Raw genomic sequence first — 112841 nt, 5'->3', positions numbered from 1 at the left:
GATGGCCTCATCGGAGGCCTCGTCGAATTCGAAGTCCTCCGGGTACAGCACGATGTCGACGTCGTTCATGTGGCTCAGCTCCCGCAGTTCCAGCGGGGTGAACTTGACCTGGGCCGGGCCGCGGCGGCCAAAAACGTGCACGTCGGTCACCGGCGAGGACTTCAGGCCCTGGTAGACGTTGTCCGGAATCTCGGTGCTGAGCAGTTCCTCGGGATGTTTGACCAGCATGCGGGCCACGTCCAGCGCCACGTTGCCGTTGCCGATGACGGCGATCTCCCTGGCATCCAGCGGCCACTCGCGCGGAACATCGGGGTGGCCGTCGTACCAGGAAACGAAGTCCGCCCCGCCGAAGGAACCCTGGAGGTCAATGCCCGGAATCCCCAGGTCCGCGTCCTTGACGGCGCCGGTGGAGAAGATCACGGCATCGTAGAAGGCGCGGAAGTCGTGGAGGGTGAGGTCGCGGCCATAGGTCACATTGCCCAGGAAGCGGATGTCGCCGCGGTCCAGGACCTTGTGCAGGGCGTTGACGATGCCCTTGATGCGGGGATGGTCGGGGGCCACGCCGTACCGGATGAGGCCATACGGCGCCGGGTAGGCCTCGAAGAGGTCGATGCTGACCTGGAAGTCGCCGTCCTTCACGCCGCTGGACTTGGTGAGGATGTCAGCAGCATAGACTCCTGCCGGTCCGGCGCCGATGATGGCGACGCGGAGGGGACGGTTGGCGGCAGTTTCGCTGTGGTTGGACACCGGGAGCCCTTCTGAACTGGTCCTGCACGAGGTTTCATGCTGCTGCGCAGCAGCATGCCGCGCACTGTGTCATTTTAGTTCTGTGCCATTCTAGTTCGGCGCCATTCCAGTTGGCGGCCATGCTAATTCGCGGCCAGCGCGACCACCTTGCCTTCCCGGTAGAGGAGGGCCCGGAGTTCGGCTTCCGCCGAATCAAGCCGTTTCGGGTCGATGGTCTCCCCGGCGTGGTAATGGTCCAGCACCCTGGGGTCGACGTAGCTTTTGCGGGCGATGGAAGGCGTGTTGCCCAGCGTTTCCGCGGCCTCATACATGGCCCGGCTGATGGCGCGCTTCCGCTTGGCGGCCGTCCGCTGCGCACCGGTCCGTGCCAGGCTGGCCGCCGCGGCCACGGTCCCCCGCAGCGTGCGGAAGTCCTTGGCCGTGAAGTCGGAGCCGGTCCGCTCCTTCACGTAGGCATTGATGTCGGCGCTGGTGACCGGACGCCAGGTCCTGCCGTCCTTGTAGGCCAGCAGCCGGGCGTTGGACCCCCGCCGCTTGAGCAGGCGCAGGAGGGCGGCGAGGTCGGCGTCGCGGATTTCCGATTCCCAGTCCTTGCCGCTCTTGGCCGGAAACCGCAGCGTGATCCTGTCCTTGCGCACCTGGACGTGGGCGCACAGCAGGGTGGCCAGGCCGCGGCTCCCGTTCTCGTTCGTGTACCGCTCCGATCCCACGCGCAGGGACCCGCTGTCCAGCATCCGGAAGGCCGCCGCCAGGACGCGTTCGCGGCTGAAGCCATCGCTGCGCAGGTCCATGGTGACCCTGCGGCGGGCGGCGGGCAGGGATTCGGCCAGTTGCAGGGACCGGTCGAACTTCACCCTGTCCTTACGCTCGCGCCACTCGGGGTGGTAGATGTACTGGCGGCGGCCCACCGCGTCGAGGCCCGTGGCCTGGATATGGCCATTGTCGAAGGGGGCAATCCACACGTCGGTCCACGCCGGGGGAATGCCGATGCTCTCCAGGCGGTCGCGGACCGGCCCCGGCGGCAGGGTGGAGCCGTCCAGGTCCCGGTAACTGAAGCCTTTGCCGGCGGCCACCCTGCGGTAGCCTCGGCCCGAGGCGTTGCTGCGCCGGAGCCTCATGGGGCACATTCCGGCTGGAGGGCACGTGTCATGAAAGCAAGCCTACTGACTATTTTGCGGAATGCCCGCGTGCCTGCCCGGAATACCTGTCCCCCGGCTGGTGTTATGGGTTCCGTGCCAACACCCGAAGGAACCCCCGCCAGCCCCGCAGCCACCTCCGCCCCCGTTGCCACGGTTGGCGCAGCACCCGGCGGGGCCGCGGCCGCACCCGGCGGGGCCAAGGCAGCTGCCCCGGGCCCCATCCAGGCGGGCCCCAAGCAGGTGGGCGGGGATACGACGGCGGGCATGCTGTTCGGCATCGGCGCGTACGTCATGTGGGGGCTGCTGCCGCTGTATTTCTTCATCCTGATGCCGGCGGGCGCGGTCGAGATCGTAGCCAACCGCGTGGTGTGGTCGCTGCTGTTCTGTGCACTCCTGATCACCGTGACCAGGTCCTGGCGTCTGTTTGCGGCCGCGCTCAGGGACCGGCGCATCCTTGGCTCGCTGGCCCTGGCGGCGTTCCTGATCGCGGTCAACTGGCTGACCTACACCTACGGCGTCACTACAGGCCAGGCGGTGGAAACGTCACTGGGCTACTTCATCAACCCGCTCGTCTCGGTGCTGCTGGGGGTGTTCGTGCTGAAGGAGCGGCTGCGCCCGCTGCAGTGGGCCGCCGTCGGCATCGGCTTTGTAGCGGTGGGCGTCCTGACCTATTCCTACGGACAGCTCCCGTGGATCGCGCTGACGCTGGCCTTTAGCTTCGGCCTGTACGGCTTCGTGAAAAAGCGCGTGGGGCCGAAAGTGGATGCCGTCACCAGCCTCAGCGTGGAGACCATGGTGCTGGCACCGCTGGCGGCGGTGGCGATGGTGGTCCTCGCGGCCTCCGGCACCTCGACGCTGACGTCCCATGGGGCCGGGCATTTCTGGCTGCTGCTGGCGTCCGGCGTGATCACCGCGGTCCCGCTGGTGTTCTTTGGAGCCTCCGCCCGGCGGCTGCCGATGACCACCATCGGCCTGCTGCAGTACTTCGCGCCCGTGCTGCAGTTCCTGGTGGCACTGCTGGTATTTGGCGAAACCATGACGGTTGAACGCTGGATCGGTTTCGGCGTGGTGTGGCTCGCCCTGGTGATGCTGACCCTGGACATGCTGGGCACGGCACGCAGGAACTCGCTGGCCCGCAAAGCCCTGCTGCACCCGGCCGCCTGACGCGGCACTTCGTCGGGCCGGCGTCGTACGGCAACCCAATCCCTTAACCCACGAAGGTGGGCACCGCAGCCGCGGTGCCCACCTTCGTGGCGTTGCCGGAGGGAGTCGTTCCGGTTTAGGCGTGTGCCTTGATGGCGGCGGCCAGGACCTCCAGGCCGTCTGCCAGCAGTTCGTCGGTGATGACCAGCGGGGGCAGGAGGCGGATGACGTTGCCGTAGGTGCCGCAGGTGAGGATGATGACGCCCTCCTTGAGGCAGGCGGCAGCAACGGCCTTGGTCAGCTCCGGGTTCGGTTCCTTGGAACCGGCCTGGACGAGTTCGACGGCGAGCATGGCGCCGCGGCCGCGTACGTCGCCGATCACGCCGGTACCGGCAGCGGCCAGTTCCGACTGCAGCCCGCGCAGGCGGGCCGTGGCGACTGCCTCGATGTGGCGGGCGCGCCCGGCGAGGTCGTACTCCTCCATGGAGCTGATGGAGGCAAGCGCGGCGGCGCAGGCCACCGGGTTGCCGCCGTAGGTGCCGCCCAGGCCGCCGGGGTGGACGGCGTCGAGCAGGTCGGCGCGGCCGGTGATGGCGGAGAGCGGCATGCCGCCGGCGATGCCCTTGGCCAGGGTCATGATGTCCGGGACGACGCCTTCGTGGTTGACGGCGAACCATTCGCCGGTGCGGCAGAAGCCGGACTGGACCTCGTCGGCAATGAAGACGATGCCCTTTTCCTTGGCCCAGGCGGCCAGTGCGGGCAGGAAGCCCTCGGCCGGGACGATGAACCCGCCCTCACCCTGGATGGGTTCGATGATGATCGCGGCAACCTGGTCTCCGCCAATCTGCTTTTCGATCGCGAGGATGGCGCGCTTGGCGGCCTCGGCACCCGTGATGTCGGGGTTTTCCTCGCGGTACGGGTAGCTCATGGGCATCCGGTAGACCTCTGGCGCGAACGGGCCGAAGTTGGTCTTGTACGGCATGGCCTTCGCGGTCAGCGCCATGGTCAGGTTGGTGCGGCCGTGGTAGGCGTGGTCGAAAGCGACGACGGCGTCCCGGCCGGTTGCCAGGCGGGCCACCTTGATGGCGTTCTCCACTGCCTCGGCGCCCGAGTTGAAGAGGACGGTGCGCTTTTCGTGGTCACCGGGGGTGAGGCGGTTCAGCTGCTCGGCGACGGCCACGTAGCCTTCGTAGGGCGTGACCATGAAGCAGGTGTGGGTGAAGTGCTCCACGGCTTCCTTGACGGCACCCACGACGGCGGGGTCGGACGCACCGACGCTGGTCACGGCGATGCCCGAGCCGAGGTCGATGAAGGAGTTGCCGTCGACGTCGTGGATGATGCCGCCGTCGGCGTCGGCAACGTAGACGGGGACGCTGGAGGCGACGCCGGCAGCGACCACGGCCTTGCGGCGTTCGGTCAGCGCTACGGACTTGGGGCCGGGGAAGTCGGCCTGGACGCGGCGCTTCTGCTCCAGGCGGTAGGTGATGTCAGATGCGGTGGTGGTCATGGGGTTACTTTCAGTGCTGGTGGTGGGAAATCAGGCGTCGAGGGCGGACATGACGTGCTTGATGCGCGTGTAGTCCTCCACGCCGTACATGGAGAGGTCCTTGCCGTAGCCGGACTGCTTGAACCCGCCGTGGGGCATTTCGGCGGTGAGGAGGATGTGGGTGTTGATCCAGACGGCGCCGAAGTCCAGGTCGCGGCTCAGGCGCATGGCGGTGCCGTGGTCCGTGGTCCAGACGCTGGAGGCCAGGGCGTAGTCCACGTCGTTGGCCAGGGCCACCGCTTCTTCCTCGGTGCTGAACTTCTGCACCGTGATGACCGGGCCGAACGTTTCCTTCTGGACCACGTCGTCGGTCTGCTTGGCGCCGGTGATGATGGTGGGTTCGAAGAAGTAGCCCTTCTCTCCCGCCCGGTGTCCGCCGGTCTCGATCCGGCAGTTGGCCGGCAGGTTCTCCACCACGGAGGTCACGGCGTTGAAGTGGTTGATGTTGTTCAGCGGGCCGAAGTAGTTGTCTTCGTCGTTCTGCGAGCCGGTGTGCAGGGTCCGGGTGTGCTCCACCATGGCGGCCACGACGTCGTCGTGCACCGACTCCTCCACCAGCACCCGGGTGATGGCGGTGCAGTCCTGGCCCGCGTTGAAGAACGCGAACTCGGCGATCGCTGCGGCGCTCTTCTTGATATCGGCGTCCTTGAACACGATGGCAGGGGCCTTGCCGCCAAGCTCCAGGTGGGCACGCTTGAGGCCCTTGGCGGCGCCGGAGGCAACGGCAATGCCGGCGCGGACGGAACCGGTGATGGACACCAGGCCGGGGACCTTGTGCTCCACCATCATCGCCCCGGTTTCGCCGGTGCCCAGCACCACGTTCAGGACGCCGGCGGGCAGGATCTCCCCGGCAAGGCGGGCCAGCACCAGGGTGGACTCGGGGGTGGTGTCGGAGGGCTTGAGGACCACGGTGTTGCCGGCGGCAAGGGCGGGGCCGATCTTCCAGATGGCCATCAGGAACGGGTAGTTCCACGGAGCCACCTGGGCCACCACGCCGATGGGCTCGCGGCGGACGTAGGAGGTGTGGCCCTCGAAGTACTCGCCGGCGGACTTGCCCTCCAGGATGCGGGCGGCGCCGGCGAAGAAGCGCAGCTGGTCGGCGCCGGCGGCCACTTCCTCGGAGGCGATGAGCGAGCGGACCTGGCCGGTGTTGCGGTGCTGGGCCTCGACGATTTCATCGCTGTTGGCCTCAATGGCGTCGGCGAGCTTGAGCAGCATCAGCTGGCGCTGGCCGGGCGTCACGTGCTTCCAGGTTTTGAAGGCGTCCTTCGCCGCCGCCATGGCCGCGTCCACATCGGCCTGGACGGAGACAGGTGCCTGCGCCACCACGTCGCCGGTGGCGGGGTTGACCACGTCCAGCAGGGTGGTGCCGGCGGGGGTGACGAACTTCCCGTTGATGAAGTTCTGCAAGGTTTGGACCACGGTGTGCAACCTCTTTTCTAGGAGCCATCGGCACCGGAGCGAATGGACCAGGACGGATGGATGGAACTGCCTCGAGCCTATGCCAGCACCAGGCCCCGGTGAATAGCCACCTGCACACCCTTGTCGACGGGCTTTAGTGCGCTTGCCCAGCAGCCGTTTATTCTTTCCTTATGGCCATTTCCCTTGCCGCCCTGGTGGGCGTCACCTCTCTGCACCTGTCCAAGGCAGGCATCGCGGAGACCACCTGGCACCAGGACATCAACTGGGTTGCGGTGACCGAACTGGAGGATCCGCAGCGGTTCCTCAATGGCGGCGAACTGGTCCTCACCACCGGCCTGCGGCTCCGTTCGGCCCCCGAGCAGCGGCGGTTCGTCCGGCAGGTGCAGCGGGCCGGCGCGGTAGGCATCGGCTTCGGGGTGGGGCTCTCGCATGAGGCCGTGCCGCCGGCGCTGCTGGCAGAGGCGAACCGCTGGGGCCTGCCGGTGGTGGAGGTCCCCTACGAAACCCCGTTCATCGCCATCACCAAGCTGGTGGCGGACGCCCAGTCGGCGGACCACTACGCCAAGCTGGAGCGGCTGATCGCCGGCCACCAGGTGCTGGCCCGGGCCCTCCTGACCGGCGGCGGCCTGGCCGAGCTGCTGAAGAACCTGGGCGGCATGCTGCGCACTGATGTCGCGCTGACCCAGTTCACGGCGCAGCTGTACAACAGCAGCAAAGCCAGCCCGTCCGCGGACTCCTGGTCCAGCTACCCCGTCCCCACGGGCCGGCGTGACGCCTGCACCCTGTGGATCCGGCAGCCCTTCGAGGACACGGGCATCATCGGCTACGCCCAGAACCTGATCAGCGTGGAACTGAACAACATGGTCAAGCAGCGCCAGGCCCAGCGCGCCCTGTGCGGGCAGGTGCTTGAGGACGTGATCCACGGGGCGCTGGAGACGAGCGAGGCACAGCGCCGCCTGGCGGGCGTGGGCGTGAACAGCACCCGCAAGAACGTGGTGCTGCTGGCGGTGTCGGCGGCGCACGGCAAGGCACTGGGCAGCACCTCGGTCCCGCAGGAACTTGAGAAGGCAGTGGCCGCGGTCGTGGGCAAGGACCTGGTGCTGGTGGTCAACGACGACGGCGGGGCGGCACCTGCGCTGGCACGCAAGCTCAGCGACCACCTGGCTGAGGCGGGCATCCACGCCACGATCGGCATCGGCGGTGCGTACACCAAGCCGAACGGGCTGCGCTGGAGCTACTTCGAGGCGCGGGACGCCGCCAGCCACGGCCTGCCGGTCAACGAGCCGGAGCGGCTGAGCCTGACGTCGCTGCTGCTCGCCAGCGAGGATGTGCCGCTGGCTGACATGGCGCACGAGTCCCTGAATCCCCTGCGGAACTTCGATGCGGCGCACGGCGCAGAACTGATGACCACCCTCGAGAGCTACCTGAACAACAACGGCTCAGTGGCGGCCGTGGCGGAGGAACTCACGCTGCACCGGAACACCGTGCGGTACCGGCTGGCGCAGATCACCGAACTGACCGGGTACGACCCCTCGGTCACCGCGGACCGGGTGCAGCTCTGGCTGGCGCTGGCGGTGGCCCGGCTGTCCGCGCGGCAGGGCAAGTAGGCGCCGGCGACGGCAGGGCTCAGAGGACCCCGCTGCGCAGCAGGCCGCGGGACTTCTTCCGGGCCTTCCGGTACTTGGCCTGCGCCGACAGCATCCGCTCCTCCTGCCGGTCGAGCAGGCCCGCGTACACCGCTGCGGTGGCCGGTTCAGCATGCTCCGCGGCGATGTCGGCCAGCAGGGTGCGGGCCACCACGGCGTCCTGGAAGCCGCCCAGGATCTTCTGCTGCCGGCGCGCCGCCTTGGCCACCTTGCCGGCGCGCTTGCCCCGGATCAGGGCTGCGGTCTCCGCCACGTGGCGCAGCCGCTTGGCGTCTTTGCGGACCTGGTGCAGGGCACGTTCCTGGTCTGCGCCGCGCCGGGCATCCCGGGCGGCTTTCTGCGAGCGCCGGAGCCGCTTGGCGGACTTGTCCACCGCTTTCGCCGCCGCGCGCTGGCCGGACTTCACGGCATCGGCGCGCACCGGCGGGTTGTCGCGGAAGTCCTCCAGCTTGTCCAGGAGCCGAAAGTAGCGCCCCGACCCCAGCGCGTCCTGAAGGAGGCGGTAGGCGGCATCGAAATCCTCACCGGTGCGCCGCTCCACCCGCTCCGCGGCAGCGGCGGCGCCCTCCCCCGGCGGCAGCCCGCCCAGCTGGCCGCGGAGATCCTCACGCAGGACATGGGCGTCGCGGGGTTCACCGAGGACCCTGCCCAGCCACTGCAGCTCGTCGCGCAGCCGCCGTACCGGGGAGGCGCGGTATAGCTTGGCATACGCTGCCAGGACCGAGCGGATGCGCCGGGCGGCGGAGCGCATGTTGTGGACGGCTTCGGCGTCCTCCAGCCGGGCGCCGGCGTCATTGGCCAGGATTTCGTCCAGCTGCGCCGCCACATAAACGGTGACGACGGCGGCGGCCGGGGCGCGCTTTCCGGCAAGGAGCGGACGGCTGCTTTCGGCGCCGGCGTCCGCGGGACCTTCGGCGGCGCGCTTCCTCGACGCCTTGCCGCCGCCGAGGGCGCGGGCCAGCTTGGAGGCGTGGGCGGCAGGCCGGGCCCCGGCGGCCATGAGCAGTTCCTCCACGGGCGCGAAGAGGCCGGGCTCCCCGTGCACCAGCTCCAGCTCCCATTCGCGCCACTGCTGCCGGCGGTCCTCGCCGGGGCCTGCATTGCGTTGCCCGTCCGGGCGGTTTCCGCCGTCAAGGCGCTCGGCGGTGACCTCGTCGTCAGCAAGGTCGGCGAGGTGCACGCCGTCGTCGCCGTAGAGCGGATGGGTGGTACGGCGGGTCTCCAACCGGACCACCGGAGCCGGGACCGCGCCGCGCAGGTAGGCCTGCAGGTAGGTGAGCAGGCTGTCCGGCACGACGTCGGGCCGGCCCAGGGGTGCGTGCAGTTCCCTCCGCTGGGGCACTTCATCGGGGGCGGCAGCAAGCGGAGGCAGCAACAGGCGCCACCCGGCGTCCTTGCCGCCGGTCCTCCGCCGCAGCGTAATGCGCCGGGCCGCCAAGGTGTGCCGGTCGGTGTCAAAGTACACCGCTTCCAGGACGTCGGTGTGCGGCTTGCCCACCCGCGCCACGCCGGGCGCGTGCTCCAGCGCCGGCACCGTGGCGCCTGCATCGACGTCGTACTTCTTCTCGATCTCCAGTCCCTCGGAAGCCTCCACAGCCACCCTTCCACACGTCGGCATGGTCCGGACCACGCCTTCCGCCGGCCCCTTGGCAGTCTATTCCCCGGGCCCGGCAGGCCGGGAGAGCTTGGCCACAAAACCTCAAACATCAAACGTCTAACCTTTAGGCTGGAGGGTATGTCCGCCACTCCGCCCTCCCCCGCTTCCGCCCCGAGCAGCCCTGCAGCGGCGCCGCCGGCGTCCCCTGCTCCCGCAACACCGCGGACCAAGCCGCGCTCCGCCGTCGTCTTCGGCGTCATCGCACTGGTGCTGATCGGGCTGAACCTGCGCGCGGGCATCACGGGCGCCTCGGCATTGCTGCACGACCTCCAGGCCGTGCTGGGCTACGGCGCCCTGGTGGCGGCCATCATCCCTTCCATCCCCACACTGTGCTTCGCCATGGCGGGGGCCACCACGTCCTGGCTGACCGGCAGGGTCGGCGTCGAAAAGGCCATCCTCCTGGCACTGGCCATGCTGGCCGGCGGGCTCCTGCTCCGCGCCATCCCGTCCACCGGGATGCTGGTCGCGGGCAGCGTGGTGGGCATGTCCGGCCTGGCGGTCTGCAACGTGGCCATGCCGTCCTTCATCCGGGAACACTTCGCCGCCCGCACATCCCTCATGACGGCGGTCTACACGGTGACCATGACCACCGGCGGCACGCTCACGTCTGTGGCCGTAGTGCCCCTGGCCCAGGCGCTCGGCTCCCCGTCGGCAGCTGTCGGCGCCGTGGGCATCGCCGCCGTGGCCGCCTTCCTCGGGTTCCTTCCGGTCGCGCTGCACGCCCACCGCAGCACCGTGCGGACCACGGCCCGGCACGTCTCCCCCTGGCCGCTGCTGCGTACCCGCAAAGGCCTGCTCCTGACCGCCATCTTCACCCTGCAGGCACTGCTCGCCTACGCGTTGTTGAGCTGGTTCCCGTACATGCTCACCACCATGGGCCTGAGCGCCTCGGAGAGCGGGCTGATGTTTGGCGTGATGCAGCTGGTGTCCGTGCCGGCCGGCATGGTGCTGATTGCCATCGGGTCCCGGCCACGGATGCTGCGCCCCGCGTTCTACCTGGTCAGCATCACCATGCTGGCAGGCATTGCCGCCTTGCTCCTCCTGCCCACGGGCCTGGCTGTCATCCCTGCCATCCTGATGGGGTTCGGCCTGGGCATTTTCCCGCTGGTGATGGTAATGATCAGCCGCAGCGGAACGAGCACCGCCGAAACCACCGCCCTCTCCACGCTGGCACAGTCCACCGGCTATCTCCTGGCAACGGCAGGCCCCTTCGGGATGGGCCTGCTGCACAGTGCCACCGGCGGATGGGCCCTCCCCCTGGTCCTGCTGCTGGGCCTGGCCGCTGTGCAGATCGTGGTGGCGCACCTGCTCACCGGCCGCACGTTTACAGGAGGCAAGTAGATGTCCCTGAGTCCCTCCGTGCGCCCGCCGCTTGCCGACGAAGTCACCGCCAAGTTGCGGGAGATGGTCCATTCGGGCGAGTGGGCGCTGAACCAGCGCATTCCGTCCGAGCCCGAGCTTATGGCCCGGCTGGGAGTGTCCCGCGGCACGCTGCGCGAATCGGTCAAGGCCCTGGCCCACGGCGGCATGCTGGAGGTCCGCCGCGGCGACGGGACGTACGTGCGCGCCACCAGCGAGATGTCCGGCGCTGCCCGCAGGATGTACCAGGACCACACCGAGCAGCACATCCTCGAGGTCCGGCTGGGGCTGGACACCCAGGCCGCCCGGCTGGCCGCCCGGCACGCAACCGACGACGACGTCACAGCCCTGCGCGCGCTCCTCGCCACCCGGGACCAGGCCTGGAAAAACGGGGACTTCGAAGCCTGGGCGGAAGCAGACTGGGGTTTCCACGTGCGCGTGGCCCAGGCGTCCGCCAACCCGCTGCTGCACGAGCTCTACGCCAGCTTCGGCACCGTGTTCCACCAGGACCTCCTGGCACAGCATCGCCGCCCGGGCTTCAACGGGCTCCCCCGGGAAGGGCATGAAGCGCTGCTCGAGGCCATCGGCCAACGGGACGAGGACGCCGCGGTTGCCACCGTGAACCGGAACCTCAACTCCTGCGCGGAGTGGCTCGCGGAATAGCCCCTGCGCGGACGGCGGTTACATCCTCCGAAACCAGTCAGTAGGCTTACTATCTGACCGGGATATCCGTGGCCGCCCGCAACGCGGGCAGGCACCGCCGATGATTGAGGAGTTTCCATGTCGAGACCAGCACGCACCTCCCCACCAGAGCGGGCCGGCTGGCCCGAACCGGCGCAGCCCTCCGATGCGGAGCCGGCGGCAAACCCGGCCGGCGTGGAGCCGGCGGCAAGCCCGCCCGCCGCGGAGGCCGCCACACCGGGCGCGAAGGCAGCCAGGCCACCGGCGGCGCTCTGGTCTGACGGCCTGGGCAGGGTGGGCACGCGCGCAGCCCAGGTCCTGCTGATCCTGACGGTCGCCGCCGTATCCGTCTTCGCCCTGATGCAGGTCAAGCTCCTGGTCATCCCGCTCCTGATCGCGCTGATCCTGGCGGCAGCCATCGGCCCGTTCGTCAACATGCTCCGCCGCCGCGGGCTGCCCGGCGGGGTGGCCACCGGGATCGCCTTCGTAGCCTTGCTGGCGATCCTGGCAGGCGTCTCCACCGTGATCTACTTCTCGGTGCGGAACCAGTGGGGCGAGTTGGCGGCACAGGCATCGTCCGGCCTCGACGAGCTGGAGAAGTTCCTGCTGACCGGGCCCATCCCCCTTGAGCAGGGCCAGCTCGACCAGGCACGCGAAGCCGTGGTGCAGTTCGCCACCAGCAGCCAAGTGCGCTCCGGCGCCGTCACCGGATTATCCGTCGTGACCGAGTTCATCGCCGGGGCCAGCCTCATGGTGGTGATCCTGTTCTTCTTCCTCAAGGACGGCGCCAAGATCTGGAACTTCTTCCTCCGCCCCTTCTCCGGACAGCGTGAGGCAAAGCTGCGCCGGGCAGGCCGCCGCACCCTTGAGGTCCTGGGCGGCTACGTGCGCGGCACCGCGATCGTGGCACTGGTGGACACCGTCGCCATCGGCGCTGCACTGCTGATCATGCAGGTCCCGTTGGCCATTCCGCTCGCCATCGTTGTTTTCATTACCGCGTTCATCCCGCTCGTGGGCGCGACCATAGCCGGCATCCTCGCGGCCCTGGTGGCGCTGGTGGCGAACGGGCCGGTGGTTGCGTTGATCGTGGTTGCCGTCGTCGTCGCCGTCAACCAGCTGGAGGGCGACCTGCTGCAGCCGATCGTCATGGGCAAGTCACTGCAACTGCACGCCCTGGTGATCCTGATGGCACTGACCGCCGGCACGATCCTGGCGGGGATCGTCGGGGCAGTGCTGTCCGTGCCGCTGGCAGCCGTGGCGTGGGCCATCATCCAGGTGTGGACGGCGGAAGATCCCAACCTTAAGGACATGAACCCGGACCTGCCGCCCGCCAACACCCGGCCCGTCTGACCCCAGCGAGCCACGCACGAACGACGGTCCGGCACCTGGGTGCCGGACCGTCGTCGTACGCCTTACATTGCCGTTGGACGGCTATTGACTGCTAGTCGCCGCGCAGGCCCGCGAACACGTTCTTGGGACGCTGCATCTCCCCGTGCTTGGCTCCAAGGATGATCACCAGTGCGGCGAATCCCGGGATAGCCCACTGCAGCATCTTGAGCTGCTGCTGGGCGGCCTTCAGTTCGTCCGAGGCTGCAGCGTGCGGCTCGGTGGCACCCTCTGCGCCCTCGCCCGAAAGCTTCTCCACCTTCTTGCCCAGGATGCCGGAGTAGAGGGTCACCGCGGCGCCCACCACCGTCACCGCCGTCTTGATGACGGTGTCCCGCGCCACGCCTTCCTGCTTGGCGATGCGGCCCTTGTTCTCCCAGGCGATGGCGAGGTCCGCCACCAGGTGGGAGGCGAATGCCGCCGTCTGGAACGGAGCCCACTTCATCCAGCCGGCGCTGGAAAGCCGCGTGCGCTCGGCGGGGTCCTTGGCCTGAGCTGCTGCCCCGTTCAATCCAATGGCGCCCATCAGGGATCCGCCGAACCATGCCGCCGCCGTGAGGTCGTGAACCGAACGGGCGATGAGATTTCCTGCCATGATGTGCATTCCTAACGTTGTGAACTGTTCCGGGTGCCGCTCGTGCGGGCTTCACTTGCCGTGTCCCATCAAGGTATGGTGCGCCCATGGTAAGCACACTTACTAATGTTAAGAAAGCCCGTCTTGAACGGGACCGACCGCGTAATATCGTCGCCATGGGAATGACAGGGACATTGTTCGGCTGGGCCTTCGGGGACCCGGCCCGTGAAGACGACGGAAACTACGTGGAAGGCCTGCAGCGCGAGGCGTTCGGGAACGCCAGCCAAACAGCGAAGGCGAAGGGTGTGGGCGTGGTGGCGGGCTCCGAGGTGTTCACTGTCCTCAGCGGGGACGACTCCCTGGTGGAACTGGACAACGCACCGGGCCGACTGGTGGTCCGCTGCACCGTGCATGTCGAGGGACCCGGCGCCGAGAAGCTGCGGGCCGAAGGGCCCATGAACGGCTGACCCTTGTCCGACGGCGAATCCATGCTCAGCCAGGCGGCCGATGCCGTCGAGGAGGCATCCAACCACAAGGTCCTGGACGTCCTGGCCCGTTTGGGCTTCGCCGTCATGGCCCTGCTGCACGTGATCGTCGGAGCCATAGCCGTTGCCATCGCCTTCGGCCAGCCCGGCCAGGCCGACGCCACCGGGGCCATCGGACAACTGGCAGCCAACCCGTGGGGCCCCGCCGTCATGTGGGCGTGCGTTGCGGCGTGCACCGGGCTGTCGCTGTGGCAGGCCAGCGAAGCCACCCTCCGCATGCGCGGCGAACCGCGCAAGGAACGCGTGGCCAAACTGATTTCCTCGGGGTTCCTGGCCATCGCCTATGGCAGCGTGGGGCTCAGCTTTGCCGGGTTCGCGGTCGGGTTGCGTGGGGACTCCGGGGCCAGCACGCGCGACTTCAGCGCCGCGCTGATGGGCCACCCGCTGGGACTGTGGCTACTCGTGGCGGTGGGGCTCACCATCATCGGGATCGGCGTCTACTTCGTGGTCAAGGGAGTCACCCGCGGCTTCAAGAAGGAGGAGCTTTTCCACTTCAACGGAACGAGGCGCGGCAGAATCATCGACAGCCTGGGCGTGGTGGGGCACGCCGCCAAAGGCATCGCGCTGGGCCTCACCGGACTGCTGTTCATCATCGCCGCCGCGAAGCACAGCCCTGAGGAATCCACCGGCCTGGACGGCAGCCTCAAGGCCCTTCGCGACCACCCTTTGGGTCCGTACCTGCTGGTGGCTATCGGCGCGGGCTTCATCGCGTACGGGATCTTCGCCCTGATCCGGGCCAGGTTCGGACGCATGTAGCCGTGGCGATTATGGGTAGGGAGAAAGTATGACCCAGCACCTGAGCGACGCCCCCGCCGCCACCGGCGCCGCCGGCCACGCCTTCGCCTCCCTGTTCCGGCTCCTGAAGCTTGCCCGGCCGGACCGGCCCATCCATCCCCATGGGCTGGGCCTCACCGGCGAACTCACCCGGACCGGCAGCGCGGCAGCACCCAGCGGGATCGACTGGCTGGACTCCGCTGGCAAGGACCAGGTGGAGGCACGGTACTCCCGCTCCCTGGGGCTGCCGGAGACGCTGCCCGACATCCTGGGGCTGGCCCTCCGGGTCACCCCTTCCGCCCCGGCCAACGCGAGCACGGCGGATGTCCTCTTCGCATCCACCGGCTGGCAGCTGCCGGGGCGGTTCCTGCTGCAGCCGAGGCTCGACGTTGCCGGTGCCACCATGACCACCCTCATGCCGTACCGTGGCCGGAAGGGCCCCGTGCTGCTGGGCCTGCGCATGCGGAGCCTTCCGCCGGGCCCGCTGGCGTCCGGGGACTGGGTGCTCGGACTGTACTGGGCCACCCCGGCCGGGCCCTGGCAGGAGTGCGGAGAGCTGCGGTTGCGTGCCGGCGCCGACGCGGCGGACAGTGCCCTGTGTTTCGATCCGCTCGGGAACCAGCCGCCCGGGGCGCAGGCCTACGGGTGGACCCGGCGCCTGCGGAAGCCGTCCTACCGCGCGGCCCAGCGGCCCGCACCTCCCGCCGTCGTACACCGCCCGGGTGTGCACGCGCACCCGGGCCAGGAAAGCACCACCGCAACCGGAAGGAACACCATGTCCACCGTTTCGCAGCAGTTCAACTCCCCGCCGGCCGACGTCTGGCGCGTCATCGCCGACGGCTGGCTGTATTCCGGCTGGGTGGTGGGCGCCTCCCGGATCCGCGACGTGGACGCCGAATGGCCGCAGGTGGGCGCCCGCCTGCACCACTCCGTGGGTGCCTGGCCGCTGGTGATCGACGACAGCACGAAGGTGACCGCCGTCCAGCCGGGCCGCTCGCTGGAACTTGTCGCCCGCGGTTGGCCGATGGGCGAGGCCAAGGTGGACATCACCGTTGAGGAACTCGGCGATGGCTGCAAAGTCACCATCGCCGAGGACGCCATCCGCGGGCCGGGGAAGCTGGTGCCCAAGTTCCTCCGCGACCCCCTGATCTCGGCGCGAAACCGGGAGACCCTCCGCAGGCTGGAACTGATGGCTGTCGGCGGCGCGGGAAAATAGCCAGGCAGGGTTAAAAGCAGGAACCGCGGAACCCAAGGCTCCGCGGTTCCCCGCTCGTGATGGGGCTGCTAGACCTGCGCGGCCACGCCGTCGCGGGAGATGTCCACCATGTCCTCGCGCGGCACCACCTTGATGCGTTCACGCTTGACGTCGACACCGTGCGAACCGCCGGCCTCGGTGGCTGCTGCGCCGAGCGCGAGCTCGTGGGCGTCCAGCGCCAGCCAGCCTTCCCAGCTGGTGAACTTCACGCCACGGGCATCGAGGAGCTCGACGACGGCGTCCTCTGCGGGTGCCTCGGCAACCGGCAGGTTTTCGCGGTCCTCCAGCAGGTAGGTCACGGTCTCGAGGGCGTCGCCCTTGGTGTGGCCGATGAGGCCGATGGGTCCGCGCTTGATCCAGCCGGTGGCGTAGATACCCGGCACGTGGGTGCCTGAGGCGTCCAGGACGCGGCCGCCGTCGTTCGGGATGACGCCCTTCTTGTGGTCGAACTCGACGTCGGGCAGGGCGGAGCCGAAGTACCCGATGGCGCGGTAGACGGCCTGGACCGGGTAGTCCACGAACTCACCGGTGCCGCGGGCGTTGCCGGAGCCGTCCAGCTCGGTGCGCTCGAACTTGATGCCTGCCACCTTGCCGGGGGTCTCGGCGTCGTCGTAAATCTCCACCGGGCTATGCAGGAAGTGCAGGTGCAGGCGGCGGGAGGCCTTCAGCTCGGAGAGGTCCTCGGGCTGCTCGGCAATCCAGTTGGTGAGCGTGCCCACCATGGTCTTGGTCTGGTTGTTGGTCTGGATCTGGCGGTCAGATTCCTCGTCGAACTCGAAGTCCTCCGGGTACAGGACAATGTCCACGTCGTGGGAGTGGGACAGCTCGCGCAGTTCCAGCGGGGTGAACTTGACCTGGGCCGGGCCGCGGCGGCCGAAGACGTGCACGTCGGTGACGGGGGAAGCCTTCAGCCCGGCGTAGACGTTCTCCGGGATTTCGGTGGTGAGCAGGTCGTCGGCGTGCTTGGACAGGACACGGGCCACGTCCAGGGCCACGTTGCCGTTGCCGATGACGGCGATCTCCTTGGCCTCGAGCGGCCATTCGCGCGGGACGTCCGGGTGGCCGTCGTACCAGGAGACGAAGTCGGCGCCGCCGAAGGAGCCTTCCAGCTCGATGCCGGGAATGTTCAGGTCCGCGTCCTTGATGGCGCCCGTGGCGAAGATGACGGCGTCGTAGTGGGTGCGGAGGTCCTCGATGGTGAGGTCCGTGCCGTAGTCCACGTTGCCGAAGAAGCGGATGTCGCCGCGGTCCAGGACCTTGTGCAGGGCGTTGACGATGCCCTTGATGCGCGGGTGGTCCGGGGCCACGCCATAGCGGATCAGGCCGTAGGGTGCCGGGTAGCGGTCAAAGAGGTCGATGCTGACGGTCAGCTCGCCGCTCTTGACGGCTTCGCTCTTGGTGAGGATGTCAGCGGCGTAAACGCCGGCCGGGCCGGAGCCCACGACGGCGACGCGGAGCGGACGTTCGGCAGAACCTACGGTGGTGCTTGATGACACGGCTGTGTTCCTTTTGTTCGTTCCTTCCCAACCAGGTAGCGCTAAGTGTCGTGATGAGGGATCAAAACGACACTTCGCTCTGCCTGGTTGGGTGGGGGCTAGGTTGTGAGGACTCGGGGCTTGCGGGGGCTGTTCGGGGTGGTGGTGCTGTAGTCAGCGGTTTTGAAGTGCGACGGCGCGAACGGGCTCACGCGCACCACGTCACCGATGACAATCACGGCCGGGTTCGCCACACCGGCGGCGTCGGCCTGGTCTGCGATGGATCCGAGCGTGCCGATGGTGACGCGCTGGTTCGGCAGATAGCCGTTCTCCACGATACCAACTGGAGTGTTTTCCGGCAGGCCGGCTTCGCCCAGCGCGGACGCGGATTCCCGCAGCTGGCCCACGCCCATCAGCAGGACGATGGTGTGGTCCGGGCGGGCCGGAACCTCGGACAGTTCCTCGTGGCCGGTCACCACGCTGAAGCCCTTGGCCAGGCCGCGGTGCGTCACGGGAATGCCGGCAGCGGCGGGAACGGAAATCGCGGACGTGACGCCCGAAACCACTTCAACCTCGACGCCGTGCTGGCGGCAGTATTCGGCTTCCTCGCCGCCGCGGCCCAGGACGTAGGGGTCGCCGCCTTTGAGCCGGACCACGCGGTGGCCGCTCTGGGCTTCCTCCACCAGGATGCGGTTGATCTCCGCCTGCGGCACGGGGTGGTGGCCGGGGGTTTTGCCCACTTCGATGACGCGGACGTCGGGGGCGAGTTCGTTCAGGAGTTCGCGGGGGCCGAGCCGGTCGGCAACGACGACGTCGGCCTGGCCCAGGAGCCGGCGGCCTTTGACCGTGATGAGGCCCGTGTCGCCGGGGCCGCCGCCCACGAGCGCCACGCTCCCCTGGTGTGCGCGGCGGCGGCGCAGCGGGAGGTCGCCGGTTTCCAGGGCGGTGGCCACCGCGTCACGGAGGGCCATCGCACGGCGCGGGTCTCCCCCGGCGTTGATGGCGATCTTGACGTCGTCCACCACAGCGACGGCGGGGGTCCAGGCGGCAGAGGCTTCATGGTCGGAGGCGTTGACGCACCAAACGCGCTGCGCCTCGGCGTCGGCCGACACTCGGGCGTCCACCTCCGAATCGCCGGTGGCGGTCTGGACGAGCCAGACGCCGTCGACATCCTTCGAATCATACGGCCGCGCTGCCCAGGTGAGCAGGCCGGCGTCGGCCATTTCCCGGAGCGCGGGCGAGGCAACCGGGGCCACGACGGTGACCACGGCACCAGCGTCGAGCAGCCCCTTGGCACGGCGGGCAGCAACGGGGCCGCCGCCCACCACCAGCACGGGGCGGCCGAGCAGCCGCAGCGCCGTGGGGTAAATATCCTGAATTGCCATGGATCAACGGTAGGGCCGCGTCACAATCGCCTACAAAGGCCGAGCAACACCAGTTCACGCAAGGTAACGCTGCGTCACAAAGTATTCCCAGGCGCGCCACCGGCAAGGAACCGTCCCCGGGCAGCAATCAGCCGCTCAAGGTACCGGGCCAGGAATAACCGCTCGACGGCGACCCCCAGGGCTCCCAGCGGTGCGGCGAACTCCACGCGGTCCGTCCCTGCCGTCGTGGGGCACATTGGCGGGGAATCCATGGGCAGGAGGCTCTTTCCCCGGCGTGTCCGTGTCAAAGTGCCCCACTTTGGTTGCCACGCACCCAGGAAACAGCAGAAAGCCCGACGGCGGGAGGTCGCCGTCGGGCTTTCTGCTTTAAGTGTGGAGCGCGCTGGGTCAGCGGGTGCTGCCGGCCAGGAGCCCGCGGCGGCGCAGGAGCCGCTTCTCGATGGGGCCGAAGACCAGCAGCTCGATCAGGATGCCGACGGCGAGGATCAGCAGGATCGCCGCCATCACCACGGCCATGTCCGAGAGCTGGCGGCCCTGGTCCAGCAGGGAGCCCAGGCCGAAGCCGATGGTGCCGCCAACCGCAATGATTTCCGCGGCCATCAGGGAGCGCCAGGAGAACGCCCAACCCTGTTTGAGGCCGCCCAGGTAGCCGGGCAGTGCGGCGGGAAGGATGACCTGCAGCGCCATCTGGAGCCGTGAGGCGCCCAGGACGGTGCCCACGCGGCGATACTGCGGCGGGATCTGGTCCACACCCGAAATCAGGCCGTTGATGATGGAGGGGATGGCGCCCATGAACACCACAAAGTAGACGGTGGCGTCGGTGAGGCCGAACCAGATGATAGCCGCCGGCACCCACGCCACGGACGGCAGCACCTGCAGGCCGGAGATCAGCGGACCGAAAGCGCGGCGCAACGGAGCGACCTGTGCCAGCAGCAGGCCCACGGGGGTGGCGATGGCCACACTGATCACGAACCCGACGATGCCGCGCTGCAGCGACGTCCACACGGATTCCTGCACCTTGCCCTCGCCCCAGAGAACCCCCATCTGGTTCAGCACGTCCAGGGGCCCGGGCACCTGGTCGCGGCGCTTGAGGCCCAGGGAGACGTAGAACTGCCAGATCAGCACCAGGACCACCAGGGCCGCGATTGGCAAGAGGATGCGGGTCCAGTCGATGCGGTGCTTGCGGACGGTGTCGGACTGCAGCGAGTCGAGCCCGGATTCGAGCTCCCGCAGGTCCTCGTTGCCGGTGGAGGTCCGGGTCAGGGCGGCATGGACATGCTCGCGGGGTTCGGCGGACCCGGTTTCGACAGACTCGGCCACCGGCTTCTCCTCGACAACGGGGGTGGGGTTACTTGGCATGGCGGCGAATCTCCTCCCGCAGCCGGGCGGTGATGACCCCGGTCAGCTGGCCGGCGAGCCCGGCGTCGGTTCGGTGTTCCTCGGTGACGGCCCATTCCTGGACCACGCGGCCGGGCCGGGAGGACAGCAGCAGCACGCGCTGGCCCAGCCGGACGGCTTCGCGGACGTTGTGGGTGACGAAGACGATGGTGCGTCCGGTTTCCTTCCAGATGCGCTCCAGCTCGTCATGCAGCAGGTCACGGGTGATGGCGTCCAGGGCGGCGAACGGCTCGTCCATGAGCAGCAGCTGCCGGTCCTGCGCCAGGGAACGGGCCAGGGACACGCGCTGGCGCATGCCGCCGGAGAGCTCGTGCGGGCGCTTGTCCCCCGCCGCGCCCAGGTGCACCAATTCCAGGAGCTCCTGGGCTTTGGCGCGGCGTTCGGCCTTGCCCACACCGCGCAGCTTCAGGGCCAGTTCGATGTTCTCGCGGGCCGTGAGCCAGGGGAAGAGTGCGGCGTCCTGGAACATGAAGGCGGCACCGTCGCTGGGCACTTCCAGCGCGCCCGACGTCGGCGCTTCCAGTCCCGCGATGATGTTCAGGAGGGTGGACTTGCCGCAGCCGGAGGCACCGAGGAGGGCGACGAACTCGCCCCGTCCGATGTTGGCGTTGACGTCGTCCAGTACCGGGGCGCCGTCGCCGAAGCGCTTGCCCAGGTGTTCCAGTACGACTGGCATGGTGCCGTCCTTAGGTAGAGGGTGGGGTCAGTCCTGGCCGAGGCCGGCTGCGGAAATCTTGTCCTGGAAGCCGGTGACCTGGTTGAGCGCGCGGAGGTCGAAGAGGCCGTTGAGATCGGCCTTTTTGGTGGTTCCTGCCTCCACGCCGTCCTGCAGCAGCTTGGGGTAGCTTCCCGCCAGGGGGTCCAAGGTGAAGGTGATGTTGGCCAGCGCCCGGTTGAGGACATCGGCGGGCAGTGCCGCGCCGGCGGACTCCTGGAGTGCGGCGTTGATGACGCCGGCCTTCTCATCCGCGGGGGCCGAGTTGAGCCAAGCCACGGACTCGGCGTTGCCCTTCAGCAGGGCCTTGACGGTGTCCGGGTGGTCCGCGGCGAACTTCTGGTTCACGATCAGGATGGTGGTGGGGAACTCGCCGGGCTTGCCGGTTCCGGCACCGTCCCAGAGGTCCTTTTCGTCCACCAGCACCTTGGCTCCGGCCTGGAGCACCAGCCGTGATGCCCACGGTTCAGGCAGCCACGCGCCGTCGAGCTTTCCATCCTGGAACAGCTTGAGGGTCTGGGCGTTGTCGGTGGGGTTGATCGCCACATCGCCGCTGCCGTCGACGCTGGTCTTGTAGCCCTGGGAGGCCAGCCACGCGCGGAGGGCGACGTCCTGGGTGCCGCCAAGCTGGGGGGAGGCGAGGGTCTTGCCCTTGAGGTCTGATGCCGAGGTGAGGCCGGGCTTGACCACCAGCTGCGCACCGCCGGCAGCCGCTCCCGCGATGACGCGGACGGACTGTCCCTGGCTCTTGGCGAAGGAGTTGATGGCCGGGTTGGGGCCGATGTAGGCGGCGTCGATGGCGCCGGCGTTGAGCGCCTCGATGGCGGCCGGGCCGGCGTTGAACGTCTCGGTGCTGAGCTTGGTGCTGCCCAAGGCTTCGGCGAGGAAGCCCTTCTTCACGCCAACCAGCGCCGCGGCGTGCGTGACGTTGCCGAAATAGCCCAGCTTCAGTTCCGCTGCGGGGGTGGGTTCCGCGGCCTGCGCCTCAGTGTTGCGCGAGATATTAGAGGCCACAATGGCGCCGACGGCGATCAGCAGGACAAGCCCGATGGCCAGGGCGGCTTCGATGGCACGCTTGCGCTTGGGAACCGCGCTTTCGCCTGCCACGATGCGGGTCATCCCGGGCTTGGAACTAGTCATTGTTTCACCATAGGGAGTGGCCCAAACCCGTTCAACGAAGCGGAAACGGGGGGTCACGCACGTTCATCTGGCGTCACATTTGGCCGTATGCCTGGTGGGATATGAGGGCTCAGTCGCCTTTCACGTTGACCAGCTGCCGCAGCTTGTGCCGCACCGCCACGAGGTCCGCCGCGTCCTGCATGACCTGGTCGATCGGCTTGTAGGCGGCCGGAATTTCGTCGATGAAGGCCTCGGACGCCCGGAACTCGATGCCGCGCATGGCCCGCTTCAGTTCCTCCAGCGTGAACGTTTTCCGCGCGGCGTTCCGGGAGTATTCGCGCCCGGCGCCATGCGGGGAAGAGTGCAGCGAAGCCTCGTTGCCGAGCCCAACAACAACGTACGACGCCGTCCCCATGGACCCGGGGATCAGTCCGGGATCGCCGTGGCCGGCTTTGATGGCCCCCTTGCGGGACACCCAGACTTTCTTGCCGTAGTGCGTCTCCTGCTCCGTGAAGTTGTGGTGGCAGTTGATCCGTTCCAGTTCCCGGACGGAGCCGCCCACCCAGCGCGAGAACTGCTCGGTGACCCGGTCCACCATCTCCTCGCGGTTCAGCAGCGCAAAGTGCTGGGCCCACCGCAGCTCGGCGATGTAGCGGTCGAACTGCGGCGTTCCCTCGTCCAGATAGGCAAGGTCCGGATGCGGCAGGTGTACCTGGTGCTTGCGGCCAACGTGCTGGGCGACCCCGATGTGGTGCTGGGCGATCTTGTTCCCCACGCCCCGCGAGCCCGAATGCAGGAAGAGCCAGACGCCGTCGTGCTCGTCTGCGGAGACTTCGATGAAGTGGTTTCCCGACCCCAGGGACCCCAACTGCAGCTCCCATTTGGCCACGTACTGTGACGGGTCGAAGCCAGCCTTCGCGGCCAGCCGTCTCAGCTCCGCGACCCGCGGCTCCGCGGTGGCCATGATCTGCTTGTTGTTGTGCCCCGCAGACAGCGGGATGACGCGCTCGATATCCTCGCGGAGGCGTTTACGGTCCTTCGGCAGGTCCTTCACCGAATACTGGGTCCGCACGGCGATCATGCCGCAGCCGATATCCACGCCCACGGCTGCCGGGATAATGGCCCGGAGCGTGGGGATCACCGAACCCACGGTGGCACCCTTGCCCAGGTGCGCGTCCGGCATCAGGGCCAGGTGCGGGTAGATGAACGGCAGGCCCGCCGTCATCACCGCCTGCTCGCGGGTCTTGCCGTCAAGGATCGATGCCCAGTTGAGGAGCTTCGGGCTGATGATTTCCATGGCTTTGCCTCCTCGGACAACCATACGAGGAGGCAAGACGTGGCGGCGCAGGCCGGAGGACCAAGGCCGGAAAGCTAAGGCCGGTGGATCTCCGGCGGGAACCTACGGGGTGCGGGGCACGCGGTGGCGCACCGCCCGGACGGTGGGCTGTGCCTCCAGCAGGTGGCGCACGTTGAACCAGCTGAACGCGGCGAGCCCAAAGTAGAGGGTCAGCTCCAGCACTTCGCCATATTCGGAGATGACGAACGTAGGCTCCGGCCAGATCAGCAGGCGGAAGAGCCGGTACGCTGCGGCCAGCAGGAACGCCGGCACCAGGCAGAGAGGCGGGACGAGCAGGCGCTTGGACGCCACACTCTTCCACCGCTCCCCCAGCCACGCCGCTACCAGCGGGGCACAGGCGCCGTAGAGGCTTGCCACGAGCATGGCCGCCGGGACGAACTCCTGCACGCCCCGGATGTTGTGCAGGTTGGTCTCGTCCTGGCGGTTGATGGCTTCCAGGGATGCGGGGGTTTGCCAGCCGAAGATGCGCTGGCCCCAGGAGATCTCCTCGCCCGCCAGGAACACGACGCCGACGGTGATTACCGCATACAGCACCGCCATCCCCTTCTGCCCCCTCCGGTACAGCCTGAAGGCGAGGAAGCCCAGGAAAACGATGGCGGCCACCAGGCAGGCAAACTGGAGCCATTCGATCGGGTGGTCCTCGTCCACCAGCCAGAGATAGAACTCCTTGAAGGGGACCGTGGCCGCGACGGCAACGGCGAGGATCAACGGTAGCAGCGCGAGGAGCTTCGCCTGGCGCCGGGGAATTCCCCAGGCTTGGGAATCACGCCTGAAAGCATCAGCCGCCCGCGTGGACCACCGCTGGACCGTTTCCATCCCGCCTCCTGAGAACCTGCCAAGGCGTTCAGGCCCGGGCATCGACAAAGCAATGCCTGAGCTTCCCACGCGGGTTACAAGCCACGGAACATCCCGGGCGAACCTTTGTGGTTAACGTGCGGGATGCCGCAGAAACGCCAAATCGCCGGAACCCTGCCGGGAAGCCGTAACGATACGGCGGCCCTGCAGGGTTCCGGCGATCCGGGGGAAAACTAGATGCTGTAGCGCTCGTCCTCGTGGTCGCCCGGGTGGTCCTTGACCAGCCCGGCGGCCAGCGTGTTGCCGTCCAGCGGGTCGATCACCAGGAACGCGCCGGTGCGGCGGTGGTGCAGGTAGTTCTCCAGCGGCAGCGGCGCGGCGAGGCGGAGCTGCGCGTGGCCGATGTCGTTCAGCTCCAGGTTGGAGGCGCCCTCCAGCTTGAAGGTGGACAGGTCCAGCTTGCCGGACACGCTGCGGACCATCGCCTGGACGGTGCGGGTGCCGTGCTTGACCAAGACCTTCTGGCCCTCGCGCAGCGGCTTCGGGGACAGCCAGCACAGGGCCGCGTACAGGTCGGCGGAGGCTTCGCGGACGGTGCCGGCGGCGGCAATGGTGTCACCGCGGGCGACGTCGAACTCGTCAGCCAGGCGGATGGCCACCGACTGCGGGGCGGCAGCTTCCTCCAGCGAGGCGCCGGCGAAGTCGATGCCCACCACGGTGGTGGTGCGCGGGTCCTGGCCAGGCGTCAGCACGGAGACCTGGTCCCCCACTTTCACGGAGCCTTCAGTGATCTGGCCGGCGTACGCGCGGTAGTCGCGGTAGGCCTCAACATCCAGCCCGGCTGCGACGGCGTCCGGCGCCAGCGCGCCCTGCGGCCGGATGACCAGCTGCACCGGGAAGCGGAAGCTTTCCAGGTGGCTTTCGAGTTCGTCCGCGGCCGGGAGGGTCTCGAGGACCTCCAGCAGCGCGGGACCGGTGTACCAGGGGGTTCGCTCGGAGCGCTCCACCACGTTGTCGCCGTCCAGCGCCGACACGGGGACCACCAGCAGGTCGGAAATGCCGTCCGAGCCCAGGCCCAGCTCGCGGCCCACCTGCTGCACGTCGGCTTCGATCCCGCGGAACACGGACTCGCTGAAGTCCACCAGGTCGATCTTGTTCACGGCCACGATCACGTGCGCCACGCGCAGCAGCTGCAGCACGGACAGGTGCCGGCGGGTCTGCTCCAGGACACCCTTGCGGGCGTCAATGAGGACGACGACGGCATCCGCAGTGGACGCACCGGTCACCGTGTTCTTGGTGTACTGCACGTGCCCGGGGCAGTCGGCAAGGATGAAGCTGCGGCGGTCTGTGGCGAAGTAGCGGTAGGCCACGTCGATGGTGATGCCCTGTTCGCGCTCGGCACGCAGGCCGTCGGTGAGCAGGGCGAGGTCGATGCCACCCTTTTCCCCGCCGAAGCCGCGGTCGGCCGAGGTGCGGGCCACGGCATCGAGCTGGTCAGCCAGGATCGCTTTGGAATCGTGGAGGAGGCGGCCCACCAGGGTGGACTTGCCGTCGTCGACCGATCCCGCAGTGGCGAAGCGGAAGAGGGTGGTGGGCAGGGCTGCTTCCAGGCCACCGGCAGCGCCGGACACAACAGTTTCGGTGGTCATTAGAAATACCCGTCCTTCTTGCGGTCTTCCATGGCGGCCTCGGAGATGCGGTCATCTGCCCGGGTGGCGCCACGTTCGGTCAGGGTGGAGGCGGCGACTTCAACCACCACGTCGGACACCGTGAAGGCGTTCGACTCGACGGCACCGGTGCAGGACATGTCACCCACGGTGCGGTAGCGAACGGTCTTGGTGATGACTTCCTCATCGGGGCGCGGCTGGGAAACTTCACCAACGGCGCGCCACATGCCGTCGCGGGCGAAAACCTCGCGCTCGTGGGCGTAGTACAGGCCCGGCAGCTCGATGTTCTCGCGCTCGATGTAGCGCCAGATGTCCAGTTCGGTCCAGTTGCTGATGGGGAACGCGCGGACGTGCTGGCCCACGGTGTGGCGGCCGTTGTACAGGTTCCAGAGTTCGGGGCGCTGGTTGCGCGGATCCCACTGGCCGAATTCGTCGCGCAGGCTCAAGATGCGCTCCTTGGCGCGGGCCTTATCCTCGTCGCGGCGGCCGCCGCCGAAGACGGCGTCGAACTTGTTCTGCTGGATGGCGTCCAGCAGCGGGACGGTCTGCAGCGGGTTCCGGGTGCCGTCGGCGCGCTCGGCCAGCTCGCCGCGGTCGATGAACTCCTGCACGGAGCCGACCACGAGCTTCAGGCCCAGCCGCTCCACGGTGCGGTCGCGGAACTCGATGACCTCGGGGAAGTTGTGGCCGGTATCCACGTGCAGCACGGGGAACGGCACCTTGCCCGGCCAGAACGCTTTGGTGGCCAGGTGCAGCATCACAACCGAGTCCTTGCCGCCGGAGAACAGCAGCGCAGGCTTCTCGAACTCGGCAACAACCTCGCGGATGATATGGATCGCTTCGGATTCGAGGGTGTCCAGGCTGGACAGGCGCGTGGATACGGCGGCGTCAGTCACCTGGGTCTCCTCGGATAGGTAAGTGCTCATACGTGTAGTCCGCATTCTGTCTTGTCGGAACCTGCCCAGCGGCCGGCGCGGGGATCCTCGCCGGGTGCCACCTTGCGGGTGCAGGGCTGGCAGCCAATGGAGGGGTAGCCCTGGGAAAGGAGCGGGTTGACGGGCAGGAGGTTGTCGTCGGAGTACTGGACCAGCTGGTCGAACGTCCAGGCGGCCATCGGGTTGACCTTGACCAGGCCGTTCTTCTCGTCCCACGTGACCAGCGGCGTGTTGGTGCGGGTGGGGGCCTCGTCGCGGCGGACGCCGGTGAACCACAGCTCGTAGCCGGCCAGGGTGCGCTGCAGCGGGGCCACCTTGCGGAGGGCGCAGCACTGGGCGGCGTCGCGGGCGAAGAGGTCCTTGCCGAGGAGCCGGTCCTGCTGCTCCACGGTGTTCTCCGGGAGGACGTCCACCACGTTGACGCGGAGGTTCGCGGCCACCTCGTCACGCGTGGCGTAGGTTTCCGGGAAGTGGTAGCCGGTCTCCAGGAACAGGACGTCGACGCCGGGCATCTGGTCCGCGACCAGGGCCGGCAGGACGGCGTCGGCCATGGAGCACGCGACGGCGACGGCAGGCAGGTCGAAGTTGCGCTCCACCCAGGCGATCACGTCGCGCGCGGGTGCGTCCCAGCCGAGCTCGGCGGCGCCGGCTTCGGCCAGGGCCTTCAGCTCCTCCTTGGGGCGCTTGGCAGGTGCGGGTGCGAGATGCTTTGCCATTACTGCAGTGCCTCCTCGTCTGCTGCGTGGGCCCATTCGGCGAAGGTCTGGCCTTCGGCACGGTCGGCGACGAACCGGCGCACCACGCGTTCCACATAGTCGGGCAGGTCGTCGACGTACACCTTCAAGCCGCGCACGGTGCGGCCCAGGCCGGCTTCCTCGCGCTCGTTGTTGGCCAGCCCGCCGCCCAGGTGGACCTGGAAACCCGGGGAGGGGTCGCCGTCGGGCGTTGGCAGCATCATGCCCTTGAGGCCGATGTCCGCCGTCTGGATGCGGGCGCAGGAGTTGGGGCAGCCGTTGATGTGCAGCGACAGGGCCTGCGGCAGCTGGCCGGAGTCCGCGAGGTCGGCCAGGCGGCGTTCCAGCTCTGCAACCGCGCTGGCGGCGGTCATCTTGGTCTCGACGATGGCCAGCTTGCAGTACTCGATGCCGGTGCAGGCGATGGTCCCGCGGCGGAACACGGAGGGGCGGGCGGACAGGCCCAGGGCGTCAAGCTCGGCGATGAGCGGCTCCACGTGCTCCTTTTCGACATCCAGGACCACGATCTTCTGGTGCGGGGTGGTGCGCAGCCGGTAGGAGCCGCGGGCCTCGAGGGTGTCCGCGAGCTTGACCAGGGACGAGCCAGCCAGGCGGCCGGCCAGCGGGGTGGCGCCGATGAAGAACTTGCCGTCCTTCTGCTCGTGCACGCCCACGTGGTCACCGGGGGTGGCGGCCTTCGGGGCGGCCGGGCCGTCGGCCAGCTTGTAGCCGAGGTATTCGTCCTCCAGGACCTGGCGGAACTTCTCGGTCCCCCAGTCGGCCAGGAGGAACTTCAGGCGGGCCTTGGTGCGCATGCGGCGGTAGCCGTAGTCGCGGAAGATGCTGGTGACGCCGAGCCACACGTCGGCGGCCTGCTCCGGCTTCACAAAGGCGCCCAGGCGCTTGCCGAGCATCGGGTTGGTGGACAGCGCGCCGCCCACCCAGAGGTCGTAGCCGGCGCCGAATTCGGGGTGGCGGACACCCACGAAGGCGCAGTCGTTGATCTCGTGGACCACATCCTGGCTGGGGTGGCCGGTGATGGCGGTCTTGTACTTGCGGGGCAGGTTGGACACGATCGGGTTGCCGATGAAGCGTTCCGCCAGCTCCGCAATAAGCGGTGTGGGGTCGATGATCTCGTCCTTGGCGATGCCGGCCACGGGCGAGCCCAGGATGACGCGGGGAACGTCGCCGCACGCCTCGGTGGTGGACAGGCCAACGGCCTCCAGCCGGCGCCAGATCTCGGGGACGTTCTCCACCTCGATCCAGTGCAGCTGGATGTTCTGGCGGTCGGTGATGTCCGCGGAGTCCCGGGCAAAGTCCACCGAGATCTGGCCGATGACGCGCAGCTGCTCGGTGGTGAGGGCGCCGCCGTCGATCCTGACGCGGAGCATGAAGTACTTGTCCTCGAGCTCGTGCGGCTCAAGCGTTGCGGTCTTGCCGCCGTCGATCCCCTGCTTGCGCTGGGTGTACAGGCCCCACCAGCGGAAACGGCCGTGCAGGTCCTGGCCGGGGATGGCGTCGAAGCCCTCCTTGGCGTAAATCGTCTCGATACGCTCGCGCACGTTGAGGCCGTCGTCTTCCTGCTTCCAGGTTTCGTTGGCGTTCAGCGGCGTTTTTCCGTCAACCTTCCACTGCCCGTGCGGCTTTGCGGCAGGGCGGGACGGGCGGGCGGGGCGCTTGGGGGCAGCGGAGTCCGCGGACGCTCCGGCTAGAGCTGTATCAGTCATGCATCGACTGTAGGGCGCCCCCGAATTGCGTCACAAAGGCCCGGAAACGCGAAGTCACCTAGGGAAATATTTCGTCACGAAACGCCGGAGGGCCTTGAAGAAGCCACCCTGCTGTGCATCCGGGGACGGCTTTCCGGACGGCTCCGGACCGGCCGCTGCGGGGGCCGCCGCTTCGGCCGCCCGGGGCGTTTCATTCATCCTTGCGACGGCGGCGTCGTACCTGTCCAGCGCGATCTCCGCGAGCACCGGGGACGGCAGCAGGGGTTCGGTGACGACGTCGGCCCCGGCCTTGGCGAGCTGGTCGTGGAAGAAGCCCGGCGCAAGGAGGTATGAGGCAACCACCACCCGCCCGCCGACGTCGACCGCTCCCGCCGACTCCCCCGCGCCGGCACCCCCGGCGAGCTCCTCGCGAAGCATCGCGACGGCGTCGGGCACGGACGGCTGGGCCGAGGCACCGTAGGCGGCCACCATCCGGTTGGACCGCAGTTGCTGAAGCTGGCCCAGCAACTCCTCGACGCTGACGGCGGCATTGGGGTTGGACGAGCCTGCGGCCGCGAGCACGATCACGTCGTTATCGGTGGTCCCGGCCTCGCGCAGCCGCTGGTCCAGCAGTTTTGCCAGGCGCGGGTCCGGGCCCAGCGGCGCGGCCGCGGCACTGCCGGGACGGCTCTTCACCGCCCGGGCGATGTCCACCTTAACGTGGTAGCCCACGCTCAGCAGCAGCGGCACCACGACGGCGGCCTCCCCCTCGGGCAGGCCCGCCACCACGTCCACCAGATCGGGCTGCTGGACGTCCACGTAGGCTTCCCGGACGTCGAGGCCGGGGCGCAGTTCCGCGATGGCGGCGCGGAGGGCGTTGACCTCCGCCGCCCCTTGGATGTTGGACGTCCCATGGGCGCAGGCGATCATGATGGGGCTGTTCATAGGGGCTAGCGTAACGTTGGAGCCGCCCTGTCCGCCCTCTTTGAAAATGCCGGGACGCTCCATGACATTCGCCTTTGACAACTCCCCGGTGTGGCTGGATCTGCTGGGCGTGTTCTTCTTTGCGGTCTCGGGCTCGCTGCTGGCGGCGCGGAAGCAGATCGACATTGTCGGCTCCCTGCTGCTGGCTTCCCTGGTGGGGCTTGGCGGCGGCGTGATCCGCGACATCATCCTCGCCGTGGTCCCGGCGGCGTTCACCAATCCGGCATACCTTGCGCCGCCGGTGCTGGCCACGGTGCTGGTGTACTTCCTGTTCTCCAGCGTCCAGCGCTACACCTCCCTGCTGACCCTGTTCGACGCCGCGGGCCTGGCTTTGTTCTGCATGACCGGCACGCTCAAGGCACTGGCCACCGGCCTGAATCCGGTGGCGTCCGTGCTTTTGGGCGTGACGACGGCGGTGGGCGGGGGCCTGCTGCGCGACATTACCGCCAATGAGGTTCCGGAGTTGTTCAACCCGAAGGACATCTATGCCCTGCCGGCCTTTGTGGGCGCCTCGCTCACCGCAGTGCTGTGGGTGCTGGGGGTCTTCAACGTCCTGACCGCAGCCGCCATCGCGGCCCTGGTTTTCACGTTCCGCGTCCTGGCGTGGCGCCGCTCCTGGCAGGCCCCGCTGGCTGTCCGCGGATGGCACCGGCGGCCCAGCGACCCGGGGATGTGAGTGCATCCCGGGTGTCATTTTGGGTGGGCCCCGATTAGCTAGGATATGAACATGACTGACATGTTCCTCGAGAAGTTCAAAGCGCTTGTTCCGAAGTATCTCGAGGATGAATGGCAGGAAGAGGACGGGCTGACGCCCGAGGAACTCGACTCCGCGCTTGCCGAGCACCAGTTCCAGATTCCCCTGGTCCTCCGCGAGTTCTACCTGGCCCTGGGCGGCTGCGAGGACCTGATGGAGGCCTACCACTACTTCTGGGACCCCGAGGAACTCGAAGTCGATGACGAGGGCTTCCTGATGTTCCTCGAGGACGAAGAGGAAGCGTTTACGTGGGGCTTCCGCGTGGGTGACCTCAGCGTCCCGGACCCCATCGTGTACCGCCGCAACAATGCCCGCGGCCAGTGGAAGTCCGAAGAGGGCACCTTCTCCGAGTTCGTCTTCGACATGTTCGAGTGGGCCTTCGAGGAAGAAGCCGAGGAGTAGGACTTCCCTGGCTTCTGAGCTGCCGCATTTGCGTCATTTATGGAGCCAGCCAGGCATGACTTCTCCGGATTGGCAGGGCCGACTTCCTCTGGACCCGCTATAAGTGACGCATATCCGGCCGGCCCCGCCCGGACCGCTTCCACAGGAGCAGGACTGCCTGGATCTCCGTAACCATGACTTCCGGACGGTGGACAACGTCCTCGTAGTAATAGCGCAACACCAGGTAGCCCCCGATAATGCTCTGGTTATTGCGCCGCTGGTCCCGCTTGATCGATTTGGGCTCAAAGTGTGTTGAGCCATCGGTCTCCACTACCAGGCACTCCTCAACCAGAAAGTCGACCTCTCCCACGCCGGAAATGTGAACGTGGCGGCGGACCCGCAGTCCCGCCCGCGCGAAATGCACATTGGCAATGACCTCCAGCACTGAGTCCGCACGTGGAATCACCAGGTCCAGGACCGATCGGGCGAGCCCGTTCCGGCGCCCTTGGCATTTGTCGTAGAGGAAGTCGAAGGAAATACTTCCGTTCCCTACGGCTGACTGAACCATCACAAGGGCCTCCAGGTCGGGCAGGCAGTGCAGCGCATGCAGGAGCACGTCAGCCAGCCCCACGACAGGCAGCCAGGCATGCCGTGGATGCTTGGGGCGGCCGTGGTCAGTGACACCGGAAGTAGCGCTTGGATGGCTCCGGCACAGGTGCAGGGATGTCGGGCCATTGAGCGTCCAGAGTCGGTAGAAAGGTGCCGCGGACAGACAGGTAAGACGACCGCCGGCAGCCAAAGCCATCCTGACTGGGCTGCCGGCGGGCAGCGAATAGACTCCACGCCGAACCCTTACAACCACCCCAAGCTCTACTGCCTGCCGCACCCTGGTCCGCGTGAACCCCACCTTTTCCAGCTCAAGGGAGCGGGCTGCTCCTCCACGCCTTTCCAAGTAGTCACAGATGTCCATTCGCTTATCGTGGCTGCGCTTTGGCCCCTGCGGTGCCGCCACCCGCCCTTATGTGGATAACGCGGGAGGAGGAGGTCGTTGACGCAATTGCGTGATTCATGCAGTGCGTCCGGGGACGAGGCCGCGTCGAATCAGGCTAAGTATTGATCGTGGTGCGCATAAGTCACGCAATTACGGCGTGGACTTGTGTGCCACGCGACGACAGAAGCGGACCCGAAAACCCTGTGACACTTCTGGTAAATCAGGGCTTGCATATTATGACAAAGCTGTCATAAGCTATTCACGGATCCGCTAAACGCCTCCGGCGGGTCTGATGCGAACGGAGAGATAGCCCCGGTTCACAGCAGCTTCGGTTGTTGGGGACCGGGGCTATCCCGTTTAAGCGGAGGAAGCCGGGTTAACCGAAGAAGCCCGGCCCCACCTGGCATCAACCAGGGGAACCGGGCTCCAAACGGAGGCTTACTCAGCTGGCGCGGTCCACCACGGCCAGCGCGAAGTTGGACAGCGATTCCTTGACCACGCCTTCGGGCAGCGGGGCAAGTGCGGCGATGGCCTCGTTGGCCCACTGGCGGGCCACCACCCAGGACTCGGCAGTGGCAGGGTGCTCGCGCAGCCCGGCCACGGCGGCGGCCAGCGCCTCGTCGGAGGACAGGTCGCCGTCAATCAGTTCCAGGAGGTCGACGGCGGACTGGTCACCGTCAGCGGCAGCGCGCCGCAGCAGCAGGACCGGCAGGGTGGGCACGCCTTCGCGCAGGTCGGTTCCGGGCGACTTGCCGGACTTCACCTTCACGCCGGTGACGTCAATGACGTCGTCGGCGAGCTGGAAGGCAACGCCGACCTTCTCGCCGTACTCCACCAGTACCTGTTCGTAGGCCTCGTCGGCGCCGGAGAAGATTGCCCCCAGCTGGCCCGATGCCGCCACCAGGGAGCCGGTCTTGTCCGCGATCACGGACAGGTAGTGCTCCACCGGATCCTCGTCCGGGCGGGGTCCCACGGTCTCGTGAAGCTGGCCAAGGCACAGCCGTTCGAAGGTGCGCGCCTGGATACCCAGTGCCCGGCCGCCGAGCTCGGACACCAGGATGGAGGCGCGGGCGAAGATCAGGTCGCCGGTCAGGACCGCGACGGAGTTGCCCCAGACCTCGTGGGCCGTAGGGGCGCCGCGGCGGAACGGCGCGGAGTCCATGACGTCGTCGTGGTACAGGGTTGCCAGATGCGTCAGTTCAACCACGACGGCGGCCTGCACCACATCGGGCAGCGACGCGTCGCCGAGGTGTGCGCAGAGCAGGGTCAGGAGGGGCCGGATGCGCTTGCCGCCGGCTTCCACCAGGTGGCGCGACGTTGCGTCAGCCAGGGGATCGGAGTTGGCGATGGCTTCGCGGAGCTTCTTCTCCACCTTGGCGAGGTTGGTGGTGATGGCCGGGCCCAGTTCGGCGTCCCCCGCGATGGCAGCAAAGCCGGCCGGGAGCTGCAGGCCGGTGGCGATGGCGGTGGTGTTGAGGCTGGGTTCGGAGTCCGGCAGGCCGTGCCCGGCGTGCGTCCAGCTGTGGTCTGCGGAGTTGGTCACGGGTTAACCCTAACTTTTTGTTGCGGATACCGCTGATTCGTAGCTGGCGGGGCGTTGGTTGTGGCGGGGACCAGTGATTCGAGGACGCGGATCACCCGGTCCTCGAAGCCCTTCGCGGAGGGGTCCGTGAGGTTGGCCAGGAGCCGGACCACGAAGCGCATGAGCACCGGGATCGGCATGCCGGTCCGCAGTGCGAGTTTCATGACGGCGGGTTTCCCGATCAGGGCGGCGAACGCCCGGCCCAGGGTGAAGTGCGAGCCCCACTGGTCCCGCACGTAGTCCGCGTACCGCGCAAGGTGCGCATCGGCGTCGTACGTTCCTCCTGCGGCATACGTACGCGAGGAGGCATCGATAATGAACTCTGCGGCGAAGCGCGCGGATTCCATCGCATAGGAGATGCCTTCGCCGTTGAACGGCGAGACCATTCCGCCGGCATCACCGAGCAGGAGCAGGCCGGGTGAGTAATGCGGGGTCCGGTTGAAACCCATGGGCAGCGCCGCGCCGCGGATTTCGCCCACCTGGTTCTCCGGCGTGAAGCCCCACTCGGCGGGCATGCCTGCCGTCCACTCGCGCAGGACCTGTTTGTAGTCGAGCTTGCCGAAGTCCTTGGAGGAGTTCAGGATCCCCAGGCCCACGTTGGACGTGCCGTCGCCCACGCCGAACACCCAGCCGTAGCCGGGGAGCAGCTTGCCGTCGCGGCCGGGAAGCTCCAGCCAGCCTTCCATCCAGTCGTCATCCGTGCGCGGGGAGGTGAAGTAGGTACGGACAGCCACGCCGAGCGGGCGGTCGTCGCGCTTCTGGATACCCAGGGACACGGCCGTACGGGTGGAGTTGCCGTCGGCAGCGAGCACGACGTCGGCACGGAACTCGCGCGTCTCCCCCGTCTTGCGTCCGGACTCGTCCAGGAGCGCTGCGCGTACACCGGTGACGCGGCCGTCGTCGTTCCGCAGGGCATCGGTGACGCTGTGCCGCTCGAGAATCGCGGCGCCGGCCGCTTGGGCGTGGCGGGCGAGTTCCTCATCGAAGCCCAGGCGGGTGCGGATCAGCCCGTACTGCGGGAAGTTGGAGACCTCGGGCCACGGCAGCTCGATGGTGCGGCCGCCGGCAATGAGGCGCAGGCCCTTGTTGCGCCGCCAGCCGTCGTTCTCCGGGTGCGCAAGGCCGAGCTTCTGGATCTCGCGGACGGCGCGGGGGGTGAGGCCGTCGCCGCAGACCTTCTCGCGGGGGAAGCTGGTCTTCTCCAGGACCGTGACGTCGAGGCCGGCCTTGGCAAGGTAGTACGCGGCGGTGGACCCAGCCGGGCCCGCGCCGACAATCAGTACCTGCACGCCGGTCAGCGGACGATGTTGCGGCGCAGCTTGGCCACCGGGCCCTTGTGCGCGGCGATGGCGGCAGCCGCGCTGTCCGCGGCGTCGGCCGGCTTGAAGGCGCGGTGGACCGCCACGATGCCGCCGGTGAGGTTCCGGTAGGTGACCTTCTCCCAGCCGCTTTCCTGCAGCCACGCGGCCAGGTGGTCCTGGTCCGGCCAGGCGCGGATGGACTCGGCCAGGTAGACGTAGGCGTCCGGGTTGGAGGCGACCTTGACCGCGATCGCGGGCAGGGCGCGCATCAGGTATTCGGTGTACATGGTGCGCCACAGCGGAACCACGGGCTGGGAGAACTCGGCAATGACCAGCCGGCCGCCGGGCTTGGTGACGCGCAGCATTTCCTGCAGGGCCTTCTTGGGCTCGTTCACGTTGCGCAGGCCGAAGGAGATGGTGGTGGCGTCGAAGGTGTTGTCAGCGAACGGCAGGTTGGTGGCGTCCCCAGCGATGAAGTCGATGTCCGGGCGGCGGCGCTTGCCCACCTTGAGCATGCCGAGCGAGAAGTCGCAGGCCACAACGTCTATGCCGGCGTCCGCATATGGCTCGCTGGAAGTGCCCGTGCCGGCCGCGAGATCCAGGACCCGCTGGCCCTTGGAGACTTCCATCGCATCCACCACGATCTTCCGCCAGCGGCGGGTCTGCCCCATCGAGAGGACATCGTTAACGACATCGTATTTTGGTGCGACGTCGTCAAACATCGTGGCTACTTCGTCCGGACGCTTATCCAAGGATGCTCGGTTCACCATCACATTGTCTCAAATGTTCACCGGCGTCCGGACCACCGCCGGCAGGTTCCTCAAGCTGCCCGCCCGGGTACCCGGCGGGATAAGTACCTTTCAGTACTAGTGTTGTCTCATCATGACGAGCACGTTCCGCACCTTGACAGTCCCCCTGGATGGCAAAGCGTTCCCCGGGGGGCTGCCTTCGTTTCTGGTCCGGGACGACGTCCTCTGCTGGACCCGGCGCGAGGCAGGGCTCGCCGGATTTGGCGAAATCGCGCGCTTCAGTGCCACCGGCCCGGACCGGTTCCTCGAGGCGGACATCTGGTGGCGGCACCTGGTCCTGGAGGCGGACGCCACCGACTCCGTGGAGCTCCCCGGCACGGGACCGGTGGCTTTCGGCTCCTTCGCGTTTTCCAAGACTTCCACCTATGAGTCGCGGCTGATCGTGCCCGAAGTCGTGGTGGGCGTGCGGGACAACCAGGCCTGGCTCACCCAGTTGACGTTCGACGACGGCCCGCTCACCGAAGAAACGGCCCTCGCCGCCCTTGACCGCTGGCTGGGCAGCGGCTCCGCCGGCACCCTTGGCATTGAAAGCACGACGGCGGCGGCGGACTCCGCCGGGGACGGAACCTTGGGCGGCGGGCCAGCCAAGGCGGGGGGCGCCGTCGTGCGCCCGCTCCGCCTGGCAGCCGGCGCAACGCTGCACACCGGGTCCCTCAGTGAGGAAGCGTGGAAGGATGCCGTCGCGGCGGGCGTGGCAAAAATCCGCTCCGGGGCACTGGAGAAGCTGGTGCTGGCGCGTGATGTGGTGGCAACCATTCCCTCCGGCGTACATGCCTCCGATGTGCTGCGCGAACTGGCGGCCAGGTACCGCGAATGCTGGACCTACGGTGTGGACGGGCTGGTGGGCGCCACCCCCGAGATGCTGATCCAGGTGGAAGGCCGCACCGCCCAGGCCAGGGTGCTGGCCGGCACGCTGGACCGCCGCGACGCCCACGGCCAGGACGGTCCTCCGATGGAATACGCCACGCGGGTGCTCGCCGGCTCTGAAAAGCAGCGGCATGAACACGAAATCGCCATCCAGTCCCTGACCTCACAGCTGGCACCGTTCTCGGAGGCGATGAACGCCCACGACGAACCGTTCATCCTGGAGCTGCCCAACGTGTGGCACCTGGCGTCTGACGTCAAGGCGGAGCTTGCGGAGGTGGAAGGCCACGTACCCACGTGCCTCGCACTGATCAATGCCCTGCACCCGACGGCAGCCGTCTGCGGCACGCCCACGCTGGTGGCCGGGGCGCTGATCCGCACATTGGAGCACCTGGACCGCGGGCCCTATGCCGGTCCCGTGGGCTGGCTGGATGCCGCGGGAAACGGCGAGTGGGGCATCGCCCTGCGCGGAGCCGTCATCGAATCGCCGGAGACGGTGCGGCTGTATGCCGGATGCGGCATCGTGGACGGCTCGCAGCCTGAGGCCGAACTGGCGGAGACATGGGCGAAGTTCCGGCCCATGCTGGAATCCCTGGGCATCAGCAGCTAGAGGCCGGCCCAACCAGGTAGCAGTTAGCGTCGTTTTGGAGTGCCAAAACGACACTAACCGCTACTCAGTTGGGTACGAAGTCTGGGATAACAGACTGTTCCCGCCCTGGAAGGCTTGATTTTGCCCCCGCTACAGTTATCCAATAGTGAAACTTAGTTGCGTGTGACGTACCTCTCTTGTTGAGCGTTACACTATAAGCCGCGTTAGTACCTCATAGCCCCTGCAACAAAAGGTAAGAAATGCAGATTCCCCGTACCCTCCTGGGCACCTCCAAGCTGACCGCTGCCACTATGATCGCCATCAGCGCCCTGGCCCTCTCAGCATGCACCAACGCCTCGGAAACGGGTCCCTCCAGCGCGGCCACCGCTTCGGGCAGCGCCAGCGCCAGCTTTGATCCCAGCACGGTTAAGAAGGACGACGCCCTGGCCGCCATGGTCCCGGACGCCATCAAGTCCAAGGGCACCATCACGGTTGGCTCCGACACCAGCTACGCCCCGGCCGAGTTCCTCGGTCCGGACGGCCAGACTCCCATTGGCTATGACGTGGACATCGCCAAGGCCATCGGCGCCACTCTCGGCCTCAAGGTCCAGGTCCAGACCGCCGAATTCACCGGCATCCTCCCTGCCCTTGGCCCGAAGTACGATCTGGGCATCTCCTCGTTCACCATCAACCCTGAGCGCCTTGGCGCAGTGAACATGGTCAGCTACTTCAACGCAGGCACCGCTTGGGCCGTGAAGAAGGGCAACCCCAACAAGTTCTCCCTGGATGACGTCTGCGGCAAGTCCATCGGTGTGCAGACCGGCACCGTCCAGGAGGACCCGGACCTGGCCGACCGCAACAAGAAGTGCGTTGCCGACGGCAAGAAGCCCATCGACATCATCACCCTGAAGAACCAGACCGACGTCACCACCCGCCTGGTTAACGGCAGCATCGACGCCATGGCCGCCGACTCCCCCATCATCGGCTACGCCCTGACCCAGACCAACGGCCAGCTCGAGAAGCTGGGCGACGTCTACGACTCCGCTCCGCAGGGCATCGCCGTGGCCAAGGCCGACACCGCCTGGGCCGACGTCATCCAGAAGACCGTCACCAAGCTGATGGAAGACGGCTCCTACAAGAAGATCCTGGACGGCTGGGGCAACTCCGAGGGCGCCATCACCAAGTCCGAGGTCAACCCGGCGGTTAAGTCTTGAGTTTTCGCGCTACCGACGAAAAGTCAGGTGTGCACATGGAACACCCTCACCGCGCGGAGGCACCGGTACTGAACAAGTCAGTGCCGGTGCGCCACCCGGGCCGCTGGATCAGCGCCGTCATCATCCTCGCTTTGGTGGCGGTGTTCCTGCAGAGCCTGTTCACCAACCCCAACTTCCGTTGGGACATTGTGGGCACCTACATCCTGGACGTGAAGGTTGTCCAGGGTGTGGGCTGGACCCTGCTGCTGACCGTCACGTCCATGGCACTTGCCATCGTGCTGGCCATCCTCCTGGCGTTCATGCGGCAATCCGATAACCCCGTGTTCCGCTGGTCCAGCTGGGTCTGGGTGTGGTTTTTCCGCGGCACCCCTGTTTATACCCAGCTGGTGTTCTGGGGCCTGATCGCCGTCCTGTACCCCAAGATCAGCGCCGGCGTCCCGTTTGGACCCGAGCTTTTCAGCCTGGACACCGCGTCCATCGTCAACGCGACGGTTGCCGCGATCCTCGGACTTGGGCTTAACGAGTCCGCCTACTTGGCCGAGATCTTCCGCGCCGGGCTCAAGTCGGTGGACAAGGGCCAAATGGAAGCCGCCGAGGCCTTGGGCATGGCAAAGGGCAAGATCATGTGGCGCATCATCCTGCCGCAGGCCATGCGCGTGATCGTGCCGCCTACCGGCAACGAAACCATCGGCATGCTGAAGACCACCTCGCTGGTCCTCGCGGTCCCGTTCACCCTGGACCTCACGTTTGCCACCAACGCGCTGGCCAACCGGACATACCTTCCGGTTCCCCTGCTGATCGTGGCAGCAATCTGGTACTTGGTGATCACCAGCATCCTGATGGTGGGCCAGCACTTCATCGAGGCCTACTACGGCAAGGGTGTGGACAACCTGGCCCCGGCAGCCGTCAACCCGGCTGCTGCAAAAGCCGCCGGGGCGGGCGCCGACGTGAAGCACTCAATGAAGACCGACTTCCCCGAGGAGAGTGCACGATGACGATCACAGCAGAAAAGCCGCTGGTGAAGATCGAGGGCCTCCACAAGTACTACGGGCACCACCACGTTCTCCGGGGCATTGACATGACGGTCAACCAGGGCGAGGTGTCCGTGGTGATCGGGCCTTCGGGTTCCGGCAAGTCCACCATGCTGCGCTGCGTGAACCTTCTGGAATCGATCAGCGCAGGACGCATCTCCGTGGGCGGCCAGCTGATCGGCTACCGCGAGGTCAACGGCAGGCTCCATGACCTCAAGACCAAGGAGATCGCCGCCCAGCGCCGGGAGATCGGCATGGTGTTCCAGCGCTTCAACCTGTTCCCGCACAAGACCGCGCTCCAGAATGTCATGGAGGCGCCGGTACACGTTAAGGGCCAGTCGAAGGCTGAAGCCCAGAAGCGCGCGCTTGAGCTGCTGGACCGCGTGGGGCTCGGCGACCGCGCCGGGCACTACCCATCCCAGCTCTCGGGTGGCCAGCAGCAGCGCGTAGCCATCGCCCGGGCCCTGGCTATGGAGCCCGAACTCATGCTCTTCGACGAGCCCACCTCGGCACTGGACCCCGAGCTGGTGGGCGACGTCCTGAACGTGATGAAGGACCTGGCCAAGTCCGGCATGACCATGATCGTGGTGACCCACGAGATCGGTTTTGCCCGCGAAGTCGGTGACACCCTGACGTTCATGGACGGCGGCGTGGTGGTCGAATCGGGCGATCCCCGCGAGATCATCGCCAACCCCCAGCATGCACGCACCAAGGAGTTCCTGGGCCGCGTGCTCTGAGCAGCCTCTTACGAAAACGACGGCCGCCGCGTGGATTCACGCGGCGGCCGTCGTTTTTTCGTCACTGCCCGGCCAGCACGCCGTCGACGGCAGCGGCCACCGCTTCCTTAATCCTGGAGTGGAGCTGCCGCAGCGAATGGCGGTCCGTGCGGACCTCCACGATGCTGCGCCCCTGCACAGGCTGGTGGAGCGCTTCGGCGAGTCCCGCCGTCGTACTGACCACTGAATGTCCGACGCCGTACGCCTTGGCGAGTGCCGCGATGTCCACTGAGTGCGGGGTGCCGAAGAGGCGTTCGACGGCGTCTCCGTAGCGGCCGGACTCCTCCACGCCACCGTGTTCGAGCAGCCCGAAGATGGCGCCGCCGGAATCGTTCAGGACCACGATCCGCAGGTCCGGCTGCTCCTCCCCTGCGCCCAGGAGGAGGCCGCCGGCGTCGTGCAGGAAGGTGACGTCGCCCAGCAGCACTGTGGTTTCCTGCCTGCCGCCCAGCGCGATTCCGGTGGCGGTGGAGATGGTGCCGTCGATCCCGGCCAGGCCCCGGTTGGCGTAGACGGTGGCGGCGGGTTCCGGCGCGGGCAGCCCGGCGAGGTCCACATCGCGGATGCCGTTGGAAGATCCGAGAAGCAGCTGGCCGCGCGCGGTCTTCCACACCAGCGACGCCACGGACGGGCCGGTGGCGGCAGCCGTCGCGGACAGCACCTGGTCCAGTGCATGCTGGGCCGCGGAGCCTGCCAGGAGCCAGGTGTCCAGCCAGGAAGAAGCCCCGCGGCCGGCGAAATCAGCGAGGTCTGCGAGGTTTTCCAGCGGCAGTTCCGTGCGCCGCCCGGGCTCATACCAGGCCACGGGCACCGGCTGGTACAGGGCTGATTCAACGTCGGCGCGGGCCAGGAGTGCGGCCACCGGACGGGACAGCGTGGGCCGGCCGAACAGCACCACGCGTTCGATTGGTTGCGCAGAACCGGCGCCGAAATGTTCCAGGAGCAGCCGGTACGGGCCCACAGCGTTGGGGCCAAACCGCGAGTTGGAGGACGGTTCGGCGAGCAGCGGCAGGTTGTGGGCTCGCGCGAACGCCTCGGCGACCGGGCCGGCGTCGTGCCCTGCCAGCACCACCGTGCGCCGCTCCGGCAGGGTGTCCGGCGCCGGCGGCAGGTTCATGACCAGCGGCTCGGTGCCCACCCGGTAGCGCTGCCGCTCCACCACCTCGGGCAGGCTTTCCCCGGGCGACGGAACCAGCGGATCGCGGAACGCGAGGTTCAGCTGCACCGGTCCCGGCGGCAGCTGCGGGAACGCGCCGGTGGCGGCAGAGAGGCCGGTTTGGATTGCGCGCTCCGGGTTGCTTCCGGCCGGAACGTCGGCCGCGAAACGGACCTGTTCGCCGAACAGGTCAGGCTGCACGGTGGTTTGGTTGGCCCCTGTCCCCCGCAACTCGTCCGGCCGGTCGGCGGAGAGCACGATCAGCGGGACGGCGGCATGGTTGGCCTCCATGACCGCGGGCATCACGTTCCCGACGGCGGTCCCGGATGTGGTGAGGACGGCGGCGGGCGAGCCGGTGGCAAGGGCCAGGCCCAGGGCCGTGAACCCGGCGGAGCGTTCGTCGATCCGGACCAGCAGGTCCACCCGGCCCGCCGCCGACGCCTCGGCCAACGCGTACGCCATGGGGGCCGACCGCGAACCCGGCGACACCACCACGTGCCGCACGCCGCCGTCGAGCAGGACGTCGACGGCGATCCGCGCCGCGGCCAGCGCGCTCAGCTCAGGGGTGTCCAGCCCGGATGCGTCACCGGGATGCGGGGCTTCTGCGGAGGCGGATGGGGTGGCGTCGGGGGCGGGCTCGTTCAACGAAGTCACTCACCCAGTCTGCCACCCTCCAACACCCGCCGTAGTTCCCGCTTGCTCTATCACTTATGGTCCCTAAACCGGGGTTTTGGGGACCAAAAGTGATAGAGCAACGGGGGGGATTAGCCGCGGAACACCTGGACCACTGAGGGACGGGGCGCGCGCACCTGGCCGGGGGCCGGCGTCGTACCTGCCGGGACGTAGTCCGGGAAATAGGAGTTGGGTGCCTCGAAGGTGCCGTCCTCGCCCGGGTGCTGCACGGAAACGAACACCGTGCGCTCGTCGTCGTGGATGACCGGGCCGCAGGTCTCGGCATCGCGGGGAACGGAGAGGAACTGCTCCACCTTGCCGCGCTCGGCGCCGTCCAGCGTGACCTTGAAGAGGCCGTCGTTGTAGCCGATGCCGGAGGGGGCGCCGTCGGTGGAGATCCACAGGTTGCCCACGGAGTCGAAGGCCACGTTGTCCGGGCAGGAGATGGGCGAAACCTTGTCCACCGGGTAGCCGGAGAAGTAGGTGACGTCGCCCTGGGCCGGATCGCCGCAGACCATCAGGAGGGTCCAGTTGAACTTCGTGGAGGTCTGGTCGCCGGCTTCGGCGATCTCCACGATGTGGCCGTCCCGGTTCTGCGTGCGCGGGTTGACCTCCGTGGCGCCTTCCTTGGTGCCGGTGCCACGGTCCGAGTTGTTGGTGCAGACCACGTAGACCTTGCCGGTGTGCAGGCTGGGCTGGACGTCCTCGCAGCGGTCCATCTTGGTGGGGCCCACCTTGTCGGCGGCCAGGCGGGTGTACACCAGGACCTCCTCGACGGACATGCCGGGGACGGCGGACTTGCCGCCCACCACGAGGGGCAGCCATTCGCCGGTGCCGTCGAACGCGCCGTCGGAGGGAAGCGCGCCGGTGCCGGTGATCTCCGCGGCGGGCGAGTTGCCGGTGAACTTGGCAACGTACAGGTCGCCCTCGGACAGCAGGTTCATGTTGTTCCTGCGGTCGCCTTCAACGTACTTGTCCTTCGAGACGAACTTGTAGAGGTAGTCGAACTTTTCGTCGTCGCCCATGTACGCCACCACGTGCCCGGACTCGGCCACGATCACGTTCGCGCCCTCGTGCTTGAACCGGCCCATGGCGGAGCGCTTCTTGGGGGTGGAAGTGGGGTCGAACGGGTCCACCTCCACGATCCAGCCGAAGCGGTTGGCCTCGTTCTCGTAGCCGGGGTTGCGGGTGTCGAAGCGTGGGTCGTCGAGTTCCCACTTGCGGGCGGTGGGCTTGGACGTGAGCCCGTAGCGCTTGTCGCCGGCGGAGGTGCCGGCTGCCACGAAGTAGCCGTTGAAGTTTTCCTCGCCGGAGAGGATGGTGCCCCACGGGGTGGTGCCGCCGGAGCAGTTGCCAAACGTGCCCTTGATGGCGCGGCCGGACGGGTCCGCGGCGGTCTTCACCAGCGCCGAGCCGGCCACCGGGCCCGTCAGTTCGTACGTGGTGTCGGAGAGGTAGCGGCGGTTCAGCGGCGCGCCCTTCACGTAGCTCCAGGGCTTTGTGGTGTTCTTGCGCTCCAGCTCCACGACGGCCAGGCCATGGGCGGCGCGGCCGATGGCACGGGTCTCCGCGGCGTCGTAGCCGGCAGGGACCATGATGCTTTCGTTGGTGTACTCGTGGTTGGTGAACAGGACGGCGCGGCGGCCCTTGCTGCCGGGGATCTCCAGGATGTCCGTGTAGTCGTTGTTGTAGCCGAACTGCCGGGCCTGCGCGGCGGCGGTCTGGTTGTTCAGGTCGAAATCCGGGGAGTCGTTGAACAGCGGGTCGCCCCAGCGGATGATGGGCTGCCAGGAGAAGCCTTCGGGCACCGTGAAGGCGTCAACGGCCTTGTCCACCGGCTTGATGGCGGTGAACTCCAGCTTGGACTTCCCGAAACCCTCCGTGGCGGCCTTGGACAGCCCGGCGGCGGAGGCAGGTTCGTTGGAGGTCACGGCGGAGCCAAGGACGACGGCGAGCGCACCGGCGGCGCCCAGGCCCAGGGCGGCGCGGCGCGACATGGCGGCGGAGGCAATGTCGCGGAAGTAGCCGTTGGAGCTGGTGTTGCAGACCTCCCCGGCGCAGGCGTTGTCGCACTTGAGGGCGCAGGTGACGGGGCTGCGCTTGCCCTTGGTGTGGCCGAGCATAGGCAGCAGGGTGAACTTGCGGGCTGTTTCAGACATGGGAACCTTCCAAGGAATCTCTCTGGGGATGCCCGCCCACCCTTCCAGCCGCGTCCTACGCAAACGCATCGATTGGATGAACTCAGGGTGAACCGCCCGTGACCTGCAGGAACGCCCCCGCCCGGCTCATCGGCTGCTGAGCAACTGCCCTTTTGGAGCCGGAAAACGGCAGTTACCCAGCAACCGATGGGGCGAGGAGCGCGTGGACGCGGCGGAGCCGGTCCAGCCACCATTCCCGGCGTTCAGCGGGAGCCGCAAACCGCTCAAGCAGCCCGGCGTCGGGGACGGCGTCCCGCAGGCGGATGGCGCCGTCGTCGGCCACCAGCGGATCCAGCGTGACGTCCGATTCGAACAGGGACACCGTGCCCAGCCCGCAGGCGTAGGGCAGGTCCGGCAGCGCCGCCGCGAGCGCCAGGCCGGCGCGGATGCCCACGGAGGTGTCCAAGGCTGAGCTGACGACGGCGGGAAGCCCGGCCTGTGCCACGATGTCCAGGGCGCGCCGCACTCCCCCGAGCGGCGCCACCTTGACCACCAAGAGGTCCGCCGCGCCGGCACGGGCCACGCGCAGGGGGTCGGATTCCTTGCGGACGCTCTCGTCGGCGGCGATCAGCACCGGCGTTCCGGCGTCGCGGAGCCGGGCACGGACTTCGGCGAGGCCTTCGATGGAGGGCACGGGCTGCTCGGCGTATTCCAGCCCAACAGGAGCCAGCCTGGTGAGTGCCTCCACGGCGGCGGGCACGTCCCAGCCGCCATTGGCGTCCACCCGGACGGCGGCCGCCGGCAACGCGGCGCGGACGGCGTGAAGCCGGGCGACGTCGTCGTCCAATGACTGCCCGCGTTCGGCCACCTTCACCTTTACCGCGTCCACCCGGCCGAACCGGGACAGCACGTCCGGCACCCGGTCGGCGGGGACGGCCGGGACAGTGGCATTGACCGGAACCGACGTCCGCAGCGGGGCCGGGAAACCCTGCCACCCCGCCTCGATGGCGGCGGCCAGCCACCGGGAGGCTTCGGCGTCGCCGTACTCCGGGAACGGGCAAAACTCACCCCACCCCTGGGGGCCGCGCAGCAGCAGGGTTTCGCGCTCCATGATGCCGCGGAACTTCACCCGCATGGGCAGGCTGAGAACGCGGGCCTCTGCCAGGAGTTCGCCCAGGGCCGGCATACCGTCCGGCAGGACAGCGGGCGCGGGAAGGTCAGGCGGGAGGTGGGGCATGCCGTTTACTGTACGCCGGTCACGTTGCCAGGCCGCCAACTGCTAAGCAGGCCTAGTATCTGCGGCCCATCGCAGGCCACGAAGCCCGGGGCGGCGCGCCGATGGCGGGTCAGATCCACTTGTTGTGCTTGAACGCCAAGTACAGGGCCAGGCCCATCGCCACCATCAGTCCCAGGGCGAAGGGGTAGCCTTCCGCCCAGCCCAGTTCGGGCATGTTTGCGAAATTCATGCCGTAGATGGATGCCACGAGCGTGGGCGCGAACAGGATGGCGGCCCAGGAAGAGATGCGCTTGACCTGCTCGTTCTGCTCAAAGCTGGACTGGGTCATCCGCTGCATCTCTTCGTTCTGGCGCTGCGCCACCAGGGCCGCATTCACGGCCAGGGCATTCTGCAGCAGGGCGCGGAAGGATGCCACGCGCTCGTTCAGCCGGATCACGTGGTCCAGGACATCGCGGTAGTGGTCCCGCAGCTCGGTGGCCTGCTCGCGGTCCGGGGTCCCGGACATCAGCGCCTGCAGGATCCCCACCAGTGGGCTGGTGGCGCGCTGGAACGTGATGACTTGGCGGGAGAGCTCGTAGATCCTGCGGGAGACGTCCGGGTCGGCACCGAACAGGTCGTCCTCGATCTCGTCGATGTCGTTCTCCAGGCCGGCGGCCACGGGCTCGTACTCGTCCACCACTTGGTCCAGGATGCCGTACAGCACGGCATCGGGGCCCAGCGCCAGGAACTCCGGCATGGATTCCATCCGGCGGCGGACCTTGGCAAGGTCCGGGGATTCGGCGTGCCGGACCGTGACCACGTACTCGTCACCCACGAAGACATGGATCTCGCCGAAGTCCACCTTCTCCACGTCATCCAGGTACCTGGCCGGCCGGAGCACCAGGAACAGGCACTCGCCGTAGTGTTCCAGCTTGGCGCGCTGATGCCCTGCGAGGGCGTCCTCGATGGCCAGCGGGTTGAGGTCGAATTCCTCCCCCACCGACTGGAGTTCCTCCGCGTCGGGGCGGTAGAGCCCGATCCAGGCCATCCCCTCGCGCTGCCGCAGCAGGAAGTAGGTCTCGTCAAGGTCCTCCGGGTCCTCGGTGCGCAGGCCGTTCACGTACACCGCATTGTCAATGATGGTCACGGCTCCGCCTCCCGCTCATTTTCCCAATCATCCAGCAACCCAGGCATCCGGGAGTTGAGGAAGCGGTAGAACCGGGCCATTTCCGCAACCCGTGCCCGGGCGGCGGACCCCGCGGGAAGGGTTTCCGCGGTGGCGTCGGTCAACTCGGCCAGTTTTTCGTAGATGGGGCTATTGCGCATCGAGACCACGTACCACTCGTCGTCGTGCAGGGCGTAGAGGTCGCGGCGGCTGCCGGGCCGGGCAACCCGGTGCACGAACCCCACCGTCTGCAGGTACCGAACGGCCCCGGACACGGCCGCGGCGCTGGCACCGAGCCGCTCCCCCAATTCGGCCGCCGTCAGGCTCCCGTCCTCGGAGGCCACGAGGGCCAGCAGCGCCCGGGCCGGCATCTTCGGGAACCCGGCCGCGGCGAATCCTGCGGCGGCCCTTTCAGCAGCAGCAGTCACGGCCTCGGCTGATACAGCAGCATCGCTCATGCCGTCCCCACCTCCCGCCGCCGCATCACGAGCACGGCGAGGCAGGCAACAGCCCCGGCGATGGCCAGCATCCACCAGGCACCGCTCCAGTCCGTGGCGTCCCCGTGCGGGACCGGTGTGTGCGTGAACGGGGACAGGTCCCGCAGGCCCTGGTCAATCCCCAGCATGCCGCCGAAGATCCCCAAGAACACGCCCAGCCCCAGCAGCACCCAGCCGGCGGCGATGGTCGCGGCGGGCCACAGGACAAACACCAGCGCGGGTACGGCGAGGTAGAGCAGCGCCGCCGGCAACTGCGCCAGGACGGTCTGCCAGAGCGCGTCGGCCGGCATGGACTCATCACCTGATCCGGTGAGGGTGGCCCAGGCGCCCACCCCCGCCAGGCCCAGCACCAGGACCACCGCCAGGGCACCCAGGGCCAAGTAGCCGGCCAGCCACCGCACCCGGCCCACCGGGGCGGCCAGCAGGAGTTCGGCGGTGCCGGAGGCTTCCTCCTGCCGCAGCCTGATGACGGCCTGGAGTGCGCAGGCCGCGGCCAGGACGCCGGCGATCGAGAAGAGCACCGAGACCATGAGCTGGGTCAGCGAGATCCCCTGCGACCGGAGCATGGCCCGCAGCGCCGCAGTAATTCCGCTGCCGGGATTGTCGACGGCGGCAATCGCCTTTCCCAGCGACCCCGCCAACAGGCCCAGGGCCAGCCCGCTCAGCCCCCATCCGAGGATCGAGCCGGACTGCAGCCGCAACGCCAGGGCGACCGGGCTGTTCAATCCTGCCCGAGCGGATGTCCGTGCCGGCCTGTCACCCCAGACGCTGTCGCCGGTGTCGCGGACGCGCAGGATGAGCCAGGCGGCCGTAAGGCAGGCAGCGCCGAGTCCGAGCGGGAGCAGCAGCGGCCACGCGCGGTTGCCGGAAAAGGCGAACGTCTGCTGTCCCCAGCCGATGGGTGAGAACCAGCTGGCCGCGCCTTCGGTCATGGTGGTGCCGTCGGAGTGCGGCGTCCCCGTGGCATCCCCGATTCCGCGCACCACATAAGCAAGGACAACCAGGGCCGCGGAGACACCGTTGGCGCCGCGCGAAGTCCCCATGCACTGGGCCACCAGCAGCCCCATGCCCAGGAAGCAGAGGCCGACGGCGCCCGTGGCGGTCCCGGCGAGAAGGGAACCCTGCGGGTCCAGGCCTCGGGCGGCAAACCCTCCGAAGACGGCGAGTCCCGCCAGGACGTTGGCGGCGGTGCCGTGCAGGACGGTGGCGGTGTTGGGCAGCAGGCGTCCGGCAGGAGTGGCCGCCACGAGTTCTGCGCCGCCGGTTTCCTCGTCGGCCCGTGAATGGCGCACCGCCAGGAAGGTGCTCATCAAGCCGGCCAGCAGGGCAAGGAAAGCATAGATCAGGAAGAACGTGAAGGCGCCCTGGTCCGCTCCGCGGGGAAGGCCGCGCAGCATCAGGATGGCGGGCGTGGCGATGGCTACCTGCAGGATTTCCGAGCGGCTTGCGGCAGTGCCGTAGGTTGAGCTGACGACCGAGACTGCGAACAGGGCGAACGCCCCGATGACCAGGATCCAGCAGGGCAGCTGCCAGCGGTCCCGCCGCAGGCGTTGCCGCCAGAGGATCAGCAGGACGCCCATGTCAGGCACGTCCCCTCATGCCGAGCAGGTGCCGCCGCCCACCATGCCGGTCGCCACCGTGCCCGTGGTCGCCGTTGCCGTTGTTGATATCAGCCGGGGACTCTGGATGTGCCGAAGCATCGCCGTAGTGCCGCAGGAACAGCTCCTCAAGGGACGGCGGATTGATGGTCAGCCCCTGCACGGCCAGGGCACCCAGGGCGGGAAGCACCTCCGCCACCCGGTCCGAGTCCGCGCTGAACCTGACCCGGCCGCCGTCGAACGCCAGGTCATGGACGGCGCCCAGCCGGGCCAGTGCCTGCGCCTCCAACCCGTCCGCGGCGAAGGAGATCTCGGTCCGGGTGAGGTGGCGCAGGGAGTCCAGTGTGCCGCCGTCCACGATCCTGCCGGCGCGGATGATGCTCACGCGGTGGCAAAGCACCTCCACCTCGGACAGGATATGGCTGGAGAGCAGCACGGTGGCGCCGCGTTCGACGGCGGCAAGCAGCTCCCGACGGAAGACCGCCTCCATGAGCGGGTCAAGGCCGCTGGTGGGCTCGTCCAGCAAGTAGAGCTCGGCGTCCGTGGCCAAGGCAGCGATCAGGACGACCTTCTGGCGGTTGCCCTTGGAGTAGGCACGCCCCTTCTTGCCCGGATCGAAATCGAAGGCTTCGCACAGGCGGGCCTTGCGTCGGCGGTAGGCATTACCATCGGCGGTGCCGCCGCGCAGCCGGGAGAGCAGGTCGATGGTCTCGCCGCCGGACAGGTTGGGCCAAAGCCGCACGTCGCCGGGAACGTAGGCGAGCCGCCGGTGCAGGTCCACGGCCCGGGTCCAGGGTTCCAGGCCCAGCACGGTGGCGGATCCGGAGGTTGCCTTCGCCAGGCCCAGCAGGATGCGCAGGGTGGTCGATTTACCGGCACCGTTGGGGCCGAGGAAGCCATGGATTTCGCCGGCCTGGATCTCGAGGTCCAGCCCGTCCAGCGCGTGGACGCGGCCGAAATGCTTGTGTAGATTCACGGTCTGGACAACGGTGGTCATACAGCCAAGTCTTTGAAGTTTTCACAACTTTGTGAAGGTACTAAAGTCCCAACCATGCCCTCCAGCACCCAAGCCGCCCGCCCGTCGACGGCGCCCCTGTACGCAGCGGGCTTTGTCACCGCCTTCGGCGCCCACAGCATCGCGGCGGGGCTGGGTTCGCAGAGCGGCAACATCGGCCTGACCCTGCTGAACCTGGGCATCCTGCTGGCCCTGTACGACGTCGCCGAGGTGTTCCTGAAACCCGTCTTCGGGGCCCTGAGCGACCGCATTGGCGCCAAGCCGGTCGTCGTCGGCGGGCTCCTGGCCTTCGCCGCCCTGTCGCTGATCGGCCTCGGCGCGGCCGATCCGTTCATCCTTGCCCTGGCCAGGCTGGGACAGGGCGCTGCGGCGTCGGCGTTCTCCCCGGCTTCGTCCGCGATGGTGGCAAGGATGGCCCGCGGCGGGAAGGCGGGCACCTACTTTGGCCGGTACGGGTCCTGGAAGAGCCTTGGCTACATCATCGGTCCCCCGCTGGGCGCCGGGCTGATCCTGGCCGGCGGGTTCCCGCTGTTGTTCGGCACGCTCTCGGGCCTTGCGGCGCTGACGGCGGTGTGGGTGCTGGCCTCCGTGCCGCACCTGGAGCCCCTGCCGCGGAAGCGCTACACCGTGATGGACCTGGCCCGGCAGGTGGGCGAGCGCCGTTTCCTGGTGCCCACGCTGGTGCTGGCCGCATCGACGGCCGCGCTGGGTGCCGCCGTCGGCTTCCTCCCGGCGCTGGCCGCCCGCCACGGCCTGGACGCCCTCGCCGGCACGGCCGCGGTGAGCGTAGTGGCGCTGGGCTCGGTGCTGACCCAGCCATGGATCGGCAGGCTCCGGGACAGGGGCGGGGTCAGTGACAAGAAGGGCACGACGACGGGCCTGCTGCTGGTTGCCGCGGGCGTGGGTATTGTTGCCGCCGCCCCCGGCGTGGCCACGATTTTCGTTGCGGCGGCCCTGATTGGGACGGGCATTGGCGTGGCCACGCCGCTGGGCTTCGCGCACCTGGCCGACACCACGCCGCCGGAGCGGATGGGCCGGACCATGGGCTCGGCCGAACTGGGCCGGGAACTGGGCGACGCCGGCGGTCCCCTCCTGGTGGGCGCCATCGCCACGGCCACGGCCCTGCCGTTCGGGCTGGGCGCGCTGGCGGTGCTGGTGGCCGCGGCGAGCATCCCCAGGCTGCCGCCGGCCGAGGCCGCCCCAGCCACCTGACCCGCCGTTCCAGCCTTTGCTGGAGCGGCCTTCCAGCTTTTTGTGCCAACCTTAAACAATGGCTTCCACCTCCCGCGCACAGATCCGGACACCAGCCCGCCCCGCCCCGGGCTCCGGGTTCCTGTTCGTACTGTCCACGCTGGCGTGCATCGCCGGACTGGTGGCCACCTACTACTTCTTCGTGCAGACCACTACCGGCCAGTTCATCGACGAGTCCGCGCTGGCCGAGGCCGTGGAGCTCCACGGGCCCGCCGGCAAGGCAGCCACCCAATTCCTGGACCTGCTGCCCACCATCTCACTGGTGATGGCCGCCGTCGTGGTCCTGTTTGTCACGGTGATCAGGCGGCACTGGGCCGAGGCGGGGATCGCCGTCGCTGCCTGCGTCGGCGCGAACGTGGCCACGCAGGTGCTGAAGGACGTGCTGCCTGCCAGGCCGGACAAGGGGGTGCTGACCCTGGAGCTGAATTCCCTGCCGTCCGGGCACACCACCTTGGCGGCGTCGGCGGCGGCCGCGGTGTTCCTGATGGCGTCCCCGCGCTGGCGCCCGATGGCCGGGTTCATCGGCGGGACGTTCGCCATCGCGTCCGGCGTGTCCACGCTGATCAACCAGTGGCACCGGCCTGCCGACGTGGTGGCCGCGTTCCTGCTGGTGGGGGCCTTCATGATTCCCGCGGGCTGGCTGATCCTGCGCCGCGGGTCCTGGAACGCCTGGGAAGGGTTCGGCCGGCACATCGGCTCGGCGAAAATCTGGCTGACACTGCCCGTGCTCATCGGGCTGGCGTCCGCTGCCGTGGCCGCCTATTCGCTGATCCTGATCGCGCCCAGCCCATGGCAGGAAGGCAGCACCACCAACTACTTCTGGGCGGGCATCGCCCTGATCGTCATCGCAGGGTACCTGGCCACGGTGGCCACCACGTCACTCTTCGCGTTCGCCGCCCGCCGCTGGGACCCGCCGCGTTAACGGTGCCGGCTCCCGATTTTGATCAATTCTTGAGGAATTTGCCGCCTCCAGCTTGAGGCTGGCCGTGGATAGTGGCAGGTGCCAGGCCGGAAGGCCGGGCCCGGTTGGCCCGCTGAGATCCGAGGCCAACAAGCTCCTGGCGGCGTCTTGAAGCAGGCGCCGCCAGGTACAACCCCGAACGCCCCATCACCTACCGTGACCGGGCGTTCTTCGCGTGAGCGAAGGACCGGGACGTACGTCAGTTCAGTACCTCAAGCTGTTTGCGGAGCAGGCAGAACTCGTTGCCCTCGGGGTCTTCCAAAACGTGCCATGACTCCCCGCCGGTCTGACCGACGTCGGCCGCCCGGGCGCCGAGGGCCAGCAGCCGTTCCAGCTCGGCGTCCTGGTCCCGGTCGGTGGGGTTGACGTCGATGTGCAGCGGGAGCCGTCCCGTCCGTGGGTTGTGGCTGGGGCTCAGGATGATGGTGGGCTGCAGGCCGCCGAAGCCCGCCGCGGGACCGATCTCGATCGCCCCGTCCTCCCTGTCGAGCTCGACGTACCCGAGGACATCGCACCAGAACCGCGCAAGCGTTTCGGGATCGGAGCAGTTGAGGACCAGTTCGCTGATTCGGCATGCCATGGGACCCAGTGTACGGCGCGTCGCTGGACCGGCCCCTCCCGCCGATAAAAAGTCGCTGACAGACGTCTGACCTGCGGTTTCTTCCCGGCAAGGCTCAAGAGCTGCAGCTCCCAACGTTGACCGAACCTTGAGTAATTACAGCAGTGTATTTTGAGCTGGCCCCGAAAGAGTGTTCCCATCAGGGCCGCCACGGCTCACCGGGTCTCGGCGGATCACCGCCAACGTCAAGGGGTACGACATGAGAAGGATCGCAGGAAGCAGGAAGCGCATCATCGGCACCACCGCAGCCCTGGTGGCCATCGGCGGCGGTGCGGCCTTTGCCTACTGGACGGCAGCGGGCAACGGCAGCACCAATACCAGCGCCGGAAGCTCCAAGAGCTTCACCATCTCGAGCACGGTGTCGGGCGATCCGCTGTCCCCCAACGGGCCCATCCAGACCTTCAGTTTCACGGTCACCAACCCCTCCGATGCCGGCGTCCAGAAGGTCACGGCCGTCACCGCCAGCGTGGCCAGTTCCGATGGCAGCGTCTGGACCGCGGTCTCCGGCTGCTCGGCAGCAGATTTCACGGTTGGCACCCCCGTCTTCACAGCAAAGGAACTCGCCCCCGGCGGAACTGCCACCGGTACCGTGACGCTCCAGATGACCGACCGGCCCGGCGTCAACCAGGACGGGTGCAAGAACGCTTCCGTCCCGCTCTACTTCACGGCCAACTGAAGAGGGCAGGGACTTACGTTCCTGACCCAGAGCGTCAGTGTCCTGGCGCGATGGTGAAGAAGTTCGCCTCCCCCCAAGGCTGACAAACGGAAGGTCCCATGCCCACCACCAGCTCCCCCGACGCCCGGCAGGGCCTTCGGCGGGAGCTGGTGGTCCTTAAAGGCGCCGTACGCTCCCGCCTCGCGGCCGCCGTCGTCCTCTTCCTGGCCGTCCTCCTGGGAGCGGGACCCGCGGCAGCGTATTGGGCTGCTTCCGGCAAGGGAAGCACGACGGCGGCAGTCGCCACGCTGCTCCCGCCCACCAACGTTTCGGTGCCGGCAAGCAGCGGCTCCAGTGTCGCCGTCAGCTGGACCGGATCGGCCGGCGCGGTAGCTCCTACCGGCTATTACGTCACCCGAACAAGCGGCACCACAACGTCTGCTGCCTGCGGGTCCAGCCCATCAGCACTGATCACGGGAACCACCTGCTCCGATATCCCGGTTCCGGACGGGACTTACAGCTACCAGGTCACCGCGGTGTACCGGTCCTGGACGGCAGCCAGCACCGGGAGTGGGTCCGTCACAGTATCCAGCCTGGTGAAACTCGCCTTCACTGCCCAGCCGGCCGCAAGCGTGACAGCAGGATCGGCCATCAGCACGCTGACCGTGCAGCTGCAGACCGAGGGCGGGGTTCCAGTCCTGAGCGGCGGCGTGCCGGTGACCATCGGCATCGGGACCAACCCCGGCGGCGGAGCCCTGGGCGGTACGCTCACGGCCACCACGAACCCCAGCGGGGCGGCCACGTTCAACGGGCTGTCCATCGACACGGCGGGAGCCGGCTACACCCTTGCCGCCTCCAGCGCCGGGTACGCCGGAACGGCCAGCACCAGCTTTTCCGTGGTACCCGCGGCCGCCAGCCAGCTGGTTGTCACCGCCGGTTCTTCCCTTGCGGGCACAGCGTCATCGGCTGCCCTCCTCGGCCCGGCCACTTTGCAACGCCAGGACGCGTACGGCAACGCCGTGACCTCCGGGACCACCACCATCAGCCTGGCCTCCTCCAGCGCCAGCGGATTCTTCTCAAACACCGCCAACGGAACCAAGACCACATCGGTGGCCATTGCTGCCGGGTCCGCATCGGCGTCGTTCTTCTACGGCGACACCACGGCCGGGACGGCGACCATCACCGCCGCCGCAACGGGCCTCAGCAGCCCCACGCCCGTGACCGCCACCATCACCGCCGCAGCAGCAGGGAAACTGAAATTCGACACGGTGCCCACGAGTGTCCCCCGGAACGTGAATATCACTCCCCCGGTGACCGTACGCATTCTCGATGCCTTCGGCAATGCCACCGCCAGCACGGCAGCCGTGACGGTCCAGTCCACCTGCGTCCTCAAAACCACCAGTGTCCTCACGGCCTCCGCAGTTTCGGGAGCCGCCACCTTCGCCGACCTGCAGTTTGTCCGCAAGTCCACCGGCTGCACCCTCACGGCGACCAGCGGGACGCTGGCATCGGACACCAGCAACGCATTCAACGTCGAGTAGGGGACCTACGGCTGCGAAGCGAGTGCAGCGTCCAAGATATCCAGGGCGTTGGCACGCATCACACCGAATGCCTGATCGGCTGAAAGCCCGGCGACGTCCCGCAGCCAGACGTACGGTTCGATGCCCGCGGCGGCGCGAAGCCGTACGGCCAGGGCTGCGGCGTCGATGCCTGGGCTGGCGTCGAGCGGTGACAGTGCATCCCGGTACCAGCCAATCGCCCTGCCCCCGCGAAGAGTGGGGCGGGCCGCGCCAGGGGTTAGGGACAGCCGCAGCGCAGCGCGCAGCTGCGGCTCCCACATCCGGATGAAGTCAAAGTGGGCGTCAAGGGTGCGTGCCATGCGGTCGCGGACGTCCGACGGCGGGTCCTCCCCCAGGAGCGACCCCGACCCGGTCTCGGGCAGGGCCGCGTGCAAAAGGGCTTCCTTGTCCGGAAAGTACCGGTAGGCGGTGGTCCGGGAAATGCCGGCAATGGCAGCGACGTCGGCAACGGACGGGTCCTGCCCGTCCTTCAGCAGATCGCGAAGGACGGCCACCAAGGCATCCCGCGTCCGCGACTTCTGCCGGGTCCTCCCGGTCTCTACATATTTTCCGTTGCGGCGTGCAGACACGCGATTTATGATACCTATGTGCCGTTATGGTACGCATGTCCCATAAACAAAAGGGGTTTCCGGTGGCCGATCCCATTGCAGTGAATCCGCAGCACTACCGGCTTGTTTTCGAAAATGACCGGGTCCGCGTCCTCGAGTACAGCGACGGGCCCGGCGACAACACCGGCACCCACTCCCACCCGGACAGCGTGATGGTCACGCTCAGCTCCTTCACCCGGCGGCTCCGGTCCGGCGGGAAGGAAGTCGATGTGCAGTTGCAGGCGGCGCAGGCCCGCTGGCTGGACGCGCAGGAACATTCCGGCACCAACACCGGAGAAACGCCAACCCACTGCATCTTCGTCGAACTGAAGGAGCCGCGGCCGGACGCGCCGGCCGCCGACGGGCACGGCAGCAGGTTGGGCCCGGCCGCTTCCTGAGCTTTCCCGCGAAGGACGCTGGCTGGACAACGAATCGTCAGGCAGGCAGGCTCAGCTGCTCCACAATGATCCGGGCCGTCCCGGAGTCGCCAAGGATCCGGAAGTGCCCCGCCACCGGCAGCTCGATGTTGGTGGCACCGGGCAGGACGCTCCCCTCCGGGATGTGCGGATCGAACGGCCCGTAGATCGACGTGATGCGGCTGTTGATGGCAAGTTCGCGGGACATCTGGAGCGTGAGCGGGTTGCGCGGGGAGAAGATCCGCAGGCTGGGCAGCAGCATGTACCGGGCGTAGCGCGAGCCGGAAAACGGTGCACACACGGCGATCATCCGGTCGATCCGGTGCTCCGGGTCCAGGGACAGCATGGCGTATTTGCCGATCAGCCCGCCTTTGCTGTGCGCCACCAGGATGGCGTTGCGCAGGCCCGCCTCCTCCAAGTGCTGCGCCACCAGCTTGGCAGCCTCGGGCACTCTCAGCTTGTTGCGCTGCAGCACCGTGACCACGTGCACGGGATGGCCGGCGTCGTGGATGGCCTGGATGAGCGGCATCATGAACTGCCAGTTTTCGTACACGCCGGGGATGATCAGCACGGGCGGCCGGCTGCCGTCGCGGAAGGACCCCGGCTGCACGCGCGAGAGGAAGCCGCGGACCTGCCAGATTCCGGCATACACGTAGTCCTGCGCCCACCACACGGCCTTCTGCAGCGGACTGATGCGAGCGGTGGTGCCCGTTTCACTCATGTGTCGAGGATAACCTCGCACCGCGGCCTACCCACCAACCCGCGCGCCAAACACGGCCCGATGCTCTATCAGATCTGGTCCCTAAACCTCCCTTTTAGGGACCAGAAGTGATAGAGCAAGCCGTGCCATCAGTAGTTCCGGCGGTGTCTCAGGCGGGGAATCACGACGGCGAACACGGCCGCCGCCGCGAACCCCAGGACTCCGGTGGCTGCGATCCCCGGGCCCAGCGAGGCGAGGGCAGTCACCCCGGAGAGCAGCACGGGGCCGCCCGTGGACCCGGCGTCGGCCATGAACCGCCAGAGGCCCAGGAACTGGCCACGGCCACGGTCGGGCGAGAAGTCGGCGCCGAGCGTCATCACCAACCCGGAACTGATCCCGTTGCCGAACCCGATCAGCAGCGCCGCGAGCAGCAGCCCCACGAAGGACCCGGTCAGGGGGATCAGCAGCAGCGCAGTCCCCATCAGCAGCGTGGACGGGACCGCCACCCACTGCCGGCCCTTGCGGTCCATCAGCCTGCCGGCGGGGTAGAACACCAGCATGTCGATGGCCCCGGACAGCCCGTAGATCAGCGACGCCGAGGTGGCATCCATGCCCAGGTGGTCGGCCCAGAGCGGGATCACCACCTGCCGGGAGGAACGCAGCGCGCTGAGCAGCAGGATGCCCACGCCCAGCGAAAGGAACACGCCGGCGTGCGAGGCCGCGACGCTGCGGAGCGTGGGCTGGGGGCCGGTGTGCCCGCCCGGGACGGGGTCCGGCGTCGTAAGGTCCGGGATGGTGAGCGAGAGCAGCGCGGCCGCGGCCATGGCCACCACCCCCACCCAGTAGGCGCCGGCGAGGCCGGAGAACTGCATCACGGCTGCGCCCGCGAACGGGCCGATGAACACGCCGATGCGGTTGACGCCGCCCAGCGTGGACAGCGCCCGGGCACGGAACTCCACCGGCACGGCTTCGGTGAGGTACTTCTGCCGCGCCAGTCCAAAGACGGCCCCGGACATCCCGACGACGGCCATCGCCGCCGCGAGCAGCCACAGTCCCTGCGTGGCTCCGGAGGACACGGCGGCCGCCGCCAGCGCCAACCCGGCGGCGACGGCGGCACCCACGATGGACCAGCGCTCACCGAAACGCAGGGTCACCAGGGACGCGGGCAGGTTGAAGAACCAGGACCCGAGGCCAATGAGCGTGACGACCAGGGCCGCCACGGCCACGGACGCCCCCAGTTCACGGGCGGACAATGCCACCACCGGAAGGATCGCCCCCTGGCCGATGCCGAAAAGCAGGCTGGGCCCAAACGCGGCGACGGCAATTTTGCGCAGGCTGAAGGGCTGGGGATCATCCGGGGAAGTCATCAGATTTATCCTATGGCCGCGCGCCGCCAGAAACCGGGCAAGAAGGGGGCCCCCTTGGCGGCCGCCAGCCCTAGACTGGAAGTGTCACCGCAAACGGGCTGTTCCGCACTGAGCACATCCAGGCGTTCCGGTCAGCATACGTGCCGTGGCCATGTGGGAAAGATGCCTTATGGTCGAAAACCGCACACCGCAGCAAGGGATCGCGGAGCACCTCCAGGACCTGGTCCTGGAAAGTTCGGACGTAGCGGAACTGCTGCAGGAGCTAGTCACGTATTCCGCTGAAACCCTTTCGGGGGACAACAAACTGCTCTGCGGCGTGACCCTGGTGCGGCACCGCAGGCCGGCCACTGTGGCCACCAGCGACCCCCAGGTCCATGCAATGGACGAGCTGCAGTACGCGTTCGGCGAGGGGCCTTGCCTGACGGCACTTCGTGATGTGGTCACCATCCATGTGCCCAACCTCGAGGATGAAACCCGGTGGGCGCACTACTGTTCCACCGCCTGGTCCGAGGGGATCGGGTCCGTTCTCTCTGTCCCGCTGCCGCTCGAGAATGACGCCGGCGCCGCACTGAACCTGTACGCGGCAAATACCCATGCCTTCAGTGCGCAGGACATTGAGAACGCGGAGGCCCACGCCGCGCAGGCGTCCAAGTCGCTGCGCATGGCGGTCCGGGTGGCCCAGCTGAAGGAGGACCGGGAGAACCTGACGGCGGCCATGGAGTCCCGCACCACCATCAACCTCGCCGCCGGAATCATCATGGCCCAGAACCGGTGCGACCAGGACACCGCCATGCGGATCCTGCGCAGCGCCTCCAACACCCGCAACCTCAAGCTCCGCGATGTGGCATCAAGGGTCGTGGCGTCCGTGGCCCACGACCCCACTGTTGTCACGCACTTCGAGTGACGGTCCTGCACGTCCCTAACGGGTCCGCGGCCGGGAACCTGCCAGGCCGCGGAACAGGTTCACCACTTCCACCACGGCACCGATGATCGAGCCCACGATGCCGAGTACCAGAAACACCCGCACCAGCACCGGCCAGCCGGACCAGCTGTTCCCGAAATCGAAGGGGAAGACTTCCCACATCCGGATCACGGCCGCCAGCCCAATGCCCAGGACCACCAGGTTCCCGAGCGCCATGACGGCCCTGTTGCGGACCAGTACGAACACCATATTCACGATGATGCCCGCGATCAGGGACGCATTGATGAGGTAGAGGACGCGGGTCATGTCGGTCGTCAGGAATGGCACCACCCGCCAGCCCGGCCAGATGTTGATGCCCCACAGCAGCAGGGCGTTGACAACGACTGAGCCTACGCTGCCGCTCCTCGTGGAAGTCCGGTCCGCCATGCCAACAGCCTGCCCCGGTTCCACAGGCAACCAGAAGTGCCGAAGGTCCCGCCGCCCGCCCTCTTCAAGCGGTGCACAAACCTCGTATTCCGGGGGCCTGACGGGCCGTTCGGCACTGTTCCGCTTCCGGCCACGGCAAGGAAGCTGGCTGCAGGAGGTGGTGGGAAATGTTCACCCTGCGTACCCTGGGCGGAATCGCCCTCCTGATGGCTGGAAGCAGCTGGCTGTGGCTGACGCCCAGCTTTGCTACCCGCGGGGTAAACACCTCAGGGGCCTGGTGGAACATCACCATGGTCCTCTCACTGCTCACCGTGCTCGGATTCGCGGTAGCAACGTGGGGGTTGTTTGCCCGGTGGAGCTGGTGGGAATACGCGGCGCTGGCATCGGCTGCACTCGGCCTTGTGGCCCTGGTTCCGTTCTGGTTCGCAGCCACCGGCGGCGGCGAAACCCTCGGAACCACAGCCTGGAACGTGTTCATCCATGTCCTGATGGTGGCGGGCGTCGCGGTGCTGCTGCTGGTGCCCCCGCTGGAACGCTGGGTGAACCAGCAGGTCATGGGCTGACAGTCAGCGGGAAAGCCGGAAACCGGCCACCGCTTCCCGGGCTTTCCCCTCCGCCGCGGACTTGACCAGCCCATCCGCCACAACGTGGAGTTTGACGTTGATGTGCTGGCTTTGGTCGGCCAGGATATCGAAGGCTGCCTCGGCCTCCACGCCGAGCAGGCCCATGACAATGCCCTTGGCCTGCTCGATCACGGCTTTGTGCGCGTATACGCCTTCGATCGCTTCGCTGGCCGCGTTCTGCGACTCGATGCGCAGGCTCTGGGTGATGTCCACCATGAATCCGTGCGCACGGGCCACGCGTCCGGAGGCATCAGCCTCGACCTGGATCGCCGAAAAGACGCGCCGTTCCCTGCCTTTGGCGTCGATGACGCGGTGGAGCAGCGCACCTTGGCCCCCGCCGGCCAGGAGGTCCATCCAGAGCTCCCTCACCCGGTCCCGGTCCGAGGGGTGCTTGTGGGCCATCAGCAGTTCGAACGTGGGCACCACCTCGCCCTTGCCCAGCCCATGGATGCCGAACAACCCCTCGGACCATTGCATGTTTCCCGAAGCGACGTCCAGTTCAAAGGTCCCGGAGGGGCACACGGTGGGCGGCCGGAGAGGGTAAAGGTAGGTATCCAGCTTTGACCACATTCCAGCCTCCAACAATTCTCGGAACATCCTCCCCGGGCTGCCGACATTCACCATAGCTGAGCGCCGCCGCGGGTGTTGTCACAGTCCATGCGCCGGCCCACGTGCCGGCCGGCGGATTCGGCAACTGTCCGCAGAAATTCAGGGGTCACAAATGGCCCGCGGAGGAGTAGCGTTCGCCTTATGGGGCGCTGATTCGCGCCTCCAGCCAAAGGGGAGGTCATTTCATGGGTGAAGTGTGGATCCGCACGCTGGGCAACGGGCTGGTCCGGGCAGATCGAGTCACAGAAATTTCATCCACCCGGGGGTCGCTGTACGAGGACCGCGGGTATTCATTGAAGGTCATCGTGGACGGCAAGGGCCACGTGCTGATTGACGACGGCGGCGTGCAGGGCAGCCTGCCCGAGCGGCTGGAATACGCCAGGCACATGGAGGACGCCCTGCTACTCGCCATCGACGAGGCGCGCGAGAACGATGCCTCCATGGTCATTTCGTATGAACCGGAGCGTGAGCGCTGGTCCGCGGCGCCCGTTTCGGTGTTAACGGGAAGGCTTCCCGAGGTCGTCTGACCCGGGGAGCGCCCGCCCCATCAGGCCGGGGCGCACGGAACCTAGCCGTGGGTGGGTTCCTCCACCAGCGCCGTCGCAATGCTGGCGGCGTCCTCCAGGGCTGCCAGGAAACGCTCGGCATCCAGGGCCGCGGCGCAGCCGGTGCCGGCTGCCGTGATGGCCTGGCGGTAGCGGTGGTCCACGGCGTCGCCGCAGGCGAAGACGCCGGAGAGGTTGGTGCAGGTGGTGGGCGAGTCCACCTTGATGTAGCCCTCCCCATCCAGGTCCACCTGCCCGGCCACGAGCTCGGTGCGCGGCAGGTGCCCGATGGCCACGAAGATGCCGGTGGCGTCGTGGTGGCGGGTATCGCCCGTGCGGGTGTCCGTGAGGGTGACGCCGGTGACCTTTCCGTCGCCATGGATGGCGGTGACGGCAGAGTTCCAGGCGAACCGGATCTTGGGGTTGTCCTTGGCGCGCTGGGCCATGATGCGGGAGGCGCGGAGTTCGCCCTTGCGGACGACGACGGTCACGGACTTTCCGAAGCGGGTCAGGAAGGTTGCTTCCTCCATGGCGGAGTCGCCGCCGCCAACCACGATGATGTCCTGCTCCCGGAAGAAGAACCCGTCGCAGGTGGCGCACCAGGACACCCCGTGGCCGCTGAACTTCTTTTCCTCGGGCAGGCCGAGTTCCTTGTAGGCCGAGCCGGTGGCCAGGATGACTGCCTTGGCCTCGTACGTCTCTCCGCCGCCGGTGACCACGCGTTTGACGGGACCCTTGAGGTCGACGGACGTGACGTCGTCGAACTCTATGCGCGCGCCGAACCTCTCCGCCTGCTGCTGCAGGCCGTCCATCAGCTCCGGGCCCTGGATTCCTTCGGGGAAACCGGGGAAGTTTTCCACCTCGGTGGTGTTCATCAACGCGCCTCCCGCCGTCACTGCACCGGCCAGGACCAGCGGGTTGAGGCCGGCGCGGGCGGCGTAGATGGCGGCGGTGTAGCCGGCAGGGCCTGAGCCGATGATGATCAGCTGATGGTTGCTCATGTTTGTCCTTCGGTGGCAGGGCTGCGTGGTCAGGAGGGAAAGAACATTCGGCGCAATAATTAGGCTGGTGTTGCGTGCATCACATTCGTTCCCTAATCTAATGGAGGCTCAAGCAAACGGGCCAAGCAAGAAGCTGCAGCGTCGCAGCCAATGCAGGGGAAGGCTTTACACCTTGAATTCGAAGCTGAACATTGTGGTCCGGGTGGACCTGGACCACGCCAAAGCTCAGGTGATTGCAAAGGGGCACATCACCATCCATAGCATCAACGCCATCTACGTCGTGGCAAAGCGGGCCAATTCCATCAAGGGCGGCCTGGACCTGGAACTCGATATCTCACACGCACTGGTGGATGACGAGGCGCTGGAGATGCTCCGCGCCGCCTCCGAAACCAGGCACCTGCCCGCAAAGATCGATCCGGAGCAGGCTCCATGCACCATCAGCGTGCTGGCTGAACGGCGGCATCGGCCCGCACCGGCAGCCCGCCTGGCCGCATAACGCACCCGGCAGCTCGCAGCGCCCAGATTCCGGGCCAGAGTGAGCCGGACACCCCTCTTCTTCCATTACTTCCGCCGGGCCTTGAATACAGCTGGATCTGAATACACGGATGGCTGTATTCTCGGTTCGATGGAAACCCTCACGCACGCGCCGGTCCTCGCGCGCTTTGGCTACGCAGTCTCGGACCCCACCCGGGCCCGGATCATGCTGGCCCTCGCTGACGGCGGCGCCTACCCATCGGACCTTGCCGATTCGATCGGCGTTTCACGCCAAAGCATGTCCAACCACCTGACCTGCCTGCGTGGCTGCGGTTTGGTGGTGGCCGTCCCGGACGGCAGGCGCACCCGGTATGAACTGGCCGATGCCAAACTGGGCCACGCCATCCGGGACCTCCTGGGCGTGGTCCTGGCGGTGGACCCCGCGTGCTGTGCCCCGGACGGGACGTGCACCGCATGACAGGCCTGCACCTGGGCCCTGCCCCAGCCCGCCGCGCGGTACTTACCCGCCGCATCCGGCTGCTCGCCGCGGCCACCATCACCTACAACATCATCGAGGCAGTGGTGGCACTGTGGGCCGGCGGAGTGGCTGATTCCGCTGCGCTGCTGGGCTTCGGCCTGGATTCGGTGATCGAGGTTGCCTCCGCAGTGGCCCTGTCCTGGCAGTTCGCCTCGAAGGACCCGGAGCGCCGCGAGCACCTGACGTTGCGGATCATCGCCCTCTCGTTCTTTGCCCTCGCGGTTTTCGTCTCGGTGGACGCGGTCCGGTCCCTTGCCGGCGGCGGCGAAGCGCAGCATTCGGTGCCGGGAATCGTGATCGCGGCCCTGAGCCTGGCCATCATGCCCGTCCTGTCCTGGTTGCAGCGGCGTGCCGGCCGTGAGCTGGGTTCAGCGACCGCCGTCGCTGATTCCAAGCAGACGCTGCTCTGCACGTACCTCTCGGCCGTGCTGCTGGTGGGCCTGGTGCTCAACGGCGTACTGGGCTGGTGGTGGGCGGATGCCGTCGCGGCCCTGGCGATCGCCGGTATTGCGGTGCGCGAGGGCTTCAACGCGTGGCGCGGCGAGGTTTGCTGCGAGCACTGCTGACCGGCTGGGCCCTCCGGTCATAGCCTTGTTCGCAGTTCCTGGCCGTTGATGGTTCAGAACCGCGAACAAGGCCATGACCGAAGGTGCCTGTCCCCCTCGGGGAGTCAGCCCGTGACGCCGGCGAGCTCGTTCGGTGTGCGCTCCAGCATGCCCGTGCCGGTGACTTTTCCGCTCTCGACATCCATGGCGTGGATCGTGTTGGTGCCGGGGTCCGTGATGTAGGCGGTGTGTCCGTTCACGAAGATGGTGGGCCGCGGTTCCTGCCAGTCGAGCGGCTCTTCCCAGGCGGGGATGACCGGGAAGCTGTTCGTCACGGCAGCGGTGTCCGGGTCGATGACGTGCAGCGCGCCGTCGGTGCCGAGTACCAGCGCCTCACCGTGCGGTCCGCGGGCCAGCGACCGGAAGCTGTAGCTGGTTCCCAGGTCCACGAACGCCAGCGACTTCGTTTCGGTGTTGATGAGCGAGATCTGCTGTGGCCGTTCAAGTTCCGCATCCTTGTCCTGCTTGTAGTCGCCCAGGGTCACCACGGATTCCTCCGAGCCGGCCTGGTTTCCGATCCGCCCGTACGCCGTGGGGCTGTCCAGCTTGGTGATGGCGCCGCCGGCGTACACCAGGACCCCGGTCTGGCAGCCGATCACCACGGCCTCGCCCGCAGCAGTGGCCTCGCCGTGCACGCCAGGGCAGTCCTCGTTCCGGGCTATCTCCTTGCCGTCCTTGTCCAGCACCACGATGCCGGGGCGTTCCTCCTCGTTCCCCAGCGTGAGGACCAGGTCGCCGTTGGAGAGTTCGACGGCGACGCCGTGGTGGGCCTCTTCGCCACGGTGGGTTTCCACCCGGGGTTGGCCGGACGCCAGGTCAGCGGAGTTGAAGACACTCACCTCGCCGGTCCCGTCGCTGAAGAGGATCGTCTTGCCGCCGTGCCGCACCACGTGGCCGGGTTTGGTGGTGGGAAAGACGATGTCCGTCATGGCGGGTGCCTGCGCATAGTGGGTGCCGCCTTCGGTCCACGCTCCGGTGTCCAGCACCTCGAAACCCTTCGCTGTGGAGACGATGACGTGCCGGCCGTCGCCTGCGGGACTGATTCGGTTGAACCCGGCCAGCGGGAAGTCGCCCAGCACCTTGAAGGTGGCAGGGTCCAGGACCTGGATGCCGCCGTCGTACGTGGTGACGAGCCGCTGCTGCGCAGCCTCCACGGCGGGAGCGGAGGAAGCCGGCGCGTTGCCGGCGGGCGTGGCATCGGCCCCGCAGCCGGTGAGCAGCAGGCCCGTGAGGGTGAGCGCTGCGAGCAGGCGGACGGGGGTGGTGCGGTGATGCATGGTGTTCCTTTTCTTATCGGGATGGGGATTCGGGAGTGCCAGGACAACTCCCGTTCAGGACAAGGCGGTGGCGATGCGTTCGGTGTTGGTGCGCATCATGTCCAGGTAGGTGGCGGCGCCGGAGCCGTCGGTGCCCAGGGATTCGGTGAAGAGCGGGACCACGGCGATGTCCTGCCCGGCCTCGGCGGCGAGCACCTGGGCCAGCCTCTCGGGCTGCGAGGAGTCGGCGAAGATGGCCGCCACGCCTGCGGCGCGGATTGCCGTGGTGAGGTCGTTGAGGTCAGCGGAACTGGGCGAGGCGAGCGTGGTCCCGCTCGGAACCACCGCGCCGATGACCTCGAAGCCGAACCGCTGCGCCAGGTAGCCGAACACGTGGTGGTTGGTGAGGAGCTTGCGCTGGCCGTCGGGGATGGAGCTGAAGCGGGTGGTCATCCAGGACTCCAGCTCCCCCAACTGCTGCACGTAGGCCGCCTCCTGCGAGCGCAGGGCGCCGGCGTCCACCCCGTCCACGTGCTCGGCCACGCTGCGGGCTATCGCGCCGGCGGCCTTCGCCACGCGGGACGGATCGGTCCAGAAGTGCGGGTCCTGCGCCCCGCCGGCCGGGCCGCCGGCACCGAATGCCAAGGGTTCGACGGCGTCCAGCACCTTGAGCGCCGGCACGCCTTCAGCGGCGGCTGCTTCCACGTGGTTGAGGACGTTCTCTTCCAGTCCCCCGCCGTTGTGGATCACCAGGTCCGCGTTCCCGATGACGGCCGCCTGCTTGGCGGAGATGCCAAAGGAGTGGGGGTCGGCGTTGGCGCCCATCAGCACCACCACGTCCGCCTGGTCGCCCACCACGTTGCGGGTGATGTCGCCCAGGATGTTGGTGGTGACCACCACGGTGGGCCGCGCCGCTGCAGCGGGAGAGCAGCCGGCGAGCGCCCATCCCAGCCCAAGGCACAGGACCAGCCACAGCCCGGTCCGGCGCACCGGCACATCCGGCCTCACAGCCCGGTCTCCAGCAGGAAGTCAGCGGCCGGAACGTCGAACGTCCGGGCGATGCGGAGCCCGTCCGCGTAGTCGATTTCGTGGACCCTGGAGCGGGCAGGCTCGCTGACGTAGGCGCGGGAGGTGTCGATGCGTAGTTGCGGGTGGCGGGCAAAAGCGGGTGCCAGCAGGGCGGCGCGGGCAGTGACCCCACCCGTGGCCGTATTGAGGGCCAGCACGGAGCCGTCGACGCCGGCAGCCAGCACCCGCTTCCCGTCACCCACCGCAGCGGCGGCCACGGCGGGGACGGGCGTGGGCAGGTACGTCCAGGTGCGTTTGGCGACGTCCAAGTGCCAGATGCCGGAGCCGCCGGCCGGTCCGGCAAGCTCGTTGGAGCCGGGACGGTGCCCCAGGCTGGTGGCCGGCGGGAGGCCCGCGCCGCCGTCGGGATATGGAATCTTCTCTGCAGCGAAGGCACCGTCATCCCCCGTGACCAGCAGCGCCCCGTCGGCGCAGGCGAACACCACACCGGCGCGAACGTAGGCATGCCCGGCCAGGCCGGCACAGTCCTGCCGGCCCAGGACCACGGCGTCCGAGGCGTCGCGGACCTCCACCCCGCCGGCCGCAGCCGGGTCCCCGGCGGAGGATCCGGCAGAGGACCCGGCGACCGACGCGATGAAGTGCCCCGCATACGGGACCACCATCCCCGAATGCGGAGACGTGGTGATCCGGAATGCCTCGGCCACCGAACCGGCGTCGAGGTCCTTGTGCCGGTACACCGAGGCGTAGCCGCCGGACGGGGAGAACACGGCGATGGATTTGCCGTCCCCGGCCACCGCCCCCGCGTCCGGCACGGCCAGGGTCCCCACTGGGCCCGGCGGGGCACTGTAGTAGTGCCTGTGTTCGCCGTGGTCCACGGTCCACGCACCGGTGTCGAACACCTGCACGCCCGCCGCCGTGGTGAGCAGGGCGTAGCGGCCGTCCACCTGCGCGGCGGTGACGGGTCCGTACGTGCCGGCGTCGGACGCTTCTTCGGTGAGGAGGGACAGCAACTGCCCCTCCCCCGTCCCGGCGTTGAGGGTGAGCAGGCCGGCCTGCGGCTCGGGATTCTCCTGCGCCCCGGCGACATAGCCATGCGGAGTGGACGCGGAGAGCTGCGCCCCGGGCGGGGCGGCCGGCGCAGCGCAGGCGGAGAGCAGCAGGGGAAGGCTGAGCAGGAGGAGTACGGGTTTAGGCGTGGTGCGGGGCACGGGGCAGGGGTTCCATTTCCAGTGGTTCGGATGGGCGGGGTTCGGACGGGAGGGGTTCGACGGCGGGTGTGGCGGGCGGCCGGACCACGTGGCGGGCGGCGGCCCGGGCCAGGGCGGAGGCGAAGTAGGACAGCGCTGCCGCGAGGGCGATGGTGGCGCCGGCGGCCGTGGAGGCATGCCAGGAAATCCAGAGGCCAACCACTACGCTGGCGGCGCCTATGAGGGAGCCGAGCATCATGGCTCCCCGGACGGACCGGGCCCAGACCAGCGCGGCAGCCGGCGGGGCGACGAGGAGCCCGAACACCAGGAGCGTGCCCACCACCTGGAAGGACGCCGCCACCGCCAGGGTCACCAGGGCCAGCAGCATGACGTGGGCCCGCCGCGGATGCAGCCCCAGGCTGGCGGCCTTCTGCGGGTTGAAGGCCGCGGCAAGGAAGGCGCGGTGGCACAGCGCGGCGGCGGCCAGGACAACTGCGCACACGGCGGCGAGCAGTACGACGTCGGCCGTGCTGACTGCGAGCACGTCGCCAAAAAGCGTGCCAGTGAGGTCCACGGCGAAGGAGCCGGACGCCGACACGATGATCACGCCGAGCGAGAGCATCACCACGAACAGCAACCCGATGGCCGTGTCCTGCGATACGCGCCGGTTCCGCGTGATGGCCGAGACGCCAGCCGCCGTCGCCGCCGCGCTGACGGCTGCGCCCAACAGCAGGTTGCCGCCCAGCAGGGACGCGACCGCGATGCCGGGCAGGAGGCCGTGGGACATGGCGTCGCCCAGGAAGGCCATGCCGCGCACCACCACCCAGGTACCGACGACGGCGCAGAACACAGCAACCAGGCAGCCGCCCAGCAGGGCGCGCTGCACGAATGACACGCTCAGGGGATCAAGTAACCATTCCATCGCGGCCCAGCGTATCTTAATAAGAATGATTCTCAACAATGATGCAGAAGTGATGTTCAGCGGGGCGGGTTTCGCCTATCCGGACCGGCAGGCGCTGCAGGGCGTCTCCATCGGCTTGTCCAAGGGCACGCACACGGTGCTGGCCGGGAAGAACGGATCGGGAAAATCCACCCTGCTGGCACTCGCGGCGGGGGTCCTGCGGCCGACCCAGGGGTCGGTGGCCACCGGTTCGCGGCCGGCTTTTGTCATCCAGCTGCCGCGCACGCCGCGGGACTTGCCCTGTACGGTCCGGCAGGTGGTGGAGATGGGGCGCTGGCCGCACCGGCGGGGCCTGCTGCCGCTGCTGGCCGGCGACCGTCGGGCAGTCAACGCGGCCATGGAGCGGATGGGCATCGCGGATTTGGCGGGCCGGCAACTCCAGGAACTCTCCGGCGGGCAGCGGCAGCGTGCCCTGATCGCGCAGGGGCTGGCGCAGGAGGCGGCGATCCTGGTCCTGGACGAGCCCACGGCAGGCCTGGACAGCGCCGCGCACCTGCTGGTCCGGGCCGCCGTCGAACAGGAACTGCGGCGCGGAGTGACGGTCCTGGAGTCCTCCCACGACCCGCAGGACATCGGCCGGGCGGACCGTGTTGTGGTGCTCGACGGCGGCCGGGTCGCCGCGGACACCGCCACCGCGTGCGGTCCAGCCCGGTTACTTGCCCCGCGCAGGGTGCCTCGCCCGGGAACTCCGGGAACGTCCGCGGGCCGGAATCCCAGGCTGAAGGAGTAACTGGGCTGGATTGCACGGCCCCGCGGGGCAGGGGCAAGTACTCCCCCGCGCGGCACGGAAAAGTAGAGTACCGGCTACTCGTGCTGCAGCCGCGGCGGCCCCATAGATTCAGGGAAACCCGCGGCACCGGCGTCGCGGATCAGCGGACGGGGGCGGATGGTGGCAGGTGGTCCAGCAGGTGACGGGCATGACCGGCAGGGGTTGCTGCTGGATCTGGTGACGGACACCGACGACGACGCGCAGTCCCTGCTCAAGCTTGCCCGTGCTGCCGCGAAGGCGCTCAGCGGGCCGGTAGAACGTGCCGCCGATTGCGCCGTGATGCTCCATCGAAAGGGGTCTGCTCCTGCCAGCGCCGGCAGCAGCCCGGCGGCCACTGCCCTGGCCGAAGACGAGGAGGCCCGTGTGGACGGCCCGATGGCCCAGGGGGCACTGTCCCGGACTGCGGTCATTGGCTCCACCGCTTCCTCGCCCCGGTGGCAGGGGTACCGGCGGCGGCTCCAGGAGCACGGATACGGCCTGGCGCTTGCGGTCCCGCTCCGGCTGGAGCCTGAAGCAACGGGCGTGGTGGTCCTGCTGGTCCCCGCCGGCGCCGAATTCGACAGCCACCTTGTACAGGAGGCGCAATCATTCGCCGAGGTAGCGTCGAAGAGCCTGAAACTGGCGCTGGACGTGCACGCCGTGAACCGGGCCGGCGACAACCTCAAGGAGGTCCTGGAGGGCAGGACGTCCATCGATGTGGCCTGCGGGGTCATCATGGCGCAGAACCGCTGCTCCTATGCGGAGGCGTTCAGCAAGCTCGCCAGCGCCTCACGCCAGCGGAGCGTGAAGGTGCGCAGCGTGGCCGAGGGCATCCTTAAGGCAGTGCCCACGGCCGCACTGGCAGCGCAGCTGGAACCGCACACCTTTGCCTGAATGCGGCAAGGAGTCAGTGCCGCGCCCGCGCCCGGATGAGTCCGGCAGCCGCAAGGCCCGCCGCACCCAGTGTTGCCAGCATGCCGCCCAGGGCCACAAGGTAATCGGTGATGGTCATTGTCCTGCGCTCCTTCGTACTGCGTTGTACTAAGTGATGGCCCCAAGCTACGCCCGCACTCCGCGCGTTTCCTGAAGGATCGCCAAGGGTTTGGGTCAAGATCAGGTAAAGGTCTGGTTGCGGAGTTCCACATGCTTGGCCCCCCACCCTTCTGTTTGCGGGCCGAGTCCGTATTATTCAGGGATGTGGACAAAACAAAGCCAAAGCTTCTGCCCCTCGTGCGGCAGGACCACTAACCACGTCACGCACTTCCAGAAGGACGACGCCGGCGCTTTGGTTGCGAGCGTCCGCTGCACCGAGTGCCCCGAGCCTTCCGGGGCGGCCGCCTGAGTTTCACAGGCAGCCAGACGGATTGCCAGCCAGGCGGAGTGAAGAGGGTTCAGCCGGTACGGGGCCGCACGGCGGGAAAGATGGCCAGGGCGGCTGCCTGGACGACGGTCACGGTGACGGCCAGCGCGAGGAGTGACTGCTCGTACAGCAGGCCGATCAGGAAACTTCCGGCCAGCCACGCAAGGCCGTAGCAGGCGGTGAACATGCCGTACGCACTCCCGCGGCGCCCTGCCGGGGCGAGGCCGGCCACTGCTGCGCGCATGGTGCTTTCCTGCACGCCCATCGCCGCTCCCCACACCAGCACACCCACGACGGCGAGCGCCGTGTTGTTGCTGAACCCCAGCCACGGGACCGCAGCTGCCAGGATGGGAAGCGCCAGGAGGACCTTCAGCCCGATCCTGTCGAAGAGCCAGCCGGACGCGAGCGCCGCCACGGCATCCACCCCCATGGCCACGGCGTAGAGGACCGGGACCAGGGCGGCCGGCAGCAGCCCGGAGGACACCAGGTGGAACGAGAGCAGGCCGAATGTGGCGTAGCCGAACATGGTCAGGCTGCTGAATGCGGCGTAGATCCAGTACTGCCGCGGCATCGGGACCCGCGTGCGGTCGGCGGCCGGCAACTCGCCTGACCCAGCAGGAGCGGCGCCCGGCAGTTCAGCGGCCGGCTGTTCAGCGCCCGGCAACTCGCCTGACGCAGCAGGAGCGGCGCCCGGCACAGGGGCCGGCCCGCCAGGCACCGCAGCCTCGTACACGGCGGGGTCGGGAACCCGCCGCTTGAGCCGGAACAGGATCAGCATGGCAGCGAGCCCGGGAACCGCCAGCAGCAGGAACCCAGGACCGTACGTTCCGCTCAGCGCCAGGGCTACACCCACCAGGAGCGGACCCAGAAGTGCGCCCACCTGGTCCAGGGCCTCGTGCAACGCAAACGCCTTGCCCTGCCCCAGGCCGGCGCCGGCCCCGGCGAGCATCGTGTCTTTCGCCGGGCTCCGCACAGCTTTGCCCAGCCGCTCAAGCAGTACCAGCAGGCAGGCAACCCACAAAGCATCGGTGATCCCCAACAGCGGCACGGACAACGCGGTAAGGCCGTATCCGGTGAGGGCCAGCGTCCAGCGCAGCCCGGGCCGGTCCGCCAGCCGACCGAACACCAGCCGCAGCACCAGTGCCACCGCCTCCCCCGCACCGGTGACCACGCTGACCAGGAGGGCGGATGCGCCCAGCACGCCCAGAAAGGGGCCGGTGACGCTGCGGGCGCCCTCGTACACCATGTCCATCAGCGCGCTGACGATCCCGAACACCAGGATGAAGCGGATGGCGGTCATGGGCGCGGCCGGAGCGCCGCCGGCGTTACCCCGGAAGTTACCGCTGGTACTCATGCCGGCGGCCGTGTCCCCGGCCAGCTGTCGATCCAGGCGAAGCACCCGCCGCGGCCGCACCTGCCCCGGCACGCCGCGGATCAGGCTTGCCACCCACAGGTTCCGGCCGTGTCACCGCCAGGACGATCCCGATCCCGGCCAGCGAGGACACCATGGCGGAGCCGCCGTAGGAGATAAACGGCAGCGGGACGCCGATCACGGGCAGCAGCCCGCTGACCATGGCGATGTTGATCACGGCCTGCCCCAGGATCCAGGTGATCACGCTGCAGGCAACGATCCGGGAGAAGGTGTCCTGGGTGCGCGCGATCGTCTTGAACACCGCGATGGCCAGGATCGCGAACAGGCACAGCACCAGCAGCGTCCCGGCCAGGCCCAGTTCCTCGCCCAGGATGGTGAAGATGAAGTCGTTGTGGGCTTCCGGGATCCAGTTCCATTTCTGCCGGCTCTGCCCCAAGCCCAGCCCGAACCAGCCGCCGGAGGCCAGCGCGTAGGTGCCGTTGGTGGCCTGGTAGCCCACGCCCTGCGCGTCCTCGGCCGAGCCCATGCCCAGCCAGGAGGAGATCCGGCCCATCCGGTTGCCGCTGGTGGCGGCGAGGATCAGGGCCGCCACCGCGCAGATGAGTCCTGCCACGGAGAAGACCTTCATCCGCACTCCGCCGTAGAACATCGTGGCGGCGAGGATCATCATGATGATCATCGTGGTGCCGAGGTCGTGTCCCAGCGCCACGATCAGCATGATGAGCCCGCCGGCGGGCAGCACCGGGACCACCGCATGCTTCCACTGCCCCAGCAGCGCCTGTTTCCGGTCCAGGATCGCGGCGCCCCAGACGATGAGCGAGAGCTTGGCGAACTCCGACGGCTGCGCGGTGAAGCCGCCCACGCTCAACCAGTTCCGGTTGCCGTTCACGGACATGCCCAGCGGCGTGAACACCAGCACCAGGGCCACCAGGGAACCGATCAGCAGCGGCCAGCCGAGCTTCCGGATCCGTTGCACCGGCAGCCGCGCCAACACCAGCATGATCACCACGCCGGCCACGGTCCACATGGCCTGCTTCAGGGGGAGGTCGTACGGATTGTTTCCTGCCGCCACGGATTCCACGGACGACGCCGATGCCACCTCCACGAGGCCGATCGCCGACAGTGACAGGACGGCTGCCAGGATGACCGGCCGCAGGCGGCCTGGGGAGTCGTCGGCGAGCAGGAAGGCAAGGGTCCGCTTCCGCCGCCGGGGTGTGCGGACATTCGCCGCCTGTTGTTGTCCTGTATTCATCTGTCCGTTTCCTTGCCCGCGGCCGCAGGCATCCCCCATCGCCGCTTCCACAACCGGAGCGGGCACCACCGAGAACATAGAGTACGCCTCCAACGGCCGGGACGCGTGGCGGCAGGGCCGCTCCCACCCCCGTTCTAAGGGAATTGCCAGCTTCGGCCTGTAGGCTTTTCCGACACCTGCCCCCTTCCAAAGGTTATTTTGCTGTGCTCGGTTCCAAGAATTCCCCCGGCCCGGAGCAGGACGGCACGGAGAATCCCCACTCCGGCCCCGTGTCCTATCCCGGCCAAGGCGAGCTGTACGCCGCCAGTACCTCCCGCCGTCGCGCGTCCCGCCGCAAGCCCCGCTGGGTCAAAATCCTCACCGCCGCGGTGGCCGTGATGCTCCTTGGCGTGCTGGCGTTCGGCGGCTACTGGGTGTGGCGCCTGCAGTCCAACCTCAGCACGTCCGAACTGACGGCCGGAGGCCAGCGGACCGAGGGGACCGCCAATGACAGCACGGACCGGCTGCAGATCCTGGTGCTCGGGTCCGATACCAGGAGCGGCAACAACAGCAAGTACGGCACGGCCGAGGACTCGTCCGGGTACGGGCAGTCAGACGTGATGATGCTGCTGGACATCTCGGCGGACAACAAGCACGTCAACGTGGTGAGTTTCCCCCGCGACCTGCTGGTGGACGTCCCGTCGTGCACCGATTCGAAGACCGGCGAGAAGTACCTGGCGCGGCAGGACGCCATGATTAACAGCGCCATGGCCCAGGCCGGGATCGGCTGTGCGGTGGATACCGTGAACAAGCTCACCGGCCTGGAGGTGGACCACTTCATGATGGCGGATTTCAATGCCGTCAAGGAGCTGTCCAACGCAGTGGGCGGCGTGGAGGTCTGCGTGAGCGACGCCGTCAACGATCCCGATTCAGGGCTGAAGCTGCCCGCCGGCACGTCCCAGGTGCAGGGCGAGCAGGCGCTGGCGTTCCTGCGCACCCGGCACGCCTTCGCCAACGGCGGGGACTTGGGCCGGATCAAGGCGCAGCAGGGCTTCCTGGCTTCGCTGACCCGCAAGCTCAAGTCCGAGGGCACGCTGGCCAACCCGGAGAAGACGCTCAGCATCGCCGATACGGTCACCAAGAACCTGACAGTCGATTCCGGGCTGTCCTCGGTCCCGTCGCTGCTGACCATCGCCAACCGGCTCAAGAACATCGACCCCGCCAGCGTCAACTTCATCACCGCGCCCACCGTCCCCGCGCCCGAGGACCCCAACCGGCTCGCGCTCGATGAACCGGCAGCGTCCAACTTCTTTACCGCGCTGCGCAACAACCCGGACCTGAGCCAGCCCCCGGCCACCCCCACGCAGACGCCGACCACGCCCGCGCCGCCGGCCTACGACAAGTCGCTGCAGCCGGTTTCCATCGCCAACGGCACAGGCGTGGCGGGCCGGACCACGGCGATCGCCGGGATCCTTGCCGAGGCCGGTTTCACCAACGTGACCAAGCTGAAGGGCCAGGTGCAGCAGCAGACCATGGTCTACTACGGCGCGGGGTTCGAGGACGTGGCCGCGGACGTGGCGGCACTGTTCGGGCTGCCGGCCAGCAGCATCATGCAGGTAGCGAATGTCCAGGGCGTGCAACTGTACGCCGGTACGGACTTTGCCACCGGCACCAAACCCGCCGCCCCGCCGTCGTCCGCTGACTCCGGCGGAGGCGTGGTGGCGCAGACCGGCAGCGACCAGACCTGTGAGTCCACCAACCCCGGGGGCTACTGAGCGCCCCGCCGTTCAGCTGACGACCCGCCGGCACAGGGCCTGCGGGGCTGAGCTGAGGTTCGCGAACATGGTTCCGGGGCGGATGGCCACCACCTCCCAGCCCGCCTTGGCCAGTTTCTTCAGCTCCTTGGCCTGCTGCCGGGGCCGGCTGTCTACCTGGATGGTGACGTACTCGTAGTCCGGGGTGCTGTCCATGACAAACCTTCTTTCAGTGCCCCCGTTGTGCCGGGGACGGTTTCGTGGGGTGGGCCGGTGGCGTGGCAGCCGATTCCCCTGGGGTGGTTCCGGTCCGGCCCGGCGCGTTCTGCGCGGGCGCCGGAAGCTCCGGAACGCGGGCTGGCGGCTGGGTGGAACCTGGATTGCGGGCGGGAGCCGGCGCCGGGCGGCCGGAATGGCCGTGGGTGACGGCCTCGACGACGGTGGTGATGGTCTGCTGTGCTGTCTCGCGGAATCCCGGGTCAGTTGCGGCGACGGCCGCCGTGCCGGCTCCCATGGACGTAGCTACCACCAGCACCGTGAGTGTTGCGCGGCGGTGCTTGCGTCGCCGCACGGCATCCAGGCTGATGGGTTCCGGGCTGGCGAGGTCCGGGCTGGCCGCTTCGGGGTTGTCGGGGTCGGGGTTGACCGCTTTCAGGCTGACGGGTTCCAGATGGGCCGGGGCCGCCGCCATCAGGGCGGCGAGCCTGGCGGACGGAACCACCTGCGGGCCATCCGCGAAGCAACGGAGGTCCAGCAGCGCTCCCTTCAATTCGGGTGCCTCGTCCCAGCCGGCTTCGAAGAGCAGTTGATCGACCACCTGCTCGTCGTGAAGTGTGTGCCCGGCGGTCATCCCGGCACCCCGCTCCCTATGGTCAGCTGCTTCCGGAGGCTAACCAGCGCCCGGCGCTGGAGCTGCATGACGGCCGCCGGCGATTTCTGCATGATGGTGGCCACCTCGTTGACGGAAAGCTCCGCGATGATGCGCAGCCGCAGGACCTCGCGGTGGTCCGCACTGAGGCCGGCGAGCATCGCCAGGGCGTCCGCTTCGGCGTCGCCGTCCACCACCAGGTCTTCGGCCGACGCGCTCAGGCGGTGGTCCCTGCATGGGTCATATTCCACCGGGGCGGCTGCCCTGCCGCGGCGCCGGTGGTGGTCCACCAGGCGTGCGTGGGCGATGGAAAAGACCAGCACCCGGACGCCCTCCGCTCCCCCGTGGACCGCCCCGAGCTTCGGGTAGAGGGCCAGGAACACGTCGTGCGTGACGGCTTCGGGGTCATCCACTCCCCCGGCCCGCAGGTAGCCTGCAACTGCCGGGGACAGGGAGCGGTAGATGGCGGTGAACATCGGTGCACGGTCGCCATCACCCCGCGACGCCGATACGTCATCGGGGTTCAGCCGCGCTACCCGCCCCCAGGACATCCCGCGCGCCCTGGCTCAGGGTTTCCCTGCGGTGGCAGGCTTGTGCGAGGGTCCCTTGTTGGCCTGGACCGTATTGGCCTGGCTTGATGGCACCTGGTTTGATGACCGGTCCGCGTCGGGCTTGTCCGGGTCGTCCTGGTCTTCCTGTTTGTCCTGCTTGTCAGGCTTGCCCTCCTTGCCCTGATTTCCTGGGTCATCGGGACGGTGCCCCGCGGAGTTGCCCGGAGCCGGTACGGACTTGCAGTACTCGGCGATTCCGCCCTTGCCGTCCGCCGCCGCTGCCAGGGACTTGTAGGCGGTGGAGGCCGGATCCAGGCCCCCGTGAGTAAACGCGGTGCACAGTCCGAAGGCGGCCGGACCGGTGGCGTCCGGACCTCCACCGTCGTCGGAGTCGGTTCCTGGTGCTTCGGCGGCCTTCTCCCGACCCCGCCCGGCGGCGTCCGGCCTTTGGTCAGGAACTGTCGGGAAGGCCGTGGGCAGGTCCGCGTGCGCCGGGGCGCCGATCAGCTCATGACTGCCCTGCTGCAGCGGCGCCGGGAGTGTCCCGGTGTAGGCCGCCGCGGCTGCTCCTCCGGCGGCGATGGTTCCCCCGGCCAGCAGCCCGGCCGCGACCTTGCTGGTCACCAATGCGGTAAAGAACGACATAAAGTCCCTCCCCTGTGAAAAGCCCTGACAACGTTTGCGGACATCCGTCCATGCTCAGGTAATCGCCGGAGGGACAGGAACCTGACGGAGAATCCCGAAAGATTCGATCAATTCCGTACACCTCTCTGCCCCTTCTTCCTGCCCCTTCCTGACCGCAGATGCGGAACATCCCGCCCTGTGGCCGAAGTCTACGAATCATGCAGAACCGAGAAACGAGTAGCCGGTACCTGAATTGCCCTTGGGATATTCGCCGGATCGCTGGGGGTCTACTATCTGCGTTCTCGCGTCCGTGGGGTTAGCAGATGACCCTGGCGACAGGACGTAAACGAGGTCCAAAGTACGGACGTCCCTTATGTACGCGGGCGAGGGTCCCGGAACTGATGGGAATGCTTCGAAGCTTGTGGTCGTGCGAGAATCGCGGCATGGGCGAGGACGAGCGGCATATGACGGACGAATTGGCAATACTTGAGGCTCTTGTGCAGGCGATCGATCGGCGCGATGAAGTCTTCCAGTTGGTTGACGATTCAGAAAACGTGGATGAAGCAATCCGTCGTGTGGGTCAACTGTTGGGCGTCGGAGCAGTGAGCAGCCGGGCAGTCCTTGATTTACAGGTGCGAAGATTCACCCGAGACCAGCGTCGGGCCATGGCTTCCCGTGCACGAGAACTGAGGTCAATGTTGCCTGACGCCTGAGAGAAGCCGCCGGGGCGGGACTGCGTGCGCCCCCAAGTCTGCTTTGAACTGGAGAGCAGACAGAACCCGGGTACCGGACAGCGGCCAGGACCCAAGGTACCTGTCGGGCAGCAGCCAGCACCCCGGACCGGAGGCGGACGGAACCCCGGACAGGGCGCCGACGAATGCCTCGTTCCCCCCGTCTACGCGCACAGGAAGCATCTACCCGTGCAGGAATCGTTCCAGGGCCCTTTCTCCTAGGGACTGCCCGGTGAAGTCCGGCGGGTCTCCCGCCTGCGGCTGGACGCCGGGTGGCCACCAGGGCGGTTCCCAGTCCTGGAGTTCACTGATGTAGTGCCGGCCGGTGGGTGAAAGCCAGCCGGGTGGCTCGTGTTTGCTGGCCGGAGTGGGTGTCCAGCCGGTGGTGTGGCGGAGCCTGTGGTGTTTGCGGCAGGGCTGTCCCAGGTTCGAGATCCCGGTAGTGCCGCCGTTGGCCCAGGCAAGGATATGGTCGGCGTCGTTGTCCAGGGAGTTGTTGCTGCACCCCGGGAACGGGCATTTGCCGTCGCGCATCCGCAGCCAGGCCCGCATGGCTTTGGTCACCCGGTAGCTTGTCCGGCCGATCTCGAGCGGCGCTCCGTCCCGGGGATCCACGAGTACCCGGTAGAACGAGTGGGCGCCGTTGGCGACCAACTGCCGGGCCATGGACGCCGGGATCGGTCCGTAGCCGTCCAGCATGGCCGGCTCGTCCGTCTGGCCCGTCAGCGAGGACACCGGGACGGTGACCAGGACCTGGGCGCGGATCCGCGAGGACAGGCCAGCTCCACTGCCGTCCGCGTCGGTAACACCGGCGGGGCTCCTGTTGCCCAGAACCGCCTCAGCGAACGTGTCAGCGCGGAGCTGGGGCATGCTGCGGTGTTCGTCCGGGCCCTGCATGCTCCGGGCGGCCGCGGTCAGCCGGTTCCAGCCCGCCAACGCCTGATCGGCACGCAGGTAGGCGGAGAGCCAGGCCATGCCGTTATCGTCCGGCCGGAATTCCACCCGCCGATCCGCTACCCCCTTGGCATGGCGGATTTCGATGCTCTCGGCATGATGACGTTCCCGCCACGTCCGGGCCTTGCCCCTGAACCGGTGTGCTGGCATCTGCCCCACCGGGCATCCCCTGGCAGGGTCCGGAGCGTCAGGGTCCAGGAAATGGGCCTCCAGCGCGCCGGCACTGGCAGCATCAAGACTCGCCGTTTCGTCGACCATGGCCAGGGCATGCTGCCAGGACAGGGCCCCGGCCTCCAGGGCCGCAAAGGTTCTGGGCAGCGTAGTGGCAAGGACGTGGGACGCGGCCAGGAACGACGACGCGGCCCGCGGCCCCAGAGCCAACACACACCCGATCTCCGCCGCTACAGCCATCTCCTGCGCCTGGACCGGCGCATCGGGCCCGGCAACAGCGTGGGCGCTCTCCGCGTACGTCACAGCGGCCTTCGCCTTCAAACCAGCGAACCCCGCCTCCACCTCACGGGCCCCGGCAAGAATATCCAAGCAACCATCCGCCAAACCAGCCAACGGATCAGACGCCGAAAACGCCTCCGGACCGGCCCCATCCGCCTCCGCTTGAAGCACAGCAAGGGCAGCCCTGATATCCGCATAAGCCTTGGCCACCGCTGCTTTCCCCATAAACCAATCATCAGGGGAGGGTCTGACATTGTGGCAGGTAGCGCCAGTCGTCAATGAACTGGAAGGCCCCCATGATGCGGGAAGGCCTGCCCGCGCGCCGTCCTTTCGGCCGGCTTAGCTGGAAGCCGGCTTAGCTGGAAACTGCCACAGGGGCCTTTGCACGCTCGCTGACGCGGGGTACGACGGCGGCGTCCAGCTTCTTGTTGGCCCAGCGGCGCAGCGGCAGCTCCACCAGGCGGAAGGAGGCATAGGCCACCAGCACGGTCGCGGCGGCGGAGAGCGCGATGCGCAGGGGCACGTCCGGGACGAGGCGCATCAGCAGGAGGTACACCGGAATGTGCCAGAGGTACATGCCGTAGGAGAGATCGCGGCCGGGCCGGGCGAGCCACGGATGGCTGAGGATACGTCCCATAAAGCCCGCCGGCTGCAGGACCAGCGAGCCGATCAGCAGCGCTGCCAGCAGGGCAAGGACGGTGGGCCCGACGGTCCAGAAGGTGTTGAACCAGGCGTTCGAGGATTCCGGTTCCTTGAACAGGAACACCGCGGCCACCAAGGTAGCGGCCGCGAGCGGGGCACCCCAGCGGGCGATCCACTGCAGGACGCGGTGCAGGCGTGAGCCATCCCGGAGGGCGGTGAACAGGAGTGCGAGGGCGCAGCCGATCAGGAGCTCGTCCGCCCGGGTGTCCGGCCCGTTGTACAGGCGGTTCAGCGGCGCGCCGGACATGACCAGCACGAACCGTTCCAGCAGAAAGGCCGCGGCCAAGGCCAGCGTGGCAAACGCAACGGTGCGGATCTTCCAGAACCGGAGCATAGCCAGCAGGAGCAGGGGCCACAGCAGGTAGAACTGCTCTTCGACGGCGAGGGTCCAGGTGGGACCGAGGGTTTCCCCCTGGATGGACTGGCCGAACGCGCCAAAGTGCGCCAGGTTCATGACGTAGGCGGCCGCGGGCAGGATGAAGCCGGCCTGCCCGCCCCAGCCGGAGGCCGGGAACACGAGGCCGACGGCGAGGATCACCGCGCAGAGGAACAGCAGGGCCGGCCAGAGCCGGGCCAAGCGCTTGGCATAGAAGATGCGGAGGTTCAGCCGGCCCGTCGCGAGCCGCTCCTTCATGATCAGCAGGGTGATCACGAAGCCACTGAGGGTGAAGAACACGTCCACGCCGATCGATCCTCCCGGCACCAGTTCGGTGGCCGTATGGAAGAGGAAGACGCCGGCGACGGCGACGGTGCGGAGCCCGTCCAGGGCGTGCTTCCGCCCGGAGATGAGCGGGTTTTGGGGTGCTGCCGGACGTTCCGAAACTGACAAATTTCCACTGCTTGACCTAAGAACCACTCAACAAGCATATATAACGTTTCCATAACTGCGCTGGGCGAAGGCTGGATGAAGGCTGGCAGCCGGGGTTCCCACCGTGCCTTGCTGCGGCATCCCGCCGCTTCTAGATTGAACTCATGGTGGACCAAGACATGGCAGACGACTTCGAGAGCCTCGTTGACCTGATCGCCGGCACTGAGGACATTAAATCCGTCCTCGACGGGCTGACCACCTTCGCCGCGGCCACCATGTCCGCCACCACGGGAGCGCAGATTGAATGCGCCGTTACCCTTCACCGGCGCAGGCGCACCGCCACTATCGGAGGCAGCAGCGCCGAGGCAGTGCTGCTGGACCGGATTGAACAGAACCTGGGAGACGGGCCCTGCGTAGAGGCCTTGGAAAGCGGCCTTCCCGTTCTTCTCGGTGACGTCTCATCGGACTCGCGATGGCCGGAGTACCGCAGTGCCCTCTCGGCCGCAGGCATCGCCAGTGCGTTGGGGATTCCCATGGACCTTGGGGACGAGTCCGGGGCCGTCTTGGATTTCTTCGCTCCCAGGAGCGGGCTCTTCAGCGAACAGGCAGTCGCCGACGGGATGAGGTTCGCGGAGATGGCAGGAAAGGCGCTACGCCTCGCTGTCCGGATCGCGTCGGCGGACCAGCGCGCCCAGAATCTTAAGGCGGCGATGGACACCAGGACGGTGATTGACCTGGCATGCGGGATCATCATGGCCCAGAACCATTGCAGCAAGGATGCGGCTTTCGATCTTCTCCGCAGTGCTTCCAGCACCCGGAACCAAAAACTCCATGACCTCGCCCAGGCCGTCGTGGACCGCTTCCCCGGTTCAGCGGACCCTGAAGCCCATTTCGAGGACTGAAGGCCCGGTCGGGTCCGGGGGCCAGCCACGCTGCTGGCCCCCGGAGAGGAAGACGGGATGCGGCCCACCCCCGAAAAAGGGCAAGTCCCTTGGGCCGCATCCGCGTCGGCTTGGAAGGCGGATGCGCGCCGGGGAAGGGGTGCTTGCTGCGGCATTGGCGGCGGGAAGAGGCTCCGATGACGGCATCCAACGGCCGTCTGCATGACCCGGGCCAGTTTAACAGGATTACTTCCAGGACTGACAGCCCCGAAGGCCCTGTTTTCTTTTGCGGGAATCTGCTACCGGTCCTTGTGGGGTGTTACCGCCGCGGAGCCACGTCGGCTTCGTACGTGAGGATTTCGGTGCCGTTGCCTTCCTCGCCGTTGTCCGGGGCCACCGTCATGGTGAGGTGCCCGCCGTCGGCCGTCATTTTGAACGGGTTGCGCGTGGCCACGTGCCCGGCGGTGGACCATTTCTGGAACGGGACCTCGCGGGCCACCTCGTGGGACTTCAGGTCGATCATCGCCATGCCGCCCAGTTCGTAGGTGGCTGCCGTGCCGCCGGCTGCCGGGGTCTGCGGAAGATTGGTCACGCCGGCGCAGAGCATTTTGGCGTTGGGGACGTACTGGCAGTCCTGGTAGTCGATGAAGTAGTTCGGGTTCTCCCACGTGGCCAGCTCCTTGCCCTGGAGGTCCCATTCGGCGAACCGCCGCGAGCCCCAGGTGTTACCCACTAGGTGGCCGGTCTGCTTGTCCAGCACGATACCGCCGAAGTGGTCCTGGACCTCGAACTGCTTGTGGACGTCCAGCGTGGCTGCATCGACCTTATAGATGATGGCGCTGCTGTTCGGCCGGTACTGGGCTACGGGGACCCAGACGTTGGTGCCGTCGAAGTCGATGCCGCCCGGGTGGTACATGTCGCCTTCGCCCAGGATGATGTCCTTCTGCAGGTTGCCGGCCTTGTCCATGACGAACAGGTGTCCGACGCCCTTGCCGGCCGTACGGTCGTACCCGCCCTGCGGTGCGGGGTACTTCACGGTGGGTTCGGTGATCTGTACGGCCGAGAGGAAGATATGGTCCTGGCTGTAGGCGATTCCCTCGGTGTGGTACGTGGGGAAGTTGAGTTTCAGCTTGGAGGTCTGCTGCCAGGCTGTGTTGCGGTCGACGGCGTTGAACGCGTCAGCGAGCGCGGTATCAGTTTCGTGGTGGACTCCCGGGTCCGGGCTGGCGACGGGGCGGCTGTTGCCGCCTGTTGCCTGGGCGGCGGCGGTGCCGCCAACTGCTGACGCAGCCAGGATGACGGCGGCGGCGGCCGTGAGGACGTGGCGGGTAGTGGACGAGCCCATGGGGAGCCTCTCAGGTTGGGGTCTGCACAAGACAGCGCCAAGTTACTTGCCGGTAATTAACCGCTTCCGGCAGGCAGGTGAACGCCAGGTGGCGTTATAGCGCACCCGCCCGTAACCCCGGCCCCTGAATGGAAACCGCACCTCGAAGGCTCGCATCCGCCGTTCACTTCCCGGTCATGAAGAGTCTGCCCGGCCTTCGCCGGGCCGTTTCCGCAGATGGCAACAGTGGCGAGGGCCCAACCGGGCCCCTCCCTCCCCCAATCTGGAGACAATCTGATGAAGTATGCAAAGCTGCTGACCGCAGCCGCCGTGTGTACCGGCATGGCTTTGGGAACATCCCTCCCCGCGCACGCCGCCGACACCAACCCCAACGGCACCGCAAACCACTTTGACCTTGAGGCGCACCGCGGCGGCATCGGCCTGACCGTGGAGTCCACCCTGGCATCCTTCGCCAAGGGAATGGAGACGGGCGTTTCCACCCTCGAGCTGGACCTGCAGATCACCAAGGACGGACGCGAGGTCATTACGCACGACCGCAAGATCAGCGGGCAGAAATGCCAGGACACGGCGCCCGTCATCCCGGGTGACCCCGCATTCCCGTACGTGGGGAAGTACATCAAGGACCTTACGTTCGAGCAGGTCCGCAGCCTGGACTGCGGCTCCCTCACGCTGCCGCAGTTCCCCGGCCAGCAGGCTTCCCCGGGCGCAAAGATGCCCACCCTGGCTGAGGTGTTCGACCTGGCCAGGCAGTACCGGGCCAGCCAGGTCAAGTTCAACATCGAGACCAAGGTGGAGGCAGGGGCCCCGGAGCAGACCGCGCCAAGGGAACAGTTCGTTGACGTTGCGCTGCGCGAGATCAACGCCGCCCAGATGGCGGAGCGGGTCTCCATCCAGAGCTTTGACTGGGGCTCCCTGCGCCTGGTGAAGGAACGCCAGCCGGGGATCCGCACGGTGGCCCTGACCAACAAGGACTTCCTGCAGGCTGGACAGCCCGGCGCCTCACCCTGGCTGGGCGGCATCGACGCCGACGACTTCGGCGGAGACCTGGTCGACGCCGCAGCGTCCCTCGGCTTCGACGCCATCTCCCCGGTCCACGGCACGCCGCAGAACGGCAAGGTCACCGATCCCGGGTACGTCCCCTACGTGACGGCCGATATGGTGACGCGCGCCCACGCCAAGGGCATGCAGGTCCTCCCCTGGACCGTGGATGACAAGCCCACTATGCGCGCCTTGATGGACGCGGGCGTGGACGGCCTCATCACCGATTACCCCAACCGCTTGCGCGAGGTCATGGCTGAGCGGTCGCTGAAGCTGCCCAAGCAGTACACGCTGGAGCCTGGCGCTTCGGCATCGGCAGCGGCAGCAAACTAAGGGACGTGCCGGGCCCGCGCCAGTGAATCCGGAACCATCGGCGTCTCCGGCCGGTCCCGTTTAAGCTGGCCGCTGGCTTCAGCCGGCGCCGGCCCCAAACCAGGTGGCGAGGGCTTCGCCCAGACCCCCGGCGGAGCCCTCGCCCACCCAGGCCACGTAGCCGTCGGGCCGGACCACGACGGCGGTCGGCGCGGCCACGGTGCCCAGCACCGGAAGCTGCCACGCGCCGTCGTACGTTGCCGCTACGTGCCGGACCCGGCCGGCCCAAGCGCCCAGGTCCAGTGCCGGGCCGCCGAACTTAAGCAGCACGGGCCGGGCCTGGTGCAGCAGTTCGAAGACGCGGACGGGTCCGCCGGCGGTGGCGAGGTCAAGGTCCGGCATCCGCCGTCCCAGCAGGGGATGTGCGGGCACGGGGTGCCCGGGCATCCCGTGCCCGTAGGCCACGTCCAGCCCGGTGACCAGCGCAGCGATGGGCGTTCCCGCACCGTCGACGCGGAGCACCTCGTCCAGCAGGTCGCGCAGTGCTTCCTGGCGGGGGTCGGCCTTCTGGAAAAGCGACTGCGCCATGGTGTACTGGAGCGCCCGCGCCCCGGCAGGATGGCGCTCCGCGTGGTAGGTGTCCAGTAGCTCCTCCCCTGCGATGCCGCGGACCACCTGCCCCAGCTTCCAACCGAGGTTGACGGCGTCCTGCAGTCCCAGGCCGATGCCCAGCCCGCCGGTGGGCGAGTGGACGTGGGCTGCGTCCCCGGCCAGCAGGATGCGGCCTTTCCGGTAGGCCCCGGCCTGGCGGGTGGCGTCGGTGAACCGCGAGAGCCAGGTGGGGCTGTGCACGCCGAAGTCGGTGCCGAACACTTCCACCAACTCCCGGCGCAGGTCCTCGAGCGTGGGTTCAGTGGCGGGACCGAGCACGGCCTCGGTCACCACGACCCGGACCGTGCCGTCCCCCATCGGGTACAGCCCGTGGACGCCGCGGGCGTCCACCTTCCCCTGCTGCTCCGGTTCCCCTGCCGCCTTCACCTCGGCGATGAGGCTGCTGCGCGTGGCATCCGGGCCCGTGAAGGCGATGCCGGCGGAACGCCGGACTTCACTGCGCCCGCCGTCGGCGCCCACAACGTAGCGGCCGCGCACGGGGCCGCCGGACGCACGCTGGACATCCACGCCGTCGTCGTCCGCTGCAACCCCCGTGACCTCCGCGCCGCGGCTGATGCGCACGCCCAGCTCCTCCACCCATTCCAGCAGCAGCCGCTCGATGTGGTTCTGGAACAGCGCCAGCGTGTACGGGTGGCGCGTGGGCAGCCCGGACAGGTCAAGCTGCGTGCTGCCGAACGTGGCGGTCTGCACGGTTTTCCCCTCGGCGAGGAACCGGCCGGCGATGCCGCGCTGGTCCAGCAGTTCGATGGTGCGGGAGTGGATTCCGCCGCCGCGCGAGCCCGCCAGGTCCTGGGTGTCCCGCCGTTCGAGCACCGCGGCGTCCACCCCCGCCAGCTTCAGCTCCCCGGCGAGCATCAAGCCGGTGGGCCCGCTCCCCACGATCACCACGTCATGCATGTGCGCCCCCGCTTCGTTCCGTTTCCGCCTGCAAGTATGCGGGGAACCGGGGGCCTTGCGGCAAGGCCCCCGCGGCGAGGTACCTTGGAAATAGAGGGGGGCTACGCGCGCCCTATCGGTATAAAGGCAAAGGGAAAGCCCCTCCTAGGAGGGGCTTTCAACGTAGTGGTCATTTGTCTTCTGGCAATGGTCAGTGGTGATGCACTCCCCCTTCCCGGACGCCCCCCGGCGCCCATCCGGACTATGACGCACACCACTTTAATAGCCCGGCCCGGCCCAGTGAAGAGGGCTGGGCAAAAAAGTTGGCAGGACGGCGGCATGACTTTGCCCGGGCCTCAACTCCATGGTGCCGCATTGCGGGAACCTGCCGCAGGTACCGACTGATCTGCCCGTGTCTCCGGTTTTCTTTCTTGCTTGTTGTGCAGGACCTCACGAAGGATCTGCCGGAGGGTCAGTGCTTGCCCGGCCGCCCATTCGAGACCAAAAGTGACCGGTCCTGCTTCGGAGCGCGCCTTGGTGATAAGCGATTCGATACGTCGTTGCTCGGCTGCAAAAAGGGGAACCGCGAATTCTGTGCGGTGCGCATCCGCGGCCGCCAACAGGCGGATGGCCTGCCCGGTCCGGCGTTGTTCAAGGTTCACTGCCGCCAGGGACTCGACGAAAGCTACGAGGTGGCCTTGGCCACCGAGTTCAAGTGCCCGTTCGGTTGCCTCATACAGAAGACCTTCCGCTTCGTCATAGTTACCGGCCTTCTGCATGCCGTCCGCCAGATTCAACAAGGTATTCGCGAGGAGGGCGTTATCACCGAGCGGGCGGGCAAGTTCCACGCACTCCCGGCAAAGGTCCAAGGAGCGGGCGAGGTCGCCTGAGTAGAACGCAAGCAGACTCAAGGTGATGAGACAGGCGACGCGCGTGTGGGGGCTGGCCTCCGGGAGGGAGAGTGCTTCTTCCGCAAGGTGACGAGCGGTAACTGCATCGTCCTGCTCAGCGGCCTGCGTCGCCAGGCACATGGTCGCCCACGCGACACCTTGGCTGTTTCCCGCGGCCAAGAATGCCTGGCGGGACCGTTCGTGGAGGTCCGCGGCTTCGTCGTGACGGCCGAGCAACCAACAAAGGGTGGCGGTCCCACTAAGTGCGGGACCTTGGAGCGCGGCCGGAGCATCCGGGGCATTGTTTACTAGGTTTAGAGCGATCTCGCACTCAACGGCTACATCTCCCGTGAGTTCCCAGTAGCGCCACAAGTGTCCGACGAGCCGCAGCGCCAGGTTCGAGGAACCGTAAGGTCCTGCAGCCCAGGCCAAGGCAGCGCGGAGATCGGGGGCATCCGCGTGGAGCAGCTGGAAAGTCTCGGCTTGGTCTTGCCCCCAGAGTTGCGGGCTGGCAGCCTCAGCCACGGCGAGGAAGAACTCGGCATGACGATATTGAATTACCCGTGACCCGCCGTCTAATGTGAGTCGGTCGCGTGCGAACTCCCGGATCGAATGAAGCATCGACACGCGGCGTTCTCCGGCGGAATCGGTGTATCGACGGAGAAGGCTGTGATGCTCGAGTACTGCCAGTAAATCGGCGGTTGCTGCCTCTCCTTCCCCGGCTGATCTGCAGATGCTGTCAACTGCTTTCACTGTAGGATCACCGGCGAAGACTCCGAGCTGGGTGAAAAGCTGCCGCGCTGACTCATCAAGAAGCTGGTAGCTCCAGTCAATGGTCGCGGCGAGGGTCCGCTGGCGCTGTGGAAGATCGCGGAATGCAGCGGGAAGCGCAGTAAGACTGACCTCCAAATCGGCCAGCAGCGTCTGCTCGTCGCGGTACCGCAATTGCGCTGCGGCCAGTTCGATCGCCAATGGGAGACCATCCACGAGGCGGGATATCCGGGCTACAACCATGGCATTGTTGCTGCCGAGCCGGAAAAGAGGACGGACCGCACGGGCACGTGTCGCGAAGAGTTGCACGGCTGGCACTTTCTCCAGCTCGTGCAGTGGAAGCGGAGGGTCCAACGGAGGCAGGGCAAGCGGCGCGAGCTCATATTCGTATTCGGCACGAAGTCCAAGAGGCCGCCGGCTGGTGGCCAGAAGGCGCAGGCCAGGCGCGGCAGTAAGCAAGTCTTGGACAGTCGGCCATGCCTCCTCCAGGTGTTCGAAATTGTCCATTGCCATCAGTATTCGATGAGAGCGCAGGAAACGCCTCGAGGCCTGCATTGGATCAGAACCTGCCCACTCTTCCAATCCAAGTGCTGCGGCTATCGCGGCGGGAACTTGCTGGGCCTGCGTTAAGGGCGCAAGACTGACCCAACAGACACCGTCGGCCATCTTAGGGCCCATGTGCTTCGCTGCAGCCAATGCCAGACGAGTCTTACCGGTCCCTCCCGGTCCGGTTATGGTTACCAGTCTGCAGGCTTCAACCTCGTACAGGGAGCGCAGCGCGTCCAATTCAGCGTCGCGCCCTATAAGCGGCGTCAGCTCGGCTGGAAGATTGTCCAGCCGATGCTTTGTCCTGCGGTGCCCATCAGCGACGGGGGCTGCAAGCGAAGGGTCCTGTTGCAGCACCGCCCGTTCGAGCTTTTTCAGGTGTGGACCGGGGTCAATGCCTAAATCATCCAGGAACACGCGGCGGGCCCTGCGACAGGCTGCCAACGCCTCCCCCTGTCGGTCAGAGCGGTACAGGGCCAACACGAGCGAGGCCCACAGCCGTTCCCGGTATGGCTGCTGGGTCACCAACAGCTGCAGCTCGGCCACCAACTCGTCATGCCGGCCAAGCGCGAGCTCCACATCAATCAGGTCCTGATAAGCGTCCAACCGCTGTTCTTCCAGCTCATCCAGATCCGCCCGCAGCAGTTCGAGGTCGACGAGATCAGGAAAGGCTGGCGCCCGGAACAGCCTTATTGCCTGACGCAGATTATCGGCCCCTCCAGGCAAATCACCTGCTTCCACCGAAAGGCCACCTGCTTCCACGAAGGCTCGGAACCTCAGCAGATCCAGCTCATCCTCCTCCACCTTCAGCACGTAACCGCCAGGGCGGCTCACTATGCGCCGGGACGGACCCCCTTTGGGCCGGCCGGGCTCCAACAGGCGCCTTAGATTAGCGACGTATACCTGTAACTGCGCGGCCGGTTTCGCGGGCGCGGTATTCGCCCACACAGCCTCGGCCAGGAAGTCGGATGTCACAAGGCAATTTGCCCTCAGTGCGAGACACTCCAGGACAATCCGCTGCTGACGGGCAGCAAGGGCGACAGGAGATCCGTCCGCGATGATTTCCAGCGGACCCAGGGCTCGTATCCACAGCAACCCCATCGGACAGCACCTCTCACCGGCTGGGCGCCCGTGTCAGACCAAAAGAGGCATCTGTACCAGGCGCCAACACTCTGTCGCTTTTCTCATGATGCCCCGCCGGACAACCGTGTTCCACCTTGCAGCCACGAATTGGGTAGCCCCATTTATCGCCCGTCCGAAATTCGTGGGCATCGAGCCTAAAGGAGTACGAACAGTAGTCGGCTCCCAGGGATTAAGGATCAATTAAGCCCCCGGCGGGATTCTTGAGTCATCAAAGCACCGAGACCCAGCAGCCCCCCTGTGTAGGCCGGGCATCCAAAGGAGAGCCTGATCATGAAGCGGATAGAAGCCCCACATCGCGTCCATCACCAACCATTACCGGGCCGGGTTGAAGGTGGGCCGGAAATCTTCCGCCAACGGCCCTGCTGGCAGCCCGCATCAGCTCCGGAGCGCAGGAACTGGGCGGAAGACCTCTGGCCTGACTGCCGGAAGTGACCGCCGCTTTCCGCAGGACCGCAACCACCTGCCAATCGGCACATTCTTCGCCAAACCGGCGAACGCCTGAACGAAAACGCTCAGGAAAACCAGCCGTCCCCGTGGGCGGCATCGCATGAAAGGAGCAGTACGTTGTTCACGCTTAAAGGACACCATCGCACCACCGGGCACAATACCCAGCCAGTGTCCGCAGAAACCAAACGGTCTGATGGAGCACGACAGGGGAAGCTGCCCCTCGCCGTCGCAGCCGCTGCCGCAGCCTATATTTCGGCGGGCATGCTCGCTGCCCCCGCCCAGGCTGCCACAACAGCTGAGGGGTGGAGCGAACCCCTGGCAGCCCCCATTGCGGTGCCGTACAGCGAGGACGAAATCCGCGGCCTGCAGCAGGCTGGGGACCTTCTCGGTGCCAACTCCCGCATGATGGCCAACGCGTTCGCCGCGGGCAAGGTGTACCGGAGCTAACAAATCCGGGCCTCCGGCAAAAGAATGCAGAAGTTCCCTACGCGAACCTCCCGGCTCGCGCAGGGAACTTCCCTTGTGAACGGCGGCGATGAATAGTGGCAACGTATGCTGCATGTCGACCGCTTTAGGCTGCGGGGGAACTGACATTTGGGATATAGCCCGACCCTGGTAAACGGTGAGCCGCCCATGAATGCAAACGCAGATCCACCGCCGTAGGTGAATGGAAAATGGCGCACCGACATGTTCACGAGTAGGGCCAGGATGGTCGACAGCAGGACACTTGTTCCGCCTTTATCTCCTTGAAGTGCACCGATGCCAACCATCAGAATCATCGACCCGAAGACTATGGCACCCAAATTTTGCCCCCTTCGAGAAGTGGTCTGTCGAGGGTGGGATGTGAGGCGTGAACCCGATCTTCAGTGGGGCTTGTGGTGGCTCTTCAGCTATTAGCGGGCGTTAGCGTATGAATACGCTGCGTCCGGCCAGGTTGATCCGAGCCGCGGATCGACTCTTGGACTGAGGATAAACTTGCCCGCTCCAGCGTGGCGTGAGCAGCTGGGAACGCAGTAGCACCCCGATTAATGGCAGGCCTGGCATCCGGGGGCAGGGGACTGAACGAGCACTTAAGGGCACCCAGCTACCTCAACTCTCTTAAAGTGAGCCTTTACACTCGGAAAGGGTTGACTGCTCAGTATGCTTACTAATATTTTTGAGATGTAAGGAAAGTGATTTACATCACCGCACAGGGGCCCGCAAGGGTCTTAAGACCTGACAAATCAAACAGTTCCCGCCGGGGTTTCCGCATGGGGGTGGGGCATCCGGGGGTTCATGCGCCAAGGTGGCGCTGAAAGGAACACCTAAAATGCGAACACGAGCTTTAGCTTCCGTAACCACAGTCGCCCTCTCCGGGGCCATGTTCCTGGGAGTCGCAGCACCTGCCTCGGCAGTGACGCCGACTGCACCTGCAGCCGCGACGCAAGCCTCTCAGCAGCTAGTCGGCGTGGCTAATATTGACCAGACCATCGCCGGTGTCGGCAGGTTTGTCGGCACCTTCACCCCGACTGGCTTTACCACCCAGAACGGCCAACTGGCAGTCACGGGTTTGCTGTCCGGTACCTTCACATCCGTCAGTGGCGCCACAACGCAGATCAGCCAGTCGCTCACGACGACGGTGCTGTCCGCAACAACGACGCCCACCGGAACGTGTGACATTCTCAGCCTGGTGCTTGGGCCGTTGCACCTGGATGTCCTGGGCCTGGTCGTAGACCTGAACCAAGTCGTTCTGAATATCACTGCACAGTCCGGCGCGGGTAACCTGCTCGGCAACCTGCTGTGCTCGGTTGCCGGCCTGTTGGACGGCGGAATCAGCCTGAACAGTCTTGCCACCCTGCTGAACCGACTGCTCGGCCTGTAACCCATAAACCGGCGGCTGGCCTTGATCTTCCAGCTGCTGAACGAGGCGGGTGGCCCACGTTGGGCCGCCCGCCTCGCTAAAATTCCTCAGGCTTCACGTATCAGCGTGGTCAAAAACAAGTTCTACGGCTAGCCCCGTCCGGAAGGCCAAGATCATGTATGCCGATCCTCGTCCAAGAGCAACCTTCTTGATCGACTCAGGCGAATTTTCTGTGGAAGACCTATGGCGCCGGTACCGGTCCTGCGGAGGAAACGCGGATCTTCTGGAGTTGGATGCGTTTATCCATGACGTGCCCCTCCTGTGCGGACTGGAAGTTGAAATCCTGCGGGTGGCCCTGGGTGAACTGCCTTCATCCCGGCCAGAGGCTCGAAGCTCCAGGACGCGCGGCCGGAATGGCATAACGATTTCGGCCCTACCGCCCATAACCCGGTCTTTGGTTTCAGGCCTGATGCGGTTTCGCCGCCGGCCTATGACGGATTCCTCCAATGCCGCCGTGGTTGCAGGGGAAGAGCTGGTCAGGGGCCGCTCCCTTCATCATGGTGTCAGGAGCTGGTTTGGCCGTGGTCTGCATGGCCAGGCGGATAGTCAACTCTCCCTGGTACGACGCGACAGGGAGCGACAGTAGAAGGAGGCCGCTTCCGCTCCGCCTGAGAAGGGGCCACCGACAATGAAGTTGGCACCGGCGACTGCGTCGGTCATACGGGGGCGGGAATTACCAGAATGCGCTTGTACAGGGGTACCCCTTCTCCCCTGGATGCCACGGCCTGAATCACACCCCTGTCGCGCTGGAACTCCTCCGCAACAAGCACCACCAAAGAAGGGGGTACCCGCGGGCCTTTTGGCCCTAGGGCAGCATCCCGCCCAGTCATAGGTTGAAAGCCCTTTACGCGCCGTTGCCGGCGCCGTTGCCGAACAGCGGACGGGCCCATCGACTGGTAGGAGGCGGAATGCGTTTTTCGCGCGCTGCCAAAGTCCGAGTCACCATTGCCATTACTGCCGCCTTGGTCGTGGCCGGATGCGATGGCACTACGGGCGTCAAAGGCGGTGGCGAGCCAACGGGAAGCAACCCCGCCAAGGTCATCACCGCGTATGGCAGTGAACCGCAACACCCGCTGCTGCCCGGGGCCACCAATGAATCAGGCGGCCTGCGCGTGGTCGAGCTATTGTTCGAGGGCCTGCGTGCCTACGACTCAAATGGCAAACCCGTCAATGCGCTGGCAGAGTCCATCGAAACCGCGGACTCGCAGAACTGGACCATCAGGATCAAGCCCGGCGCCAAGTTCACCAACGGTGAGGCCATCACAGCCCGGACCTTCGTCGATTCCTGGAACTTCGCGGCGCTCAGCACGAACCTCCAAAACAACGGCTCATTCTTCTCATCCATCGAAGGCTATGCCGACGTCGGCGCCGTCAACGAAACCACAGCCCCGGACGGCACCACCACCTCCTCCCCCGCCCCGACGGCGCAGACCATGTCAGGGTTGAGGGTCAAAGATGACGAAACCCTCACGGTCAAGCTGGTCCGTCCCGAGGCTGACTGGTCGCTGCGGTTGGGCTACTCCGCTTTCTACCCGCTGCCATCCCAGGCGCTCACGGACCCGAAGAAGTTCGGGGAAAACCCGGTGGGCAACGGCCCGTACGCCATGGAGAAGGAGGGAGCCTGGGTGCATGACCAGTCCATCTCCCTGGTCAAAAACCCCGATTACAGCGGCCCCCGCGCCGCGCAGAACGGCGGGGTAACCTTCAAGTTCTACACCGACCCCGGCCCCGCCTACACGGACCTGCAGGCAGACAACCTGGACATCAGTGACATCCTTCCCGCCAACGCACTCAAGACCTACAAGAGCGACTTCCAAAACCGGAATGCCGCCAAAGCGGTGGCCGTGAACGCAGCCCTGGTCATTCCGCCCTACAACGCGAACTTCCAGGGCGAAGCAGGGAGGCTGCGCCGCCAGTCGCTATCCCACGCCGTCAACCGGGAAGAGATCACGAGGGTGGTTTTCAACGGCACCCGCACGCCGGCCACGGAGTTCACGTCGCCGGTGCTCGACGGCTACTCGGACTCCATTCCAGGTAACGACGTCCTGAAGTTCGACGCCGAGAAGGCCCAAAAGCTCTGGGCGCAGGCAGAAGCGCTGAAGCCGTACGACGCCACGAAACCACTCAGTTTCACCACGAACACCGACGGCGGCAACAAGGAGTGGGTCGATGCCGTCGCCAAGGGTGTGGAGAACCACCTGGGCATCAGGACCGAGGTCAATGCACTTCCCAGATTCGCGGATCTTCTGGACCTGCGCCTGTCACAGTCGCTCCCCGGCCTGACGAGCACCGCCTGGCAGGGCGACTACCCCTCGCTGTACAACTTCCTGGGCCTCGAGTGGAGCACGGGGGCATCTGCCAACCTCGAGAAGTTTTCGTACCCCGAGTTTGACCAGCTCCTGGAGGAAGGCCTCCGGTCAACCGACCCGGCACAGGCCAACGCCAAGTTCAACCAGGCGCAGGAAGTCCTCTTCAGGGAGCTGCCCGCGTTGCCGCTTTGGTACAACAACCAGCCGGTGGTGTGGAGCAACAACGTCCTGGCCGCCGAGACAGGCTGGAACGGGGTCATCCGCTACTTCAACGTCAAGGCCAGGTGACACCGGCTGCCGGACGCGTACGACGGCGGCACGCGGCCACACCGGTGACGTTACTGGATGAGGTAGTGGCGTTCCTCGGCCGGCGCCGGCTTGAAGGCCTTGGGGAAGACGGCCTTCGACAGGGCCTTCAGGCCGATCGCCGGAAGCAGCACGGCGGCGATGCCGATGGACAGGCTGGTCCAGCCGATGTTTTCGAGCGTGCCGAGCGTGGGCGCCTGCGAAGCAGTGTTTGCCAAGGTTCTGACCCTTTTTGTGAGACCGGTAATCGCTACAAGGTTACGGCACTCGCCCGGGCTGCAGAAAAAAGACGGAGCGCCACAAATTTTCGTGAGTCTTGATCAATTCTTGACGGTAAGTGGCGCTGTTGTTGAGCGAGGGCCTCCACAGTGATGCATGAAGGCACGGAGCGCACGAGATGCACCTGGGAATCTGGGTCCCAGTTACCCCGGGCCTACGTCGGATAAAACCGATGGTCTCAACCGCTTGGCGGCGTCACGCAACGGCGCCGCCAAGCGCTTCCACATTCCATACAGACCAGGGGCCGATGGCGGAGGCCAGCGGATCAGCGTCGATTCGCAAAAAAGCCATCGGCCCCCACATATCGGATAGAGACTGGTTTGGTCCTCGGTTGGGCCGTCAGGAAACGCAGGATGCCACAGCATTTGAAATGCAGTTGCCAACCATCGCACTGTGGCCTATCTGTAAACTGGCGGAGGCGGCGCGAAACGTTCGCGCAAACGATTCTCCGAGGACGGCGACGATGACGACGATGGTAAAAGTTGCCAAGCTTGCGGGCGTATCCATCTCCACCGTCTCGCACGTCCTCAACGGCACCCGGCATGTCAATGACGAAACGCGGCAGAAGGTCCTCAAGGCCATCGAGGAAACGTCCTACAGGCAGGACGCACTGGCCCGGGCCATGCGGCGCTCACGGACTGACAGCATCGGCCTGATAGTGTCCGACGGCGGCGAGCCGGCTTTCGCCGAAATGATCCGCGGTGTCGAAGAAGAAGCAGCACGCCAGGGCGTCACCTTGTTGCTGGCCAACTCCGCGGAGGACCCGCAGCGTGAGGCCCGCGCCGTCCAGGCCCTCCTGGAGCGCCGGGTGGACGGCATCATCCTGGCCCGCGCAGCCGGCTCCGGCCCAGGAGCCCTTGCCGAATTTCAGGACCAGGACACTCCCCTGGTCCTGATGGACCGGCTCTTCGACGAACCCTACGACCAAGTGGGCGTGGAGAACCGGGAACCCATCAACGAACTGGTGCAGCACCTCACGAGCCAGGGCCACGAACGGATCCTCCTGGTCGTTGGGGACGTCCGCGTGGCTACCCTGCAGGAACGGCACGAGGCCTTTATCGAAGCCATGGAGGCAGCCGGGACCCCCGCCGGGAAGCAACTAACCGTGGTAGCCGAGGACCAACAGAAGATTGAGGCCGGCATCAGCAAAGCCCTGGCCGCCGTGAAGCCACCAACAGCAGTCATCGCCTGCAGCACAGTCCTCGCGGCCGCTGCCCTTAGGCAGGTACAGCAGCGCGGCCTCCGAATGCCGGACGACATTGCCTTCGCCACTTTCGACGGCTTCGCCTACGCGGATCTATTCGAACCCCAGCTCACCACCGTCCGTCAGCCGGCCTTCCAGGTTGGAGCCACGGCTGCCGAGCTCCTCGCCAAGCGCATCGCGGACAAGTCGCGAGAGCCCTCCACGGTGCGACTGGCGCCCACCATCGAATATCGCGCCTCCACCGGAGCACCAACGCCCGCCTAGGCGGCGCCGCGCCGCCGCACAAGCCGGCGGACAAGAACTTTCACGTGATCCATTGCACATCGAAACGTTTGCGCCTACCATCGAAACGTTCGCGCAATCGTTTCGCTAAGGAGGAGCAGTGGCAACCATCATTGATGTCGCATCTCTTGCCGGCGTTTCGACGTCCACTGTTTCGCATGTCCTCAACGAAACCCGGCACGTCGAGCCCGAGACCAAAGAGCGCGTTATGCACGCCGTGAAGGCCACCGGCTACCGCCGGGACGTTCTGGCCAGGTCCATGCGCCGCGCACGAACGGATTCCATCGGCCTGGTGGTTTCCGACGCGGGCGAACCGGCGTTCGCGGACATGGTGCACGGCGTCGAGGAGGCCGCAGCACAGAACGGACTCTCCCTGCTCCTGGCCAACTCGGCGGAAGACCCCGCACGGGAAAACTCGGCAGTGGAAGCCCTCCTGGACCGGCGGGTCGACGGTCTCATCCTCGCCCGCGCAGCAGGTTCACATGCCGGCCTGCTGCAGCGGATCCGCGAGGAGCAAAAGCCCTTGGTCCTGCTGGACCGGCTGGCAGATCTGGACGGGCAGGACACCGTGGACCAAGTGGGCGTCAACAACCACGCCGCCATGAAGTCCCTGGTTGAACACCTGACCGCCCAAGGGCACCGGCGGATACTGCTGGTGTCGGGCGACCTGCGGGTTTCCTCCCTCCGCGAGCGTTATGACGGCTTCCTCACCGCCATGCAGGCGCAGGGACTGGACGCACAGGACGCCCTGCTCTGCGAGGGCACGGCCACTGCGGCAGCCTCGTTCGACCGGGTCCGCCCATTGCTGGCAGACCCGGCAGAACGTCCGACGGCGATCCTCGCCTGCAGCACGCTGCTGGCGGCGGGTGCGCTCCGGGCAGTCCAGAGGGAGGGCCTACGGGTGCCTGGAGACATCGCCTTCGCCACGTTCGACGGGTTCACCTACTCGGACCTGTTCCAGCCCCAGATCACCACCGTCCGCCAGCCAGCGTTCCAGCTGGGCGAAAGCGCGGTGAGCTTACTCTTGCGGCGTCTGGATAAGCCCTCCGCTCCCCCGCAGGTCCTCCGGCTCGAGTCCCGGATCGAGTTCCGGCTTTCCACGGGCACCACCAGCTAGCAGCAACATGTACCCCAACCGCATCCCATCAAGCACCTCCCCGGCGCAGCATGCAAAGGAGCATTCCATGAGAAACACAGTCCGCACCACCCTCGCTGCGGCGGCCACCGCCGCAGCGCTGGCCCTCACCGCTTGCGGGGGCGGAGCACAAACAACAGCCCCGGCAGCCGACGGCCCTTATGCGGCACCGTCCAAGGACATCACCACCACCATCACCGTCTCCAACTGGGGCGACCCCGGCGACAAAGCCGTCTACGACAGCGTGGCGGAACGCTTCAAGGAGAAATACCCGAACGTCACGGTGAACAACAACTTCACCCCCATCACCACCTGGACCGAATACGTCAACAAGCTGGTCACCCAGGCGGCCGCGGGCCAGGCACCGGACGTTATCAATATCGCCACCGAAGGTGTGGAACTGGGCCTGGCCAACGACCTCTTCACTCCCCTGGACGGCTTCCTCAAGAACGATCCGGAGGCCAAGGCCCTCCGCGATGATATTGATCCCAAACTGCTGGAAGGCTTCAGCAAGGACGGGTCTACCTACCTCATGCCCAACACGTTCAACACCATGGTCATTTACTACAACACCAAGATGTTCAAAGCCGCCGGCATCGAACGTCCCAGTGACGACTGGACCTGGGATGAGTTCCTTGAGATTTCCAAAAAGCTGACCACCGGTTCCGGTGCCGACAAGGTGTACGGGTTCGCCATGCCGTACTACTCCTTCGGCATCACCCCCTGGCTGTACTCCAATGGCACCTCCGTGATGAGCGATGACCTAAAGACTGCCCAGCTCACCGATGACAAGGTGAAGGAAACAGTTAGCTGGGTCCGCGACCTGGTCACCAAGTATGGCGTCTCCCCCCAGCCCAAGGGCTCGGACCCCTACCAGCTGTTCCCGGCAGGAAAGGCAGCCATGACAGGCGCCGGGCACTTCGTCACGGGAGGCTTCGAAAAGGCCGGCTTCAGCGACTACGACATCCTCCCCTGGCCCAAGGGAACCACCAAGTCCACGGTCTTCGGCGCCGGCGCCTTCGCCGTCTCCAAGTCGTCCAAAAACCAGGAACTTTCCTGGGAGTTCATCAAGATGCTCACCGACCAGCAGACCCAGAAGAAATGGGCTGACGCCGGTGCAGCCGTTCCGTCAACCAAGACGGCCGCCTCATCGCCGGAGTTCCTGGCTTCGCCCGAGCATGCGGAAGAGTTCTACAACTCCCTCTCCTACGCCAAGCCCGTGGCCGCACCGCGCGCCTACAACGTACTGGACCCGGCGTTCATGCGGGCCATGGACGAGATTATGTCCGGCCAGGACATCGGCGCATCACTGGAGAAGGCGCAAAAGGATGTAGAGGAGGCGTTGCAGCAATGACAATGACCGCCCCAAAAACCGCGGTGCCGCCCGCGCCCGCCTCCGGGCGCGGGGGCCGCCCCGGGCCCCAAAGCACCGCCCGCCGCCGGGAAGCCCTCACAGGCTACCTGTTCACGGCACCCACGGTCATCGGGTTCCTGGTCTTCGTCCTGGGCCCCCTCATCGCGGCCCTGTACCTGAGCCTCACCAAGTACAACATCCTCACCGCACCGAAGTTCATCGGCCTCGACAACTACATCCGGATGTTCCGGGACGAACGCCTGGCCACCACCTACGGCAACACGCTCGTGTACGTCACGGCCGCCGTCGTCCTCATCAACGGCTTCGCGCTACTGTTCGCCGTGCTGATCAACCAGCGGCTCCCCCGGGCCCTTACGTACGTGTTCCGCTCGGCGTACTTCTTCCCGTACCTGGTGGCGCTGGTGTACGTGTCCATCATCTGGCAGGCGCTCTTCCAGAAGGACACGGGGATCCTGAACTACTACCTCACTGCCATGGGCGGGGAGCGGATCGACTGGCTTAACAGCTCCGAGTTCTCCAAGGTCTCGGTGATCATCGTGGACACCTGGCGGAATGTTGGGTTCGCCATGCTGATCTTCGTCGCCGCCCTGCAGGAAGTGCCCAAGGACATGATGGAGGCCGCGAGGATGGACGGGGCCAGCGAGTGGCAGGTCTTTCACCGCATCATCCTGCCGATGATCAGCCAGGCGACCTTCTTCAACATCACCATCACCATCATCGGTGCGTTCCAGATCTACGAATCGATCATTGTGCTCACCCGCGGCGGCCCGGGTGACGCCAGCCGCAGTGTGGTGATGTACATCGCCGAGGTGGCATTCAACAAGTTCGACATGGGCTATGCCTCTGCCATCGCTGTCACGCTGTTCCTCATCATCATGCTGGTGACTATGGTGCAGTTCCGCCTTCGGAAGTCATGGGTGAACAATGAGTAACGCCGTCCTCCCCTCCCGCACTGTCCAAGGACAGGATGTACGACGGCGGCGGCGCGCCGGCGTCGGGAAGTCCATTTCGGTCGGGCTGCTTGTCCTGGGCGCCATTGGCATGGTGGCCCCGTTCCTCTGGATGTTCACCACCTCGCTGCGGGACGCCAGCCACGCCTACGACCTGCCGCCGCAGTGGCTGCCCACCGAATGGGACTGGGGCAACTACGCCGGCGCCGTCAGCGGGCCGGTCCCCATCCTGCGGAATATGTTCAACAGCGCGGTGATCGCCATCGCGGTCAGCGTGGGCATGATCATCACCGCGCCCATGGCCGGCTACGCGTTCGCCAAGCTGCAGTTCCCCGGCCGCAACTCCATCTTCGTGGGACTGCTGTCCTCGCTGATGGTGCCGGCACAGGTGACAATCATCCCGCTGTTCCTGCTCATGCGGACCTTCGGACTGCTGGACAACCCCCTCAGCCTGATCCTGCCCGGCATCACCGGGGCCCTGGGAGTGTTCCTGCTGCGGCAGTTCTTCCTGGGCCTGCCGCAGGAAATCATCGACGCCGCCCGCATGGACGGCGCCACGGCCTGGCAAACGTACCGGCTGATCGCGCTGCCGCTGGCCAAGAACGCGGTCAGCACCCTGGGCGTCATCACGTTCCTGGGCAGTTGGAACGCGTACTTCGCCCCGTCCATCTTCCTCAACAGCACGGACACCGCCACCCTCCCGCTGGCCCTGGTCCTGATGCTCGGCCCGTACGGTGCCGGCAACGTGGCCCAAGTGATGGCGGCCACCACCATCGCCATCGCACCGGCACTGATCGTCTTCCTTGTGGCCCAGCGCTGGATCATCGCCAGCCTGACCCAGTCCGCTGTCAAGGGCTAAACACCAATACTTTGAGAAAGGCACCATCTTGGCTACATCAACGCGCTCCGGCCTGCTCTCCAGCCTGACCAAGCTCTCCACCGCCCGCACGGCCCGCGCCTCCAGCTGGGACCAGACCGGCCGCAACCGGGACAACTGGATCATCATGCCCGGCGAGGAACGGGTCCTGGCAGACCTCGAAGGCCCCGGCGCCATCACCCACATCTGGATGACCCAGTCCTGCCGGATCCAGCCCGGGCCCGGCCAGATCTCACCGGAACTGGTGGGTGTGCCGATGCTGGAAATCCACAACGCCCTGGGCGTCAGCTGGGAGGTGGTGGACCCGGACTACTACCGGAAGATCGTGCTGAAAATGTACTGGGATGACCAGGAGACCCCGAGCGTCATCGCACCCCTGGGCGACTTCTTCGGCCTGCTGAATTCCCTGTCCGGCTCCTACGATTCCCTGCCGCTCTCCGTCTCGGCCAAGGAGCCGGAACTGAACACCTTCGGTGGCAGCGCAGCGTTCAACAGCTACTTCGAGATGCCGTTCAACTCACGGGCACGGATTGTGGTGGAGAACCAGAACGATATCCCCTACCTGCAGTACTTCTACATTGACTACGAGCTCTACACCGAGCCGCTGCCCGAGGACACCGCCTACTTCCACGCGCACTGGCGGCGCCAGAAGCCCAACGCCGGCTGGGGCCCTGACCTGCAGACCAACAGCATCGAAGTGGCCATCCCCAACCTCACGGGCGAGGACAACTACGTGGTCCTCGAAACCGAGGGACGAGGCCATTATGTCGGCTGCAACCTGGCCGTCCGCCACTTCCAGGGCTCCTGGTGGGGCGAAGGCGATGACATGATCTTCATCGACGATGACACCTGGCCTCCCAGCCTGCACGGAACCGGCATGGAAGACTACTTCGGCCACGCCTGGGGCATGCAGCACAACGCGTTCCTGATGAACGGCACCATGGTCCACGAGGAAAATGTGCCCGGCTTCCACCACAGCTACCGCTTCCACATGACCGATCCCATCCGCTTCCAGAAGCGCATCAAGGTCACGTTCGAGCACGGCCACGCCAACCATCTCTCCGACGACTGGTCCTCCACCGCCTACTGGTACCAGACTCTCCCCTCCCCCGTCCTGGACATCGACGCCGTCCAGGACCGCCTGCCCCTGCGCCCCCGCGACCAGGTGGAAGAGCTCCCGCTCCCGGACCTGACCCCCGCCCAGCAGGCGGCACGGGATGCCTCCGCCGAGCGGATGCGGAAGTTCACGGAGGCGCGCGATGCAGTCCGGAGGGAGCGCCAGGCGGAAATCGACCAGTGGGAGAAGGCCAACGCCGAACAAGCGCGGGACATCCGGCAACGGTTCCACGCCGCCAACAGCGTCCCGGCCTCCTGACCAATTCACCCACCACAACGAGGATCAGCATGAACGCGCAAGAACTGCGGCCCGCCTTCCACTTCACCGCCGCCGAGGGGTGGATCAACGATCCCCTGGGCGTCACGTGGAAGGACGGCCAGTACCACCTCTTCTACCAGTACGTCCCCGGCCGCACCACATGGGCGTCCAACTGCCACTGGGGACATTCCACTTCCCCGGACATGATCGCGTGGACGGAGCAGGGCATCGCCGTCGCCCCTGGTGACGGGGACGACGGCGTCTGGTCGGGTTCCATCGTGACGGACACCGACGGCGCCGCAACCATGTTCTACACCTCCGTGACCGAGCCGGACATCGGCATCGGAACGGTCAGGACGGCCACGCCGGACGACGACTCCTGGAGCAGCTGGACCAAAGGCGGCAAGCTGATGACCGCGCCGGACCTGGGCGTGGTGGCCTATCGGGATCCATTCGTGTTCCGCGATGGCGGCCAGTGGCGGATGTTCGTCGGCGCCGGGCTGGAAGGTGGCACGGCCGCCGCAGTGTCCTACAGTTCACAGGACCTGGCACAGTGGACCCTGGACGGGATCGCGGCCCAGCGCTCCGGCACGGAGACGGCGCCTGTATGGACCGGGACCATGTGGGAATGCCCGCAGCTGTTCGAGATCGACGGCTCGCACGTCCTGGTCACCTCCATCTGGGAAGATGACGTCCTGCACTACGTGGCCTACGGCGTGGGCACTTACTCCGACGGCCGGTTCACCGCGCGCTCGTGGGGACAGCTCACTTACGGCAAGAGCTACTACGCCCCCTCGTTCTTCCGGGACAAGGACGGCGCACCGTCGCTGATCTTCTGGGTCCGCGGCGTCATCAGCCCCGAGGGGCAGTGGGCCAGCGCGCTCAGCGTTCCGCACACCCTCACCCTGGATGGGGACACCCTGATTGCAACCCCGCACGCTGACCTCGCCAAGTACACGCAACCCGCGCGGCTGGAGCAGCTGGACGGCCGCTTTGAGTCAGTGCTCGACGGCGGCGCGGACCTGCGCTGCGTCGTCGCCGCCGGGACGGTCATCAGCCTGGCCACCGCGGACGGGCCCCTGGCAACGCTCCGGCATGACGGGGAGGGGCTGGAGGTGTCAGCAGCCGGGAATGCGGACTTCACGGACGTGTTCTTCCCGGTTGCCGCGGAATCCGAAGTCCGCGTCATCATCGACGCTGGTGTGCTGGAGATTTCCGGCCGCCAGGGCATCATGGCGGTCCCACTTCCCCTCGTTGCGGCTCCACTAATGGTGACCGTAACCGACGCCCTTGGCGAACCCGGCCCCGGCCTCATCCCGCCGCAGCCAGCCGGGAGTGCGGGTGTCGACCAGGAAGCCGCACTGGCGGGACAGCCCTGACCCCACAGCCGCGGACTTCACAGGCTCGTAGAACTTGTGGCGCAGCGCGCGCCCGGGCCTAGCGGGTCAGGGTGGCCCAGGATTCCAGGAACCTGCTGGCGATGTAGGCGTGGCCGGCGCTGTTGGGATGGGCGCCGTCGAAGTCGAAGCCGGGACTGTTGGCACTGGTGAACCAGCCGGCCTCGATCGCATCGATGTACGGAGCATTGGCGGCCGCGGCACCTGCCCGGACGGCGCTGTTCACGCCGCGCAGTTCCTCGGCGAGGGGCTGGGGCGCCGACGGCCCCATGACCACCACCTGCACGCCGGGCCAGAACCGGCGGGCCGCCTCGATGGTCTGCGTGGTGGCAACCCGGACCTCATCCGGGTTACCAAGCTGGGAATCGTTCTGCCCGCCCTGCAGGATCAGGACGTTGGGCACGAACGCCGGGTTGGCCGCGATCTTCCGCAACCGGGTCTCGTATTCGCCGCCCAGCTCGTCCTGGGCGCCGCCGCCCCAGGCGAACCCGGTGCCGCCCACTCCGTCGATGGTGGCGGGATACCCCAGCTTCCTTGCAACGAGGTACGCCCACCCCTGGTCCGGCCGGGCTGCACCGTCTCCGAAAGTGTAGGAATCCCCCAGGATCAGGAGCACGGGGTCGGCCGGCAACTCGATCCGCACGGGTGGTGCCGTGGCGGTGGCGGTAGCAGCAGCGGTGGCCGCGGCAGTAGGGGAAGCAGAAGCAGTAGGCGTGGCCGCCAAGGGGCCGGCCGGTGCAGGACGGGCGTCGTCCACTGCGGGCGGGCCCATCAGGGCGAGCGCTGCCACCGCGAACGCCGCGGCTGCCAACACTATGAGGGCAGCGTACTTGATCCACTCCCGCGCCTCGATGCGGGGGCGCCCGCCGTTCCTCGTCACCGGCACATCCTACCGGCCGCACACTGCACGCCAACGGCAGCAGTAACGGCGCGGGCAGTAACGGCGCAGTAACGCGCGTCTGATCGACTCTACCTGTGGTTCCCCCGCGTGTGAGGCCGGTGCAATTGTGAGGCCGGTGTGATGAGTCAGCCCTGGAGTTCGGTCCGGGTGGCGGGCCTGGCCCTGGACGTCCCGGCCCAGCTTGTCCCCTTGGACGAGGCAGCCTTCGAGGGCAGCGCGGCCGTCCTCGAAGGTGCCGGCATGCGGCTGACCGTTGATGCCAGCCCCTTCGCCGACCCCCTCACACGCTATGGAGCCAAGCCCGGCTTCGAACACTGGCAGGAACCGGTGGGCAGCGCCACCGCGGACTTCGTCGTGTTCGAAGAGGAGGGCACCCGCACCGTTGCCGTCACCATCCACGGGCGGGCCACCGCCGTCGTCCATCAACCGGCCGGCGCCCCCAAGGACGTCGCCCTGCAGATCCTGCGAAGCATCCGGACAGATCAAATCCGGACAGAACAAGGAGAAACCAATGACTGAAGAGCTGTACTCCGCGGCGCCGTTCCTCGCCGCCGTCCAGAACACCGGCCCGGGCGAAAGCAATCCGGGCTTCAGCAAGGTACAAAGCTACCTCGAGCGCTTTGGTTACCTGGGGCCATCCGCCGCCAGGGACGTCGGCGTCCTGGACGATCCCACGGCCGGGGCCCTAAGAAGCTTCCAGGAGTTCTTCAACCTCCCCGTCACCGGCGTGTTCGACGACGCCACCCGGGAAGCGATGATGCGGCCCCGCTGCGGGCTCCCGGACAAGCGCGGCGGCGACCTCGACTTCGCCACGGCGTGCGCGTGGGTGGACCGGACCCTGACATTCGCCTTCGACACCGGCACCGACGACGTCGCCGGGACCGCCGAGTTCGACGCCATCCGGCGCGCCATCCAGACCTGGCAGGGCGTGGGCGGACTGACCTTCACCGAAGTCGCCGTCGGCTCCAGTCCGGACGTCCGCATCGGCTGGCGGCCCGCGGCGGACCCCGACCATTCGATGGTGGGCGGCGTCCTGGCCCACGCCGACTTCCCGCCAGGCTGCAGTGTCATCACCAACACCCTCCCCAAACCGGTCCACTTCGACGACAGCGAACACGTCTGGAGCGTCGGCGCCGTGGCGAACGCCTTCGACATCGAAACGGTCGCCCTGCACGAATTCGGCCACATTGTGGGGCTGGCGCACTCCAGCGTTGCCGGCTCGGTGATGGCACCCACCGTGGCCTCCAACTTCACCAAACGCGTCCTCACGCAGGACGACCTCGACGGGTTCCGCGCCCTGTACCCGGCCGCGCCGCAGCCATGGTCCGGCTGGAACTCCCTGGGCGGTGTCATCACCTCGGACGTCGCCGTGGGCAACAACAAGGACGGGCGGCTGGAAGCTTTTGCGAGGGGCACCGATGGCGCCGTCTGGCACCGGTGGCAGGTTGCCCCGAACGGCAACTGGGCCGGCTGGGCCTCGTTGGGCGGGGTGATCACCACCGAGATCGCGGTGGCCAGCAACCAGGACGGCCGGCTGGAGATCTTCGCCCGCGGCACCGACAATGCCCTGTGGCACCGGTGGCAGAGCACGCCCAACGGCAACTGGGCCGGCTGGGCCTCCCTGGGCGGCAGCATCACCGGGCCCGCCGCCACCGGGCGCAACGCCGACGGCCGGCTCGAAGTCTTCGCCAGGGGCACGGACGGCGCCGTATGGCACAAATGGCAGACGGCACCGAACGGCAACTGGTCCGGCTGGGCGTCCCTGGGCGGGGTGATCACGTCCGAGATTGCCGTGGGCAGGAACAAGGACGGCCGCCTTGAAATCTTCGCCCGCGGCACCGACAACGCCCTCTGGCACAAATGGCAGACGGCGCCCAACAGCGGCTGGTCGGCCTGGGCCTCCCTGGGCGGCATCCTCACGTCCAACATCAGCACCGGCGCCAACGCCGACGGCCGCCTCGAAGTCTTCGTCCGGGGCACCGACAACGCCCTCTGGCACAAGTGGCAGACGGCGCCCAACAGCGGCTGGTCGGCCTGGGCCTCTCTGGGCGGCATCCTCACCTCCGATATCGCCGTTGGCAGGAACGCGAGCGGCCGGCTGGAGGCTTTCGTCCGCGGCACGGACAACGCGCTGTGGCACCTCTGGCAGACAGCACCGAACAGCGGCTGGACTGGCTGGGCCTCCCTGGGCGGCATCCTCACCTCCAACATCACGGTGGGGAGCAACGCCGACGGCCGGCTTGAAGCCTTCGTCCGCGGCACCGACAACGCCCTCTGGCACAGGTGGCAAAACAGTCCCTTCCTGACCGGAGAATCCACCGAGGCTGCCGCCGCCGAAGAGACGGCCGAAGGGACGGGCAGAGAGGAGGAGGCCGCCGCAGCCGTGGTCCCGCAGACCGTGGAGATGCCCGCCGGCACCATGGCCGAGAGCCTGACAACCAACGGCCACCAGCAGCCGGCAGCAGCGGAAATGCCCGCCGGGTCAATGGAGGAATCTCCGGCCAGGGAGGCCGCGGGAGATTCCGGCGCCGCTGGCCAGGAACGCGCATCGGACGCGATGCCGGACCGGGGCATGCCTGCCAGCGCCTAAGGCGCGCGGCAGGGAACTGAAGCGTACGACGGCGGGGCTGGGCCGCCGTCGTACGCCACCCCGGACGCACCCAAGGCCGCCCGCCGCGGCCGAGCAGTAAAAGCACCACACCCAGGAAATGGACTTGGCATGGACACCACCGACCGCCCCTCCCCCGAAGCAAGCAGCCCCGAAGCAGCCAGCGACAACGAACAGATGCTGGCCTCGCTGCGGCAGTTCATCCGGACCAAGGGCGCCGCCTACCTCGAGGATCCCAACATCACCTCGATCGGCGTGGGCCACAAGGTGGTGGACGGGAAGCCGACGGGCGAGATCTCGCTCCAGTTCACCGTGGGCGAGAAGGTGGCCCCGGAAGCCCTGGACTCCATCAACACCAAACCCATACCGGACACCATCATGGTGGACGGGATCCCGGTACAAACCGATGTGATCGAGCGGGACTACCGCCCCTCGTTCCGGGCGGTGGCAGAAGTTGAGCCCCCGCCCACTAAGGTCCGGCTGGACCCCATCAGGCCGGGAGTCAGCGTGGGCAACATCCACTCCAGCGCCGGCACCATTGCCTGCATCGTGTACGACAGGCACGACGGGACGCCGCTGGTCCTCAGCAACTGGCACGTGCTGCACGGCGATACAGGAGCCCTTGGCGACGTGGTGGTCCAGCCGGGCCCGCACGACGACAACCGGGTCAACGCCAACGGCCTCGGCCGGCTGGTGCGCTCCCATCTGGGCGTCGCGGGAGACTGCGCCGTGGCCACCATCACGGACCGCGGCTTCACCACGGCCATCCAGTCCCTGGACGTGACGCCGGACCAGCTGGGGGAACCCGAAATCGGCGACAAGGTGGTCAAGAGCGGCCGCACCACGGGCGTCACCCACGGGGTGGTGCGGCGGGTGGATGTGATCGCCAAGCTCTTTTACGGCGCTGCGGGGATGCACACCATCGGCGGCTTCGAAATCGGCCCGGACCCGGCCAACCCCTCCGCGGACGGGGAAATCAGCCGCGGCGGGGACTCGGGCTCGGCCTGGATTTTCAAGACCCCGTCGGGTGAGCTCACCACTGTCCTGGCGGGGCTGCACTTCGGCGGGGAATCGGGGGACAGCCCGGACGAGCACGCCCTGGCCTGCCTGCCGCAGTCCGTGTTCGAGAAGCTCGAAATCACCCTGCGGCCGCCGGCGGCTCCTGAGGCTGCCGAGGTTGTTCCCGAGGGGTTCCTCGCCGATTTCCTCGGGCCCCACATCGCCGTGCCCACGCTCGGCGCCGCCGTGAACACCGACGCGGTGCGCTTCGCCGGCTCGGACATCATCCCGTACACCCACTTCTCGCTCTGCCTCAGCACCTCACGGCGGTTTGCCCGCTGGGTGGCGTGGAATATCGACGGCGGCAGCCTGCAGAAACTCAGCCGGTCCGGAATCAGCTTCATCAAGGACCCCCGGCTCCCCGTCGGCGTCCAGGTCGGCGACGAGCTTTACCGCGGCAACCGGGTGGACCGCGGCCATCTGGCGCGCCGGGCCGACCTGCTGTGGGGAGCGGCGGACGAGGCCGGCCGCGCGAACAAGGACTCGTTCTACTTCACGAACATCACCCCGCAGTTGGAGGACTTCAACCAAAGCAGCAAGAACGGGGTCTGGGGCCGGCTTGAGGATGCCGTGTTCGAGGACGTGGACGTCGACAACCTGAAGGTCAGCGTGTTCGGCGGGCCGGTGCTGCAGGACGGTGACCACGTCTACCGGGGAATTCCCTTGCCGCGCGAGTACTGGAAAATCATCGCGTTCGTGGAGCACGGACAGCTCAAGGCCAGGGGCTTCCTGCTGACCCAGAACCTGGACCAGCTCGAAGCGCTCGAGCTCGACGAATTCCGGGTGTTCCAGGTTGCCGTGAGCGAAATCGAGGCGCGGACCATCCTGCAGTTCGCCGATGCGCTGCGGCAGGCGGACACCTTCGCCGTCCCCGAGGCGGTTGGCGACAGGCGGCCGCTGGACGATACCTCGGACATCCAGTGGTGAGTGCCTACGGTCACGGTGCAGTCTCAGACTAGGCCGGGGTAGCTGGCCAGGATGTAGTCCGCGGCCGCGGGTCCTTTCATGCGAAGGCACTGCCCTGGATCCATACGCTGGCGCATAGCAGCCCAAAACACGTCCTCTGCTTGCGGCGCCGTGCTGGAGACGTAGCACCAGCTGGTGTAAAGGCCGTAGAAGGAGTCATCGTCGAGAGCCCGGTCGTACTCCGGATCGTGGAAGGTTGCTTCCTGGAGGAACTGGTCGAACTGCGAGTGGGCCATGGTGGCTTCTTTCAACAAGGTGCATTTGTTCGCCGTGCGGCTACAGCGGTTTTGAACTTGGCGGGAGCAGCGGTTCCCGGCGCGGAGGCCGCCGGTGAAGCACATGTCAGCAGGTGCTATTTATCCGGTTGACGGCCAATGGCGGCGCTGCCATCGGCGAGGGTTGCGGCACCTCCGTGGTGGGAGATGAGGGCGGCGGCCATACGTTTGGCCAGCACAGCTGCCTCCCTGTCTCCTTCGACCGCTGAGATGATGGAGCCTTTTGTCAGGATGTGGCAGGACCGGGCAAAGACCTCGGGCTGTTCAAGGCCCGCTTCCTCGGCGAGCTTTCGCATGAAAGCCCTTACCTGAGCCAAATAGCTGACGGACGCCTGTCCGAGGGTATGTGTGGGCCCCATCTCCAGCATGGTTTTGACGAAGGCGCAGGCCTGGAAGTCATCTTGACGGAACCACCCGTCAAGGACGTCGAAGATTATCAGCACCTGGGCCGTCGGGTCATCGGATCTCCGCCTGCATTCGGCGATGATCGCCTCAACAGTGAGGTCTTGGTGGCAATGTTCCAGGAAGGCCAGGACCAGTTCATCCTTCGAGGAGAAGTGGCCGTAGAACGTGGCCTTGGCCACCCCGGCGCGCAAAATCAGTTCTGATATACCCACATCGCGGATGCCACGCTGCCCGAATAACTCGTAAGCGGCCGCCAGTATGCGCTCCCGGGCACCGGCGGATGCCGGCCGTGGAGACCCGGAACTGGCTATCGGATCAGCTAAAGAGCCTGTGGAGTGTCCCATTCCCCGGACTCTACACGAAAAACCAGACAGACCGGTCGGTACGGGCCTTTGTGAAAAACCGTTTTCCGGCTACTGGATGTCTTCGTCCGGGGGCGGGAGCTGGTAGCCCAGCTCCTCGTCCACGGACAGCACTCCGCTCACAGACTTCAGGTCCTGCAGGCTGTCATCCGGGGCGGAACCGGTGATGAAGCCCATCGCCAGGACCTGTTCCACCTGCATGCCGCGGGCGCGCAGCGCGTCCGCGACATCGGCGATGGCGGACAGGTAATCCTGGTGCACCGTTACATTGATGTTGACCATTCCTCAGGTTATTCCTCTTCGCGTCGCAGGCGGTTCCTATCAGCCGTCCCTACAGGCGGCCGTACACGCGGCTCCTACACAGGGGCGATGACCAGGCCGGAGCCAACGTCCAGCGACGGTGCAATGAGCCGGTCGCATTCCTGGACCAGCGAGGACCAGAGTTCCCGTCCGCGGAAGCCGGTGGCCTGCGCCCAGAGGGCGGCAACGCCGGCGGCGTGCGGGGTGGCCATGCTGGTGCCACTGATGCTCCGGTACCGGGTGGGCATGGGCCAGGACGAGTAGACCTGCCAGCCGGGGCCGGCAACGTCCACCTGCCCGCCGCGGACCGGCAGGCTGCGCGCGGAGAAGAAGGCAACGTCCAGCTGGTGGTCCAAAGCGCCCACCGCCATGATGAACGGGCTGTTGGCCGGGGTGCCGACGAATCCGAAGTTGCCCTGGAGGCGCCGGGCGTTGTTTCCGGCGGCTGCGATGATCAGCGTCCCGGCGTCCAAGGCCCGCTTGCCTGCTGCCACGTACGGCGGGTGGATCTGCGGCACGTCGGCCCCGAGGGACATGGAGATGATGTGGCAGCCACTGGTCAACGCCCAGTCGATGCCGGCCAGGATGCCGGCGTCGCTGCCGGAACCCGAGTTGCCCAGCACCTTGCCGGCGAAGATGTCGGCCTCGTAGGCCACGCCGTAGCGCGGCCCGGTGGACGGCGACTTGGAGCCGCAGGAGGTGCCGATGCAGTGCGTGCCGTGGCCGTGTCCGTCCTCGGGCCCCTCCCCCTGGACGAAGGAGCGGGTGGTGATGTTCCGTCCGGCGAAGTCAGGGTGGGTTGCGTCGAAACCGGTGTCCAGGACTGCCACCTTGACCCCGCGCCCGGAGTACTGGGACGAGGTGGCCTGGACGGCCTGCAGCCCCCACGTGAACTGGGCGGTGTCCTGGAAGATCGGCACGGTTGGCGGTGCCGCCGCCCCCGCGCCCTGGCCGTTGCCGTTCAGGCGGGTGTCCAGGTCCAGGACGGCGTCGCGGTAACCCCTGACGTATTCGGTGGTGCCTGCCGGGAGGACATGGTGGATCAGTTCCGGCGATACGGACAGTACTGCGTTCTCCGCCGCTTCGGTGGTCTGCAGCGCGCCGATCTGCTCCGGCGCGGCCGAAACCACGGCGATGCCCAGGGAGCTGAAGTACGTGGCGTCCGCGCCGCTGCTTTCCGAGACGTCCACTTCGCGGTCCCCGAAGTCCCGCGAGTCCGCCACGTTGGACAGTCCTGCCGATTCCAGCACCGAGGACGGGCTGGCGGCGTCCCTGGCAAAGACCACGATGAACCGGCCGGTGGTCTCGGCCCCGGAATAGTCCGCCGCCGGGACGGTCCCGGCCGAATTCTCGGACGTGGGGAAGGAATTTGGGTCGATCATTTCAAGTCTCCTTTGCTGGGTTGGAGGGTGGTGCGTGGTTTCAGAGGGCCAGCGTCCTGGGGGTGACCGTGAGGCGCAGGCCCGCGTTGGTGCCGAGAAGGTGCCTGGACACCTCGGGAACGGGAATGAATCCCTGCCACCGGTTTGGGGTGGGGTCCGTGTCCTTCAGCAGGTCCCCATCGCCGGCACTCCAGTCGCGCAGGGCACTGGGGATCGTGCTGTTCCACGCGGCCCAGGCCTTGGGCAGGGGCCGGTCCGCTGCTGGTGGCTCAATTTCCACCAGCAGGGTGTCCTGCCAGTCCTCGGTTTGTTCCAGGTGGTCCGCGAAGAAGAAGTGTCCGTCCTTTTCCGTGATGGACATCAGCCTGAGCTTGAGGGCCTGGCGGAGCCGGGGCACCACCTTCCCGTTCAGGAGCGGCCGAGGTGCCTTGGAGGAAAGGAACGTGGTCAGCAGCGGGACCGGCGAGTCGATGGGGTCCCCATCCTTCCAATGCTCGATCTGGACCGGGCAGTAGTGGGCGGCGGTTTGTTCGTGCACCAGGACCGGCAGCCCCCGGATGGCCAGGCCCACGTCCAGCTGGAACTCGACCTCCGGCGGATAGGACTTGCCCACCGTGAAGCCCACCAGTTCCACCTCGACTTTGAGGTCGCCGAACAGGAACCGCTGGAGGTTCTGGTAGCCCTCTTCGGAGTTGACGATTCCGTAGCGTCCGCTGTGGCTGCGGTGCACCACCGCCACCACCGCGCCTTTGACGGCGGCATTGTCGATCTGGACCAGCCCGTCGCTGCGGGCGCCCACCGCTTTACTGGACAGGCCCAGGGCGACGTCGTAGTCCTCCGGGTTGGAGCCCACCAGGCAGAACAGGTTGCCCAGGGGGAACCCGTCCTCGGGCATCTCGGTGGCGTGGAAGTTTTCGCGCGTCAGGGTCCGCCGGAGCGCCGGCGGCGTGAGGTATTCGTACATCCGGTCGGGTCCGAAGATATCGGCCCCCTGGATCCGGGTGGCGTCCCGGAGCCTCTCGAGCAGGCCGAATCCGACGGCGAATTTGATGCCGCCGTGGGGAGTGGCATACGTGAAGACGCGGGCAACGTATTTGGCCCCCGCGGCGGGATCGATCCCGCCGTCGTCGCCGGCCAGGCTTTCCGGAATGATCCGCTGCAGCAGTGAGCGGCAGATGAGCCCGCCCATCGAGTGCGCCACCAGGAACACCTTCGGCGCTCCGGTCTTTTCCAGCACGAGCTTGATCATGCTGAACAGGTCCCGTGCCGCTTCCTCGAACGAAAAGTTTTCGGGGTCCGCGTCGAAGGTGTCTGCCGCGTCGTCGTAGAAGCGGTGGATCCAGATCGATGCCGGATTCACGGAGTCGGCGTCCGCGCTGTTGAGAAACGCCAGCTGGTCCCCGTGGACCGGCACCTCGTACTGGTGGTCTGCCACCAGGCGCAGCATCGGGGACTCGAACTGGTGGAACCTTGCCCGTCCGCTGCCGTCGGCGCGGACATGGACGGAACCCTGGCTGAAGCCGTAGAAGGGATCGTCAACAGCGCTGTTGACGGCGGCACCGGTGCCCGCGAACCCGCGGACGTAGATCACCGGCAGGCGGCCGTCGTGAAGGGCATTTCCCATGGGGAGAGTGCAGCACGGGTGCCGTTACGGCCGCGTTACTGCTTACCGTGGAAGGCTTAGAGGGGGCGGAAGGCCGGCCGGACGCCCAGCAGGGAACCGGCGGCGGACACGATGCGGTCCGCCACCGGATGCTCTGCCGCCGTTTGCCGGTCCAGTAGTTCGGCCACGAGGCCTGTGAGGGACGCGGAGGGCTGCAGGCCCATGTCCGTCTCGAGCTGCTCCCGGTACCGCTCGTAGGCGCGGAGCGCTGCGCCCGGGTTTCCGCGCTGGAGTTCGCCTGCGACGAGGAAC

104 protein-coding genes and 1 pseudogene (2 of these 105 cut by a window edge) are annotated in these 112841 nt (G+C 67.2%); 44 read left to right on the top strand and 61 right to left on the bottom strand.

From position 1 onward, the window contains the following. A protein-coding gene (locus tag K4G53_RS14445; RefSeq protein ID WP_221386370.1) for an FAD-dependent oxidoreductase crosses the window boundary here: on the bottom strand, positions 1–747 show its 5' portion. 684 nt of this gene lie to the left of the window's left edge; the window shows 747 of its 1431 coding nt (coding positions 1–747); it begins with the start codon at positions 745–747; its stop codon lies off the left edge, out of view. A gap of 122 nt (positions 748–869) precedes the next feature. Next, entirely contained in the window at positions 870–1865 is a 996-nt protein-coding gene (locus K4G53_RS14440; RefSeq protein WP_221386369.1) for a DNA topoisomerase IB, read from the bottom strand. A gap of 105 nt (positions 1866–1970) precedes the next feature. On the opposite strand from K4G53_RS14440, the gene rarD reads away from it, so the two are divergent. Beyond that, the gene (gene rarD / locus K4G53_RS14435; RefSeq protein ID WP_221386368.1) at positions 1971–3050 is read left to right on the top strand and encodes an EamA family transporter RarD; all 1080 of its coding nucleotides are present in this window, start codon (positions 1971–1973) and stop codon (positions 3048–3050) included. Positions 3051–3165: 115 nt separating this feature from the next. On the opposite strand, the gene gabT is transcribed toward rarD, so the two are convergent. Together gabT and K4G53_RS14425 are read right to left on the bottom strand one after the other, a co-directional pair. Further along, entirely contained in the window at positions 3166–4536 is a 1371-nt protein-coding gene (gene gabT / locus K4G53_RS14430) for a 4-aminobutyrate--2-oxoglutarate transaminase (protein ID WP_221386367.1), read from the bottom strand. Between the two features lie 30 nt (positions 4537–4566). Next, positions 4567–5997 carry an aminobutyraldehyde dehydrogenase gene (locus K4G53_RS14425; protein ID WP_221386366.1) on the bottom strand — a complete coding sequence of 477 codons (1431 nt, stop codon included), beginning with the start codon at positions 5995–5997 and terminating at the stop codon, positions 4567–4569. 170 nt (positions 5998–6167) lie between these two features. Between K4G53_RS14425 and K4G53_RS14420 the strand changes: the two genes are divergently transcribed. Beyond that, complete coding sequence (locus K4G53_RS14420) at positions 6168–7604, top strand: PucR family transcriptional regulator (protein WP_221386365.1); 1437 nt, start codon at positions 6168–6170, stop codon at positions 7602–7604. A gap of 19 nt (positions 7605–7623) precedes the next feature. On the opposite strand, the gene K4G53_RS14415 is transcribed toward K4G53_RS14420, so the two are convergent. Further along, on the bottom strand, positions 7624–9237 hold the full coding sequence (locus K4G53_RS14415) for a CYTH and CHAD domain-containing protein (protein WP_221386364.1): 1614 nt from the start codon (positions 9235–9237) through the stop codon (positions 7624–7626). 141 nt (positions 9238–9378) lie between these two features. Here K4G53_RS14415 and K4G53_RS14410 point away from each other — a divergent pair, with 141 nt between their 5' ends. The 3 genes from K4G53_RS14410 to K4G53_RS14400 all read left to right on the top strand — a co-directional run bounded on the left by K4G53_RS14410 (position 9379) and on the right by K4G53_RS14400 (position 12690). Next, on the top strand, positions 9379–10641 hold the full coding sequence (locus tag K4G53_RS14410) for a CynX/NimT family MFS transporter (protein WP_221386363.1): 1263 nt from the start codon (positions 9379–9381) through the stop codon (positions 10639–10641). Then, positions 10642–11322 (top strand): FadR/GntR family transcriptional regulator, encoded by a 681-nt coding sequence (locus K4G53_RS14405; RefSeq protein ID WP_221386362.1) that lies wholly within the window; start codon positions 10642–10644, stop codon positions 11320–11322. A gap of 117 nt (positions 11323–11439) precedes the next feature. Continuing rightward, entirely contained in the window at positions 11440–12690 is a 1251-nt protein-coding gene (locus K4G53_RS14400) for an AI-2E family transporter (protein WP_260323610.1), read from the top strand. A gap of 91 nt (positions 12691–12781) precedes the next feature. Here the strand turns inward: K4G53_RS14400 and K4G53_RS14395 are convergent, their stop codons facing one another. Then, entirely contained in the window at positions 12782–13321 is a 540-nt protein-coding gene (locus tag K4G53_RS14395; protein ID WP_221386361.1) for a hypothetical protein, read from the bottom strand. A 155-nt stretch (positions 13322–13476) separates the two neighbouring features. Between K4G53_RS14395 and K4G53_RS14390 the strand changes: the two genes are divergently transcribed. From K4G53_RS14390 to K4G53_RS21350, 3 genes are read left to right on the top strand one after another with little or no spacing between them, the layout of a single operon-like run. Continuing rightward, on the top strand, positions 13477–13767 hold the full coding sequence (locus K4G53_RS14390; protein ID WP_221386360.1) for a hypothetical protein: 291 nt from the start codon (positions 13477–13479) through the stop codon (positions 13765–13767). Between the two features lie 3 nt (positions 13768–13770). Then, positions 13771–14601, top strand: a complete 831-nt coding sequence (locus K4G53_RS14385) for a DUF1206 domain-containing protein (protein WP_221386359.1) — start codon at positions 13771–13773, stop codon at positions 14599–14601. 28 nt (positions 14602–14629) lie between these two features. Next, on the top strand, positions 14630–15835 hold the full coding sequence (locus tag K4G53_RS21350) for an SRPBCC family protein (RefSeq protein WP_260323609.1): 1206 nt from the start codon (positions 14630–14632) through the stop codon (positions 15833–15835). 68 nt (positions 15836–15903) lie between these two features. Here the strand turns inward: K4G53_RS21350 and K4G53_RS14375 are convergent, their stop codons facing one another. The 13 genes from K4G53_RS14375 to K4G53_RS14315 all read right to left on the bottom strand — a co-directional run bounded on the left by K4G53_RS14375 (position 15904) and on the right by K4G53_RS14315 (position 30105). Next, positions 15904–17370 (bottom strand): FAD-dependent oxidoreductase, encoded by a 1467-nt coding sequence (locus K4G53_RS14375; RefSeq protein ID WP_221386358.1) that lies wholly within the window; start codon positions 17368–17370, stop codon positions 15904–15906. A 98-nt stretch (positions 17371–17468) separates the two neighbouring features. After that, entirely contained in the window at positions 17469–18734 is a 1266-nt protein-coding gene (cobA, locus tag K4G53_RS14370) for a uroporphyrinogen-III C-methyltransferase (protein ID WP_221386357.1), read from the bottom strand. 74 nt (positions 18735–18808) lie between these two features. Beyond that, positions 18809–18985, bottom strand: coding sequence for a hypothetical protein (locus K4G53_RS14365; RefSeq protein WP_221386982.1), 177 nt, complete (start codon positions 18983–18985; stop codon positions 18809–18811). 136 nt (positions 18986–19121) lie between these two features. Continuing rightward, positions 19122–20093 carry an ABC transporter permease gene (locus tag K4G53_RS14360; RefSeq protein ID WP_221386356.1) on the bottom strand — a complete coding sequence of 324 codons (972 nt, stop codon included), beginning with the start codon at positions 20091–20093 and terminating at the stop codon, positions 19122–19124. Then, complete coding sequence (locus K4G53_RS14355) at positions 20083–20808, bottom strand: ABC transporter ATP-binding protein (RefSeq protein ID WP_221386355.1); 726 nt, start codon at positions 20806–20808, stop codon at positions 20083–20085. The genes K4G53_RS14360 and K4G53_RS14355 overlap by 11 nt, the downstream gene beginning before the upstream one ends. Before the next feature lie 27 nt (positions 20809–20835). Next, the gene (locus K4G53_RS14350) at positions 20836–21966 is read right to left on the bottom strand and encodes an ABC transporter substrate-binding protein (protein ID WP_221386932.1); all 1131 of its coding nucleotides are present in this window, start codon (positions 21964–21966) and stop codon (positions 20836–20838) included. 130 nt (positions 21967–22096) lie between these two features. After that, positions 22097–23263: an RtcB family protein gene (locus K4G53_RS14345; RefSeq protein WP_221386354.1), complete on the bottom strand. Its 1167-nt coding sequence runs from the start codon at positions 23261–23263 to the stop codon at positions 22097–22099. Between the two features lie 102 nt (positions 23264–23365). Beyond that, positions 23366–24139 carry a hypothetical protein gene (locus K4G53_RS14340; protein WP_221386353.1) on the bottom strand — a complete coding sequence of 258 codons (774 nt, stop codon included), beginning with the start codon at positions 24137–24139 and terminating at the stop codon, positions 23366–23368. A gap of 212 nt (positions 24140–24351) precedes the next feature. Continuing rightward, entirely contained in the window at positions 24352–25767 is a 1416-nt protein-coding gene (locus tag K4G53_RS14335; RefSeq protein WP_221386352.1) for a sulfate adenylyltransferase subunit 1, read from the bottom strand. Further along, positions 25767–26711, bottom strand: a complete 945-nt coding sequence (gene cysD / locus K4G53_RS14330; protein ID WP_221386351.1) for a sulfate adenylyltransferase subunit CysD — start codon at positions 26709–26711, stop codon at positions 25767–25769. Before cysD ends, K4G53_RS14335 begins: the two co-directional genes overlap by 1 nt. Continuing rightward, the gene (locus tag K4G53_RS14325; protein WP_221386350.1) at positions 26708–27436 is read right to left on the bottom strand and encodes a phosphoadenylyl-sulfate reductase; all 729 of its coding nucleotides are present in this window, start codon (positions 27434–27436) and stop codon (positions 26708–26710) included. Before K4G53_RS14325 ends, cysD begins: the two co-directional genes overlap by 4 nt. Further along, the gene (locus tag K4G53_RS14320; RefSeq protein ID WP_221386349.1) at positions 27436–29181 is read right to left on the bottom strand and encodes a nitrite/sulfite reductase; all 1746 of its coding nucleotides are present in this window, start codon (positions 29179–29181) and stop codon (positions 27436–27438) included. The genes K4G53_RS14325 and K4G53_RS14320 overlap by 1 nt, the downstream gene beginning before the upstream one ends. A 54-nt stretch (positions 29182–29235) precedes the next feature. Beyond that, positions 29236–30105 (bottom strand): sirohydrochlorin chelatase, encoded by an 870-nt coding sequence (locus K4G53_RS14315; protein ID WP_221386348.1) that lies wholly within the window; start codon positions 30103–30105, stop codon positions 29236–29238. A gap of 61 nt (positions 30106–30166) precedes the next feature. On the opposite strand from K4G53_RS14315, the gene K4G53_RS14310 reads away from it, so the two are divergent. Then, positions 30167–30820, top strand: coding sequence for a trimeric intracellular cation channel family protein (locus tag K4G53_RS14310; protein ID WP_221386347.1), 654 nt, complete (start codon positions 30167–30169; stop codon positions 30818–30820). A gap of 51 nt (positions 30821–30871) precedes the next feature. After that, positions 30872–31300 (top strand): SMI1/KNR4 family protein, encoded by a 429-nt coding sequence (locus tag K4G53_RS14305; protein WP_221386346.1) that lies wholly within the window; start codon positions 30872–30874, stop codon positions 31298–31300. A gap of 97 nt (positions 31301–31397) precedes the next feature. Here K4G53_RS14305 and K4G53_RS14300 read toward each other — a convergent pair whose 3' ends face one another. The 4 genes from K4G53_RS14300 to K4G53_RS14285 all read right to left on the bottom strand — a co-directional run bounded on the left by K4G53_RS14300 (position 31398) and on the right by K4G53_RS14285 (position 35920). Continuing rightward, a complete protein-coding gene (locus K4G53_RS14300; protein WP_308287895.1) occupies positions 31398–32084 on the bottom strand; it encodes a DUF559 domain-containing protein in 687 nt (228 codons plus the stop codon). Between the two features lie 628 nt (positions 32085–32712). Then, a complete protein-coding gene (locus K4G53_RS14295) occupies positions 32713–33813 on the bottom strand; it encodes a polyprenyl synthetase family protein (protein ID WP_221386344.1) in 1101 nt (366 codons plus the stop codon). After that, positions 33810–35141 (bottom strand): geranylgeranyl reductase family protein, encoded by a 1332-nt coding sequence (locus tag K4G53_RS14290; RefSeq protein WP_221386343.1) that lies wholly within the window; start codon positions 35139–35141, stop codon positions 33810–33812. Before K4G53_RS14290 ends, K4G53_RS14295 begins: the two co-directional genes overlap by 4 nt. Before the next feature lie 5 nt (positions 35142–35146). Continuing rightward, positions 35147–35920 (bottom strand): demethylmenaquinone methyltransferase, encoded by a 774-nt coding sequence (locus tag K4G53_RS14285; RefSeq protein ID WP_308287894.1) that lies wholly within the window; start codon positions 35918–35920, stop codon positions 35147–35149. 115 nt (positions 35921–36035) lie between these two features. On the opposite strand from K4G53_RS14285, the gene K4G53_RS14280 reads away from it, so the two are divergent. The 4 genes from K4G53_RS14280 to K4G53_RS14265 all read left to right on the top strand — a co-directional run bounded on the left by K4G53_RS14280 (position 36036) and on the right by K4G53_RS14265 (position 40397). Continuing rightward, entirely contained in the window at positions 36036–37436 is a 1401-nt protein-coding gene (locus K4G53_RS14280; protein WP_221386341.1) for an isochorismate synthase MenF, read from the top strand. A 239-nt stretch (positions 37437–37675) separates the two neighbouring features. Continuing rightward, the gene (locus tag K4G53_RS14275) at positions 37676–38629 is read left to right on the top strand and encodes an ABC transporter substrate-binding protein (protein WP_221386340.1); all 954 of its coding nucleotides are present in this window, start codon (positions 37676–37678) and stop codon (positions 38627–38629) included. A 35-nt stretch (positions 38630–38664) separates the two neighbouring features. Next, complete coding sequence (locus tag K4G53_RS14270) at positions 38665–39624, top strand: amino acid ABC transporter permease (protein WP_221386339.1); 960 nt, start codon at positions 38665–38667, stop codon at positions 39622–39624. Beyond that, positions 39621–40397: an amino acid ABC transporter ATP-binding protein gene (locus K4G53_RS14265; protein WP_308287893.1), complete on the top strand. Its 777-nt coding sequence runs from the start codon at positions 39621–39623 to the stop codon at positions 40395–40397. The genes K4G53_RS14270 and K4G53_RS14265 overlap by 4 nt, the downstream gene beginning before the upstream one ends. Before the next feature lie 61 nt (positions 40398–40458). Here the strand turns inward: K4G53_RS14265 and menD are convergent, their stop codons facing one another. The 7 genes from menD to K4G53_RS14230 all read right to left on the bottom strand — a co-directional run bounded on the left by menD (position 40459) and on the right by K4G53_RS14230 (position 49875). Continuing rightward, on the bottom strand, positions 40459–42246 hold the full coding sequence (gene menD / locus K4G53_RS14260; protein WP_374226169.1) for a 2-succinyl-5-enolpyruvyl-6-hydroxy-3-cyclohexene-1-carboxylic-acid synthase: 1788 nt from the start codon (positions 42244–42246) through the stop codon (positions 40459–40461). A gap of 110 nt (positions 42247–42356) precedes the next feature. Beyond that, the gene (locus K4G53_RS14255) at positions 42357–44423 is read right to left on the bottom strand and encodes a PhoX family phosphatase (protein ID WP_221386338.1); all 2067 of its coding nucleotides are present in this window, start codon (positions 44421–44423) and stop codon (positions 42357–42359) included. A gap of 172 nt (positions 44424–44595) precedes the next feature. Next, positions 44596–45639: an o-succinylbenzoate synthase gene (locus K4G53_RS14250; RefSeq protein WP_260323608.1), complete on the bottom strand. Its 1044-nt coding sequence runs from the start codon at positions 45637–45639 to the stop codon at positions 44596–44598. 109 nt (positions 45640–45748) lie between these two features. After that, complete coding sequence (locus tag K4G53_RS14245; RefSeq protein WP_221386337.1) at positions 45749–46765, bottom strand: magnesium and cobalt transport protein CorA; 1017 nt, start codon at positions 46763–46765, stop codon at positions 45749–45751. After that, positions 46762–47241, bottom strand: coding sequence for a GbsR/MarR family transcriptional regulator (locus tag K4G53_RS14240; RefSeq protein ID WP_221386336.1), 480 nt, complete (start codon positions 47239–47241; stop codon positions 46762–46764). The genes K4G53_RS14245 and K4G53_RS14240 overlap by 4 nt, the downstream gene beginning before the upstream one ends. Continuing rightward, entirely contained in the window at positions 47238–48860 is a 1623-nt protein-coding gene (locus K4G53_RS14235) for an ABC transporter permease (protein WP_374226175.1), read from the bottom strand. Before K4G53_RS14235 ends, K4G53_RS14240 begins: the two co-directional genes overlap by 4 nt. Position 48861: 1 nt before the next feature. Then, positions 48862–49875, bottom strand: a complete 1014-nt coding sequence (locus K4G53_RS14230) for an ABC transporter ATP-binding protein (RefSeq protein ID WP_221386334.1) — start codon at positions 49873–49875, stop codon at positions 48862–48864. Positions 49876–49929: 54 nt separating this feature from the next. Between K4G53_RS14230 and K4G53_RS14225 the strand changes: the two genes are divergently transcribed. Beyond that, positions 49930–51105, top strand: coding sequence for an MFS transporter (locus K4G53_RS14225; RefSeq protein WP_221386333.1), 1176 nt, complete (start codon positions 49930–49932; stop codon positions 51103–51105). Between the two features lie 58 nt (positions 51106–51163). Beyond that, a complete protein-coding gene (locus tag K4G53_RS14220) occupies positions 51164–52066 on the top strand; it encodes a phosphatase PAP2 family protein (protein WP_221386332.1) in 903 nt (300 codons plus the stop codon). A 238-nt stretch (positions 52067–52304) separates the two neighbouring features. Here K4G53_RS14220 and K4G53_RS14215 read toward each other — a convergent pair whose 3' ends face one another. Further along, entirely contained in the window at positions 52305–52685 is a 381-nt protein-coding gene (locus K4G53_RS14215) for a VOC family protein (protein ID WP_221386331.1), read from the bottom strand. A 238-nt stretch (positions 52686–52923) separates the two neighbouring features. Here K4G53_RS14215 and K4G53_RS14210 point away from each other — a divergent pair, with 238 nt between their 5' ends. Both K4G53_RS14210 and K4G53_RS14205 read left to right on the top strand, forming a co-directional pair. Beyond that, on the top strand, positions 52924–53400 hold the full coding sequence (locus tag K4G53_RS14210; protein ID WP_221386330.1) for a hypothetical protein: 477 nt from the start codon (positions 52924–52926) through the stop codon (positions 53398–53400). 98 nt (positions 53401–53498) lie between these two features. Continuing rightward, entirely contained in the window at positions 53499–54920 is a 1422-nt protein-coding gene (locus K4G53_RS14205; RefSeq protein WP_221386329.1) for a hypothetical protein, read from the top strand. Between the two features lie 5 nt (positions 54921–54925). On the opposite strand, the gene K4G53_RS14200 is transcribed toward K4G53_RS14205, so the two are convergent. After that, the gene (locus K4G53_RS14200) at positions 54926–55528 is read right to left on the bottom strand and encodes a TetR/AcrR family transcriptional regulator (RefSeq protein ID WP_221386328.1); all 603 of its coding nucleotides are present in this window, start codon (positions 55526–55528) and stop codon (positions 54926–54928) included. A gap of 62 nt (positions 55529–55590) precedes the next feature. Between K4G53_RS14200 and K4G53_RS14195 the strand changes: the two genes are divergently transcribed. Beyond that, positions 55591–55944: a cytoplasmic protein gene (locus K4G53_RS14195; protein ID WP_221386327.1), complete on the top strand. Its 354-nt coding sequence runs from the start codon at positions 55591–55593 to the stop codon at positions 55942–55944. A 37-nt stretch (positions 55945–55981) separates the two neighbouring features. Here K4G53_RS14195 and K4G53_RS14190 read toward each other — a convergent pair whose 3' ends face one another. Together K4G53_RS14190 and K4G53_RS14185 are read right to left on the bottom strand one after the other, a co-directional pair. Next, the gene (locus K4G53_RS14190) at positions 55982–56683 is read right to left on the bottom strand and encodes a triacylglycerol lipase (RefSeq protein ID WP_221386326.1); all 702 of its coding nucleotides are present in this window, start codon (positions 56681–56683) and stop codon (positions 55982–55984) included. Between the two features lie 128 nt (positions 56684–56811). Continuing rightward, positions 56812–58029: an MFS transporter gene (locus K4G53_RS14185; RefSeq protein ID WP_221386325.1), complete on the bottom strand. Its 1218-nt coding sequence runs from the start codon at positions 58027–58029 to the stop codon at positions 56812–56814. Positions 58030–58198: 169 nt separating this feature from the next. Between K4G53_RS14185 and K4G53_RS14180 the strand changes: the two genes are divergently transcribed. After that, the gene (locus K4G53_RS14180) at positions 58199–58933 is read left to right on the top strand and encodes a GAF and ANTAR domain-containing protein (RefSeq protein ID WP_221386324.1); all 735 of its coding nucleotides are present in this window, start codon (positions 58199–58201) and stop codon (positions 58931–58933) included. A gap of 15 nt (positions 58934–58948) precedes the next feature. On the opposite strand, the gene K4G53_RS14175 is transcribed toward K4G53_RS14180, so the two are convergent. After that, positions 58949–59377: a hypothetical protein gene (locus tag K4G53_RS14175; RefSeq protein WP_221386323.1), complete on the bottom strand. Its 429-nt coding sequence runs from the start codon at positions 59375–59377 to the stop codon at positions 58949–58951. A gap of 167 nt (positions 59378–59544) precedes the next feature. On the opposite strand from K4G53_RS14175, the gene K4G53_RS14170 reads away from it, so the two are divergent. Continuing rightward, the gene (locus K4G53_RS14170) at positions 59545–59940 is read left to right on the top strand and encodes a hypothetical protein (RefSeq protein WP_221386322.1); all 396 of its coding nucleotides are present in this window, start codon (positions 59545–59547) and stop codon (positions 59938–59940) included. Positions 59941–59943: 3 nt separating this feature from the next. On the opposite strand, the gene K4G53_RS14165 is transcribed toward K4G53_RS14170, so the two are convergent. Further along, entirely contained in the window at positions 59944–60570 is a 627-nt protein-coding gene (locus tag K4G53_RS14165; RefSeq protein WP_221386321.1) for a PAS and ANTAR domain-containing protein, read from the bottom strand. A 224-nt stretch (positions 60571–60794) separates the two neighbouring features. On the opposite strand from K4G53_RS14165, the gene K4G53_RS14160 reads away from it, so the two are divergent. Further along, complete coding sequence (locus K4G53_RS14160) at positions 60795–61136, top strand: hypothetical protein (protein ID WP_221386320.1); 342 nt, start codon at positions 60795–60797, stop codon at positions 61134–61136. 41 nt (positions 61137–61177) lie between these two features. Here K4G53_RS14160 and trxB read toward each other — a convergent pair whose 3' ends face one another. Then, the gene (gene trxB / locus K4G53_RS14155) at positions 61178–62155 is read right to left on the bottom strand and encodes a thioredoxin-disulfide reductase (RefSeq protein WP_221386319.1); all 978 of its coding nucleotides are present in this window, start codon (positions 62153–62155) and stop codon (positions 61178–61180) included. 172 nt (positions 62156–62327) lie between these two features. Between trxB and K4G53_RS14150 the strand changes: the two genes are divergently transcribed. From K4G53_RS14150 to K4G53_RS14140, 3 genes are all read left to right on the top strand, one after another. Beyond that, on the top strand, positions 62328–62651 hold the full coding sequence (locus tag K4G53_RS14150; RefSeq protein WP_221386318.1) for a hypothetical protein: 324 nt from the start codon (positions 62328–62330) through the stop codon (positions 62649–62651). Between the two features lie 129 nt (positions 62652–62780). Beyond that, positions 62781–63107 (top strand): helix-turn-helix transcriptional regulator, encoded by a 327-nt coding sequence (locus tag K4G53_RS14145; protein WP_221386317.1) that lies wholly within the window; start codon positions 62781–62783, stop codon positions 63105–63107. Continuing rightward, the gene (locus K4G53_RS14140) at positions 63104–63733 is read left to right on the top strand and encodes a cation transporter (protein ID WP_260323607.1); all 630 of its coding nucleotides are present in this window, start codon (positions 63104–63106) and stop codon (positions 63731–63733) included. Before K4G53_RS14145 ends, K4G53_RS14140 begins: the two co-directional genes overlap by 4 nt. A 104-nt stretch (positions 63734–63837) precedes the next feature. On the opposite strand, the gene aztD is transcribed toward K4G53_RS14140, so the two are convergent. Genes aztD through aztB form a run of 4 tightly spaced genes read right to left on the bottom strand, consistent with a single transcriptional unit; the run spans position 63838 to position 68166 of the window. After that, entirely contained in the window at positions 63838–65049 is a 1212-nt protein-coding gene (gene aztD, locus K4G53_RS14135; protein ID WP_221386316.1) for a zinc metallochaperone AztD, read from the bottom strand. 54 nt (positions 65050–65103) lie between these two features. Further along, entirely contained in the window at positions 65104–66036 is a 933-nt protein-coding gene (gene aztC / locus K4G53_RS14130; protein WP_308287892.1) for a zinc ABC transporter substrate-binding protein AztC, read from the bottom strand. Further along, on the bottom strand, positions 66033–67265 hold the full coding sequence (locus K4G53_RS14125) for a hypothetical protein (protein WP_221386315.1): 1233 nt from the start codon (positions 67263–67265) through the stop codon (positions 66033–66035). The genes aztC and K4G53_RS14125 overlap by 4 nt, the downstream gene beginning before the upstream one ends. Continuing rightward, on the bottom strand, positions 67246–68166 hold the full coding sequence (gene aztB / locus K4G53_RS14120) for a zinc ABC transporter permease AztB (RefSeq protein WP_221386314.1): 921 nt from the start codon (positions 68164–68166) through the stop codon (positions 67246–67248). The genes K4G53_RS14125 and aztB overlap by 20 nt, the downstream gene beginning before the upstream one ends. A gap of 25 nt (positions 68167–68191) precedes the next feature. On the opposite strand from aztB, the gene aztA reads away from it, so the two are divergent. Together aztA and K4G53_RS14110 are read left to right on the top strand one after the other, a co-directional pair. Then, positions 68192–68935: a zinc ABC transporter ATP-binding protein AztA gene (gene aztA / locus K4G53_RS14115; protein WP_221386313.1), complete on the top strand. Its 744-nt coding sequence runs from the start codon at positions 68192–68194 to the stop codon at positions 68933–68935. 159 nt (positions 68936–69094) lie between these two features. Further along, positions 69095–69847: a GAF and ANTAR domain-containing protein gene (locus K4G53_RS14110; protein WP_308287891.1), complete on the top strand. Its 753-nt coding sequence runs from the start codon at positions 69095–69097 to the stop codon at positions 69845–69847. A 497-nt stretch (positions 69848–70344) separates the two neighbouring features. Here the strand turns inward: K4G53_RS14110 and K4G53_RS14105 are convergent, their stop codons facing one another. Together K4G53_RS14105 and ftsW are read right to left on the bottom strand one after the other, a co-directional pair. Then, positions 70345–71667: an MFS transporter gene (locus K4G53_RS14105; RefSeq protein WP_260323606.1), complete on the bottom strand. Its 1323-nt coding sequence runs from the start codon at positions 71665–71667 to the stop codon at positions 70345–70347. Continuing rightward, positions 71651–72937, bottom strand: coding sequence for a putative lipid II flippase FtsW (gene ftsW, locus K4G53_RS14100; RefSeq protein ID WP_260323605.1), 1287 nt, complete (start codon positions 72935–72937; stop codon positions 71651–71653). The genes K4G53_RS14105 and ftsW overlap by 17 nt, the downstream gene beginning before the upstream one ends. A 203-nt stretch (positions 72938–73140) precedes the next feature. On the opposite strand from ftsW, the gene K4G53_RS14095 reads away from it, so the two are divergent. Continuing rightward, positions 73141–74691 (top strand): LCP family protein, encoded by a 1551-nt coding sequence (locus tag K4G53_RS14095; RefSeq protein ID WP_374226168.1) that lies wholly within the window; start codon positions 73141–73143, stop codon positions 74689–74691. A 12-nt stretch (positions 74692–74703) separates the two neighbouring features. On the opposite strand, the gene K4G53_RS14090 is transcribed toward K4G53_RS14095, so the two are convergent. The 4 genes from K4G53_RS14090 to K4G53_RS14075 are packed head-to-tail and all read right to left on the bottom strand — an operon-like array spanning position 74704 to position 76734. Further along, positions 74704–74886, bottom strand: coding sequence for a DUF4177 domain-containing protein (locus tag K4G53_RS14090; protein WP_221386311.1), 183 nt, complete (start codon positions 74884–74886; stop codon positions 74704–74706). Positions 74887–74899: 13 nt separating this feature from the next. Further along, positions 74900–75520 (bottom strand): hypothetical protein, encoded by a 621-nt coding sequence (locus tag K4G53_RS14085; protein ID WP_221386310.1) that lies wholly within the window; start codon positions 75518–75520, stop codon positions 74900–74902. Next, positions 75517–76089 carry an RNA polymerase sigma factor gene (locus K4G53_RS14080; RefSeq protein ID WP_221386309.1) on the bottom strand — a complete coding sequence of 191 codons (573 nt, stop codon included), beginning with the start codon at positions 76087–76089 and terminating at the stop codon, positions 75517–75519. Before K4G53_RS14080 ends, K4G53_RS14085 begins: the two co-directional genes overlap by 4 nt. 15 nt (positions 76090–76104) lie before the next feature. Beyond that, positions 76105–76734: a hypothetical protein gene (locus K4G53_RS14075; RefSeq protein WP_221386308.1), complete on the bottom strand. Its 630-nt coding sequence runs from the start codon at positions 76732–76734 to the stop codon at positions 76105–76107. 422 nt (positions 76735–77156) lie between these two features. Here K4G53_RS14075 and K4G53_RS14070 point away from each other — a divergent pair, with 422 nt between their 5' ends. After that, positions 77157–77426 (top strand): DNA gyrase subunit A, encoded by a 270-nt coding sequence (locus K4G53_RS14070; RefSeq protein ID WP_221386307.1) that lies wholly within the window; start codon positions 77157–77159, stop codon positions 77424–77426. Between the two features lie 201 nt (positions 77427–77627). Here K4G53_RS14070 and K4G53_RS14065 read toward each other — a convergent pair whose 3' ends face one another. Continuing rightward, a complete protein-coding gene (locus tag K4G53_RS14065) occupies positions 77628–79073 on the bottom strand; it encodes an HNH endonuclease signature motif containing protein (protein ID WP_221386306.1) in 1446 nt (481 codons plus the stop codon). Between the two features lie 130 nt (positions 79074–79203). Further along, positions 79204–80379 (bottom strand): acyltransferase, encoded by a 1176-nt coding sequence (locus tag K4G53_RS14060; RefSeq protein WP_221386305.1) that lies wholly within the window; start codon positions 80377–80379, stop codon positions 79204–79206. A 143-nt stretch (positions 80380–80522) separates the two neighbouring features. Here K4G53_RS14060 and K4G53_RS14055 point away from each other — a divergent pair, with 143 nt between their 5' ends. Then, positions 80523–81260, top strand: coding sequence for a GAF and ANTAR domain-containing protein (locus tag K4G53_RS14055; protein ID WP_221386304.1), 738 nt, complete (start codon positions 80523–80525; stop codon positions 81258–81260). Positions 81261–81558: 298 nt separating this feature from the next. On the opposite strand, the gene K4G53_RS14050 is transcribed toward K4G53_RS14055, so the two are convergent. Continuing rightward, positions 81559–82584, bottom strand: coding sequence for a DUF6454 family protein (locus K4G53_RS14050; RefSeq protein ID WP_221386303.1), 1026 nt, complete (start codon positions 82582–82584; stop codon positions 81559–81561). 276 nt (positions 82585–82860) lie between these two features. On the opposite strand from K4G53_RS14050, the gene K4G53_RS14045 reads away from it, so the two are divergent. Then, on the top strand, positions 82861–83955 hold the full coding sequence (locus K4G53_RS14045; protein WP_221386302.1) for a glycerophosphodiester phosphodiesterase family protein: 1095 nt from the start codon (positions 82861–82863) through the stop codon (positions 83953–83955). Positions 83956–84033: 78 nt separating this feature from the next. On the opposite strand, the gene K4G53_RS14040 is transcribed toward K4G53_RS14045, so the two are convergent. From K4G53_RS14040 to K4G53_RS21540, 3 genes and pseudogenes are all read right to left on the bottom strand, one after another. Beyond that, a complete protein-coding gene (locus tag K4G53_RS14040; protein ID WP_221386301.1) occupies positions 84034–85503 on the bottom strand; it encodes an FAD-dependent monooxygenase in 1470 nt (489 codons plus the stop codon). A 335-nt stretch (positions 85504–85838) separates the two neighbouring features. Further along, positions 85839–88502 carry a BTAD domain-containing putative transcriptional regulator gene (locus tag K4G53_RS14035; protein WP_308287890.1) on the bottom strand — a complete coding sequence of 888 codons (2664 nt, stop codon included), beginning with the start codon at positions 88500–88502 and terminating at the stop codon, positions 85839–85841. Between the two features lie 54 nt (positions 88503–88556). Continuing rightward, a pseudogene (locus K4G53_RS21540) lies at positions 88557–88790 on the bottom strand (winged helix-turn-helix domain-containing protein); the annotation flags it as partial. Positions 88791–89447: 657 nt separating this feature from the next. On the opposite strand from K4G53_RS21540, the gene K4G53_RS14030 reads away from it, so the two are divergent. From K4G53_RS14030 to K4G53_RS14020, 3 genes are all read left to right on the top strand, one after another. Further along, positions 89448–89726 (top strand): hypothetical protein, encoded by a 279-nt coding sequence (locus K4G53_RS14030; protein ID WP_221386299.1) that lies wholly within the window; start codon positions 89448–89450, stop codon positions 89724–89726. Between the two features lie 1000 nt (positions 89727–90726). Beyond that, positions 90727–91140 (top strand): ABC transporter substrate-binding protein, encoded by a 414-nt coding sequence (locus tag K4G53_RS14025; protein WP_308287889.1) that lies wholly within the window; start codon positions 90727–90729, stop codon positions 91138–91140. A gap of 947 nt (positions 91141–92087) precedes the next feature. After that, entirely contained in the window at positions 92088–93776 is a 1689-nt protein-coding gene (locus tag K4G53_RS14020) for an ABC transporter substrate-binding protein (protein WP_221386297.1), read from the top strand. Positions 93777–93826: 50 nt separating this feature from the next. Here the strand turns inward: K4G53_RS14020 and K4G53_RS14015 are convergent, their stop codons facing one another. Continuing rightward, a complete protein-coding gene (locus K4G53_RS14015; RefSeq protein ID WP_221386296.1) occupies positions 93827–94012 on the bottom strand; it encodes a hypothetical protein in 186 nt (61 codons plus the stop codon). Between the two features lie 524 nt (positions 94013–94536). Here K4G53_RS14015 and K4G53_RS14010 point away from each other — a divergent pair. The 7 genes from K4G53_RS14010 (at position 94537) to K4G53_RS13980 (ending at position 102650) form a co-directional block, all read left to right on the top strand. Then, positions 94537–95541, top strand: a complete 1005-nt coding sequence (locus K4G53_RS14010) for a LacI family DNA-binding transcriptional regulator (RefSeq protein WP_221386295.1) — start codon at positions 94537–94539, stop codon at positions 95539–95541. Between the two features lie 118 nt (positions 95542–95659). Continuing rightward, complete coding sequence (locus K4G53_RS14005) at positions 95660–96676, top strand: LacI family DNA-binding transcriptional regulator (RefSeq protein WP_221386294.1); 1017 nt, start codon at positions 95660–95662, stop codon at positions 96674–96676. A gap of 67 nt (positions 96677–96743) precedes the next feature. Further along, positions 96744–98048, top strand: coding sequence for a sugar ABC transporter substrate-binding protein (locus tag K4G53_RS14000; RefSeq protein ID WP_221386293.1), 1305 nt, complete (start codon positions 96744–96746; stop codon positions 98046–98048). Positions 98049–98050: 2 nt separating this feature from the next. Further along, on the top strand, positions 98051–99001 hold the full coding sequence (locus K4G53_RS13995; protein WP_221386292.1) for a carbohydrate ABC transporter permease: 951 nt from the start codon (positions 98051–98053) through the stop codon (positions 98999–99001). Then, positions 98994–99878, top strand: a complete 885-nt coding sequence (locus tag K4G53_RS13990) for a carbohydrate ABC transporter permease (RefSeq protein WP_221386291.1) — start codon at positions 98994–98996, stop codon at positions 99876–99878. Before K4G53_RS13995 ends, K4G53_RS13990 begins: the two co-directional genes overlap by 8 nt. Positions 99879–99906: 28 nt before the next feature. Further along, on the top strand, positions 99907–101271 hold the full coding sequence (locus K4G53_RS13985) for a glycoside hydrolase family 172 protein (protein ID WP_221386290.1): 1365 nt from the start codon (positions 99907–99909) through the stop codon (positions 101269–101271). A 29-nt stretch (positions 101272–101300) separates the two neighbouring features. Then, positions 101301–102650, top strand: coding sequence for a glycoside hydrolase family 32 protein (locus K4G53_RS13980; RefSeq protein WP_221386289.1), 1350 nt, complete (start codon positions 101301–101303; stop codon positions 102648–102650). A gap of 58 nt (positions 102651–102708) precedes the next feature. Here the strand turns inward: K4G53_RS13980 and K4G53_RS13975 are convergent, their stop codons facing one another. Continuing rightward, positions 102709–103548, bottom strand: coding sequence for an SGNH/GDSL hydrolase family protein (locus K4G53_RS13975; RefSeq protein ID WP_221386288.1), 840 nt, complete (start codon positions 103546–103548; stop codon positions 102709–102711). 141 nt (positions 103549–103689) lie between these two features. Between K4G53_RS13975 and K4G53_RS13970 the strand changes: the two genes are divergently transcribed. From K4G53_RS13970 to K4G53_RS21340, 3 genes are all read left to right on the top strand, one after another. Next, on the top strand, positions 103690–104088 hold the full coding sequence (locus K4G53_RS13970; protein WP_221386287.1) for a hypothetical protein: 399 nt from the start codon (positions 103690–103692) through the stop codon (positions 104086–104088). Beyond that, positions 104081–106159, top strand: a complete 2079-nt coding sequence (locus K4G53_RS13965) for a matrixin family metalloprotease (RefSeq protein ID WP_221386286.1) — start codon at positions 104081–104083, stop codon at positions 106157–106159. The genes K4G53_RS13970 and K4G53_RS13965 overlap by 8 nt, the downstream gene beginning before the upstream one ends. A 129-nt stretch (positions 106160–106288) precedes the next feature. Further along, positions 106289–108163: a DNA/RNA non-specific endonuclease gene (locus K4G53_RS21340; protein WP_260323603.1), complete on the top strand. Its 1875-nt coding sequence runs from the start codon at positions 106289–106291 to the stop codon at positions 108161–108163. Positions 108164–108186: 23 nt separating this feature from the next. Here the strand turns inward: K4G53_RS21340 and K4G53_RS13955 are convergent, their stop codons facing one another. From K4G53_RS13955 to K4G53_RS13930, 6 genes are all read right to left on the bottom strand, one after another. Then, entirely contained in the window at positions 108187–108438 is a 252-nt protein-coding gene (locus tag K4G53_RS13955; protein ID WP_221386285.1) for a hypothetical protein, read from the bottom strand. 116 nt (positions 108439–108554) lie between these two features. Further along, entirely contained in the window at positions 108555–109226 is a 672-nt protein-coding gene (locus K4G53_RS13950) for a TetR/AcrR family transcriptional regulator (protein ID WP_221386284.1), read from the bottom strand. A gap of 69 nt (positions 109227–109295) precedes the next feature. Continuing rightward, positions 109296–109526: a hypothetical protein gene (locus tag K4G53_RS13945; protein ID WP_221386283.1), complete on the bottom strand. Its 231-nt coding sequence runs from the start codon at positions 109524–109526 to the stop codon at positions 109296–109298. A 74-nt stretch (positions 109527–109600) separates the two neighbouring features. Further along, positions 109601–110926 carry a S8 family serine peptidase gene (locus K4G53_RS13940; RefSeq protein ID WP_221386282.1) on the bottom strand — a complete coding sequence of 442 codons (1326 nt, stop codon included), beginning with the start codon at positions 110924–110926 and terminating at the stop codon, positions 109601–109603. 40 nt (positions 110927–110966) lie between these two features. Beyond that, positions 110967–112550 (bottom strand): triacylglycerol lipase, encoded by a 1584-nt coding sequence (locus K4G53_RS13935; protein ID WP_221386281.1) that lies wholly within the window; start codon positions 112548–112550, stop codon positions 110967–110969. A gap of 56 nt (positions 112551–112606) precedes the next feature. Next, positions 112607–112841, bottom strand: partial view of a bacterial transcriptional activator domain-containing protein gene (locus K4G53_RS13930; RefSeq protein WP_308287888.1) — the final stretch only. It continues 497 nt past the right edge of the window; only the last 235 of its 732 coding nucleotides appear in the window; the start codon falls outside the window, past its right edge; it ends in the stop codon at positions 112607–112609.

Origin of the sequence: Arthrobacter sp. MAHUQ-56 (assembly GCF_019710585.1) — a bacterium.
Lineage (GTDB): Bacteria > Actinomycetota > Actinomycetes > Actinomycetales > Micrococcaceae > Arthrobacter.
The sequence above is the reverse complement of the archived record's forward strand: the minus strand, read 5'-3'. Positions and strand labels throughout refer to the sequence as shown.

Excerpts from the sequence above, each read along its gene's own strand:
- K4G53_RS14440 (WP_221386369.1), bottom strand. The coding sequence starts at position 1,865 with ATGAGGCTCCGGCGCAGCAACGCCTCGGGCCGAGGCTACCGCAGGGTG.
- rarD (WP_221386368.1), top strand. The coding sequence starts at position 1,971 with ATGGGTTCCGTGCCAACACCCGAAGGAACCCCCGCCAGCCCCGCAGCC.
- gabT (WP_221386367.1), bottom strand. The coding sequence starts at position 4,536 with ATGACCACCACCGCATCTGACATCACCTACCGCCTGGAGCAGAAGCGC.
- K4G53_RS14420 (WP_221386365.1), top strand. The coding sequence starts at position 6,168 with ATGGCCATTTCCCTTGCCGCCCTGGTGGGCGTCACCTCTCTGCACCTG.
- K4G53_RS14410 (WP_221386363.1), top strand. The coding sequence starts at position 9,379 with ATGTCCGCCACTCCGCCCTCCCCCGCTTCCGCCCCGAGCAGCCCTGCA.
- K4G53_RS14405 (WP_221386362.1), top strand. The coding sequence starts at position 10,642 with ATGTCCCTGAGTCCCTCCGTGCGCCCGCCGCTTGCCGACGAAGTCACC.
- K4G53_RS14400 (WP_260323610.1), top strand. The coding sequence starts at position 11,440 with ATGTCGAGACCAGCACGCACCTCCCCACCAGAGCGGGCCGGCTGGCCC.
- K4G53_RS14395 (WP_221386361.1), bottom strand. The coding sequence starts at position 13,321 with ATGGCAGGAAATCTCATCGCCCGTTCGGTTCACGACCTCACGGCGGCG.
- K4G53_RS14390 (WP_221386360.1), top strand. The coding sequence starts at position 13,477 with ATGGGAATGACAGGGACATTGTTCGGCTGGGCCTTCGGGGACCCGGCC.
- K4G53_RS21350 (WP_260323609.1), top strand. The coding sequence starts at position 14,630 with ATGACCCAGCACCTGAGCGACGCCCCCGCCGCCACCGGCGCCGCCGGC.
- cobA (WP_221386357.1), bottom strand. The coding sequence starts at position 18,734 with ATGGCAATTCAGGATATTTACCCCACGGCGCTGCGGCTGCTCGGCCGC.
- K4G53_RS14365 (WP_221386982.1), bottom strand. The coding sequence starts at position 18,985 with ATGGATTCCCCGCCAATGTGCCCCACGACGGCAGGGACGGACCGCGTG.
- K4G53_RS14360 (WP_221386356.1), bottom strand. The coding sequence starts at position 20,093 with ATGCCAAGTAACCCCACCCCCGTTGTCGAGGAGAAGCCGGTGGCCGAG.
- K4G53_RS14355 (WP_221386355.1), bottom strand. The coding sequence starts at position 20,808 with ATGCCAGTCGTACTGGAACACCTGGGCAAGCGCTTCGGCGACGGCGCC.
- K4G53_RS14350 (WP_221386932.1), bottom strand. The coding sequence starts at position 21,966 with ATGACCCGCATCGTGGCAGGCGAAAGCGCGGTTCCCAAGCGCAAGCGT.
- K4G53_RS14345 (WP_221386354.1), bottom strand. The coding sequence starts at position 23,263 with ATGGAAATCATCAGCCCGAAGCTCCTCAACTGGGCATCGATCCTTGAC.
- K4G53_RS14340 (WP_221386353.1), bottom strand. The coding sequence starts at position 24,139 with ATGGAAACGGTCCAGCGGTGGTCCACGCGGGCGGCTGATGCTTTCAGG.
- K4G53_RS14335 (WP_221386352.1), bottom strand. The coding sequence starts at position 25,767 with ATGACCACCGAAACTGTTGTGTCCGGCGCTGCCGGTGGCCTGGAAGCA.
- cysD (WP_221386351.1), bottom strand. The coding sequence starts at position 26,711 with ATGAGCACTTACCTATCCGAGGAGACCCAGGTGACTGACGCCGCCGTA.
- K4G53_RS14325 (WP_221386350.1), bottom strand. The coding sequence starts at position 27,436 with ATGGCAAAGCATCTCGCACCCGCACCTGCCAAGCGCCCCAAGGAGGAG.
- K4G53_RS14320 (WP_221386349.1), bottom strand. The coding sequence starts at position 29,181 with ATGACTGATACAGCTCTAGCCGGAGCGTCCGCGGACTCCGCTGCCCCC.
- K4G53_RS14315 (WP_221386348.1), bottom strand. The coding sequence starts at position 30,105 with ATGAACAGCCCCATCATGATCGCCTGCGCCCATGGGACGTCCAACATC.
- K4G53_RS14310 (WP_221386347.1), top strand. The coding sequence starts at position 30,167 with ATGACATTCGCCTTTGACAACTCCCCGGTGTGGCTGGATCTGCTGGGC.
- K4G53_RS14305 (WP_221386346.1), top strand. The coding sequence starts at position 30,872 with ATGACTGACATGTTCCTCGAGAAGTTCAAAGCGCTTGTTCCGAAGTAT.
- K4G53_RS14300 (WP_308287895.1), bottom strand. The coding sequence starts at position 32,084 with ATGGCTTTGGCTGCCGGCGGTCGTCTTACCTGTCTGTCCGCGGCACCT.
- K4G53_RS14280 (WP_221386341.1), top strand. The coding sequence starts at position 36,036 with ATGACGAGCACGTTCCGCACCTTGACAGTCCCCCTGGATGGCAAAGCG.
- K4G53_RS14275 (WP_221386340.1), top strand. The coding sequence starts at position 37,676 with ATGCAGATTCCCCGTACCCTCCTGGGCACCTCCAAGCTGACCGCTGCC.
- K4G53_RS14270 (WP_221386339.1), top strand. The coding sequence starts at position 38,665 with ATGGAACACCCTCACCGCGCGGAGGCACCGGTACTGAACAAGTCAGTG.
- K4G53_RS14265 (WP_308287893.1), top strand. The coding sequence starts at position 39,621 with ATGACGATCACAGCAGAAAAGCCGCTGGTGAAGATCGAGGGCCTCCAC.
- K4G53_RS14255 (WP_221386338.1), bottom strand. The coding sequence starts at position 44,423 with ATGTCTGAAACAGCCCGCAAGTTCACCCTGCTGCCTATGCTCGGCCAC.
- K4G53_RS14250 (WP_260323608.1), bottom strand. The coding sequence starts at position 45,639 with ATGCCCCACCTCCCGCCTGACCTTCCCGCGCCCGCTGTCCTGCCGGAC.
- K4G53_RS14240 (WP_221386336.1), bottom strand. The coding sequence starts at position 47,241 with ATGAGCGATGCTGCTGTATCAGCCGAGGCCGTGACTGCTGCTGCTGAA.
- K4G53_RS14235 (WP_374226175.1), bottom strand. The coding sequence starts at position 48,860 with ATGGGCGTCCTGCTGATCCTCTGGCGGCAACGCCTGCGGCGGGACCGC.
- K4G53_RS14230 (WP_221386334.1), bottom strand. The coding sequence starts at position 49,875 with ATGACCACCGTTGTCCAGACCGTGAATCTACACAAGCATTTCGGCCGC.
- K4G53_RS14225 (WP_221386333.1), top strand. The coding sequence starts at position 49,930 with ATGCCCTCCAGCACCCAAGCCGCCCGCCCGTCGACGGCGCCCCTGTAC.
- K4G53_RS14220 (WP_221386332.1), top strand. The coding sequence starts at position 51,164 with ATGGCTTCCACCTCCCGCGCACAGATCCGGACACCAGCCCGCCCCGCC.
- K4G53_RS14215 (WP_221386331.1), bottom strand. The coding sequence starts at position 52,685 with ATGGCATGCCGAATCAGCGAACTGGTCCTCAACTGCTCCGATCCCGAA.
- K4G53_RS14210 (WP_221386330.1), top strand. The coding sequence starts at position 52,924 with ATGAGAAGGATCGCAGGAAGCAGGAAGCGCATCATCGGCACCACCGCA.
- K4G53_RS14205 (WP_221386329.1), top strand. The coding sequence starts at position 53,499 with ATGCCCACCACCAGCTCCCCCGACGCCCGGCAGGGCCTTCGGCGGGAG.
- K4G53_RS14190 (WP_221386326.1), bottom strand. The coding sequence starts at position 56,683 with ATGAGTGAAACGGGCACCACCGCTCGCATCAGTCCGCTGCAGAAGGCC.
- K4G53_RS14185 (WP_221386325.1), bottom strand. The coding sequence starts at position 58,029 with ATGACTTCCCCGGATGATCCCCAGCCCTTCAGCCTGCGCAAAATTGCC.
- K4G53_RS14180 (WP_221386324.1), top strand. The coding sequence starts at position 58,199 with ATGGTCGAAAACCGCACACCGCAGCAAGGGATCGCGGAGCACCTCCAG.
- K4G53_RS14175 (WP_221386323.1), bottom strand. The coding sequence starts at position 59,377 with ATGGCGGACCGGACTTCCACGAGGAGCGGCAGCGTAGGCTCAGTCGTT.
- K4G53_RS14170 (WP_221386322.1), top strand. The coding sequence starts at position 59,545 with ATGTTCACCCTGCGTACCCTGGGCGGAATCGCCCTCCTGATGGCTGGA.
- K4G53_RS14165 (WP_221386321.1), bottom strand. The coding sequence starts at position 60,570 with ATGTGGTCAAAGCTGGATACCTACCTTTACCCTCTCCGGCCGCCCACC.
- K4G53_RS14160 (WP_221386320.1), top strand. The coding sequence starts at position 60,795 with ATGGGTGAAGTGTGGATCCGCACGCTGGGCAACGGGCTGGTCCGGGCA.
- trxB (WP_221386319.1), bottom strand. The coding sequence starts at position 62,155 with ATGAGCAACCATCAGCTGATCATCATCGGCTCAGGCCCTGCCGGCTAC.
- K4G53_RS14145 (WP_221386317.1), top strand. The coding sequence starts at position 62,781 with ATGGAAACCCTCACGCACGCGCCGGTCCTCGCGCGCTTTGGCTACGCA.
- K4G53_RS14140 (WP_260323607.1), top strand. The coding sequence starts at position 63,104 with ATGACAGGCCTGCACCTGGGCCCTGCCCCAGCCCGCCGCGCGGTACTT.
- aztD (WP_221386316.1), bottom strand. The coding sequence starts at position 65,049 with ATGCATCACCGCACCACCCCCGTCCGCCTGCTCGCAGCGCTCACCCTC.
- aztB (WP_221386314.1), bottom strand. The coding sequence starts at position 68,166 with ATGGAATGGTTACTTGATCCCCTGAGCGTGTCATTCGTGCAGCGCGCC.
- aztA (WP_221386313.1), top strand. The coding sequence starts at position 68,192 with ATGATTCTCAACAATGATGCAGAAGTGATGTTCAGCGGGGCGGGTTTC.
- K4G53_RS14105 (WP_260323606.1), bottom strand. The coding sequence starts at position 71,667 with ATGAGTACCAGCGGTAACTTCCGGGGTAACGCCGGCGGCGCTCCGGCC.
- ftsW (WP_260323605.1), bottom strand. The coding sequence starts at position 72,937 with ATGAATACAGGACAACAACAGGCGGCGAATGTCCGCACACCCCGGCGG.
- K4G53_RS14090 (WP_221386311.1), bottom strand. The coding sequence starts at position 74,886 with ATGGACAGCACCCCGGACTACGAGTACGTCACCATCCAGGTAGACAGC.
- K4G53_RS14085 (WP_221386310.1), bottom strand. The coding sequence starts at position 75,520 with ATGACCGCCGGGCACACACTTCACGACGAGCAGGTGGTCGATCAACTG.
- K4G53_RS14080 (WP_221386309.1), bottom strand. The coding sequence starts at position 76,089 with ATGTCCTGGGGGCGGGTAGCGCGGCTGAACCCCGATGACGTATCGGCG.
- K4G53_RS14075 (WP_221386308.1), bottom strand. The coding sequence starts at position 76,734 with ATGTCGTTCTTTACCGCATTGGTGACCAGCAAGGTCGCGGCCGGGCTG.
- K4G53_RS14070 (WP_221386307.1), top strand. The coding sequence starts at position 77,157 with ATGGGCGAGGACGAGCGGCATATGACGGACGAATTGGCAATACTTGAG.
- K4G53_RS14065 (WP_221386306.1), bottom strand. The coding sequence starts at position 79,073 with ATGGGGAAAGCAGCGGTGGCCAAGGCTTATGCGGATATCAGGGCTGCC.
- K4G53_RS14055 (WP_221386304.1), top strand. The coding sequence starts at position 80,523 with ATGGTGGACCAAGACATGGCAGACGACTTCGAGAGCCTCGTTGACCTG.
- K4G53_RS14050 (WP_221386303.1), bottom strand. The coding sequence starts at position 82,584 with ATGGGCTCGTCCACTACCCGCCACGTCCTCACGGCCGCCGCCGCCGTC.
- K4G53_RS14045 (WP_221386302.1), top strand. The coding sequence starts at position 82,861 with ATGAAGTATGCAAAGCTGCTGACCGCAGCCGCCGTGTGTACCGGCATG.
- K4G53_RS14040 (WP_221386301.1), bottom strand. The coding sequence starts at position 85,503 with ATGCATGACGTGGTGATCGTGGGGAGCGGGCCCACCGGCTTGATGCTC.
- K4G53_RS14020 (WP_221386297.1), top strand. The coding sequence starts at position 92,088 with ATGCGTTTTTCGCGCGCTGCCAAAGTCCGAGTCACCATTGCCATTACT.
- K4G53_RS14010 (WP_221386295.1), top strand. The coding sequence starts at position 94,537 with ATGACGACGATGGTAAAAGTTGCCAAGCTTGCGGGCGTATCCATCTCC.
- K4G53_RS14000 (WP_221386293.1), top strand. The coding sequence starts at position 96,744 with ATGAGAAACACAGTCCGCACCACCCTCGCTGCGGCGGCCACCGCCGCA.
- K4G53_RS13995 (WP_221386292.1), top strand. The coding sequence starts at position 98,051 with ATGACCGCCCCAAAAACCGCGGTGCCGCCCGCGCCCGCCTCCGGGCGC.
- K4G53_RS13990 (WP_221386291.1), top strand. The coding sequence starts at position 98,994 with ATGAGTAACGCCGTCCTCCCCTCCCGCACTGTCCAAGGACAGGATGTA.
- K4G53_RS13980 (WP_221386289.1), top strand. The coding sequence starts at position 101,301 with ATGAACGCGCAAGAACTGCGGCCCGCCTTCCACTTCACCGCCGCCGAG.
- K4G53_RS13970 (WP_221386287.1), top strand. The coding sequence starts at position 103,690 with ATGAGTCAGCCCTGGAGTTCGGTCCGGGTGGCGGGCCTGGCCCTGGAC.
- K4G53_RS13965 (WP_221386286.1), top strand. The coding sequence starts at position 104,081 with ATGACTGAAGAGCTGTACTCCGCGGCGCCGTTCCTCGCCGCCGTCCAG.
- K4G53_RS21340 (WP_260323603.1), top strand. The coding sequence starts at position 106,289 with ATGGACACCACCGACCGCCCCTCCCCCGAAGCAAGCAGCCCCGAAGCA.
- K4G53_RS13955 (WP_221386285.1), bottom strand. The coding sequence starts at position 108,438 with ATGGCCCACTCGCAGTTCGACCAGTTCCTCCAGGAAGCAACCTTCCAC.
- K4G53_RS13950 (WP_221386284.1), bottom strand. The coding sequence starts at position 109,226 with ATGGGACACTCCACAGGCTCTTTAGCTGATCCGATAGCCAGTTCCGGG.
- K4G53_RS13945 (WP_221386283.1), bottom strand. The coding sequence starts at position 109,526 with ATGGTCAACATCAATGTAACGGTGCACCAGGATTACCTGTCCGCCATC.
- K4G53_RS13940 (WP_221386282.1), bottom strand. The coding sequence starts at position 110,926 with ATGATCGACCCAAATTCCTTCCCCACGTCCGAGAATTCGGCCGGGACC.
- K4G53_RS13935 (WP_221386281.1), bottom strand. The coding sequence starts at position 112,550 with ATGGGAAATGCCCTTCACGACGGCCGCCTGCCGGTGATCTACGTCCGC.